Origin of the sequence: Arthrobacter sp. RCC_34 (assembly GCF_041360795.1) — a bacterium.
GTDB lineage: Bacteria > Actinomycetota > Actinomycetes > Actinomycetales > Micrococcaceae > Arthrobacter_E.
This window is the reverse complement of sequence record NZ_JBFUPW010000001.1, coordinates 1,648,483-1,763,825: the sequence shown is the minus strand read 5'-3', so window position 1 is coordinate 1,763,825 and position 115,343 is coordinate 1,648,483. Positions and strand designations below refer to the sequence as shown.

The following is a 115,343-nucleotide window of genomic DNA, read 5'->3' as shown; positions in this document are numbered from 1 at the left end:
TCCGGGACCGGGCCCGCGATGAGAGTTTCGAGGGCGAGGCCGAGCCGCCCGGTGAGTGCCAGCCAGGGTGCGAACACCGGGGAGTGACCTGTCGGAGTCTGGAGCGGCGCGAAGACCGGATGCGCGGCGAGCCGGTGGACCAGCGCGTCCCGCCAGAGGGCGAAGACCGCCGCTGTTCTGCTGTCGGCGTCCATGTGACCGTCCCAGGTCAGGAGGTCGTCCAGGGTCCTGCGGGCCGCGGGCGACAGCGTCTCGGGATCCAGGCCCGCGAGCAGAGACCGGAAGGCGGGCAGCGAGCCGAGCCGGGTGTCGCTGTGGATGCGGCGCATGTCGTCGGGTCCGAGCAGCGGAGCCTGGGCGCCGTCGTCGTCCGGGTGGAGAAGCCCGCCGATGCGCGCGGCGCGGTGAGCGGGGGCGAACTCGAGTGCGATGTCGGCGCCGAGTGCCGCGTCACGGTCATTGGCGCTGACCGCCACCGTGTCCACGTTCCGTGAGGGAAGCGGCAGGAACGTGCCCTCCCACTGGTGATCCTCCAACCACGCCGGGACCGGCGTCACGCGATTCTCCGGCGAACGCTGAGGGACCCTTCCGGCGAGGAAGTGCCGCACGGCACCCCGGGTGTCCGCCACGAGCACGCTGTTGACGGGTTCCACCCACGCGTCCAGGGCGCGTTCGACGTCGGCGGCCCGCGTGCTGCGGAGCAGCGGCAGGAGTGCTTCGAACCCCAGCCTCGAGGCCACCCGGGCGGGCGTCCGCAGGCTCAGACCCGACGCGACCTCCCCGTCGTCCGGACCGGGGAATCCCGCGATCACCGGGCCGCGCAGGGTCTCGGCGATCTCCACCGTCACAGGATCAGCGCCCCGGACGAGGATCTCCTCGGTGCGGGTGCTGACCGGCTCCCAGCCGTTCGGACCGAGCGCCTCGAGCCCGGTCGGCCCGGAGCGGCGCAGCTTCTCCCGGAACAGGTCCTGATAATCAGCCATCGAGTTCGTGATCGCCCACGCGACGCCGCCCGCATGACCGAAGTGCGGTAGTCCTGGAACGCCGGGGAAGGCGAGCCCGACGACGTCGAACTCCGGGCAGGAGAGCCGCACCTGCTGGTAGACGCCCGGAATCTCGAGGAGACGGTGGGGGTCTCCGGCCAGGAGCGGGGCGCCGTCGGCAGTGCGTGAACCGTGCACCGCCCAGGCGTTGCTGCCGGAGAGCACGGGGGCTTCCTGGGAGAACAGCGCCACTGCTTCCGGCCCCAGGGTGTCCGCCACGTGTTCGCGGAAGAGCTTGTGAGGGAAGGTCGAGAACAGGATGTGGTTGACCAGGAACACCGCCAGGGGTGTCCAGGGCGCCCACGGCCCGGGTGCGGTGCCGCTCTCGGTGAACTCCGCGCCGTTCCGCCGGCCTTCCGTCAGGGCGTGGTTGATCCCGTCGACGTAGCGGCTGCACCAGCGACGCGTCGTGTCGTCGAGGGCGTCGAAGCAGGCTTGGGCGGTGTCGGTCAGCATCGACTGCCGGGCGAAGCGGTCCCACGCGACGGAGTCTGGTCCGGTCATCTCCGCGACCCTGCCCTCCGCATGCCAGCGGTCCATTTCGAGCTGCCAGGACCGGTCGCACGCCGCGTTCCAGCCCTGGAGGAACGCGAGGTCATCGGCCGAGTCCGCCCGCAGGTGGGGGATTCCCCAGGGATCACGGTAGACGGCAGGGGAGGGCCCGGGGGATGGGGCGGTCATCGGTCACGCTTTCAAGATAAGGTAAGGCTTACTTAAGATGAGAAGGTAGCCTGAAGCGTGAGAACCGGGCAAATCGGCATTAGTCTGGGGCCACGAGCGGCCTGAGTCTGAGGCCGCAGCCACGGGAGGGGGCGTCATGGGAGAGGATCCGACTCGGCGCCGTGCGCTGGCGGCCGGTGCCCTGCTGGCGGCCGGTTTCCTGGCGTCCTGCACTCCCGGTCCGGGAGGCGGAACCGGCGCGACCGCGCGGTCGGGTCCTGCGCCGTCGGGTTCCGCGTCCGGCCCGGCGCCCGAGGACGTCGTCACCGGCTTGAGCGCACCCTGGGATCTCGTGTTCCTCGACGGCTCGGCCCTGGTGAGTGAACGGGACAGCGGGCAGATCCTGGAGATTGTGCGGCAGGGCAACGGGCCGGCGCGCACCCGCGTCGTGGGCACGGTGCCCGGTGTCACGCACGTGGGGGAGGGTGGCCTGCTCGGTCTCTCCATCGGCTCCGGACGCACGCTCTACGCCTTCTCCACGGCGAAGGACGGCAATCGCCTGCAGCGGTTCCCTCTCACCGGAGCCGCGGGGTCCTTCGGACTGGGCCGCGCCGAGACCATCCTGAGCGGCATTCCCGCGGCGAGGTTCCATCACGGCGGCCGCATCGCTTTCGGTCCCGACGGGATGCTCTACGCCGGGGTCGGGGACGCCCAGGAGCCGGACAAGGCCCAGGAAGTCCAGGCCGTGCAGGGCAAGATCCTCCGCCTCGCACCGGACGGGACGGTGCCCGCGGACAATCCGTTCCCCGGCTCGCTCACGTACAGCTTCGGCCACCGCAACGTCCAGGGCCTCGCCTGGACGCCGGACGGCCGTCTCTTCGCCAGTGAATTCGGGCAGAACACGTGGGACGAGCTCAATGAGATCGTGCCGGGCGGAAACTACGGCTGGCCGCTCGCGGAGGGGATCGCCCACCGCTCGGAGCTGCGGGATCCTGTGCAGCAATGGGCTCCCTCGGAGGCGAGTCCGAGTGGCCTGGCGTTCCTGGACGGGGCGCTGTACCTGGCCAATCTCAAGGGTCAGTCGCTGCGCCGGGTGCCGCTCGCGGACCCGGGCCGCTCGGAGATTCTGCTGCGCGGTGAGCTGGGTCGGCTGCGGACCGTGGTCCCGGCTCCCGACGGTTCTCTGTGGATCCTGACGAACAACACGGACGGCCGGGGCTCGCCCCGGGCGGGAGACGACCGCGTCGTGCGGCTCCTCGTGCGGTGAGGCGCTGACGGGTTCACGCCGGCACGACGGCGGGACCCTCACCATGCGCGGGCCGCGCCTCGTCGGCGTCGCTCTCCTCGAAGGCCAGGACCAGCGTCCCGCGGGCCTTCTTGCGCCGGACAAGGTAGATGACGACGCCGATCACGAGCCAGGAGCCGCCCAGCACGTAGGTGAACCAGGCCAATGAGGTCCACAGCCAGGCGATGAAGGCGAATCCGACGAGCGGCATCACGAGGTGGCGCAGGGTGCCCGCGATACCGCGTATCCGCTCGTCGAAGAACAGGACCTTGATGGTGGCGAGGTTGACCATGGCGAAGGCGATGAGGGCCCCGAAATTGATCATGTAGACCGCCTGGTCGAGGGTGATGAACAGGGCCACCAGGGAGACCACCGACACCACGAGCGACGCGATCACCGGAGTACGGAAGCGGGGGTGGAGCCGGGCGAAGGCTCTGGGCAGGATGCCGTCGCGGCCCATCGCGAAGATGACGCGACTGACGCTCATCTGGGCCGCCGTGCCGCAGAGGACCAGGCCCGTCAGATTCACGAGGACGAACACCACCATGAGAACGTCCCCGCCGGCCTTCTGCATGAGTTCGGTGCCCGCCGCGTCCAGGTTCTGCAGAGACTTCCAGTCCGGGACTATGAGGCTGCCGGCCACGGAGAAGAGCGTGTAGCCCACGCCTGCGAACAGCGTGGAGAGGACGATGCCTCGCGGCACGTTCCGCTTCGGGTCACGGGTCTCCTCGGACAGGGTGGACACGCCGTCGAAGCCGAGGAACGCGAAGGCCACGATCGCCGCGGCCGCCATGACCGGAGTGATGCCCCCGGCGCCGAGGGACAGTGGCCGGATGACGTGATCCAGATCGAGGCTTGGGGCGTTGACGACCGCGAGGATCAGGAACGCGAGGATCACGAGAGCCGACGCGATGACCACGACGAAGTTCATGCGTTTCACCCAGCCCACGCCGATCACGCTGAACACGCCCACCACCAGGAGACAGGCGAGGACGGCCACGGCGGGAGGAACCGCTGTGAAGAGGCTGTTGAAGTAGAGGCCGAAGATCAGGAAGTTGACCATCGGCAGGAAGAGGTAGTCCAGCAGCATCGCCCAGCCCACCAGGAACCCGGTGGGGGAGCCGAAAGCACGGGAGGTGTAAGCGTAGGCGCCGCCGGTGAGCGGGACGTGGCGGGCCATGCGCCCGTAGCTGTGCGCGGTGAACAGCATGGCGACCACCGCCATCACATACGCCGCCGGCAGGTGACCATCGCTGATCGCGGTCCCGGAGCCGTACACCGAGACCACGGACAGGATGCCCATTGAGGTCAGGCCGAAAGCGATGAGGGAGGGCAGCCCCAGGACCCTTTTGAGGGTGGTGGGACTCTGGTCCCCGGGGGTCTGGGAGGTGCTGCTGGGTGTGGACATGGGCTCTCCTGCGGTGTGCGATGTGGCTCACATAAATGAACGACGTTCATCAGAGTAAGGCAGATCACATCCGGTGTCCATGTTTGGTATTCCATAATTTCTCGTCGAGTTGAATGCTGTGGGCAGAGCCCGATGTAGATGCCATCATCTCGGGCGGCCGAAGCGTGCCCCGCCCTCTGGGGCGAGTGCTCTTCCGTTGACCCTTAGGGTGGTATACCGTTTAGACGTTTATGGGTAATGGCCGACGATGTTGTCCGGCCCAGGGGAGTCGAGGATTTCGATGAGCAGGGAAGTGCAGTCGGTGGCGGTCAGCGTCGAGGGAGGGGTCCTCCACACTCCCGGGTTCGTCGACGCGCACATCCACCCGGACAAGACGACCTGGGGCGCCGGCTGGCTGTCGCGTCGGCCGGCCCCGGAGCTGCGGGATCTGATCGCCAACGATTTGCAGGCGCAGCTCACCTTCGACACCGGTGTCGAGGAACGGGCTTACGCGCTCATGAGCCAGGCCGCGCGGAACGGCACCATGGCGATGCGTGCCCACGTGGACGTGGGGACGCAGATCGGTCTCCGGAACATCCACGGTGTCCGCGCCGCGGCGGAGCGGCTGGGTTCGAGCCTCCAGGTCCAGATCGTGGCCTTCCCGCAGTTCGGCCTGCTGAGCAATCCCGGCACGCTGGACCTCATGCGCGCCTCGCTCAGTGAAGGCGCTGATCTGGTGGGCGGGATCGACCCGCAGTCCCTGGACGGCGATCTGCACGCGCACCTCGACGCGGTCTTCGGGATGGCCCGCGCTCAGGGTCGCGACGTCGACATCCACCTCCACGACATGGGCTCCGACGCTCTGTCTCAACTGCGCGAGATCGCCCGCCGGACGGTCGCCGAGGGGATGCAGGGGCGCGTGACGATCGGTCATGCTTTCGCCCTGTGCGACACCGCCGAGCCCGATCTTCCCCGCACGCTCGACGCGCTCGCGGACGCCGGGATCTGGATGGCCACCTGCGCGCTGGGGGCCGACCCGGTCCCCGTGCTGGACGTGCTCGACCGCCATGGCGTCCGGGTGGCGCTGGGATCGGATGGGGTGCGGGACAGCTGGTCGCCGTTCGGCACAGGAAGCATGGTGGACCGCGCGCATCTGCTCGGGTACCGCACAGGCGCACTCACCGACGCCGATCTGGAACGCTGCCTGCGGATCGCCACGGTCGGCGGGGCCGAACTGGTGGGCGTGCCGGAAGTCCTCGGGTTCACTGCCGGCGGAGCGGATCGGGTCGAATTCGCCGCATCCTCCGGCGCGCAGCTCGTCGTGGACCGGCCGGCCCCTGTGCGTGTGGTACGCGGCGGGAAGGATCTGGTGGTCTGAGCGGCCCCGCTCGCCCGGCAGCCGCCGGCCCCTGCTGACCGGACCGCCACATGACGACGGCGCCGCCCACCGAGGTGAGCGGCGCCGTCGTCGTGCGCGGGGAGACCGTGCGTCCGGCCTCCCGGGAGGTGACCGTCAGGCGTCTTCGGCGACCTCGAGTTCGATCCGCCCGGTGTGCAGTGGCTTGATGGCGAACAGGTACACGACGGTCAGCGCGGCGGCCAGGGCCACGCCCACCAGCAGGGCGAGCCGGCCGGTGTCCGAGAACAGCAGGACCACGAGGACGAAGGCCATGAACGCCAGCGCGATCCAGCTCAGGACCGGCCATGCGGGCATCCGGTACGCGCCGCTGCCCACGCGTGCTCCGCGCAGCTCACGGCGCATCCGGTAGTGCGAGACGAGGATCATCACCCAGGTGAAAACGGTCGCGAAAGACGCGATGGACGCCACGAGGAGGAACAGGGTGTCCGGGATCAGGAGGAAGGCGACCAGGCCAAGGATGAGGCCGCTGAACACCATGGTGACGGGCAGGAAAGGCACGCCGGTGCGGCTCAGCTTCAGGAAGCTCCGCGGGGCCTGACCCTGCTGGGCCAGCCCGTACAGCGTGCGGATGAGCGTGTAGGTGATCGCATTCATGGCGGAGAGCGCCGCCGTGAGGACCACGGCGTTGATGATGTGCTCCGCCGCGGGGATGTTGAGGCCGGTGAACACCTGGACGAAGGGGCTGCCCTGCGTGCCGATCTTCCTCCAGGGGAACAGGCAGAACATGACGCCGAGGGAGAGGATGTAGAAGATCAGGATGCGGAACGGCACGGAGTTCACGGCCTTCGGGATCGCCTTCCCGGGGTCGCCGGTCTCGCCTGCGGTCATGCCGAGGGTCTCCACGCCGCCGAAGCTGAACACGACGATCGCGAGGCTCATGACGATGCCCCACACGCCGAACGGTGCGAAGCCGCCGTCGTCCACGAGGTGGTGCAGCCCGGGCTGGACCCCGCCCATCGAGACGCCGAAGACGATCAGGCCGATGCCGCCGACGATCATCGCGATGATGGTGACGACCTTGATGAGGGAGAACCAGAATTCGAGCTCGCCGAACACGCTCACCTGGAGCAGGTTCAGGCCGCAGATGATGAGCATGGCCGCGAGCATCCAGACCCAGCCGGGCGTGCTGGGGAACCACAGCCCCATGTACTTGCCGGCCGCCACCATGTCCGCGATGGCCACCATGAGCATTTCGAACGCGAACACCCAGCCGGTCAGGAAGCCGGCGAGGGGGGAGATGTATCGGTCCGCGTACTGGGCGAAGGATCCGGCCACCGGGTGGCGGACGGCCATCTCGCCCAGGGCGCGCATGACGATGAACACCATCGCACCGGCGACGATGTACGCCAGGAGCACGGCCGGACCGGCCGCCTTGATGGTCTCGGAGGAGCCGTAGAAGAGACCCGTGCCGATGGCCGAGCCGAGCGCGATGAAGCGGATGTGCCGCGTGGACAGGCGGCGCTGCAGATCGGCTGCCGGACCGGTGGAATCCGGTGCGGGGAAGGACGTGCGGACACTGCGCTGTGCCGTCGGGCGTCCCTGGGCTTGAGGTGATTGATTCATGACTCACGTTCCGGGGAGGAGTGGTTTACCCGCAGAACTTTTCCACAGGCGTCCGGCAATGCCCAAAATGGGGATCGGGCCGGTGGCGGGCGGGAACCGCGTAACGGCTGGGCGACGCGCTCAGACGCCCACGGGCTCGCCGAACTCCTCGCGGTAGCGGCTCGGGCCTGCCCCGCCCGCTCCCACCGGCCGGAGGTCAGGCGCCGTCGGTCTGAGGGGCACGGTGCGCCGCCAGCCGGGCGCGCAGCACGGTGAGGAGCATCTCCAGGCCGATCTCGAATGCCTGGTCACTCCTGGTTTTGCCGCTCGGCTGCAGTGCCAACAGGCGCGCCAGATGCAGCGTGGGCGTGGTCGGCTCCCAGACGTCCTCGGGAGCGGCGTAGTCGAGGCCCGAACCGAGCGCGAAGGCGTCGAGCAGCTGGATCAGCACCAGCACCTCGTCCTCGGGGAACCCTCCCCGGAGGAGTATCCCCGCCATGTGGTCATACGAGGCGATGGCGGCCGCGTCGGTCACTGTCTCCGTGACGATGAGCGGCACGATGTGTGGATGTTCCGTGTACATGCGCCGCTCGGAACGGACCAGAAGCTCGACCGCCTCATCCCACGGCAGGTCCTCCGGGATGTCGCTCATGTAGCGCTCCACGAGCCGGCCGCGCACGAGCTCGATGATGGCCCTCCGCCCGTCCAGGTGGTTGTAGAGCGAGGACGGCTGGACGCTGAGCGCCCGGGCGAGGGCGTTCACGCCGAACGGCTTCCCTGAATCGATGAGTTCCATGGCGGCGTCGGCGATGCGAGCCGCCGTGAGGACGGGGGTCCGGGGACGTGCCATGGGCTGCTTTCGGAAGGCGGGCGGGGTGACAGTGCGCGACGCCGGCCTCCGCCGCCGTCGTGCACCGTCCAGCCTAGCGCGCGGCGGGTCAGCCGGGGCCGGGCGGGCCATACGCTCGACGCCTTGCGGGCGGGGCTTCCCATTTGAGGTGACGTGGGTCATACTCATAAACGAATGCTATTCGTTTATTGTGGAGGACCATCCGTCCCCGCCCGTCCCGGACCCGGCATTGGCGCCGGTGTCCCGCCTGGAGCACCATGACCCACTCCCGACCCGCCACCCGCATCCCCTTGCGCCTTGGCAACGCTTCGGCCACCTTCGCCATCGCGGTCGCCGGCTACCTCGGCGTCAATCTCTCGCCGTACATGATCAGCGCCCTCGAAACCTCGGTGGGCGTGGACTTCATCACCGCAGGCTGGATCGTCACCGGAGTGCTGCTCGCCACCGCGATCGCCGGGCTCCTCGTGGCCCCGCTGTGCGCCGGACCCCGCAGACTCCTCGTGGCCCGCGCCGGACTGGCGCTCGCAGTGCTCGCCTTCGGCGCCGCGGCCCTGGTGCCCACTGCCGCCGTGATCATCCCCGGCCTCCTGCTGGGAGGCGTGGGTGCAGGCGGCGCGGTGGCGGCGTCGGGCGCGGCCTTCGCAGCTTTCACCAATCCCGACCGGGTGGCCGGCCTGAACGGGCTGGTCAACCGCGGCGTGATCACGGTCGTGCTCGCGGTCGTCCCGGTCCTGGGCCTGGCGCCCGTGAACGTCTTCGGCGCGCTGGCCCTGTTCTCTCTCATCGGACTCGTGCTGAGCGTCTGGCTGCCCGGAGCGCCCGTCGCCGGAGGCGGGGTCGACGCGGCGGTCGCCGAAGCCGTCCCGCTCGAGGTCCCCGCGACCGAATCCCTCCCGGTCATCCGCCCCGCCGTCCCGGCCGCGCCGCGGACCGTCACTCTTGCCGGCTGGGCGCTGCTCGTCACCTTCGCGCTCTGGGCTGTCAGCGAGGACTCGCTCTGGGCCATGGGTGGAGTGGTCGGTGGCGCCGTGGCCGGAGTGACCCCGGAAGGGCTGGGCCTCGCTCTGAGCGGCGCGACCGCCGGCGGGCTGATCGGTTCTCTTCTGCTCATGATCGTGGGGGACCGGCTGGGGCGTGCCGTACCGCTGGCCATCCTGCTGGTGCTGGGCAGCGCCCTCAAGATCTGCTCGTCGCTCGTCACCGACCCTACGGCCTTCATCGTCGTCTTCATCGCCTGGAACACCGTCTACGCCGTGGCGTTCATGTTTTTCGTCGCCACCGCCGCCGCGCTGGACGCCGACGGCCGCTGGTCCGGCCCCCTGCTGGCCGTGTATCTCGTGGGCTCCAGCCTGACCCCCGTCATCGGAGCCGGACTCGTCGACGCCCTCGGTCACCAGGGCTTCACCCTGCTGCTCGGAGTGGCCAGTCTGCTCCTGGCCGTACCCGCCGTCGCGGTGGCACGTCTTTCCACGCGCCAGGCCGCCCCGGCCCCCGACCACCCCGCGCCCGCCGCGGACCGTTTCCCCCTTGCACACGCCGAACCACAGGAGGCCTGAGAATGGCACGCACGCTTTACCACAACGCCCTGATCTTCACCGCGAACGGTGAGGGCGGTGAGGAATGGGCCCAGGCCCTCGTCGTCGACGACGCGCGGATCACCTTCGCAGGCTCCGAGGCGGACGCACGCGCCGCCGCAGAGGGCGCGGACACCGTGGACCTCGGCGGCCGCCTGGTGGTGCCCGGCTTCGTGGACGCCCACACGCACCTCCTCATGACGGGGGAAGCGCTCGGCAAGGTCGAACTCACCGACGCCCGCAGCCTGCAGGAGATCCAGAACCGGCTGCGCGCCGCCCGGGAAGCCGACCCCGGCGCGGAACGGGTCCTGGGCCGCGGCTGGCTGTTCGACTCGGTGCCCGGTGGCGAGCCGACCGCCGCGATGATCGACACCGCGGTCGCGGACGTGCCGGTCTTCCTCGACGCGAACGACTACCACTCCTGCTGGGTCAACTCCGCCGCGCTCGCCGAACTGGGGATCACTCGGGAGACCCCGGACCCCATCGGCGGCCGCATCGAGCGGGACGCCGAGGGCAACGCCACGGGCATGCTCTACGAGACGGCGGCTCAGCACTTCGTCTGGACCCACCTCGCCTCCGTCACGAGCGACGCGGAACGCGACGCCTCCATCGACCGCACCTTCGAGGCGTACCTCGGCACCGGGGTGACGGGGGCCGTCGACATGGCTCTCGACGAGGTGTCGCTCGCGACCCTCGAGCGCGCCGTCGAACGCCACGGCGGAAGCCTGCCGCTCCGCGTCGCAGCCCACTGGTTCATCGACAACACGGGGGACGACGCGCAGAACATTGCCCAGGTGGAGCGTGCCGCCGAACTCGCGGCTCGCCTGACCCATCCGTCGCTGCGGGTGGTCGGGGTGAAGTTCATCATTGACGGCGTGATCGACGCGTGCACCGCGGCCATGAACAAGCCCTACGCCGATCACTCCAACGCCGAGCCCATCTGGCCGCTCGAACGGCTCAAGCCGGCGCTCGCGGCTGCCGACGCCGCCGGGCTCCAGGCCGCCCTCCACGCGATCGGCGACGCCGCGAGCGCCATCGCCCTGGACGCGATCGAGCACGCCATCGAGGTCAACGGGGACCGTCCGCGACGGCATCGGATCGAGCACCTGGAGTACGCGGCGCCCGGCACGGCCCGCCGCATGGCCGAGCTCGGCGTGATCGCTTCGATGCAGCCGGTCCACACGGATGCGGCCGTCCGGGCGAACTGGGACGCCATGCTGGGCGACGACCGGGTGAACCGCGGTTTCGCCTGGCCCGAGTACGAGGAGGCGGGCACACTGCTCGCGTTCTCCACCGACGCGCCCACCGCACCCTACGGCGCCTTCCCGAATCTGTATGTGGCGACGACCCGCAAGTCCGCGCTGGACGCCTCCTACGACGCCGTGCAGCCGGAGCTCGCCCTGCCGCTGGCCCGGGCGCTGGGCCATGCCACGCGCGACGCGGCCGCCTCGGTGGGCGACGGTGCGACGCACGGCCGCCTGGCCGAGGGCTACGCGGCGGATTTCGTCGTGGTGGACATCAATCCCTTCGCCGAGGGTGACGAGTCCCTCCTCAAGACCAGTGTGGTGGAAACCGTCGTCGCCGGGCGCAGCGTCTACACGGCGGGGGAGTGACCCTGTGAGCGCGGAGAGCCGGACGAGGACGCCGGCCGGTGCCGTCACCGTCGCCGACTGGCAGGACCCGGCGAACCTGCGCTGGTCCTTCCAGCACATGGACACCCTGTTTCCGACGCGCACTATCCGTCCCGGTGCTGCCGCGACGCTGGGGGAACGTCCGCGGGACCTGTCCGGTCTGGCCGTCACCCTGCCGGACGGCTCCGGATCGACGGTGAGGTCCGTCCTGGATTCCACGGACACGGATGCCTGGCTCGTGCTGCACGGGCGGACGGTCATCGCTGAGCAGTATGGGGGCGCCATGACACCGCGCACCCGGCATCTGCTCATGTCCGTGAGCAAGTCGCTCGTGTCCTCGGTGGTCGGCGCGCTGGTCGCGCAGGGGCGCCTCGACACTGACCGGACAGTGGGGTTGTACCTTCCGGAACTCCGGGACGCGGGCTATGGCGGTGCCCGGATCCGAGACCTCCTGGACATGCGCAGCGGGATCCGCTTCTCCGAGGAGTACCTGGACCCGGCCTCCGAGGTGCGGGGCCTGGACGAGTCCGTCGGCTGGGCACCCCGGCGACCCGGTGGCCCCGCCTCGCTGAAGGAATTCCTCGCGACCCTGGAACAGGACCGGGAGCACGGCGGGTACTTCGAGTACCGCAGCTGTGAGACGGACGTCCTGGGGTGGGTGTGCGAGACGGTCGGCGGGAAGCCGTTCGCCGAACTGGCCACGGAGCTGCTGTGGAGCCGTCTGGGCGCCGCCGACCCCGCGTTCATCACGGTGGACGCCGAGGGCACCGGAATGTTCGACGGCGGCATCTGCGCGACCGTGCGCGATCTCGCCTGCTTCGGCGCGATGATCCGTGACGGCGGGCTGGCGCTCACCGGGGACCGGGTGCTCCCGGCGGAGTGGGTCGACGACATCTTCGCGGGCGGACCGGATTCCACGGAGGCGTTCGCCGCCGGTCCGGAGGGCGAGCACACGCCCGGCGGCCGGTACAGGAGCCAGTTCTGGTTCCTGGATGGACGCCCGGATGTGGCGTTCTGCCTCGGGATCCACGGCCAGATGGTCTACATCAACCGCACCACGGGGGTGGTCGGGGTGAAGTTTTCCAGCACCGCCCTCCCCGTGGACCCGGTCAAAGGACCGGCCGCGGCCGCGATGTTCGACGCGATCAGCAGCCATCTGGCGTCCTGACCATGACATTCCCTCTTTGGTATTCCAAAAACGGATGTTCGTGGTGTGATAATGGGGGAATGTCCAACACGGAGATTTTCGAGCCGGAGTCCCTCCGCGTGACCCGTCAGATCCGCGACGAGATCCTCGACGGCGTGCGCCTGCCCGGCAGCAAGCTCGTGGAGCGGGATCTGGCCCAGGAACTGGGGGTCAGCCGTCTCCCGGTCCGCGAGGCACTGCGGACGCTCGTGTCCGAAGGCCTCGTGACGCCGCGGCCCCGCACCTGGGCCGTGGTTCGCGAGTTCTCCGCGTCCGACGTCGTCGACCTCAACGAGGTGCAGGCGGCGTTCGAGTCCCTGACGTTCACCCTGGCCGCCCAGCGGCACAACCGTGAGGGGCTGCGGCGGCTCAAGGACGCGCTGGACCGCGAGTTCCAGGCGGCCGAGGCAGGCGACGCCGTCCGTGCCCGTCGCTCCGGCGCCGATTTCCACGAGATCGTCACGTCGCTGGCCGGCAATGAGCTGCTCAACGAGCTCCAGGGCATCCTGAGCAGCCGGATCCGCTGGCTCATGGGGCAGCACGACGATCTCATCCGGGTGGCGGAGGAGCACGCGGCCCTCTATGAGGCGATCGCCGACCGCGACGTCGCCCGCACCCAGGTCCTGATCGGCCAGCACATGGTCAGCAGCCGCAGCCAGGCCATCGCGAAGCAGGCCTCGTCTGCGGACTCCCACGCCTGACCCGGCTCTCCTGACCACCGCACTCCTGATCACCGCGTCGAAAGGCGACCATGCTGATCCGCAACGTCCGACCCTGGGGCGGCGCCCCCTCTGATGTCCTGCTCGACGGCGAACTGATCGCCGCGGTCCGGCCGCACGAGCCGGAGGCGGCGGCGGAAGCCGGGCAGGACGTCGTCGACGGCCGGGGCCGACTGCTGCTGCCCGCCTTCAGCGACGTCCACGTGCACCTGGACTCGACCCGGATCGGGCTGCCGTTCCGCGAGCACACGGGCCGTCCGGGCGTGTGGGGCATGATGAGCAACGACCGGGAGAACTGGCGCTCGGCCGAGATCCCGCTCAGGGAGCGCGTGGCCGGCACGCTGGAGCGCATGATCGGGCGGGGCACCACGCGGGTCCGGTCCTTCGCCCAAGTGGACGTCGACACGGGCCTGGAGAAGTACGAAGCCGTGGTGGCCGCGAAGGAGAAGTTCGCCGAGCAGGCCGAGGTTCAGATCATGGTCTTCCCGCAGGCGGGCATCCTCCTGGAAGAGGGCACCCCGGAACTGCTCGAGGAGGCCTTGCGCCAGGGCGCCGACGTCATGGGCGGCATCGACCCGTGCCAGCTGGACCGGGACCCGGTCCGCCACCTGGACGTCGTCTTCGGGCTGGCCGAGAAGTACCAGGTCGACGTCGATGTCCACCTCCACGAGCCCACCGATCTCGCGATCTTCAGCACCGAGCTGATCATGGAACGGACCCGGGCGCTCGGGATGCAGGGCAAGGTCAATCTGTCCCACGCGTACACGCTGGGCGGCTCCTCCGAGGCGACGACCCGTTCCCTCATCGAACGCATGGCGGAGCTGGACATCTCCCTCACGACCGTGGCTCCCGCCGCTGCCGGGCAGCTTCCCCTCCAGGACCTCACGGCCGCCGGGGTGCGCGTCGGGCTGGGGGAGGACGGCCAGCGGGACTACTGGAGCCCGTACGGTAACTGCGACCTCCTGGACCGCACCTGGCAGCTCGCCTTCACCCGCGGTTTCCGGGCCGACCTTCTGGTGGAGCACGCGGTGGCTGTGGCCACGCGGGGCGGTGCGAGCATCATGGACTGCTCCCTGGCCCGCCTGGCAAGCGTCGACGACCGTCCCGGCCTGGCGGTGGGGGACCGTGCCGACGTCGTGCTGGTGGACGGCGAGACCGTGACGAGCGCCGTGATGGACCGCGGTGGCGACCGCACCGTGCTGCACCGCGGCCGCGTGGTCGCGGACCGGTACCGGGTCGAGGGCGGCAGCGGCTACTGACTCCACGGACCGCCCGACGACGGTGACACGGGAACGGCCCCCGCACCTGAGGTGCGGGGGCCGTCGTCGTGGTCGGCGTGCTTTACGGCTCCTGCCGGCGCTCCTGGGCCTGCTGGGCCTTGGCGGCGGCACGCGCCGCCTCCTTCTCCTCGAGCAGCCGTTGCTTCTCCACGGCCTTGTACAGCTTCGCCTGCTGGCCGCGGCGCCGCCAGAGCTTCCACAGCACCAGGGCCACGATGAAGAGGACCGCGCCGGTGATGGCGCCGATCCCGCTCCACAGCGGGAACCACGTGGGTCCGGTGCCGATGATGCGCTGGGCGTTGTGCGCGGCATTGGAGGTGCCCCAGGCGATGCCGGCCGTCAGGAGGTTCGGGGTGGACACGGCCACCGCGATCACCAGGATCACTGCCTTCCACGGCCAGGTGATCTTCTTGTGGGTGGCCTGCCAGGCGATCCACAGGGAGAGGAAGGTCAGGATCAGGCCGTACCCCAGACCGAGGAAGACCCCGCCGGAGCCGGGACCCGCCTGCCCGTTGATGTTCTTGGCCCATTCCACCGGGACGACGGCGGCCGCGATGAAGTAGGCGATCACCGCCACTGCCAGGAGGATGACGCCGAGGATGATCCAGGTGAGAGTCCTGGATTTTCCGGCGGATGAGGATCGGGGTGCCTGTCCCTGCCCTGACGTGGGCGGAGGCGTGATGGAGCCGCTCTGTTCACTCATGGGATCATCATGGCACGTGCCCGGCCACTGAGGCTTGTAATGTGCCTATACTTTCAGCGTCGGTTGCCGTGATCCAGGTGACCACCAGAATCAGACGAAAGGCCAGGCGATGAGCAACATCCCCGCAGAGCTGTCCTACACCGCCGAACACGAATGGGTTGCGAGCACGGAGCAGGACGGTGTGGTGCGAGTCGGCATCACCGATTTCGCCCAGGACGCGCTCGGCGATGTCGTGTACGCACAGGTGCCCGAGGCAGGGACCGCCGTGACCGCCAACGACGTCGTCGGCGAGGTGGAGTCCACCAAGAGCGTCAGCGACATCTACGCCCCGGTGTCGGGTGAGATCGTCGCCCGCAACGAGTCGCTGGACGCCGATCCGGCGCTCATCAACTCCGATCCGTACGGCGCCGGCTGGCTTTTCGAGGTCCGCATCGCCGGTGCTGACGAACTGTCGGGCCTGCTCAGCGCCGAAGCGTACGGTCAGCAGGTAGGCTAGAAAGCAGTTGTCCGTGCTGTCCGGGGCGATCGGTCCCGGACAGCACGCACCGTTCCCGGATCCATCACCGGAGGATCCGGGAAAGAACCCCGCCGAGGCGAGAAGAGTGAGGAGCCGCCCGATGTCTGAACAACCATCGGTCCCCGTCGAACCCGCAGACGAAGCCGCATTTGAGGGCGAGTCCACGGACACCACCTCGGTGTACCTTCCGGTCCTTTCCGACGTGGTGCCGGCCGACCCGAAACTGGGTCCGGAGGACATCGCGTCCATCGCGGCCCTGCCGCACGGATCCGCTCTGCTGATCGCGCACCACGGCCCGAACGCCGGGGCACGCTTCCTGCTGGACACGGACCGTGTGACCGTCGGGCGCCACCCCGATGCCGAGATCTTCCTGGACGACGTCACCGTGTCCCGCAAGCACGCCGAGTTCGTGCGCACCCCCGCGGGCTACGAACTGGTGGACACTGGCAGCCTGAACGGCAGCTACGTCAACCACGACCGTGTGGACCGGGTGCTGCTCAAGAGCGGAGTGGAAGTCCAGATCGGCAAGTTCCGTCTGAACTACTACCCGAGCCCGGCACGCCCGGCCGGCCAGGACTGAGGCGCCGCGCAACGTGGCACTTGCACAGTCCGGCCGGCGCCAAGGCGCCGCCGTCGTCCTGAACATCGGAGAAGTCCTCGCTCAGCTGAACGAGGACTTTCCCGGTATTTCCGCCTCCAAGATCCGCTTCCTGGAGGAGAAGGGGCTCATCACGCCCCAGCGCACCCCGGCGGGGTACCGCCAGTACAGTGAGGCCGACGTCGAGCGCCTGCGCTTCGTCCTGGCCCTGCAGCGGGATCAGTACCTGCCGCTCAAGGTGATCCGCGACTACCTCGACGCCATCGACCGCGGGGAGCGTCCGGACAACCTGCCGGGCGGCATGAAGCTCTCGCCCAAGCTGGTGTCCGAGGATCCCGCCGAAGCCCTGCGCGGCCGCTCCCGGCTGCTGAGCGAGTCCCAGCTGCGTGCCGAGTCCGGCGCCAGTGTGCGCCTGGTCAAGGAGCTCCTGGATTACGGGATCATCACCCACGAGGGCGGGCAGTTCGACGAGTACGCCCTTCAGGTGACCGTGAGCTGCGCCCGTCTGGAGGCCCAGGGGCTGGAACCTCGCCACCTGCGGCCCGTGCTGGCCGCCGCCGAACGTGAGTTCGCGCTGATCGAGCGGGCCGTGGCCCCGCTGGCGTCGCGGAAGGACTCGGGCTCCCGTGCCCGCACCGCCGACGCCGCCCGCGAGCTGAGTGGTCTGCTCCAAGACCTGCATCAGGCCGTCATCCAGGGCCAGATCTCCCGATTGGAGAAGTGATGATCGAGGTCGAGGTGGTCGGCGTCCGGATCGAGCTTCCGGGCAACCAGCCTCTGGTGCTCCTCAAGGAGACCAAGGGGGAGCGGCACGTCCCCATCTGGATCGGTCCTCCGGAGGCCAGCGCCATCGCCCTCGCGCAGCAGGGCGTGGTCCCGCCCCGCCCGCTCACCCATGACCTCATGCTGGACGTCATCCAGGCCCTCGGCCGTTCCCTGGTGTCCGTGACGATCGTGAGCGTGGAGGACTCGGTCTTCTACGCCCAGCTCCAGTTCGACGACGGCACGAGCGTCAGTTCCCGCGCCTCCGACGCGCTGGCGCTGGCCCTCCGCAGCCACTGCCGGATCTGGTGCGCCGAGCAGGTCCTCGACGACGCAGGTGTCCTCATCGAGATCCAGGACGAGGACGCCGAGGTGGCCCGCCCCGCCGGCGGACGAGAGGACGACGAGCCGGATCAGGCCGCGTCGAGTGCCGCTCCGGCCACCGCCGAGCAGGAGCAGGAGCTCCGTCAGTTCCGCGAATTCCTCAATGGCGTGGAACCGGAGGATTTCGAGCCCTGAGCCGGGTTCCGGGCCGTCCCGGACAGTCCTTAAGCTTCAAGTTCAGCGTTAAAGTTTCGACACGGCACGAAAAAGCGCCGAACGTCTTTGACCTGGGGGCCTCGCGGCCCTAACGTCGAAGTATCAGGTTCCCATTGCCACCCGGCATCGAGCCGTTCACACTGGAAGCAGGGGCCGCCCCAGGGCGGTGTGACTTTCCGTGTGAGCAGAGCCGCCGGTCCGGCGCTTCGCACCCCGGGAACCCTTGAAGAGGAGGAAGACGTGAGTCCGAAAGGCGACGCGGGCAAGCGCCAGCACGCAGGCGCACCCATTGCCCCCGCTGCGGGCGCCCAGGGGCTGCTGTTCAGTGAGGACCTGCCGCTCCTGGACGAGGACGCCGGCTACCGCGGTCCCACCGCGTGTAAGGCGGCCGGGATCACCTACCGTCAGCTGGACTACTGGGCCCGGACAGGCCTCGTGGAGCCGACGGTGCGTGGCGCGGCCGGTTCCGGCTCCCAGCGTCTCTACAGCTTCCGGGACATCCTGGTGCTCAAGGTGGTCAAGCGCCTCCTCGACACCGGCGTCTCTCTGCAGCAGATCCGTTCCGCCGTGGAACACCTGCGTGAGCGTGGCGTCGAGGACCTCGCCCAGATCACGCTCATGAGCGACGGCGCCAGCGTCTACGAGTGCACGTCCGCCGACGAGGTCATCGACCTGGTCCAGGGCGGCCAGGGCGTGTTCGGCATCGCCGTGGGCCGTGTCTGGCGTGAGGTCGAAGGCACGCTGGCGGAACTGCCGAGCGAGCACGCGCTCTCCCAGGATTTCCCCGAGGACGAACTCAGCCGCCGTCGGGCGCAGAAGAAGATCAGCTGATCCCTTCCCGGGAACGTTGAAGGCCGGTCCGTCTGAGACGGACCGGCCTTCGCTGTCTGCTGGTGGAGGCCTGCCGGCTCAGGCCTTGCGGATGGCCGCGAGGAGCTGGTCGTAGACGGCCGCCACACCCTTGGCGGAGTCTCCCGGCCACTGGTGCACGGCGTGTGCGGCGCCCTGGATCTGCTGCCAGTTCGCCAGTTCCGGCACCACCGGCTCCAAGAGCAGGGGACCGAACATGGAACGCATCTCGTCGAGACGGTACATGTGCTCGCTCGAGCCGAGGCGCACCCGGTTGGCGACGATCCCCGCGGGATTGAGGCGGGGGGAGAACTCGCGGCGGAACATGTCGATGGCACGCAGCGTCCGCTCGGTGCCGGCGACGGAGAACAGGCCGGGCTCGGCGACCAGGACGACGTCGTCGCTGGCGTTCCAGGCCATCCGGGTCAGGCCGTTGAGCGACGGCGGGCAGTCGATGAGCACCAGATCGTAGCCGGTGACGGGTTCCAGCAGCTGCCGGAGACGCCGGAGGTCGCGACGGCCCAGATCCGGGCGGTCATAGATGCCCGAATACGCGGAGCCGATGGCCACGTCCAGGGTGCCGTTTCCGTCGACCCAGGCGCTCGGCGTGAGGTGGTCCGCCAGACGGGCGCGCCGCGCGGTCTTCAGGAGCCTGCCGATGTCCGTGACACGGCCGGCGCTCGTTCCGAGGGCGGTGGAGGCGTCGGCATGGGGATCGAGGTCCACCACGAGGGTGGGGACACCTGCGGCCAGTGCAGCGGATGCCAATCCCGTGGTGACAGAGGTCTTGCCCACTCCACCTTTGAGACTGCTGACGCTTACGACTCGCACTTCTGAACCCACACCCCTGTAACTCGACACTTGGTGTTCTCTGCCGGGCCCCACGATGTGCGGACCGTCTCCGCAGGGTGGCATCACCTTCCATCATAGGGGCGGGCGGCGCCCGCTCCGCCGGATTGCGTCGCGGGAGGCGGACCCGTGTGTCGCGGAAGGCTCACGGCGTGGCATCCGTGCAGACTTACCCGGCGGTGCGCCGTCACCTGTCGACGCTCCCTGCGGCGCCGCCGTGGAACCCCCGGGCCGCGGCGCGGCGCGGCCTGGTCTTCCCGTGTCACAGTCGCTTCGCGGTCGAGCGAACGGCGTGCTCAGGCCGCTACTGTGATAGCAGTCACCACTCCTTGTGTGGTGAGTGACACATGGTCAGACTTGGGGCACGGGAACAACCCGGCTTGTGACGTACGGAGAAGCATGTTTTCCAAGATACTGGTGGCCAACCGCGGCGAAATCGCGATCAGGGCCTTCCGCGCCGGCTATGAGCTGGGTGCCAAGACAGTGGCGGTCTTCCCTCATGAGGACAGGAACTCCATTCACCGCCAGAAGGCGGACGAGGCGTACCTCATCGGAGAGGAGGGTCATCCGGTACGGGCCTACCTCGACGTGGAGGAGATCGTCCGGGTCGCGAAGGAATCGGGCGCGGATGCGATCTATCCCGGATACGGTTTCCTCTCCGAGAACCCCGGGCTGGCCCGGGCGGCCGCCGACGCCGGCATCACCTTCGTCGGCCCGCCGGCCGATGTCCTGGAGCTGGCCGGTAACAAGGTCGCCGCTCTGGCCGCGGCCCGCAAGGCCGGCGTTCCGGTCCTGAAGTCCTCCGAGCCGTCCCGCGACATCGAAGAGCTCCTGGCCGCCGCGGAGGAGATCGGCTTCCCGATCTTCGCCAAGGCCGTCGCGGGCGGCGGCGGCCGTGGCATGCGCCGGGTCGAGAAGCCGGAGGATCTGCGCGAGGCCCTGGAGGCCGCCATGCGCGAAGCGGATGCCGCGTTCGGCGATCCGACCATGTTCCTCGAGCAGGCCGTGCTGCGGCCGCGCCACATCGAGGTCCAGATCCTGGCCGACGCCGAGGGCAACGTCATGCACCTCTTCGAGCGTGACTGTTCGCTCCAGCGCCGTCACCAGAAGGTCATCGAGATCGCGCCGGCGCCGAACCTGGATGAGGACATCCGGCAGGCGCTCTACCGTGATGCCGTGGCGTTCGCGAAGGCCCTCGGATACGTCAACGCGGGTACGGTCGAGTTCCTGGTCGACACCGCGGGCGAGCGGGCCGGACAGCACGTCTTCATCGAGATGAACCCCCGCATCCAGGTGGAGCACACGGTGACCGAAGAAGTCACCGACGTGGACCTGGTGCAGGCGCAGATGCGCATCGCCGCGGGCGCCACCCTGGCGGATCTGGGCCTCTCGCAGGAGACCGTCAGCCTCAAGGGCGCCGCGCTCCAGTGCCGCATCACGACCGAGGATCCCGCCAACGGCTTCCGGCCCGACGTCGGCAAGATCACCGGCTACCGGTCCGCCGGTGGCGCCGGTGTCCGCCTCGACGGCGGCACCGTGTACTCGGGTGCCGAGATCAGCCCGCACTTCGACTCGATGCTGGTCAAGCTCACGTGCCGCGGCCGCGACTACCCGGCCGCGGTGGCCCGCGCCCGGCGCGCCCTCGCGGAGTTCCGCATCCGCGGCGTCTCCACCAACATCCCGTTCCTGCAGGCCGTGCTGGACGATCCGGACTTCGTCGCCGGCAAGGTCGCCACGTCCTTCATCGAGGAGCGCCCCGAGCTGCTGAAGGCCCGCACCTCGGCCGACCGCGGCACCAAGCTGCTGACCTGGCTGGCGGAGACCACTGTCAACAAGCCGCACGGCGAGCCGCGTGTCAGCACGGGTCCTGAGGTCAAGCTCCCGGCGGTCCCCGAGGGCGAGGCTCCGGCCGGCTCGCGGCAGCGTCTGCTGGAACTGGGCCCGGAAGGCTTCGCGAAGGCGCTGCGCGAGCAGTCCGCCGTCGCGGTCACGGACACGACGTTCCGTGACGCCCACCAGTCCCTGCTCGCGACCCGCGTGCGCACGAGGGACCTGGTGGCGGCCGGTCCCGCGGTGTCTCGCCTGCTGCCCGGCCTCTTCTCGGTGGAGGCCTGGGGCGGTGCGACGTACGACGTCGCTCTCCGCTTCCTGGGCGAGGACCCCTGGCAGCGCCTCGCCGCGCTCCGGGAGGCCATCCCGAACATCTGTCTGCAGATGCTCCTGCGCGGCCGCAACACCGTGGGCTACACGCCGTACCCGGAGGAGGTGACCCGTGCCTTCGTCCAGGAGGCCGCGGCCACCGGCATCGACATCTTCCGCATCTTCGACGCTCTCAACGACGTCGACCAGATGGAGCCCGCCATCCGGGCGGTCCGCGAGACCGGCACCGCCGTGGCGGAGGTGGCCCTCTGCTACACCGGCGATCTCCTGAACCCGGACGAGGAGCTCTACACCCTCGACTACTACCTGGAGCTCGCGCAGCGGATCGTCGACGCCGGTGCGCACATCCTCGCCATCAAGGACATGGCCGGTCTCCTGCGCCCGGCCGCTGCCGCGGTCCTGGTCAAGGCGCTCCGTGAGCGGTTCGATCTGCCCGTGCACCTGCACACCCACGACACGGCGGGCGGCCAGCTCGCCACGCTCCTCTCCGCGGTGGACGCGGGAGTGGACGCCGTGGACGTCGCCTCGGCGGCCCTGGCAGGCACCACGAGCCAGCCGGCCATGTCCGCGCTGGTCGCCGCCCTGGCGCACACACCGCGGGAGACGGCGCTCGAGCTGTCCTCCGTGGACGCCCTGGAACCGTACTGGGAGGCCGTCCGCAGGGTTTACGCGCCCTTCGAGTCCGGACTCGCAGCGCCCACCGGCCGCGTGTACCAGCACGAGATCCCGGGCGGCCAGCTCTCCAATCTCCGCCAGCAGGCCATGGCGCTGGGACTCGGCGAGCGGTTCGAAGCCATCGAGGACATGTACACGGCCGCGGACCGGATCCTCGGCCGCCTGGTCAAGGTCACCCCGTCCTCCAAGGTGGTGGGCGATCTGGCTCTGCACCTCGTGGGTCTCGGTGCGGACCCTGAAGAGTTCCGGGAGAACCCGCACAACTTCGACATCCCGGACTCGGTGATCGGTTTCCTCAACGGCGAGCTGGGCAACCCTCCCGGTGGCTGGCCCGAGCCGTTCCGCAGCAAGGCCCTGCAGGGCCGCGCCGTGAAGCCGCGGGACGTGCAGCTGAACGCGGAGGACTCGGAGGCGCTCCAGGGTGACTCCGAGACCCGTCGGGCCACCTTGAACCGGCTGCTCTTCGCCGGCCCGACCAAGGACTACCTGCGGAGCCAGGAGAGCTACGGCAACCTCTCGGTCCTGGACACCCGGGACTACCTCTACGGGCTGCAGCGCGGCGAGGAGCACGTCATCGAACTGGAGCGCGGCGTCCGTCTGATCGCGAGCCTGGAGGCCATCTCCGAGCCGGATGAGAAGGGCATGCGGACGGTGCTCTGCAAGCTCAACGGCCAGTCGCGCCCGGTGGTGGTGCGGGATCACTCCGTCACCAGCAACGTCAAGGCCGCCGAGAAGGCCGACCCGGCCGTCCCCGGTCAGGTTGCCGCGCCGTTCGCGGGCGCGGTCTCGCTCAAGGTGGCGGTGGGCGACACCATCGAGGCGGGTGACGCCGTCGCCACCATCGAGGCCATGAAGATGGAGGCCTCCATCACCTCGCCGGTCGCGGGAACGGTGCAGCGCCTGGCAATCTCCGCCATCGAGCAGGTACAGGGCGGCGACTTGCTGCTCGTCATCGGCTGACCCCGGTGGGTGTCCGGGCTGACCGGGCACCCCCGCACGACGGCGGCCCGGCACCATCAGGTGCCGGGCCGCCGTCGTGCGTCGCGTCCGCCGCTCAGGCGGGCTTGGGCGCGGAGTACATCTCCTCGATGACGTCCGAGTAGTCCTTGACCACCTGGGCGCGCTTGACCTTCATCGAGGGGGTCAGGTGGCCGGAGGCCTCCGTGAAGTCCTCGGTGACGATGCGGAAGGACTTGATCGCTTCGGCGTGGGACACGGATTCGTTGGCCTTGGAGATCAGCTGCTGCACCGCTTCCTTGACCTTGTCCTCACGCGCGGCGTCCGCCAGGGACAGGCCGGAGGAGAGCCCGTGCCGTTCGAGCCAGCCCGGCAGCGCCTCCTCGTCAAGCGTGACGAGCGCCCCGATGAACGGCCGGTTGTCACCCACCACGAGCACCTGGGAGACCAGGGCGTCCGCGCGGATCTGGTCCTCCAGGAGCGCCGGGACCACGTTCTTGCCGCCTGCAGTCACGATGATCTCCTTCTTGCGGCCGGTGATGCGGAGGAAACCCTGCTCATCGAGTTCGCCGATGTCGCCGGTGTGGAACCAGCCGTCGGTGAAGGCCTCGTCCTGCAGTTCGGGACGGTTGTAGTAGCCGCGCATGACGCAGACGCCCTTGGCGAGGATCTCGCCGTCGTCCGCGATCCGCACCGCGTTGCCCGGCAGGGGCGGTCCGACCGTGCCGATGCGGTTGAGATCCAGGGTGTTGACGGTGATGGGCGCGGTGGTCTCGGTCAGGCCGTAGCCCTCGAGGACCAGCAGGCCGATGCCGTTGAAGAAGTGGCCCAGGCGTTCACCGAGCGGGCCGCCGCCGGACACCGCATGGGTCACGTGGCCGCCCATGGCCTCGCGGAGCTTCTTGTAGACGAGGGCGTCGAAGAGGGTGTGCTTGAGCTTGAGGCCCAGCCCGACCTTCCCGTCCTGGCGTGCTCGGGAGTAGGCGATCGCGGTCTCGGCGGCCTTGTGGAAGATGCCGCCCTTGCCGCCGTCCTCGGCCTTGGAGAGGGCCGAGTTGTACACCTTCTCAAAGACCCGGGGCACGGCCAGGATGAAGCTCGGCTGGAAGCTCTGGAGATCCGGGAGAAGGTTCTTCACGTCCGGGGTGTGGCCCACCCGTGAGCCCGCGGCCACGGCGAGCACCGAGATGAAGCGTGCGAACACGTGGGCCAGCGGCAGGAACATGATGGTTGAGGCGCCCTGGTTCACGATCACGCCCAGCTGGGCGAGCGCGTTGTCGGAGAGCTCGGCGAAGTTTCCGTGGGTCAGTTCGCAGCCCTTGGGCCGTCCCGTGGTCCCGGAGGTGTAGATGATCGTGGCGATGCTGCCGAGGGAGGAACTGCTGCGGCGCGCTTCCAGCTCGGCGTCGCTGACGTTGGCTCCGGCGGTGCGGAGTTCGTCGAGTCCACCGGCTTCGATCTGCCACACATGCCGCATGCCGTCCAGATTCTCGGCGCGGACGGCGGCGCGGATGGCGTGTTCGTGATGGGACTGCTCGGCGAAGGCGGCGACGGCGCCGGAGTCGCCGAGATTCCAGGCCACCTGGCTGGGGGAGGAGGTCTCGTAGATCGGGACGGAGATCGCGCCGGCGAACCAGATGGCGAAGTCCACCAGGGTCCATTCGTAGCGCGTGCGGGACATGATGCCCACCCGATCGCCCTGCTGCACTCCGTTGGCGATCAGACCCTTGGCGAGTGCCGAGACGTCATCGAGGAACTCGGTGGCCGAGATGTCCTGCCAGGTTCCGGAGGCGTCCCGGGTGGCGAAGAGGGCCGGGTTCTTGCCACCGCGGGCGTGCCGCAGCAGGAAGTCGGTGATGTTGCTGGCCGGGTCCAGATGAACCTTGGCCGGCATGCTGAATTCTCGCACGATAGCTCCTTCGATATCCCGTCCCCCGACAGGGCTTGCACCCAGCCTAGTACCCGGGGGTTTCCGTGGCTCTGAGGTCATGGAGTCCGGGTCCGACGCGGGCTGCTGCGCTCGGGGGATGTGATCCACATTATATCTACTCGCCAGTAACTTAGTGTCCGCGTCCCTAAGATGGGCTCATGCAGCACACCATCCCGCGCGCCGGCCGCAGACCGTCGCTCGCCATCGGCATCGACATCGGCGGCACCAAGGTCGCGGCGGGCCTGGTGGACCAGCACGGCAGAATTCTCCGCTCGGAACGCCGGGAGACCCCGGGCCAGGACGCCGCGCGGGTGGAGGAGGTCATCGCGGAGCTCGTCGAGGAGCTGAGCAGCGGCCGTCGTGGCGCCCCGGTGGGCATCGGCGCGGCGGGCTGGATGGACCTCGACGGCGGCACCGTCCTCTTCAGCCCGCACCTCGCCTGGCGCAATGAGCCCCTGCGCGCCCGGCTGGAGGAGAAGCTCCGGCGCCGAGTGCATGTGGTCAACGACGCGGACGCCGCAGCCTGGGCCGAGTGGCGCTTCGGGGCGGGCCAGGGCGAGTCCCGGCTGGTCTGCATCACTCTCGGCACCGGGATCGGCGGGGCCATGGTGAACGACGGGCACTTGGAGCGAGGGAGGTTCGGCGTCGCGGGGGAGTTCGGGCACGCGATCATGGTCCCCGGAGGTCACCGCTGCGAATGCGGCAACCGTGGCTGCTGGGAGCAGTACGCCTCGGGCAACGCGCTCGGACGGGACGCCCGCGAGCTGGCCGCCGCCAACTCTCCGATGGCCCAGGAGATCCTGGCCGCCGCGCACGGCGACGTGCGCCGGATCACCGGGTCGCTCATCACCCGTCTGGCGCTCGAGGGCGAGGCGCAGAGCCGTGAACTCGTCGCCGATGTCGGGGAGTGGCTCGGGCTCGGCCTGGCCAACCTCGCCGCGGCGCTCGACCCGGGCACCTTCGTGATCGGCGGCGGACTGTCCACGGCGGGGGATCTGCTGCTCGACGCCGCGGAGCGGACGTTCCACCGCAACCTCACGGGGCGCGGGTTCAGGCCGGTCGCGCGGGTCGCCCTGGCGAAGCTCGGTCCCGACGCCGGGCTCGTCGGCGCCGCGGACCTCGCGCGGAACGCGGCCCGGCGGGCTCCCTTGCGCGGTGCGTTGCCGCTCAAGGCGGCGGTCCGCGGCCGGGCTTCCGGGCCGAGGCTGCGCGCCGGCGGTTAAGCCGGGGCGGTCAGGCAGACCGGCTAGAGGCGGGCGCCGTCGTCGTAATCGTCATCGCTGCGCTGTGGAAGCTGCCATAGGAGGTAGCCGATGCCGGCGATGAATCCTGCGATGAGGACCCACCATACCGGCTGGGGTGCGGAGCGCCAGAAGATCAGGAGCAGCACGATCAGCAGCGGGGACCCCGCGGCGCCGGCCCAGGCGAGAGCCAGGCGGGGATCCGCCTCGCTCAGGGGGCCGGGATCCTCCGGGACGAAGCTGTCCAGTTCCTCCTCGACGTCGGGGTCGGTGACGTAGTCCCGGGGCCCGCCGCCCGTGGACGGCGGAGCAGCCGGGCTGCTGAGACCGAGAGGGTCGAAGGCGGAGAAACCGGCTCCGGTCCCAGGAGTCTGAGCGGCCGGGGTTTCTCCACTGTCGGTGGCCTTGAGGCGCGCGACCAGATCCTCCCAGACGGCGTCGTCGTCCTGGCCGGAGTCGCCGGAATCACGGGGTTCCTCCGGCGGGGGCTCCTCGGAGGAGCGGCTGCCGGGGGTGTTGTCCTCGCCGGGGGTCATCGCCTGGCCCCGAGGGAGTCGATGAAACGGACGCTGCCGTCGAAGATGAGAGGGGCGTCGTTGTCCACGGTGGCGACGTGCAGGCTGTTCTCCAGCCACTCGATGTCCAGCAGTCCGTCCCGCAGACCGTTCTGCAGGGCGCGGACGCTCGAATCGCCCACGATATGGTCCGTGCGCGAGCGGAACAGGTGCACCGGCGTGCTGATGCGGGGGAGCAGCTCCCGGGTGTTCGCGAAGAGCTTGTGCAGCTCATGCACGGAGGCCGTGGGCGTCCGGGTGTAGGCGCCCTCGTCGACGCCGGGCTTGAGGATGTCGTTCGCGATGGACGGGGTCGACTTCACGAGGTGCTTGAGCAGACCGGAGAGCGGGGCCCGCCAGTCGTCGATCACGAGGCCCGGGTTGACCACCACGGTTCCGGCCACGGGCTTGAGCGCCGCGAGCCGCAGGGCGAGGCAGCCGCCCATCGAGAGACCGGCCGTGACGATCGTGTCGCACAGCGGGACGAGTTCCTGGTAGCTGGCCTCGTAGGCCTGGTACCACTCCTGCCAGCTGCGGGTGGACATGTCCTGCCACGTGGTGCCGTGTCCGGGCAGCAGCGGCATCCGCACCGCGAAGCCGGCGTCCGCCAGGTGAGTGGCCCAGTCCCGGAGGCCGTGCGGGCTTCCCGTGAAGCCGTGGGACATGACCACGCCCACGCGGGCGCGAGGACCGTGCCCGTCGCTGCTGAACGCGTCGTGAGAGATGGCCGATTGCTCCGGATGCAGTGCCTCGTTGCTCATGACTCCATCATTCCCCAAAGTGGCGCGACATGGGACCCGCCTGGCCCGTCCATGTAGTCTGGGCGCAGGTTCCGGGCTCCGTCAGGGCCCACCTGACACCGCCACTTCCAAGGAGGACGGCCATGTTCTACTGGCTGATGAAGAACGTGATCATCGGGCCACTGGTCAAGCTGATCTTCCGCCCTTGGGTCAAAGGCCTGGACAACATCCCCCAGGAGGGCGGCGCCATCCTGGCCTCGAACCACCTCTCCTTCTCTGATTCGGTCTTCATGCCGCTCGAAGTGCCGCGTCCGGTGGTCTTCCTTGCCAAGAGCGACTACTTCACCGGGCGTGGACTGAAGGGACGGCTGACGGCGGCCTTCTTCCGTCTGACGAACCAGCTTCCGATGGACCGTTCGGGCGGCGCCGCCTCCAGCCTGTCGCTCGGCGCGGGAGCGGAGGTGCTGAAGAACGGCGAACTGCTCGGCATCTACCCCGAAGGCACCCGCAGCCCGGACGGACGCCTGTACCGCGGCAAGGTCGGCGTGGCGCGTCTGGCCCTCGAATGCCGGGTCCCGATCATCCCCGTGGCCATGATCGGAACGGACAAGGTGCAGCCGATCGGCCGCAAGGTCCCCAGCATCCGCCGCATCGGCGTCATCTTCGGCGAACCTCTCGACTTCAGTCACCTGGCCGACCGCGCCGAAGAATACGAGGTGCAGCGGCAAGTGGTGGACGCCGTCATGGAGCGGCTCATGAGGCTCTCCGGGCAGGAATACGTGGACAAGTACGCCGCCACGGTCAAGGCGGAGGCGGCCGCGGCCGCGGCAGGGATCCGGCCCGACGACGGCGAGCACCCGGCGTCGTCCTGACGCCCCGTCCGGGAATCCTCCGGGGCGCCCGGCCGCCCAGGCGTCCGTCCTATGGACCCGAAACGGCGATCCCGTCCCGGGCGTCTAGAATCGACCGTGTGACTGAGCTTTCCACCACAGCGGCCCCCGACTCCTCCGCCGCCTTCGCGGCCGCATCCCAGAGCGGAGCGGCTGACTATCCCGGCCTCGACGAGTGGCGTTCGCTGCCGATCAACCAGCAGCCCACCTGGTCCGATCCCGCGGTCTTCGACGCCTCGGTCAAGGAACTCTCCATCCTTCCCCCGCTCGTCTTCGCCGGCGAAGTCGATGTGCTGCGCGAGCGCCTCGCGGCCGCGGCCCAGGGGCGTGCCTTCCTCCTCCAGGGCGGCGACTGTGCCGAGACCTTCGAGGCCGCCACGGCGGACCGGATCTCCTCCCGGGTGAAGACGATCCTCCAGATGGCCGTCGTGCTGACGTATGGCGCCTCCCTCCCCGTCATCAAGATGGGCCGCATGGCCGGGCAGTTCGCCAAGCCGCGGTCCTCCAACGACGAGACGCGTGACGGCGTCACGCTTCCGGCCTACCGTGGCGACATCGTCAACGGGTACGAGTTCACTCCCGAGTCCCGTGCGCACGATGCCGGCCGCATGCTCCGGGCCTACCACACCTCGGCGTCCACCCTGAACCTCATCCGGGCCTTCACCACGGGCGGCTTCGCGGACCTCCGTCTGGTGCACCAGTGGAACAAGGGCTTCACGGCCAACCCGGCCCACGCCCGCTACGAGTCCCTGGCCAAGGACATCGATCGCGCCATCAGCTTCATGCAGTCCTGCGGCGCGGACTTCGAAGCCCTCAAGCGGGTGGAGTTCTTCGCCAGCCACGAGGCGCTGCTCCTCGACTACGAGCGCGCCCTCACCCGGATCGACTCCCGCACCGGGTTCCCGTACGACACGTCGTCCCACTTCCTGTGGATCGGTGAGCGCACCCGCGAGCTGGACCACGCGCACGTCGACTTCCTGTCCCGCGTCCGGAACCCCATCGGCGTCAAGCTCGGCCCGAACACCTCGGGTGATGACGCCCTGCGCCTCATCGACAAGCTGGACCCGAACCGCGAGCCCGGCCGCCTGACCTTCATCACGCGCATGGGAGCCGGCAAGATCCGCGAGAACCTCCCGCCCATCGTGGAGAAGGTCACCGCGTCCGGGGCCCAGGTGCTCTGGGTGACCGACCCGATGCACGGCAACACCGTGACCAGCAAGAACGGCTACAAGACCCGTCGCTTCGACGATGTCATGGACGAGGTCCGCGGATTCTTCGAGGTGCACGAGGCCCTCGGCACCTTCCCGGGCGGTCTGCACGTGGAGATGACCGGCGACGACGTGGCGGAGTGCCTCGGCGGCGCCGATCCGATCGACGAGGCCGCATTCGAAGACCGCTACGAGTCGGTCTGCGACCCGCGCCTGAACCACATGCAGTCCCTGGAACTCGCGTTCCTGGTGGCCGGGGCGCTGTCGAAGCGCTGAGTCTGACGCACTGGCCGGGGGCGACCTCGGCGCACAGAAGAGGCCGGTCCGTTTGCCACGGACCGGCCTCCGGCGTTTCCGGGCGGGGTTGTCAGAGCACGGCTCAGCCGACCGGTTCGTCCTCGAGGTCGTCCTCGAACTCGGGGTCGCTGAGCTGGCGCGCCGACAGCTCGGCGAACGCGCCGCCCGCCGCCCGCAGCTCCGGCGCCGTGCCGTGCTCGACGACCCGGCCGCCGTCGAGCACCACGATCTGTTCCGCGTCCTCCACCGTGGAGAGCCGGTGGGCGATCGTCAGGGTCGTACGGGTGGCGGCCAGGTGGTCCAGGGCCGCCTGGACCTGGGCTTCCGTGGTGTTGTCGAGGGCGCTCGTGGCTTCGTCCAGCACCAGGACGCGGGGATTGCGCAGCAGGGTGCGGGCGATCGCGAGGCGCTGCTGCTCGCCGCCGGAGAAGCGGTGACCGCGCGCGCCGACCATCGTGTCGAGGCCTGCGGGGAGGCTGCGGATGAGGCCGGCCACGTGGGCCGCCTCGAGTGCCTCCCACAGCACGGCGTCGCTCGCGTCCGGTGCGGCGATCCTCAGATTGTCCCGGACGCTCGCGTGCGCCAGGTAGGTCTCCTGGGAGACCACGCCCACGATCGCGGAGAGGTCCTGGAAGCTGAGGTCCCGCACGTCGACTCCGTCGATCGTCACACGGCCGGCTCCGACGTCGTTGAGGCGGGGGAGCAGGGAGGCCAGCGTGGACTTCCCGGAGCCGGTGGGTCCGACGACGGCGGCCGTCGTGCCGGCGGGGATGGTGAGGTCGACGTCGCGGAGCACGTTCGTCCTACTGCCCGGGTAGGCGAAGTCCACGTGCTCGAAGCGCACTTCGCCACGGAGGGTGGCGGGGTCGGGGCGCACGGGGTGCTCGGGCTCGCGGATCTCCGGCACGAGGTCGAGCCATTCGAAGATGCGGGAGAAGAACGCCATGGCCGTCACCCACTGGACCCCGACGCTCATGAGCCCCATGACGGGCCGGAACAGTCCGGACTGCAGGGCGGTGAAGGCCACGATGGTGCCGATCGAGAGATCCATGCCGCCCACCGGCAGGCCGGCCGCGAGGTAGATGACGGCCGGGATGGCGGCGAAGACGATCTGCATGGCGGCCATCCGCCACCGCCCCGCCAGCTGGGACCGCATCTCCAGATCGGCCAGCTCGCGGCTCGCCGCGCCGAAGCGTGCAGCGTCCCGGGACGTGGAGCCGATGGTTTTGGCCAGCCGGATGCCCGAGACGGACAGCCCTTCGTCCACGTACGTCTGCAGCTCCGCCATCTTGGCCTGCTGCTTCACCGTGATGTCCCGGCGCTGCAGGGCGACCCGGCGGGCCACCCAGATGGAGGGTGGCAGGACGAGGAGGGAGACGAGGCTGAGCCAGGGGGAGAGGGCCACCATGGCGATCACGGTGCCGATGGCGGTGGTGACGTTGGAAGCCACGGCCGTGGCGGTATTGGTGACCAGGTTCTGCATGCCGTTGATGTCGTTGGTCATGCGCGACTGGACCTCGCCACCGTGGGTGCGGGTGAAGAAGCCGAGTGACTGGGCCTGCAGGTGGCCGAAGAGCCGGGTCCGGAGATCATGCATGACCCCCTGCCCGATGCGGGTGGAGATCCACGTCTGCCAGACCCCGATCACCGCCGTGACCGCGGCGACGCCGATCATGGCGAGCACCAGGAGGCCGAGCAGGCCGGTGCGTCCGTGGGGCAGGGCGTCGTCGATCACGCTGCGCACCAGGAACGGCTGGAAGAGGGAGACGATGGAGCTGCCGGTGATCAGGACGACCACCAGCAGCAGCGGGCCTTTGTAGGCGGAGAACAGGGCGGCGATGCGCCGCTTGCTGACCGGGTGCTGGTCGAGTTGTGTGAGGTCGGCCTTGTTGACTCGACCGGGGCCTGCAGGGCGTCCTGCGCCCGGGCCTGGGGTATGGGGGACGGCGCCAAAGGTCATCCGGGGCCTCCTGAGGGAGTCTGGGGAAGGCGGCGCATTCCGCGCGCCTCAATAAGGAGGTTACCTCCGTAATTGTGGAATGTAAAGAGGTAACCTCCTCATCTTTCCTTCGGCCGCGCGAATGCCTACAGTGTGACCATGACCCCCGACCGCATGGAGCTCCCTGACCTGGTCCATTCCGTCTCGCACGGACTGCGGCGCAGCTGGATGGCCGACCTTTCCCCTTTCGGCCTGTCGCCTCACCAGTGGCGCGCGCTGCACGTCATCGCATCGCACGACGGCGAGCCGCAGCGTCAGCGCGACGTCGCCGCAGCGCTGCGGATCGCGCCACGGTCGGCGGCGGAAGTCCTGAGCCAGCTCGAAGGGGAGGGGCTGATCGCGCGCACGCCGGATCCCAGCGACAAGCGGGCCGTGCTGCTCTCCGCCACCAGGGAGGGGCTGGAGCTGGAGCGGAAGGTCCATGCGGTCCGCTCGCAGCGCGGCGACGAGTACTTCGCCACCCTAGGCGCGGAGGACCGGGCGGAGCTGACGCGGCTCCTGGGGCTCCTGCTGGAGGCGCATCCCCGCCCCCAGGAAGGGTGGCGGCTGCCGAGGGACGGCGCTACACCACCGTCAGCGTAATGGTGGAGCCTTCCGGTGCGGTGCCGTCGCGGGGATCTTGAGAGCGCACGGTACCGAAGAATCCACCCAGGACCTCGTTGATGACCACGGTGAAGCCCAGCTTCTCCAGCTCGGCCTTGGCGACGGATGCCTGCTTGCCCACGAAATCGGGCACTTCCACGGGCCGAGGCCCCTTGGACAGGGTGAGTGTCACGGTCTCGCCCTTGAGCAGGGTGCCGTTGGCGGGGACCTGGGCCGCGACCTTGCCGGCCGGGATGTCCTTGCTGAACACCTGCTCGTCGGCGGCCTTCACCTCGAAGCCTGCCGCAGTGAGCTTCCGCGTCGCGGCGTCTTCGCCGAGCCCCAGCACGCTCGGCACGGGGATGGGCTCCGGCCCCTTGGACACGGTCAGGTTCACCGGGGTGCCGCGACGCACTTGAGCGCCGCTCCCGGGCGATTGCGCGATGACCTGGCCGACAGCGGCGGTGTCACTGTATTTCTCCGTGACGCTTCCGGCCGCGAGGTTCGCGCCCGTCAGCGCGGTGCGCGCGTCGTCCAGCGTCTTCTTGACCAGGCCCGGAACGGGGAACAGCTGCGGTCCCTTGGAAACCAGCAGCTGCACGCCTTCGAACTTACGGATCACGGTCCCGGCCGGGGGCTCGGTCGCCACCACCAGACCGCTCCCGACCTTCTCGTCGAACACCTCTTGCTGTTCGGCCTTGATGCCGTAGCCGGCGAGAATCGACGCGGCCTGTTCCGCCGGCTGGCTCTTGAGGTCCGGCAGGGTGACCTGCGCACCCGGACCCATGCCGAAGAACCACCCCGCGCCGGAGGCCAGGAGGGCGATCAGCACCAGGACGATCACCCAGATGACGCCCTTGCGCCGGGGATTTCCCTGCCGCACCTGACGGGTGGGGGTCGCTAGGGCCTTCGCTTCCTGCCGGGCCCGTTCCTTGTCGTCCTTCCTCTGCTGCCGCTTGCTCGGCGGGGCGGCGGGGGCAGGGGCGTGGGGCAGCACCGTGGTCGACTGACCGGACTGTGGAATCACCGACGTCGCCAGGGGATCGGGCGTGCCGAGAACGGTGGTGTGCTGCTCGCCCGCCGGCAGCACCGTGGTCTGCAGACCCGGGGTGGCGATGAACTCGGTGGCGCCGTCACCCTGAGGGGTGCCAGGGTACGCCGGGTTCGGGGCGGCCGGAGCGCCGGGCCGCGGCTCGAACGGCGACGGCGCCGGCCCACCCGTCGCGGGCAGGTCCAGATCGGCGGGGGGCAGGGTCGCCGCGACATGGCGCAGCTCGCCCAGGAAGGCCCGCGCGTCCACCGGGCGCTCATCCGGGGCCTTCGCCGTGGCCCACTGCACGAGTTCGTCGAAGTCCTGCGCCAGGCCGGGACGCTTCAGGGACGGAGCGGGCACCTGGTCGTTGACGTGCTGGTATGCCACCTGGATCGGCATGTCGCCCGTGAACGGCACGCCGCCGGTGAGAAGTTCGTAGAGCATGATCCCGCAGGAGTAGACGTCACTGCGGGCATCGGCGTCGTGCCGGAGGAAGAGCTCGGGGGAGAGGTACGCCACCGTCCCGAGGAGCTCCCCGGTGCTGGTCTGGGCGGTCGCCTGACGGGCGAGTCCGAAGTCGCCGATCTTCACGGCGCCTTCGCGCGAGATGAGGACGTTCTCCGGCTTGACGTCCCGGTGGATCAGCCCGGCCTCATGAGCCGCGGCCAGACCTTCGAGGGCCGGGGCCAGGTAGCTGATGGCCACGCGAGGGGTCAGGGCTCCTTCGCTGCGGATGACGTCCCGCAGGGTGCGCCCCTCGATGTACTCCATGACCAGATAGGTCAGACGGCCGTGCCGGCCGTGATCGAGCACGGACACCACGTGGGGGTGGGAGAGTCGCGCGGAGGCCCGGGCCTCACGGGCGAACCGCTCGACGAAGACCTCGTCGGACGCGAGCTGAGGGTGGAGCACCTTCAGCGCGACAGGGCGTTCCAGCGTGACGTGGAGCGCTTTGTACACGGTGGACATGCCGCCGTCCGCGATGCGTTCGAGCACGCGGTAGCGGTTGTCGACGACCGTGCCGAGCAGCGGGTCTTCAGAGCGGTGTTGCACCCTATGATCCTAAGTGTTCACGCGACAAGGGTCCGGTACGACGCGTACCGGACCCTTGTCGACAGGCGGGATGTGCTCAGCGGAACGTCGCGCGGTGTGCCTTGATGGCGGCGACGTAGGCCTTGGTGTCCGAGTACATGCCGTGCTGCTCCACCGAGTACTGACCCTGGTAGTAGCCGGCGATCGCGTAGTCCGTGCTGCGGCTGGTGCGGAGCAGGGAGCGGATGATCGCGATGCCCGCCGTCGCGTTGTCGTACGGATCCAGCAGGTTCAGCTGACGGCCCACCATCTGCGAGGCCCATTCGCCCGAGCTGGGGATGACCTGCATGGTGCCGATGGCGTTGGCGGGGGAGACGGCACGCTGGCTGAAGCCCGACTCCTGGTAGGCGAACGCCATGGCCAGGGCCGGCTCGACACCCATGCGCCGCGCGGTGTCGGCGACGATCTGGCGCATCTCGGCGCGGGTCGGCACGGGGGCCGCGTTGAGCAGGGCCTTGTTCCGGTTGGCGGAGTTGACCACGGCCTTCGGGTACTTGTAACCGAGGAACGAGTCCGGCACCAAACCGCTCTGGTTGCCCTGATCGCTCGGGGCGGTGGGGCTCGTGGTCTGGCCGGCGCCGGGGATCACGAGCTTCTGGCCCGGGTAGATGATCGAGGTCATCTTGAGGCGGTTCGCGTTCAACAGCGAGGTGAGGGAGACGCGCTGGCGCGACGCGATGGCCCCGAGGGTGTCGCCCGCCCGGACCACGTAGCTGCCGCCCGAGACCGCGGAGCCGCCCGTGGAGCCCTTGCTGGTCTGACCGGTGGACTGGGGCACCACGGCGCCGCCTGCGGACACCTTGATCTTCTGGCCGGGGTAGATGATCGACGTGGCGCGCAGCCCGTTCCAGGACAGGATCGAGCTCAGGCTCACCCGGTGGCGCATGGCGATGGCGCCGAGGGTGTCGCCCGAACGCACGGTGTACGTCGAGCCGCCCTGCGGCGTCGCGGGCCGGGAGACCTGGCCGCCGGACGACGACGGCGCGGAGACGCCCGCCTTCAACTTGATGGTCTGGCCGGGGTAGATGATCTGATTCGCCCGGATGTTGTTGAGCTTCAGCAGGGCGTTCAGGCTCAGGCCGTAGCGATGCGCGATGCCGCTCATCGTGTCACCGGACACGATCCGGTAGGTGTTGGGAACGGCCTTGAGCGCGATCTGCAGGTTGGCGGGCAGCGACGTCGCCACCTGGCTCACCGGGAGGAGGCTGGCCGAGGCGCGGCCGGCGATGGCGGCTTCGAGGCCCTGCGGAAGGCGCTTGGCGGGGGTCACGTTCTGAGGCACCGACGCCTCGGCCGGCTGAGCCAGCGCGAGCGAGGAAAGGACGACTGCGGGAAGGGCGGCCGTCGCCACTGCTGCGGTGGCCCGTGAACGGTTCGTTGGCGATGTGAGGCTCGTCATTCAGTGTCGTCCTTGGCGTCAGGGTCATCCGCTGAAAGGGGAGATTTCAGCGTGTGACCTGTGGTGCGTATGTGAAAGTTGATGGTCGTGTTGAAAATGTGACCAATGTGAATCTCTCACGAAAATGCGGCTAGCACAAGAAGAGTGGGTTTCGCTGGGCAACGCCCCGGCGTGTCCTGGACGCCCTGCTCAGGGCTCGAATCGTCGAGCTGGGAGACGGGCTAGGTGGGAGGCGGTCCGGCGTGGCACCCTTAATGGGTGAGCAATGTTGAATCCCTGGTGGGCGAATGGCTGCCGTTGCCGGATGTGGCGGAAATCCTTGATGTGAAGATCTCCCGGGTCCACGGGCTGATCGACGAGCGCGCCCTGGTGGCGCTGAAGGTGGGCGAGCGGAAGATCCGCAGCGTGCCCGCCGAGTTCGTGAAGGACGGGGAAGTCCTGGACTCCCTCAAGGGGACCATCGCGGTCCTGATCGACTCCGGATTCACCGATGAGGAGCTCATCACGTGGCTCTTCACGGAGGACGAGTCCCTGCCGGGCCGCCCGGTGGATGCTCTGCGAGCCGGCCGCAAGACGGAGATCCGCCGCCGCGCCTCCGCGCTGGCCTGGTAGCACACCTCAACGGGAACACTGAAGGGCAGGTCACGGATCCGTGACCTGCCCTTCATCATTCCGTGTCCTGTTCCGGGCCGGTGGCCCGTGAGCGGATGACTTTCACGAACTGCGTTGCACCGCCGCCTCGGCCAATGACCGCAGAGCCTGACGCGGCAGGTCCGGGATGGGGAGGGCGTCCAGTGCGGTGAAGCTCGCGGTGCTGAGCGAGTCGATCTCCGCCTCGACGGCGCCCAGCGCGCCACACGCCGTCATGTCGGCGCGGACGCGGGCCACGTCGTCTTCGCTGAGATCGGGGTGGCCGAGGGCCGCTTCCAGGGATTCGACCTGTTCGGGCGTGCCCAGCTCGCGCATGAAGGCGACCAGCAGGGTGCGTTTGCCCTCCCGCAGATCGTCACCGGCCGGTTTGCCAGTGGTGAGCGGATCGCCGAAGACGCCGAGCTCGTCGTCCCGGAGCTGGAAAGCTTCGCCGAGGGGAAGTGAGAAGCGGGCGAACCCGTCCAGCAGCTCCTGGGGCGCCCCCGCGATCGCGCCTCCGAGGGCCAGGGGATGTTCGGTCGAGTACTTGGCCGACTTGAAACGGAGGACCGTGCGAGCCCGCTCCGCCGCTCCTTCCACGGTGCGGAGCGGCCCGGCGACCTCTTCGAGGATGTCGAGGTACTGCCCTGCCATGACCTCGGCTCGCATGCGGTTGAAGATCCCGCGCGCCACGGTGCCGGAACTCGTGGCCGGACCGATCTCCGAGAAGGCCTCTTCACTGAAGGACAGGCAGAGGTCCCCGGTGAGGATGCCCGCGGCATGGCCGAAGCGTTCCGGATCCAGCCTCCACCCGGACTCCTCGTGCAGATCCGCGAAGGACTGATGCACGCTCGGGCGGCCGCGCCGGGTGGCGGAGCGGTCGATGATGTCGTCGTGGATCAGCGCCGCGGCCTGGAAGAGTTCGAGCGCGACGCCGGCCTGCACGGCTTCGTCGGCCTGCGCCGCGCCGCCCGCGGCCCGGAAGCCCCAGTACGCCAGCAGGGCCCGCATCCGCTTGCCCCCGCTCACGAGAGTGCGGATGGAGTCGAGAAGAGGCGCCACGTCCGCGGAGATCCCGGACACGAGATGACGCTGCCGGTCCAGGAAGGCGTCGAGCCGCTCGTTCACCGCGGCGACGAAGAGAGCCTGCTCGGCGCTCACCTCTGAACCCGTTCCGGGCTGTGCTGCCGTGGTCATTTCGCGCTGGCCGTCCTCACTGTGGCGCCGATGGTCAGGGTGCTGCCGCCGGCCGTCGGGGCCGCGTTCAGGCTGATGGTCTCGTCGCCGTTGTTCCGGATGAACGTCTTGTTCAGCACACCGTCCACCGTGGTGGACGCGGTGGCGGTGAAGCCGAGCTTCCGGAAGTGGGCTGTATAGAAGGTGTCCGCGGCGGCAGGGGCGGACGGCGCGGTGCCGGTGAACGCGACGTCGGTGTACTCGCCCCGGGGGCTCACCGTGCCGGAGATCTGCGTGAGTTTCGGCATGGCCGGGACGAGCGCCGACGGGAAGTTCGCGGGCAGCGCGGGGGCCGTGGACGTGGCCTGCGCGGCGGCGCTCGTGGAGGCCGACGGCGTCGCGGTCGCCGTCGACGCGGGAGTGGCGGCCTCAGGGGTGCAGGCCGTGAGGCTCATCCCCACGCACAGAGCCACGGCGAGACCGGCGCGTCGCCACGCCGTCGGGTGCTTGGTCAATCGGAACTCCTCCGGTGGATCGAGCCTGCGCAGCCGCAGGGCCCGGCCGGGCCACGTGCCGGCGGGGGCACTCCTATTTTAGAGGGCCTGACGTGGAGGTCCATGCCGGACTCCGGTGGAGGCGTTCTTCTGTCGGAGGAGCTGGCTAGCATGGTGGGTATGGAGGCGCGGGAACTGGAGAGGTGGAGGAAGTGCAGCATCCTCCACGTGGACATGGACGCCTTCTTCGTCTCCGTGGAGCAGCGCGAGAATCCCGCGCTGCTCGGACGACCCGTGATCGTCGGGTTCCCGGCGGACCGCTCCGTCGTCCTGTCCGCCTCGTATGAGGCGCGGGCCTTCGGAGTGCGCTCAGCGATGCCGATGTCCCAGGCCTATGCCCGTTGCCCGCAGGCGGTGATCGTCCCGCCTCGCCATGAGCTGTACTACGAGGTCTCGGCGCGGCTCATGGAGCTCTTCCGCTCCTATACGGACGCGGTGGAGCAGCTCAGCGTGGACGAGGCGTTCCTGGACGTGTCCGGCGCGCTCCGCCGCGTCGGGTCGCCGGTGGAGATCGCACAGGACATCCGGCGCCGCGTCCGCGCCGAGCTCGGGGTCTCCGCGTCCGTGGGGATCGCCGGCACCAAGTTCCTGGCCAAGATCGCCTCCACCCGGTCCAAGCCGGACGGCCTGCTGGTCATCGAGCCGGAGCAGCAGCTCGAGTACCTGCACTCATTGCCGGTCAAGGCTCTCTGGGGAGTGGGCGGCAAGTCCGAGCAGCAGCTCGCCCGACTGGGGCTGAACACCGTGGCGGACGTCGCCGCGACCCCGCTCCCCGTGCTGCGCAAGGCCTTCGGGGCCATGGGGGAGCACATTCACGCGCTGGCCTGGGGGAGGGACCCGCGTCCGGTGACCCCCGAGCGGGTGGATAAGAGCATGAGCGCGGAGACCACGTTCGCCGAGGACACCCGGGACGCCGCGGCCCTTCACCGGGCCCTGCTCTCCCTGTCCCACCGCGTGGCCAGGAGGCTCCGTTCCGGCGAACTGTCGGCGGGCGGGGTGGCGCTCAAGCTGCGGTACGCCGACTTCAGCACCATCACCCGGAGCCGTCGACTCGACTATGCCACCGATTCCGGCGCCAAGCTGTACGAGCTCTCCCGCATGCTGCTGGACGCCGTCGGCCCCTTGCCGCAGGCGATCCGCCTGATCGGGGTGCGGGCGGATCATCTGGAGGCCGGGTCGGGTGCGGTCCAGCTGAGTTTCGACCGCCAGGACGACAACTGGCGAAAGGTCGAAAAGAGCCTCGACGAGGTGCGGGACAAGTTCGGGAGCTCCGGGCTCACTCCTGCCCGGCTCCTCGGATCCGGGACCCGGAACCGGCCCGGGACGGAAAGTCCTCCTGAAAAGGCGGGATGAGTCGAACTCCACTTTCAACCGGACGATCTGAGGCATAAAATTGGAGTACGGGGAACTTCCCCGCTGAGGAGTCCGTTGCACTAGTCGGTGGCACCACGAATCAAGCCGACTGGCGCCCGGAGATGAGGAGGTCGTCATGCCGCTCTCGGAGCATGAACAGAGGCTGCTCGAGCAGCTGGAGCGCCAGCTGCATGAGGACGATCCCAAGTTCGCCAGTCAGATGGAACAGGGCGCCGCTCATCGCTGGTCCACCAAGCGCCTGGTGATCGGCGCGTTCGCCGTCGTCGCGGGCATCCTGGTCCTGCTGCTCGGCGTCACGCTGCAGAACATCGTGGTGGGTGTCCTCGGATTCCTGGTCATGGGCGGAGGCGTCTACTTCGCCACCAGCAAGGGCAAGGGCCTCACCCCGTCCTCCGGTCACCGTGACGCCGGCGCGCGCCCCTCCCGCCAGAGGTCCGGTTTCATGGAGGACCTGGAGCAGCGCTGGGAACAGCGCCGCCGCGAAGAACCCTGATCCTTTCGGCCTGACGGCCCGTCCGTCAGGCCGCAGCCCTGCCGCTCCGGTGCCCTGACGGCGCCCGACGACGGCGGGAGACCTGCCTCGAGAGCCCGCTTCGGCGGGCTCTTCGTCGTTTCCGGGGGGCTTTGGTTTCCGGCGTCTTGCCGCGCGCACCCTCCTGGCCCTCACAGCCTGCTTGCCGCGCGCACATCCTCCGAGGGCGGGCCCGGCTCTCCCCGGAGCCCTCCACACCCACCCCATTTCGCTCCACGCCCTCCTCCTCTTTCCTCCCCGGAGCGTGGGCAGGAGTCCACCACTTCGCTCCACGCTTCCCTCCCTTTCCCTCCCCGGAGGGTGTTCCAGGCCGTTTTCCGGCCCCTCTCCGGCGCTCCCGTCCGCCCGCGGCACTCCCGGGCGCTGACGGCGCTGATTTTCCCTCCACTTCCCACCACGCCCCTGGATCCCAGTGCTGGCAAGGATTTTCGCAAAACAACACGCTGGAGAAAACGTGTTTCGACCTTGACCGTGGTGCGAAGTGGAGTACAGTGGAGGCAGTAAGAGGGTAGTGGCGGCACTTGGGGTAGTACGGCAGCTTTCGACGGATCGGCGGTGAGCAGTGTTCCTTGGCACTCACTCGCCGCGTCTCGACGAAAAAGGCCGCATCATCCTGCCGGCGAAGTTCCGCGAGGAACTGGCCAACGGACTGGTCCTGACAAGGGGCCAGGAGCGCTGCATCTACGTCTTCAGCCAGAAGGAATTCGAACGTATTCACGAGCAGATGCGGCAGGCTCCACTGTCCAGCCGCCAAGCCCGCGATTACATGCGTGTCTTTCTGTCTGGAGCCTCTGATGAGGTACCCGACAAGCAGGGGCGCGTGACGATTCCGCCGGCGCTCCGGGAGTACGCGGGTCTGGGACGGGAACTGGCCGTGATCGGCGCAGGCACCCGGGCCGAGATCTGGGATGCCCAGGCTTGGAACCAGTACCTCGAGGAGCAGGAGAACTCCTTCTCCGACACGGACGAAGACGCGATCCCCGGGATCTTCTGAGGAAGATCCCAGGCCGTTTCCTGGACGTGATCTCCAGCCGCCCAAGGCTGGTCATCCTGGCTCACCTTCCCCGGAGCCAGGCGGACCGACCCGCGGCGCGGATGGGGATCACGTCACAGGAAGCGCAGCGCACGGCAGGCAGGAACGTAGGCGACACCACCAGGGCAGGAGACCACATGGCGGAGATGAGCGGGTCACGGCCCACCTCCGAACGTCACATCCCTGTCCTCAAAGAACGTTGCCTGATGCTGCTGGCCCCCGGCTTCGATGCAGCACGTGGACGCGGGGAGCGTCCCGTGGTCATCGACGCCACCCTCGGCATGGGCGGCCACTCGGAAGCCCTGCTGCAGCGCCACCAAGACCTCCACCTGATCGGCATCGACCGTGATGAAGAGGCCCTGGCGCTGGCCGGCGAGCGGCTCAGTCCCTTCGCGGGACGCACCAGCCTGGTGCACGCCGTGTATGACGAGATCCCCGACGTCCTCGACGAGCTCGGGATCCCCGCGGTCCACGGTGTCCTCATGGACCTCGGCGTGTCCTCCCTCCAGCTCGATGAGCGGGAACGGGGGTTCGCCTACTCCTACGACGCGCCTCTGGACATGCGCATGGACACCAGCCGCGGCCAGACCGCCGCTGATGTGGTCAACGAGTACGAGGAGCAGGACCTCATCCGCCTGATCCGCACCTGGGGTGAGGAGAAGTTCGCGGGCAGGATCGCCCGCAGCATCGTCTCCCGCCGGGCCGAGACCCCGTTCACCACGACCGGTGAACTGGTCGAGGCCATCCGGGCCGTGGTGCCGGCTGCCGCGGCACGCAACAGCGGGCATCCCGCCAAGCGGACCTTCCAGGCGCTGCGCATCGAGGTGAACGAGGAGCTGGACGTTCTCGAACGTGCCGTCCCGGCCGCCGTGGACGCCATCGCCCTCGGCGGTCGCGTCGTCGTGATGTCCTACCACTCGCTGGAGGACAAGATCGTCAAGCGGACCTTCCAGTCCCGCTCCACCTCATCGGCTCCGCACGGGTTCCCGGTGGAACTCGAGCAGCACAAGCCGGAACTCAAGACCATCACCAAGGGCACCGAACAGCCCACCGAAGCAGAGATCGCGGAAAACCCCCGTGCGGCCTCGGCCCGCCTTCGTGCGGCCGAACGCATCAAGGACAGGAGGACGGCATGAGCAGCGTCACCACCCGCCCGGCCATCCGGACCGTCGGCAACACGGCCCGGAAGCTTGCCACCCCGGCGCCGCAGCCGGCGCCGCGCAAGCGCACGCCGCTCGTCGTCGTGCCCTCCGCGCCGCGCCGCAAGTCGGTGGCCTTCGTCGCGTCGTGCTTCGCGGTGCTCGCGGCCGCCCTCGTGGGCGTGCTCCTGCTCAACATCCAGCTGTCCCAGGGCCAGTACGACATGGTGGCACTCAAGGCGCAGCAGTCGACGCTGACCAAGAAGAACCAGGAGCTCTCCCAGGAGGTCCAGAACTTCAACGCGCCGCAGAATCTGGCCGCAAAGGCGACCGCGATGGGTATGGTCCCGTCCGCAGGCCAGGGCCAGATCGATCTGGACCGCTCCACCGTGAGCGGCAAGGCCGTCGCCGCCGCCAAGGATGAGAAGGCCAAATCGGCCATCATCGCGGCCCCTGCCATCGCCGGTCAGCTGAGCGTGGTCCCGTCCTCGACCGAGGACCAGGCCACCACCGACTCCGCCCAGAAGAAACCCGCCGAGAGCAAGACCACGGCGCAGGCTCCGGCGGTTCCTCAGGTTCCTAAGGTTCAATTGAACGGGGGAACGGTCCCGGCGCCTGCGCAGCGGACCCCCGGAAACTGATCGACAGAGGACAAGACCTACCTCACCGGTAGGCAGTGAGAGGGCGAGTCGTGGTGAGGACAGGTAAGACCAAACAGCAGGGGACCGCGCGGCGCGTTCAGCTCCGTCTCCGCATCGGCCTGGGCATCATGCTCACCCTGCTCCTCGTGGTGGGTGGCCAGCTCGTGCTCATCCAGGGGTTCGACGTCGGCGGGCTGGCCGAGGCCGCCCAGGCCAAGCGGTCGCGGACCATCGAGCTGCCGGCCCAGCGCGGCTCGATCGTCGATTCCAAGGGCACGGTCCTCGCGAATTCGATCATCCGCTACGACGTGGTGATCGACCCGAAGCAGAACACCAGCGTGGACAGCTTCCGGCGCGCGGATCCCGCGGACCCCAAGAAGACCATCAAGATCAGCCGCGACCAGGGTCTCCGCGACCTCGCCGGCCTGCTCAAGATGCCCTTCGAGGACGTCAAGAAGGCCGCCACCGGAACCTCCCAGTACAAGCTCCTCGCCCGTGGCGTGAAGCCCGAGACCGCAGACGCGATCCTCGAGCTGTCCGTGCCCGGCGTCGTCACGCAGGGCACCAGCCAGCGGGTCTACCCGAACGGCGCGGTGGCCGGCGGCATCATCGGCTTCCTCAAAGACGGCAAGGACGGCATCGCCGGGATCGAGCAGACCCAGAACTCGGTGCTGACCGGCACCCCCGGGTCCCGCAGCTTCGAGATGGGGGCCGACGGGCTCGTGATCCCCGTGGCGCCGGACCACATCACCCCGGCCAAGAACGGCAGGACGGTCAAGCTCACCCTCGACAGCGATCTGCAGTACTACGCCCAGCAGGTCATCCAGACCCAGGTGAACAACCTGGGCGCGGAGTGGGGCAGCGTCGTGGTGCAAGAGGTCAAGACCGGCAAGATCGTGGCCATGGCGGACACCAACACGCCGGATCCGAACTACCCGGGCGGAGTGGATGCCAAGGACCGCGGCGTCCGCTCGGTCACGGCCGCTCTGGAACCGGGCTCGGTGGAGAAGCCCCTCGTGGCGGCTGCTCTCCTCGAGGAGGGCAAGTCCAAGCCGATGGAGCAGTTCTCCATCCCCAACAGCTACACGGTCAACGGGCAGACGTTCGAGGACTCCTTCAGCCACCCGACCTTCAACCGGACCCTCGCCGGCATCCTCGGCTACTCCCTGAACACGGGAACCGTCATGGCCGGCCAGCGGCTGAGCAAGCAGGAACGCTACGACTGGCTCCGTCGCTTCGGCATCGGCCAGGCTCCGAACGTGCCGCTGCCCGGCGTGGCCGGTGGCATCCTCAGCAAGCCCGACCAGTGGGACGGCCGTCAGGAGTTCACCGTCCTGTTCGGACAGGGCGTCTCACAGTCCGTCCTGCAGACCGTGATGGCATACCAGAGCATCGCCAACGACGGCGTGATGCTGGAACCGCGCCTCATTGACGGCTACATCAACGAGGACGGCACCGAGGAGAAGGCCCCCATGGGTCCCTCCCGCCAGGTGATCTCCAAGTCCACGGCGAAGCAGACCCGGGACATGCTGGAAAGCGTCGTCACGGAAGGCGAGTGGAAGGACGCTGCCATCCCCGGATACCGCGTGGGCGCCAAGACCGGCACCTCCGAGTCACCCTGTGACAACGGCCGGCCCGGCTTCTGCGGGTACACCGCGTCGATCGTCGGCATGGCCCCCATGGACAACCCCCAGTACATCGTCGAGGTGCTCGTGCAGCGGCCGCAGGACAAGATCTTCGGCATCGACGGTGCGGACATCTTCCGGGAGGTCATGGGCCAGACGCTTCGTACGAACAACGTCCCGCCGTCCACCGGCAAGCCCGTGCATCTGGACCAGTTCGGGCCTGGAGGCTCCTCCGGCACCGGCAAGTGACCACGACCTTTCCCGGACCTCCGGCCCGAGCCGGATCCACCGCAGCAACTCTTATGGAGCAGATACGTGTCAGAGCATGAAGCCAACCCCGCGGACCGGTCCGGCGCCGGGCAGGAACGCAAGGCCCGGGTCTTCCGGCCTCAGACGCCCCCTGCCGTAGCTCTGGGTCGGCTCGCGGAGAGCCTCGGCCTGGATGCCGGCCCGCAGGCGGACGTGGTGGTCTCCGGAATCACGAACGACTCGCGCAGTGTCCTGCCCGGTGATCTGTACGTGGCGCTGCCCGGTGCCCATCGGCATGGCGCGGACTTCGCGGCGCAGGCGGTCGCGGACGGAGCGGTCGCGGTGCTCACGGATGAGGACGGCGCCCGCCTGCTGGCCTGGGACAGCGCCGTGGAGAGCGTGCCGGTGCTCATCCATGCCGAGCCGCGCGCCGTCGTCGGGCAGCTGGCCGCCACGATCTACGGCAATGGGCCGGAGGACGGCCTGCGGCGCTTCGGCGTGACGGGGACGAACGGCAAGACCACCACGAGCTACTTCGTCAACGCGCTGCTCCGCGGCCTCGGCGTGGTCCCCGGGCTGATCGGGACCATTGAGATCCTGGCCGGCGACGAGGCGATCCCGAGCGTGCTGACCACTCCCGAATCCAGCGATGTGCAGGCCCTCATGGCCCGCATGCGCCAGCACGGCCTGGGCGCCGTGACGATGGAGGTGTCCTCCCACGCGCTGCAGTTCCACCGGGTGGATGGAGTGCTGTTCGACGTCGCCGGTTTCACGAATCTGACGCAGGACCACCTGGACCTCCACGGCAGCATGGACGAGTACTTCGCCACGAAGGGCCTACTGTTCACCCCCGAGCACGCGTCGACCGGCGTCGTGATCGTGGACGACTCCTGGGGCCGCCGCTTCGCCGAGGCGAGCCGCATCCCGGTGACCCGGCTCGCCGTCGCCCCCGACAGCGCCGTCGACGCCGACTGGAGCGTGCAGGACGTCGTCAGCCACGGCGCGCTGGGCTCCGAGTTCGCTCTCCACGGCCCTGACGGCGCCGTGCTCAGCGCCCGCGTCCCGCTGCCCGGCGGCTTCAACGTGGCCAACGCGGCGCTGGCGATCGTCATGGTGCTCAGCTCCGGCGTCTCCGTCGAGGAGATGGCGGGCGTGCTCGCCGGCAGTGATCCGCTGTCCGTCCAAGTCCCCGGCCGCATGCAGGTGGTGGCCACCGAGCCGCGCGCGATCGTCGACTTCGCCCACAATCCCGACGCCCTGGAACGCGCCCTGCAGGCCGTCCGCTCGCCCGACGGAAGCGGCAAGGTGATCGTTGTGTTCGGCGCGACCGGAGAGCGCGACGCCGGCAAGCGCCCCGTCATGGGCGCCACGGCAGTGCGGGGCGCGGACGTGGTCATCGTCACCGATGACGACCCGCATGACGAGGACCCGGCGGCCATCCGTTCCGAGGTCATCGCCGGTGCGTTCCAGGCCCGTGATCAGGAGCGCCCCGAGGTCCTCGTGGAGGAGTCGTTCCCCCGGGACGACGCCATCCGCAGGGCCGTGGAGCTCGCAGGGCCGCAGGACACGATCCTGGTCGCGGGACGGGGACACGAGGTCTGGCAGGAGGTCAAGGGCGTGAACATCGCGCTCGATGACCGGGAGGAACTCCGGGCCGCTCTGGCGGCGCGTGGATTCCGTGATTCGACGACGAACGACTAGGCTCCTACACGAGATGATTGACTTCACAGCGGCTGAAATCGCCCAGATCACGGGCGGCGAACTGGCCGCCAATCCCCATCTGACCCCGGCATCCGTCGTCACCGACTCGCGGGAGGCGGGCCCCGGCTCGCTGTACGTGGCCAAGGCGGGTGAGCAGGCCGATGGACATGACTTCATCGCTTCCGCCTTCGCCTCCGGCGCCGTCCTGACGCTCGCCGAACGCCTCGTGGCGGACGAGAGCGGACTGCCGTACCCGAGCGTGATCGTCCCCGACGCGGTGCTCGCCATGGGCGCGCTGGCGGCGGCCGCCGTCGATCGCATCCGGCAGGCCCGGGCGCAGCGTGGCGACGCGTTCTCCGTGGTCGGCATCACCGGCTCCGCAGGCAAGACCACCACTAAGGACCTCCTGGCCGGCATCCTGTCCGTTCAGGGACCCACCGTGGCGCCGCAGGGCTCCTACAACGGTGAGGTGGGCGTTCCGCTCACCGTCTTCCAGGCCACCGCGGACACCCGCTATCTCGTGATCGAGATGGGCGCCACGGGCATCGGCCACATCGAATACCTGTGCGGCATGGTCCGCCCGGAGGTCGGCGTGGTTCTGTGTGTCGGCACAGCCCATGCCGGGGAATTCGGCGGGGTGGAGAACATCGCGATCGCCAAGGGTGAGCTCGCCGAGGCGATCCCCGCGGACGGCACGGTCATCCTCAACCTCGACGACGGTCGTGTCGCCGCCATGCGGGACCGCGCCGTCGCGCCGGTCCTCGGGTTCAGCGCGGACGGCTCTGCGGACGCCGGCGTGCGAGCGGAGAACCTCACCCTGGACGACGCCGGGCAGCCCGTCTTCGACGCGCACTTCCCGGACGGTTCCACCCACGCCGTCTCGTCGCAGCTCATCGGCCTGCACCACGTGAACAACCTCCTGGCCGCCGCGGCCGCAGCCTTCGCCCTGGGCGTCCGGCCGGAGGACATCGCCGCGTCGCTCAGCACCCAGAAGGCCTCGAGCCGCTGGCGGATGGAGCGCACCGAGCGCCCCGACGGCGTCACGGTGATCAACGACGCGTACAACGCCAACCCCGAATCGATGCGCGCCGCGCTGAAGACGCTCGCCCAGCTGGGCCGGGAGCGCCGGACGTGGGCCGTGCTCGGCGCCATGCTGGAACTCGGCGAGGACTCGATCCGCGAGCACACCGCCGTCGGAACCCAGGTGGTGCGCCTGAACATCGACCAGCTTCTGGTGGTCGGCCAGGAGGCGCGGGCGCTCTACATCTCCGCCATCAACGAAGGGTCGTGGGGGAGCGAAGCGCTCTTCGCCGCGGACCTCGACGAGGCCGAGGCGATCCTCGACGAGCAGCTGCTCCCGGGCGATCTGGTGCTCTTCAAATCATCGAATGGCGTTGGGCTGAGGCATCTGGGTGATCGGATAGCATTACGTGGACAGGCCACTTCCGCTGCGCCCGCGTCCGCCTCGACGCATGGACCGACGCTCGGCGGGGAAGGGAGCGAACAGCTGTGATTGCCCTGTTGACCGGCGCTGGAATGGCGCTCCTGTTGTCCCTGGTGGGGACCCCTGCCTTCATCCGTCTTCTCGTGAAGCGCGGCTACGGCCAGATCATCCGCGACGACGGACCCACGTCGCACCACACCAAGCGCGGCACCCCCACGATGGGCGGCGCCGTGTGGGTCTGCTCCGTGGTGCTGGCGTACTTCCTGACCCATCTGCTGATGTGGCTCATGAACCCGCACACGAGCGGTCCGACGGCATCCGGCCTGCTCCTGCTCGGCCTGACGGTGGGCATGGGCCTGGTCGGGTTCCTCGACGACTTCAAGAAGATCTCCAAACAGCAGAGCCTGGGGCTGACCGCCAAGGGCAAGCTCATTCTGCAAGGGGTGGTGGGCATCAGCTTCGCGCTGCTCGCCCTCGCTTTCCCGGACGAGAACGGCCTGACCCCGGCGTCCTACAACATCTCCCTCGTACGGGACATCCCGTGGCTGAACCTCGCGTTCGGCGGGACCGTGGTGGGCGCGGTGCTGTTCGTGATCTGGTCGAACTTCCTGGTCACCGCCGCGTCCAATGGTGTGAACCTGACGGACGGGCTCGACGGTCTGGCCTCGGGCGCCGCCATCATGGTCTTCGGCGCCTACATACTGATCGGCATCTGGCAGCGCAAGTACGCCTGCCCCGTGGTGGATCCCGGGGTGCCGTGCTACGAGGTGCGCGACCCGCTGGATCTGAGCATCCTGGCGGCCATCATGAGCGCCGCCCTGGTGGGCTTCCTCTGGTGGAACACCAAGCCGGCCAAGATCTTCATGGGTGACACGGGCTCCCTGGCCATCGGCGCCGCCGTCGCCGGCTTCGCCATCCTCACCCGCACCGAACTGTTGCTGGCCCTGATCGGCGGCCTGTTCGTGATCATCTCCCTCTCGGTCATCCTCCAGGTGGGCTACTTCAAGCTCAGCGGCGGCAAGCGCATCTTCAAGATGGCCCCGCTGCAGCACCACTTCGAGCTGAAGGGCTGGCAGGAGACCACGGTGGTGGTCCGGTTCTGGATCCTCGCCGGTCTCTTCGTGGGTCTGGGCCTGTGCGTGTTCTACGCGGATTGGCTGAGCGCCCCGTGACCGCCGCACAGAATCCAGCACTGGCCGAGCGCCTCGACTCGCTGCGCTCCTGGGACGCCGACTGGTCCGGGCTGCGCGTGGTGGTGACCGGAATCGGGGTCTCGGGTTTCGCGGCCGCGGACACGCTCATCGAACTCGGCGCCCAGGTGGTGGTGGTCGATTCGGCCACCTCGGACACCGCTCGGGCCCAGGCGGACACCCTCCGGATCGTCGGCGCGGTCGACGTGCTGCTCGGCCCGGATGCCGTGGAGCACCTGCCGCTCGTCAACGGCGAGCCGGCGGAACTCGTGGTGACTTCGCCCGGCTGGCGTCCGGATCAGGCCCTGCTGGCCGAAGCGGCACGCCGTCACGTGGCCGTCTGGGGCGACATCGAACTCGCCTGGCGCGTCTCGGTCCGTGAAGGCCGGAAGACGCCCGCGTGGGTCGCCATCACCGGCACCAACGGCAAGACCACCACAGTCGGCATGACCGAGTCCATCCTGCAGGCCGCCGGCCTCAAGGCCATCGCGGTCGGCAATGTCGGCACTCCCGTGCTGGACGCCCTGCGTGACCCGGTCGAGTACGACGTGTTCGCCGTCGAGCTCTCCAGCTTCCAGCTGCACTGGAGCGAGTCGCTCTCGCCGCTCGCGAGCGTCTGCCTCAATGTGGCCGAGGACCATGTGGACTGGCACGGCTCCTACGAGTCGTATCTGGCCGACAAGGCCAAGATCTACCGCAACACCAAGGTGGCCGCGGTCTACAACGCCGAGCAGCGGGAGACCGAGGCGATGGTGGAGGAGGCCGACGTCGTCGAGGGCTGCCGTGCGATCGCCTTCACCACCGGTTCGCCGGGGCTCAGCATGGTCGGTGTGGTCGAGGACCTTCTAGTGGACCGTGCCTTCATCGAGGAGCGCCGGAACTCTGCTCAGGAGCTGGCTTCGCTGGCCGATCTGGGTCCCGTGGCGCCGCGTCACATGGTGGCCAACGCCCTGGCGGCCGCCGCACTGGCCCGCGCGGCCGGTGTCTCCCCGGAAGCCGTCCGCAAGGGCCTGCAGGACTACCTGCCGGGTAGCCACCGTATTCAGGCCGTGGCGAAGCAGGACGGGATCCTCTGGATCAATGACTCCAAGGCCACCAATCCGCACGCCGCGGATGCCGCCTTGTCCTCGTTCAAGAACGTCATCTGGATCGCCGGCGGCCTGGCCAAGGGCGTCCAGTACGACGAACTCGTGCTGGCCCACCGCGACCGTCTCAAGGCCGTGGTGCTGATCGGCGCCGAAAGCCGCGAGCTCCGGGAGGCCCTGGCACGCCAGAGCCCGGACACCCCCGTCCTGGACACCCTGGAAGCATCCGCAGCCGACGACGGCGACTCCGCCATGCGCCGCGCCGTCACCATGGCGCGGGGCCAGGCGGCCTCGGGGGACACCGTGCTGCTGGCGCCCGCCGCAGCCTCCATGGATCAATTCGTTTCCTATGCCCACCGCGGCCAGGCCTTCATCGACGCGGTCCGTGACGTCGTTCTCGGTCAGGCGGGCGACACCGAGGAGTAGGCCGTGCAGAACACGCCTCAGCAAGCCACCGGGTGGTGGTCCCGCGCCCGGAACGGTCTGGACTCCTTGTTCCGACGGATCGAGGGCCGGGGCGCCGGCGCCGGCAATTCCGCGTATTACCTGATCCTCGGTTCGACCGTCGCGCTGACGGCGATCGGTGTCCTCATGGTGGTCTCGGCTTCCAGTGTGGAGTCGATCGCGGCGGGGGAGTCGCCTTACGCGAACGGCCTCAAACAGGGCGTCGTGGCGGTGCTCGGCTTCGTCGTGATGATGCTGATCTCACGCAGCAATGTGCGCTTCTGGCATCGCATCGCCTGGCCCGCGTATTTCCTGGCCGTGGCTCTTCTGCTGGCGCTCTTCGTGGTCGGCACGAAGGTGAACGGCAACCTGAACTGGATCAACGTCGGCGGGTTCTCTCTGCAGCCCTCGGAAGCGGCCAAGCTCGCCATGGCCGTGTGGCTGGCGCACGTGCTCTTCCGCAAGGAGAAGCTCCTCGATCAGTGGAAGCACGTGTACATCCCGGCGGTGATCTTCGGCGGGGTGATCGTCGGCATCGTCATGGTCCAGCACGACCTCGGCACGGCCCTGATCCTCATGTCCATCCTCTTCTCGGCGCTGTTCTTCGCCGGGGTGAACTACCGCATCCTGGGCGGCTTCGGGCTGCTCCTGATCGGACTCGCGGGCATGGCGGCCCTCACGAGCGGCAACCGCATGTGCCGTGTCACCACCTGGGTCACCGGTCAGGCGTGCAGCGACGACTACGACTCCGCCTACCAGAGCACCGGCGGCCTGTACGGTCTGGCCTCCGGCGGCCTCCTCGGCACGGGTCTCGGCCAGAGCCGTCAGAAGTACTCCTGGATCCCCGAAGCCCACAACGACTTCATCTTCGCCATCATCGGCGAGGAGCTGGGCCTCGTGGGCGCCGTCGTCGTCCTCGTCCTGTTCGCGGTGCTGGGCATCAACATCTACCGCGTGGTCATCCGCCAGGAGCAGCTGTTCCACCGGGTGCTCGGCGGCGCCATCATGGTGTGGATCCTGGGCCAGGCCACGGTGAACATGGCCATGGTGACCGGCCTGCTGCCGGTCATCGGCGTCCCCCTGCCGCTGATCTCGTACGGTGGTTCCGCGCTCCTGATGACCCTGATCGCGATCGGCGTCGTGCTGTCCCTCGCGAGGGACTCCGATCCGTCCCGCGCCGGGACCGACGGTGTGACCGGGAAGTCCGGCACGACCGGAAAGGGCCTGCGGCTCCCGGCCCGCCCGGGGAAGCCCAAGCCACGGACCACCAAGAAGACCACCACCGACCGCGCGTCCCGCACGCAGGAAAGAGCGTCCCGATCGTGAACACCCCGTCCTCCTTGTCCGTGGTCATCGCAGGAGGCGGCACCACGGGACACATCAGCCCGATGCTCGCCGTGGCGGACGCCCTCCGGGCACGTCTTCCGGAAGCCCAGGTGGTGGCGGTCGGGACGGCCAGCGGGATGGAGACCCGGCTGGTCCCGGAAGCCGGGTACGAACTGAAGACCATCGACCGTGTGCCGCTGCCCCGGAAGCCGTCGGCCGATCTGCTGCGTCTGCCGGGCCGTCTGCTCGGCGCCGTGAAGCAGGCACGTGGCATCCTGCGCGACGCGCAGGCGGATGTGCTGTTCGGCGTCGGCGGCTATGTGTGCACCCCGATGTACCTGGCCGCGCGGCAGCTGGGCATTCCCGTAGTGGTCCACGAAGCCAATGTGCGTCCGGGCCTGGCCAACAGGGTGGGCGCGATGTTCGCAGCCGCCACCGGAACCGCGTTCACCGAGACCCGCCTCAAGGGCTCCCGTCACGTCGGCATGCCGATGCGCCGTCAGATCGCCGAGCTCGACCGCGAGGCCTCGCGGACCGCGGCCCGCGAGGCGCTCGGCCTCGATCAGGACCGCCCCACGCTGATCGTGACCGGCGGGTCCTCGGGAGCGCAGAGCATCAACACCGTGATCGCCCGGAGCCTGCCGGCTCTGGCGGCGGCCGGGATCCAGACCCTGCATATCACCGGCCGGGGGAAGTCCGTCCTGGACCCCTCGGGCGCGCCGCTCGCCGCCGAAGGGTATCGGCAGGTGGAGTACGTGGACGGCATGGAGAACGTCTATGCGGCCGCTGATCTCCTGCTGTGCCGCAGCGGCGCCGGAACGGTGTGTGAGGTCTCGGCGGTCGGAGTCCCCGCGGTGTTCGTGCCGCTGCCGATTGGCAACGGCGAGCAGGCGCTCAATGCCGCGGGCCTCGTGTCCGCCGGGGGAGCGCTGTTGGTGAAGGACTCCGAACTGGACACCGCCTACCTGGAAGGAACGGTGATCCCGCTCGTGCTGGACGCGGAGGCGCTGCGGACCATGTCCGCGGTGGCGCGACGGCAGGGCATCCGCGATGCGGACGAACGCGTGACAGACATGATGGTGGAGGCAGCACGAGTATGAGTACCCCTGACCTGAGCTTTGCAGGCGATCCGGTGGAGCAGCCGGTGCATTTCATCGGCATCGGCGGTGTCGGCATGTCCGCCGTCGCCCGCATCATGGTGGCCCGCGACGTCGCCGTGTCCGGTTCGGACGCGAAGGACCTCCCCGTGATGCGGGACCTGGAGGCACAGGGCGCACGGATCGCCGTCGGCTATGACGCAGCGAACCTCGGCGACGCCCGCACCGTGGTGGCGGGCTCCGCCATCCGGGCCGACAATCCGGAGCTCGTGGCCGCGCGGGAGGCCGGGCTGCCCGTGCTGCACCGTTCGCAGGCGCTGGCCGCGCTCATGGGGCAGGACCGTGTGGTGACGGTCGCCGGGACGCATGGCAAGACCACCACCACCTCGATGATCACGGTCCTTCTCAAGGGCATCGGGCTGGACCCGAGCTACGCGATCGGCGCAGCGGTGCCGGCTCTCGGCGTCAACGCTGCGAGCGGCGTGGACGATGTGTTCGTGGCCGAAGCGGATGAGTCGGACGGCTCGTTCCTGAACTACGCGCCGCGCATCGCGGTGGTCACCAATGTCGAGGCGGACCACCTCGACCACTACGGAACGGCCGAGGCCGTGTACCAGGCCTTCGACGACTTCACGGCCCTGCTGCCCGCGGACGGCCTGCTGGTGGTCTGCGCGGACGACGACGGCGCCGCCGCCCTCGCGGACCGCGTCACCGCGCGGGGCAGCACCCGGGTCCTGCGCTACGGCGCGTCGGAACGGGCCGAGCTGCGCCTCCTCGGCACGGACCAGGACCCGTCCGTCCGGGTGGGCGAGCAGGAGCACCCGCTCGAGCTCGCGGTCCCCGGCCGGCACAACCAGCTGAACGCGCTGGCCGCTCTCGGCGTCGCGCTGGAGCTGGGCATCAACGCCGAGGACGCCTTGCACGCTCTGAACGGTTTCCGGGGCGCCGCGCGCCGCTTCGAGTTCAAGGGCGAGGCCCGTGGGGTCAAGGTCTACGACGACTACGCCCACCATCCCACCGAGGTCCGCGCGGCCCTGAGCGCCGCCCGGAGCGTCGCGGGGGAGCACCGCCTGCACGTCCTCTTCCAGCCGCACTTGTTCTCCCGCACCCGGGAGTTCGCGCAGGAGTTCGCGGACAGCCTGCGCCTGGCGGACACCGCCGTCGTGCTGGACATCTATCCCGCCCGGGAGGACCCCATCGAAGGCGTCACGAGCCGCCTGATCACCGACCCGCTGGGCACGGAGCCGAGTGCCGCCGGTGCCCCCGCCCTCGAGGCGCTGCTGGCGACGGCGCAGGCCGGCGACATCGTCCTGACCGTCGGCGCGGGCGATGTGACCGCCTACGGCGAGCAGATCCTCCAGGCACTGTCCGCGAAGGACTCCGATGGCTGAGCAGCGCACCGGAGGACCGGGGGAGGGCGTCGCCGACGTCCTCGCCTTCCCCGAACCGCCTCGTCTCCGGCGGCGCAGGAACCTCCTGCTCACGCTGGGCGCCGTGGTGGTCGTCGTCGCGCTCATCATGCTGGTGGCGGTCTACAGCCCCGTGCTCGCTCTCAAGGACGTGTCGGTCCGGGGGACCAAGATCGTGGGAGCGCAGCAGGTCCAGGAGAAGCTGAAGCCGCTGCAGGGCAAGCCGCTGCCTCAGATCAGCCACGATGACGTGGAGCGGCTCCTGCAGCCCGTGGTGCAGATCAAGTCCTGGGACATGCACTTCCGGCCGCCGAACACCCTGGTGATCGACGTCGTCGAACGGGCGCCCGTGGCGGTGCTCAAGAAGGCGGCCGGACTCAGCCTGGTGGACGCGGAGGGCACGCCGCTGGCCGCCGTCAAGGATCCTGGGGCCGCGAAGCTGCCTCTCGTGGACGGGACGGACAAGAAGATGTCGGCGGATGTTTTCGCCACGGTCACGTCGGTCCTGGGCACGCTTCCGCCCTCGGTGCTGGCGCTGCTGTCGGACGCCACCGCGTCCTCGGTCGATTCCGTCACCCTCAACCTGAAGGATGGCCGCAAGGTCATCTGGGGCAACGCGGAGGACATGGAGCTGAAGTCGAAGGTTCTCCAGGCGCTGCTCAAGATGCCGGAGGATCCTCAGAACCCGGTGCACACCTTCGATGTGAGCGCCCCGAGGCACCCGGTCACCAAGTGACTTCCCCGGCGGACTTGGGCGACACGCGCGCCGGGGTCATTGATTGTGGGCAGTGCAGCACATACCGTCAAAGACAGAGTTACTTGACATAACTATAACCCTCAACTAGAGGGTTAAGGTTTGGGTTGAGAGCAGACATCGTAAGAAACTACCCAAGGGGCACGTAACGTGGCAGCACCGCAGAATTACTTGGCCGTCATCAAGGTCGTCGGCATCGGCGGCGGTGGCGTGAATGCCGTCAACCGGATGATTGACGTTGGGCTGCGCGGTGTGGAATTCATCGCCATCAACACCGATGCCCAGGCGCTCCTGATGAGTGACGCGGACGTCAAGCTCGACGTCGGGCGCGAGCTCACCCGTGGCCTCGGCGCCGGCGCCAACCCCGATGTCGGACGCCAGGCCGCCGAGGACCACTCCGACGAGATCGAAGAGGTGCTCCGCGGTGCGGACATGGTCTTCGTGACCGCCGGCGAGGGCGGCGGCACCGGCACCGGTGGCGCTCCCGTGGTGGCGCGCATCGCCCGTTCGCTCGGCGCCCTGACCATCGGTGTGGTCACCCGTCCGTTCACCTTCGAGGGGAAGCGCCGTGCCACGAGCGCGGAGAACGGCATCGACGCGCTGCGCGACGAGGTCGACACCCTCATCGTCATCCCGAACGACCGCCTGCTGTCCATCAGCGACCGCAACGTGTCCGTCCTGGACGCCTTCCGCTCCGCGGACCAGGTGCTGCTCTCCGGTGTCCAGGGCATCACGGACCTCATCACCACCCCGGGTCTGATCAACCTCGACTTCGCCGACGTGAAGTCGGTCATGCAGGGCGCCGGTTCGGCCCTCATGGGCATCGGCTCGGCCCGCGGTGACGACCGTGCGGTCAAGGCCGCCGAGCTGGCCATCGCCTCGCCGCTGCTCGAGGCGTCGATCGACGGCGCGCACGGCGTGCTCCTCTCCATCCAGGGCGGCAGCGACCTCGGGCTGTTCGAGATCAACGAGGCCGCCCGTCTGGTCCAGGAGGTCGCGCACCCCGAGGCCAACATCATCTTCGGCGCCGTCATCGATGACGCCCTCGGTGACGAGGCCCGCGTCACGGTCATCGCGGCCGGCTTCGACGATGTCCAGGCGACCTCCCCTTCCCTGGAGAGCAAGCCCGCCGTGCCGGCTCAGGAGCCCGCTCCCACGCAGCCTGCCCAGCGTCCCGCGGCCGCGGCTCCCGCAGCCACCCCGGCCGCCGGCCTCAGCGCCTGGGGCCAGCGCTCCTCCAGCCCCGTGAAGGAGCCGGACTTCCAGGCCGAGCTGCCGACCGTCGTCGAGCCCGACCTCAGCAGCGGTGGCGAGCTGGACGTCCCGGACTTCCTCAAGTAGGCCGGTAAGACTGAACTGAGGACAGGGACCCGCAGGCCACCGGCTTGCGGGTCCCTGTCCATGAGGACCTGAGGAGAGGACCAGCGATGTTCGCCTGGCAGGCGGAACTGATCCCTGGCGTGCGCGGAGCGTTCACCAGCACGGAAGCCGGGAACCTGGCGTTCCACGTCGGCGACGACGCGGAAGCCGTGAGGGCGCACCGGGCGGCGCTCGAAGAGGCCCTCGGCGCGGGCCCCGTGCAGTATATGTCCCAGGTCCACGGCAAGGACGTGGCCGTGGTCGATGCCGTGAGCCGGGGGACTGAGGCGCCCGTGGCCGACGGTCTCGTCTCGCGTGGACTGCCGCTGGCCGTCATGGTCGCCGATTGCGTGCCCGTGCTCCTGGCCGGCGACGGCGACGGCGCACCCGTCCTGGCCGCGGTCCATGCCGGCCGTCCCGGCCTCGCCGCCGGCGTGGTTCCCGCTGCGCTGGAGGCCATGCGCCGCCTGGGAGCACGCGACATCAAGGCCTGGCTGGGCCCGAGCGTCTGCGGGCGCTGCTATGAGGTGCCCGCCGCGCTGCGGGACGAGGTCGCGGAGCTCGTGCCCGGCACGTTCGCCGAGACCAGCTGGGGGACTCCTGCCCTGGATCTGCCGGCCGGTGTGAGCGCGCAGCTCGCGGCCGAGGGCGTCCCCGTGCTGTACCGCGGGGCCTGCACGATGGAGAATGACACTCTGTACTCGCACCGGCGGGCCCCCGGCGAGGGACGCCTTGCGGGACTGATCTGGTGGGAGAACGCATGAACACCCAATCGCTCGACGGCGCGCCGCAGGATGAGCGGACCGCGGAGCTGGCTGCGCGGCTCGCGCGGGTTCATCAGCGCATCGAGGACGCCTCCCGACGAGCGGCCCGGGAGAAGCCCGAGTTGATCGTCGTGACGAAATTCCATCCTGCGGAGGATGTCCGGCGCCTGTACTCGCTGGGCGTGCGGGAGGTCGGCGAGAACCGGGACCAGGAGGCCTCGGCGAAGGCGTCGGAGCTGGTCGGTCTGGACGGGCTCAGCTGGCACTTCATCGGCCAGTTGCAGAGCAACAAGGCCCGGTCGGTGGTGCGGTACGCATCGGCGGTGCATTCCGTGGACCGTGAGTCCATCGCCACCGCCCTCTCGCGCGCCGTGCTGGCGGAGCGGGAGAGCGGCGGCCGCTCCGACCTCGATGTCCTGCTACAGGTCAACCTTGACCCGGCCGCCGAGGAGCAGACCCGGCGCGGCGGAGCCCTTCCGGCGAGCCTGCCGGCCCTGGCGGACCACGTGGCCTCGCTGGAGGGCCTGCGCTTGCGTGGTCTCATGGCCGTCGCCCCGCTCGGGGCGGACCCGAGGCCGGCCTTCGAATGGCTCCACCGGCTCTCCGGTGAGCTGCGGGCGGCCCACCCGGAGGCGACGCTCCTCTCCGCGGGCATGAGCCACGATCTGGAGGACGCCATCGCCTGTGGCGCGACACACCTGAGGATTGGCACAGATGTCCTCGGTCCGCGTCCTCCGATGGGGTAGCGTCAAAGAGACGGGGAGTCCGGGCTCTGTTGCCCATCAAGGATTCCAGTGCCGGCCACGCAGATACTAGGAACGGAGTCGATCCATGGCCAGCTTCATGCAGAAGACCATGCTTTATCTCGGCCTCACGGACGCGGATGAGCATCTCGATGCCGAGCACGCCAAGTTGCCTTCGCGTCCCGCAGAAGGATCCCAGCATCACGAGGCCGAGGAGCGTGAGGGCTCGCCGTTCGAAGAACGGCCCGCCGCGAAGCCGCAGGCAGTCCGGGAGGCGCCTGCCGAGACGGAGTACCGCGCGCCCGTCACACCCATCAAGCGTATCGCCCCCGTTCGAGACGAGCCAGCAGACTTGCGACAGATCACCACCATCCACCCCCGTTCCTACAACGACGCCAAGGTCATCGGCGAGAGCTTCCGTGATGGAATCCCCGTGATCATGAACGTCACCGACATGGGCGAGGCCGATGCCAAGCGCCTGGTGGATTTCTCCGCCGGTCTGGTGTTCGGCCTCCACGGCAGCATCGAGCGCGTCACCAGCAAGGTGTTCCTGCTCTCCCCGTCATTCGTGGAGGTGCTGGGCGAGGACAAGAAGTCCGAGACCCAGGCCAGCTTCTTCAACCAGAGCTGATCCCCTGAGCGGGTTCAGCGGACAGATGACCACACCAGACGGAGGGGCTGCTTGATGGGCCTGTTGTTCGCCCTGATCTACATCGCCTTCCTGCTGTTCATGGTCGCTCTGCTGGTCAGGCTTGTCATCGACTGGGTGCAGGTCTTCGCCCGGCACTGGCGGCCCCGCGGAGCGGCCCTCGTGGTGGCGAGCATCGTGTATTCGATCACAGACCCGCCATTGAAGTTCCTCCGGAGGCTCATTCCGCCTCTGAGGCTGGGTAATGTGTCCTTGGATCTCGCCTTCATCGTGCTGTTCATCGTGGTGAGCATCGCTATGGCAATATCCAGCAGTTTCGCGTAGTTTCAGATCAGTCCAGGCAACGTCCCCGGTGACCCCGGTGGCGTTCAGGTGGGTTGCGGCTTCAGTCCACATGGTGGACGATTCGAGCCGCGCGCCCACTTTAGGTAACGTAGTCGTCAGGGCCATTCGCTCTACGACGAAAAGAACCAATGAGGTGACCAGATGGCTTTGACGCCAGAAGACGTTGTCAACAAGCGCTTTCAGCCGACGAAGTTCCGTGAGGGATACGACCAGGATGAGGTCGATGACTTCCTTGACGAGATCGTCGTGGAGCTTCGCCGTCTGACCCAGGAGAATGAGGAGCTCCGCAAGGAGCTCGCCGCCAAGGGCGGGGACGTTGTCGTGGTGGAGTCCGTGACGGAGGAGACCGCTCCCGCCGCTGCTGTGGAGGAGGCTCCGAAGCAGGAGCCCGTGAAGGAGGAGGCGCCGAAGGCTGCCGCCGCCGTCGCGGAGCCCGCTCCCGTCACGTCCGCCATCCCGGCCTCCGCGGAGTCCGCGGCCGGCCTGCTCGCCATGGCGCAGCAGATGCACGACAAGCACGTCGCCGACGGTGCCGCTCAGCGTGACAAGATCATCGCTGAAGCCCAGATCGAGGCGAGCACCCTGGTCAACGATGCTCAGGAGAAGTCCCGTCAGGTGCTCGGTGTCCTGGAGCAGCAGCGCTCCGTCCTCGAGCGCAAGGTGGACCAGCTGCGTGGCTTCGAGCGCGACTACCGCAGCCGCCTGAAGACCTACATCGAGGGTCAGCTCCGCGACCTCGAATCCCGTGGGTCCGTGGCCGCTGAGAACAGCGAACAGGGCTCCGAGAGCTGATTTCGCACGGCATTCAGGCCGGTGACCGGATTTCCGGTCACCGGCCTTGCCGTGTCTCGACCGGGTGGATGACTCCGCCCGTGACCGGGTCCGCACGGGACCCGGCGTGAACGTGTGAACCCCCGAGGATGTGACCCCCATGAGCACCAGGCCCGACGAGCCCAGGCCCGAGGAGCAGCGACCGGAGCCCGCGGACCGCGATGCGGCTCCGGCGGTGACAGGAGAACCCGGTGACGGCCGGACCCGCGCCGGCGTGCGCAAAGCCGTGATCGGCTTGTTCGCCGCGGCGGCCGTCTTCGCCTACGCCCTGGACCAGCTGAGCAAGTTCTGGGTCAGCACCACCATGGAGGAGGGCGAGCGGATCGCCGTCCTGCCTCCCGTTCTGCACTGGTACTACATCCGGAACTCCGGGGCCGCGTTCTCCATCGGGGAGAACTTCACCTGGGTGTTCACGATCATCATGGCCTGCGTCTCGATCGCCGTGCTGGTGTTCATCCGCCGGGTGGGGTCGCTCTGGTGGGGCCTCGCTCTCGGATTCCTGCTGGGCGGCGCCCTGGGGAACCTCACGGACCGGCTCTTCCGGCCGCCGTCCTTCGGCATGGGTCACGTGGTGGACTTCATCCAGCTGCCCAACTTCGCGATCTTCAACATCGCGGACTCGGCCGTCGTGTGCGCCGTGTCGATCATCGTGATCCTGACGCTGCGCGGCATCGGGGCGGACGGCCGCAGACTGTCTTCGGCCAAGAGCGACGATGACGCCGAAGGGGACCGCTCGTGAGTGACGCGCCGGGAACCGGACCGTCGACGGCGGGGGAGCAGTCCGTCGTCGTGCCGGAGGAGTATGCAGGCAAAAGGGTCGACGCCGCGCTGGCAGCGCTGCTGGACCTCTCCCGATCGGCGGCCGCCCAGGCCGTGGCCGAGGGACGAGTGAGCGTGGACGGCGCCCTCCCGGCGAAGTCCCTGAAGCTGTCCGCCGGACAGACCGTGGTCGTGCGGCCCTCTGAGAAGCGTGACCCGCTGGAAGTGGTGGTGGAGAAAGTGGATGGACTGGACATCCTGCTGGATGACGAGGACTTCGTGGTCGTGGACAAGCCCGTGGGCGTGGCCGCGCACCCGTCGCCGGGCTGGGTGGGGCCGACCGTCGTCGGCGGCCTGGCGGGCGCCGGCTACCGGATCTCGACCTCGGGTGCTCCGGAGCGCGCCGGGATCGTGCACCGTCTCGACGTCGGGACGAGCGGGGTCATGGTGGTCGCCAAGACCGAGCACGCCTACACGCTGCTCAAGCGGGCGTTCAAGGAGCGGACGGTGGACAAGGTCTACCACACGGTAGTCCAGGGTCTGCCGGATCCCTTGAAGGGCACGATCGACGCCCCCATCGGCCGCCACCCCGGCCACGATTGGCGTTTCGCAGTGATCGAGGACGGCCGTCCGTCGGTCACGCATTACGAGGTGCTGGAAGCGTTCGGTCGCGCCAGCCTGCTGGAAGTGCACCTGGAGACGGGGCGCACCCACCAGATCCGCGTGCATTTCTCGGCGCTCCGGCACCCCTGCGCCGGGGATCTGACGTATGGTGCGGACCCCCGCCTCGCGGCCGATCTCGGGCTTACGCGCCAGTGGCTGCACGCCAAGGAGCTGAGCTTCGATCACCCGCGAACGGGCGAACGGGTCACGGTGTCCAGCGAGTATCCGCAGGACCTGGCCTACGCGCTGGAGCGGCTCCGCGACGGACTCTGATCGGACTCTGATCCGACTCTGATCCGGCGGGCGTCGTGCCACGCACCAGCGGGGCTCGGCGCGTAGGATGGATGGGTGGCAAATCAGGATTCCTTCGTCCATCTGCACACTCACACCGAATACTCCATGCTGGACGGTGCGGCCAAGCTGGGGGAGCTCTTCGCCGAGACCAATCGGCTGGAGATGCCCGCCCTGGCCATCACGGACCACGGCTATCTTTTCGGTGCCCACGACTTCTGGAAGAAGGCCAAGGACGCCGGCGTGAAGCCGATCATCGGCGTCGAGGCGTACGTGGCCCCCGGGACGCACCGCACCGACAAGAGCAGGGTGCGCTGGGGCGATGAGAGCCAGCGGAGCGACGACGTCTCCGGTGGTGGCGCGTACACCCACATGACGCTGCTGAGCTACAACAACACTGGCATGCGGAACTTGTTCCGGGCGTCCTCGATCGCCTCGCTGGATTCCGTGTTCGGCAAGTGGCCGCGCCTGGACCGCGAGCTGCTCAACACCTATGCCGAGGGCCTGATCGCCACCACGGGCTGCCCCTCGGGCGAGGTCCAGACGCGTCTGCGGCTGGGCCAGTACCGGGAGGCCCTCGAGGCCGCCGCCGAATTCCGGGACATCTTCGGCAAGGAGAACTACTACTGCGAGCTCATGGACCACGGGCTGTCCATCGAGACCAGGATCCGTGAGGACCTCCTGCGGCTCGCGAAGGACCTGGACCTTCCGCTCGTCGCGACGAACGACCTCCACTACACGCACCAGCACGACGCCAAGGCGCACGAGGCGCTGCTGGCCATCCAGTCCGGCTCCACGCTACTGGAACCGAGCTACGACGAGGGCGGCTCGCGCTTCGCCTTCTCCGGCACCGGCTACTACCTGAAGTCGCCCCGCGAGATGCGGGAGCTGTTCCGCGACCTGCCCGATGCCTGTGACAACACCCTCGTCATCGCCGAGCGCTGCGAAGTGGGCTTCGAGCACAACAACTACATGCCGAAGTTCCCGTGTCCGCCCGGCGAGAACGAGGACTCCTGGCTCGTGAAGGAAGTGGAGAAGGGCCTCCACTACCGGTACCCCAAGGGCATCCCGGACGACGTCCGCAAGCAGGCGGAGTACGAGCTCGGCATCATCACCAGCATGGGCTTCCCCGGCTACTTCCTCGTGGTGGCCGACTTCATCAACTGGGCCAAGGACCACGGGATCCGGGTGGGTCCGGGCCGTGGCTCCGGCGCCGGTTCCATGGTGGCGTACGCCCTGCGCATCACGGACCTCGATCCGCTGCGCCACGGCCTGATCTTCGAACGCTTCCTGAACCCGGACCGCGTCTCGATGCCCGACTTCGACGTCGACTTCGATGATCGCCGCCGTCCGGAGGTCATCGAGTACGTGACCCGGAAGTACGGCGATGAGCGTGTCTCCATGATCGTCACCTACGGCACCATCAAGACGAAGCAGGCGCTGAAGGACTCCTCGCGCGTGCTCGGGTACCCCTTCAGCATGGGTGAGACCCTGACCAAGGCGCTGCCGCCGGCGGTCATGGCCAAGGACATCCCGCTCAAGGACATCGAGGACCCAAAGGCCAAGCGGTACAGCGAGGCCGGGGACTTCCGGGAACTGCTGAAGACGGATCCGGAGGCCGCGAAGGTCTTCGAGACGGCACTCGGCCTCGAAGGCCTGAAGCGGCAATGGGGCGTGCACGCCGCCGGCGTGATCATGTCCTCGGACCCGATCATCGACGTCGTGCCCATCATGCGCCGCATCCAGGACGGCCAGGTCATCACGCAGTTCGATTACCCCACGTGTGAGGGCCTCGGCCTGATCAAGATGGACTTCCTGGGTCTGCGAAATCTGACGATCATCTCGGACGCCATCGAGAACATCAAGCTCAACCGGGGCATCGACCTGGACCTGGAGAAGCTGGAGCTGGATGACCAGGCCTCCTACGAGCTCCTGGCCCGCGGTGACACCCTCGGCGTCTTCCAGCTCGACGGCGGGCCCATGCGGTCCCTGCTCAAGCTCATGAAGCCTGACAACTTCGAAGACATCTCCGCCGTGCTGGCGCTGTACCGTCCGGGCCCCATGGGCGCCAACGCCCACACTGATTACGCGCTCCGCAAGAACGGCCTCCAGCCGGTCATCCCGATCCACCCGGAACTCGAGGAGCCTCTCAAGGACATCCTCGGCGGCACCTTCGGCCTGATCGTGTATCAGGAGCAAGTCATGGCCGTGGCTCAGAAGCTCGCGGGCTACTCGCTCGGACAGGCAGACATCCTCCGCCGCGCCATGGGCAAGAAAAAGAAGGAGGAACTGGACAAGCAGTTCGCCGGCTTCCAGCAGGGCATGCTGGACAACGGTTACTCGGCCGAGGCCGTCAAGACGCTCTGGGACATCCTGCTGCCCTTCTCCGACTACGCCTTCAACAAGGCGCACTCCGCCGCATACGGCGTGGTCTCCTACTGGACCGCTTATCTCAAGGCCCACTACGCGCCGGAGTACATGGCGGCGCTGCTCACCAGCGTGGGCGATGACAAGGACAAGTCCGCCGTCTACCTCAACGAGTGCCGCCACATGGGCATCACGGTGCTTCCGCCGGACGTCAATGAGTCCGCCCTGACCTTCACCCCGGTGGGCAACGACATCCGTTTCGGGATGGGCGCCATCCGGAACGTCGGCGCCAACGTGGTCAACGCGATGGTGGAGACCCGCAAGGAGAAGGGCGCGTTCACCTCGTTCTCGGACTTCCTGCAGAAGGTCCCGGCCGTGGTCTGCAACAAGCGCACCATCGAATCCCTCATCAAGGCGGGCGCCTTCGACTCGATGCCGGGCAACCGCCGCTCGCTCGTCATGATCCATGAAGAGGCCATCGACTCGGTCATCACGCTCAAGCGCAATGAGGCCAACAACCAGTTCGACCTGTTCAGTGCCCTGGATGACGCTTCGCCCGATGCCGGGCTGACCGTGGAGATCCCGGATCTGCCCGAGTGGGAGAAGAAGGACAAGCTGAGCTTCGAGCGTGACATGCTCGGCCTCTACGTCTCGGATCACCCCTTGCAGGGCATGGAGACGGCGCTGAGCGGCCTCGCGGACACGTCGGTGGCCAGTGTGATGAGCGACGACGGCCCGCCCGACGGCGCGATCGTCACCATCGCGGGCATGATCACCTCGCTCAGCCGTCGCGTGGCCAAGTCCAGCGGCAATGCCTATGCCCGAGCCGAGATCGAGGATCTGGGCGGCTCGATCGAGACCATGTTCTTCGGCCAGGTGTATGGCCCCATCGCCACGATCCTCGCGGAGGACCTCATCGTGGTCGTGAAGGGCCGTGTGCAGCGGCGCGACGACGGTTCGGTCACCCTGAACTGCATGGAGCTGAGCGTGCCTGATCTCAGCCAGGCGGAGGGCAACGGCCAGCTGATCATCAGTCTGCCGACCCATAAGGCCACCGAGGAACTGGTCGGACGCCTGGGGGAGGTGCTGCGGAGTCACAGCGGCCGCGCCGAGGTGCGGCTCAAGCTGCAGGGCACCCGCAGCATCGAGCTGATGCGGCTGGGCCGGAACTTCGCCGTGGATCCGAATCCTTCCCTGTACGCCGACCTGAAGGTCCTGCTGGGGCCGGCCTGCCTCGACGCTTAGCCGGGCCCCGCGGGGCGTGGCGCCCGTGTGACGCGGGCGCTTTCGGTCACCGACTCCAGGATCGATAAACTGGAGCGGTGACTGACACCCGTGACGCATCCCTGGACCGAGCCGACTTCTTCCGCACCGTGGACTTGCGGGGCAAGCATCTGAACCGGACGGAACTCAAGGCCGCGGTGCCCCGGGTGCATGAGGGGTCGAACCGGCAGGCCGAAGAGGCCGTGCGGGGCATCATCGCCGAGGTCCGCGAGGGCGGACACCAGGCACTGCGTGACTTGGCTCTGCGGTTCGACGGCGTCGCTCTGGACAGCGTGCGGGTTCCCCGCGAGGCGCTCCGGGATGCCCTCGCCGGGCTCGACGCCGGAGTGCGCGCCGCCCTGGAGGAGTCCATCGACCGCGCCCGGCGCTTCGCCGAGGCCCAGCGCCCGGCGGACGTGGAGACGGTCCTGGCGGAGGGCGCCGTCGTGCGTCAGCGCTGGATCCCGGTCAACCGCGTCGGCCTGTACGTGCCGGGTGGTCTCGCGCCGCTGGCCAGCTCCGTCATCATGAACGTGGTCCCGGCCCTCGCTGCCGGTGTGGAGTCGGTGGCTCTTGCCTCGCCGCCGCAGAAGGACTTCGGAGGCCTGCCGCACCCCACGATCCTCGCCGCCGCGGAACTGCTCGGTGTGGAGGAGGTCTATGCGATCGGCGGCGCCCAGGCGATCGTCTCCTTCGCCTACGGCGTCCCGGCGGACGGACAGGAAGAGGCGTTGGAGGCCGTGGACCTGGTGACCGGGCCCGGTAATGTCTTCGTGGCCACCGCCAAGAAGCTTGTCCGGGGTGTGGTGGGGATCGACTCCGAGGCAGGTCCCACCGAGATCGCGGTTCTGGCCGACGAGACGGCCCAGCCGGCTCTCGTGGCCGCGGACCTGATCAGCCAGGCCGAGCACGATCCGCGGGCCTCGAGTGTCCTGGTCACGTCGTCGGTGGACCTGGCCGACGCGGTCCGGGAGGAGCTGCTGCGCCAGGCCCGCACGGCCCGGCATTCCGAGCGGATCCTGACAGCCCTCTCCGGACCTCAGTCCGGCGTGGTGCTGGTCGACGGCCTCGACCAGGGGATCGCCGTGGCGGACGCCTATGCCGCCGAGCACCTGGAGATCATGACGGCGGACGCTCCGGCGGTTGCGGCGCGGATCCGCAATGCGGGCGCCATCTTCGTGGGCGACTACTCGCCGGTGAGCCTGGGGGACTACTGCGCGGGTTCCAACCACGTCCTGCCCACCTCCGGCACGGCGCTGTTCTCCTCCGGCCTGAACGTCACCACGTTCCTCCGTGCCGTCCAGGAGATCGAGTACTCGCGCCAGGGCCTGTCCGAGGTCCGCACGCACATCGAGGAACTCGCCGAGGCGGAGAACCTTCCGTCGCACGGCGAAGCGGTGTCGATCCGCTTCCGCTGAGCGCGCGACAAGACCTATGACCACAACATGTGGTAATTACATCCTTGTATTTTTACAACATGTGGTTCTAAACTGACTTCAGCCATAGAGGAGGCGTAGTGTACTGTCCGTTTTGCCGTAACGCCGACTCCCGGGTGGTGGACAGCCGGGTCACCGAGGACGGCTCGTCGATCAGGCGCCGCCGCCAGTGCACCAATTGCTCCCGGCGCTTCACCACGGTGGAAACCACGAGCCTCTCGGTGCTGAAGCGGTCCGGAGTGGCCGAACCGTTCAGCCGCAGCAAGGTCATCAATGGCGCGCGCAAGGCGTGCCAGGGGCGACCGGTCACCGAGGACGATCTGGCCGTTCTGGCACAGGAGGTCGAGGAGACCGTCCGTGCGAGCGGCGCGGCCGAGATCAAAGCCCACGAAGTGGGACTGGCGATCCTGGAGCCGCTCCGGCGGCTGGACGAGGTCGCCTACCTGCGCTTCGCGAGCGTCTACCAGGACTTCGATTCGCTGGATGACTTCGAGAAGGCGATCGCACGGCTCAGGGCGCAGGAGGACTGAGCCCACACAAGGACTGAGCTCACACAAGGACTTGGCCCCGAACTGAACCCCCAAGAGGAGGGGCCGCAGAGCTCCCGGTGCCGGCGGAGGGGAAGCCGCCCGCACCGGGCACCAACGGAGAGGGCCTGTCAGCCAGTGGCTGACAGGCCCTCTCCGTTCACGCTGTGGGGTTCACTTCACAAGCTTGTGATGCTGCGCCACCTGGAGCGCCGCACCGACGATGCCGGCCTCGTTCTTGAGCTTGGCCGGGATGATCGGGGTGCGCAGGTCGAGGCGGGGGAGGTACTCGTCCGCCCGCTTGGAGATGCCGCCGCCCACGATGAACAGTTCCGGGGAGAAGAGCATCTCGACGTGGCTGAAGTAGCGCTGCAGCTTGACCGAGTACTCCTCCCAGCTCAGGCCGTCACGCTCACGGGCGACGGCGGACGCCTTGGACTCGGCGTCGAAACCGTCCAGTTCCAGATGGCCGAGCTCGGCGTTCGGGACCAGCTTGCCGTCGAAGATGAAGGCCGAGCCGATGCCGGTGCCCAGGGTGATCACGAGGACCGTGCCGTCCACATCCTCGCCCGCGCCGTAGCGGACTTCGGCGAGACCGGCGGCGTCGGCGTCGTTGATCACCTCGACCGGGCGGTTCAGACGCTCAGAGAGCAGGGCATTGATGTCCACGCCGATCCACGACTTGTCCACGTTCGCGGCCAGACGGCAGACGCCGTGCTGGATGATCCCGGGGAAGGTGACGCCCACGGGAGCCTTGACGTCCGGAGCGTCCTCGCGGGAGCAGAGTTCATCCACGATCTGCGCGACGACCTCGGAGACGGCCTCGGGAGTCGCGGGCTGCGGTGTGGGGATGCGGAAACGCTCGCCCACGAGCTTGCCGCTCTTCAGATTGACGATCCCACCTTTGATCCCGGTGCCGCCGATGTCGACGCCGATCATGGCCGGGTGCTTCTTGCCGGTGTTCTCGTTCTTGCTCACGCTGATCCTTCGGTGCTGCGGACGGTTGCAGGGGGCAGGCAGGCGCCTACGGCACTGTGAGAATCTCAGCGCCGGTATCGGTCACCACCAGGGTGTGCTCAAATTGCGCGGTCCGTTTGCGGTCCCGGGTCAATACGGTCCAGTCGTCCGGCCACATATCCCACTCGATGGTGCCGAGCGTGAGCATGGGTTCAATCGTAAACGTCATGCCAGGCTCGATCACAGTGTTGTACGCCGGTGCGGCGTCGTAGTGCGGAATTATTAAGCCCGTGTGGAACGCCTCGCCCACACCGTGGCCGGTGAAGTCCCGGACCACCCCGTACCCGAAGCGCTTGGCGTAGGACTGGATCGTGCGGCCGATGACGTTGATCTCCCGTCCGGGGGCCACGGCCTTGATGGCGCGGCGCAGGCTCTCCTCGGTGCGTTCGACCAGGAGACGGGACTCCTCATCGACGTCGCCGACCAGGAAGGTGTAGTTGGTGTCGCCGTGCACGCCGTGGATGTAGGCGGTGATGTCGATGTTGAGGATGTCCCCGTCCTCGACCACGGTGGAGTCGGGGATGCCGTGGCAGATGACCTCGTTGAGCGAGGAGCAGAGGGACTTGGGGAAGCCACGGTACCCGAGCGTCGAGGGGTAGGCGCCGTGGTCCAGGAGGAACTCGTGTCCGACGGCGTCGAGCTCGTCCGTGGTCACGCCGGGCGTGATGTGCTTGCCCACCTCCACGATGGCCTGGGCCGCGATCTTGCTGGCGATGCGCATCTTCTCGATGGTCTCCGGCGACTTGACGGCGCTGCCGGTGAACTTGGCGGGTGCCGGCCGGTCCACATATTCGGGCCGCTCGATGTTCGGCGGCACAGGACGACGTGGGCTCACGATTCCGGGGGTGAGCTTTCCCAGAGGTGCGGTTTCAGCTACTGGTGGCATACGTTTGATAGTAGTCGTCACTCACAAGGAGGAATGGAATCATGCCGCAGTACTGGTACAACATGGTCACCCACCAGGTGGAGGAGGACGCCATGAGCGATTGGAGCCAGCTCCTCGGCCCCTACGACACGCGCGAAGAGGCCGAGAACGCTCCCCAGAGCGTGCAGCGGCACAACGAAGCCTGGGAAAAGGGCGACGAGGACTGAGTGTCCTCAGGCGTCCTCAGACGCCTCAGAAGGAGTGTTCCGGGCCGGGGAAGGACCCGTCCCGGACCTCCTCGCCGAAGGTCCGTGCCCCTTCCAGGAGGTCCTGCCGGATCCGGGCGTATTGCTTGACGAAGCGGGCCATGCGGCCACCGCGCAGACCCATGGCGTCCTGCCAGACCAGGACTTGGCCCGTGGTCACGTTGCCGGCGCCGATGCCGACGGTCGGGATCGTGAGCGCCGCATCCACCTGGGCCGCTGTGTCGGCCGGGACCATCTCCATCAGCACGGCGAAGGCGCCCGCCTCCTGAAGGGCCAGTGCGTCCTCCACGAGCCGTGCGGCGTCGTCGCCCCGGCCCTGCACCCGGTACCCGCCCAGCGCATGCTCGCTCTGCGGGGTGAAGCCGATGTGGCCCATGACCGGGATGCCGGCCTGGACCATGGCGCGCACGGTGTCCGCGTAATAGGCGCCGCCTTCCATCTTCACTGCGTGGGCCAGGCCCTCCTTCAGGAACCGGACCCCGGTGGTGACGGCCTGCGCGATCGAGGCCTCGTAGGAGCCGAACGGCAGATCCGCGAGCACCAGCGATCGCTTGGCGGCCCGCGCGACGGCGCGGCACAGCGGCAGCAGTTCGTCCACGGTCACCGGGAGGCTGGTCTCATTGCCGAAAACGTTGTTCGACGCGGAGTCACCGATCAGCAGCACTTCGATGCCCGCCTCGTCGAAGATCTCCGCCGTGTACTGCTCATACGCGGTCAGCATGGCGAAATGACGGCCCTCCGCTTTGGCAGCCTGCAGGTGGTGCAGCCGCACCCGCCCGGTCGGAGCGGACGACGACGCCGCGGGGCCGCTGCCGTACGGGGCGCTCGTCTCGCCCGGGGTGCTGGAGCTGGCGGATTCACTGTGCGTCATGTCTCCGAGCTTAATGCTGAACCGTCAGGGGCGCCGAATTCCGGGACGCCATGGGAATGACGGCCCACAGAGCCCCTGGCCTGGGTAGAGTTGCATGCAGCACAGTACAGCCCCGGCCGGCGCCGGGATCCAGAGGGAAGTGAGGGCAGCATGGACCGCCAACAGGAATTCGTGCTCCGGACGATTGAGGAGCGCGACGTCCGGTTCGTCCGGCTCTGGTTCACGGACGTGGTGGGCTCCCTCAAGTCCGTGGCGCTGGCCCCCGCGGAGGTGGAAGGCGCGTTCGCCGAGGGCCTCGGCTTCGACGGTTCGTCGATCGAGGGCCTCGCCCGAGTGTACGAGTCCGACATGCTCGCCCAGCCGGACCCTTCCACGTTCCAGATTCTGCCGTGGCGTGGAGAGACCGAGCAGACCAGCCGCATGTTCTGCGACATCCTCACTCCGGACGGTCAGGCCAGCGCCGCGGATCCCCGCAACGTCCTGAAGCGGACCCTCGCCAAGGCCGCGGACATGGGCTTCACCTGCTACACCCACCCGGAGATCGAGTTCTACCTGCTCAAGTCGGACAAGCCGGGTCCGGACGGTCTTCCGGTCCCCGTGGATGAGGGCGGCTACTTCGACCACGTCCCCGGTGGCGTGGCCCAGGACTTCCGCCGCACCGCGGTGACCATGCTGGAGTCGGTGGGCATCTCCGTGGAGTTCAGCCACCACGAGGCGGGCCCGGGCCAGAACGAGATCGACCTGCGCTATGCGGACGCCCTCCAGACCGCGGACAACATCATGACGTTCCGCACCATCATCAAAGAGGTGGCGCTCCAGCAGGGCAGCTACGCCACGTTCATGCCGAAGCCGTTCACGCAGCACCCCGGTTCCGGGATGCACACCCACTTCTCGCTGTTCGAGGGTGACACGAACGCCTTCCACGAAGCGGGCGCCGAATACGAACTGTCCCGCACGGCCCGGCAGTTCATCGCCGGTGTCCTGCGGCACGCGCCGGAATTCACGGCGATCACCAACCAGTTCGTGAACTCCTACAAGCGCCTGTGGGGCGGGGGAGAGGCGCCCAGTTACGTGTCCTGGGGTCACAACAACCGCTCCGCCCTGGTCCGGGTTCCGCTGTACAAGCCGGGCAAGGGGAACTCCGCACGCGTCGAGTACCGCGGGATCGATTCCGCGGCCAATCCTTACCTCGCCTATGCGGCGCTGCTCGGCGCCGGTCTGAAGGGCATCGAGGAAGGCTACGACCTGGCGCCGCCGTCCGAGGACGACATCGCCTCGCTGTCCACGGCGGAGCGCAGGGCCCTCGGCCACGACCCTCTGCCGGCGAGCCTGCACGACGCCATCAACGCCATGGAGAACTCGGAGTTCATGGCGGAGATCCTCGGGGAACAGGTGTTCCAGCACTTCCTGAGGAACAAGCGCGCCGAGTGGAGCGATTACCGCCTGCAGGTCACGCCGTACGAACTCCAGCGCAACCTGGGGATCCTCTAACGCTGTGGCGATGAGTGTCGCCCGCCGTCTCATCGCGGCGGGTTTCAGTGACGTTGAACGGGCCGAGCGTTTCCTCGGCGCTCCCGAGCTGGACGGAGTGGACCGGGACCTGTTGTTCGCCGGTCTCGTCCAGTCCGCCAATCCGGACGAGGCGCTGTTGTCACTCGTCCGCCTCCTCGAGAAGGAGAAGGCCGCTCAGGGCACGGTGGGGCGCCTTCTGCGGGGAGACCCGGAGGACGCCGAGGCGATGTACCGCCTCCTCGGCAGTTCCGTGGCGCTGGCCGATTTCCTGCTCCGGAACCCCGAGGAGCAGAGCCTTCTGGAAACCCGGGTCAGCCCCGAGCCGGCCCGGGTCCCGGGTGAGGAACTGCGTGCCTCCCTCCTGGCCTCGGTGGGCGCGGACCCCCGGGCGGTGACGCCGGTCGCGGGCCTGACCGGCGAAGAGGGCCAGAGCGCCTTGCGGGTGCGCTACCGCCGGCACCTGACCGAACTGGCGATCCGGGATCTCGGAGCTGCGGATCCCCGGGACTACATGCCCCAGGTGGGGGCCGAACTCGCGGATCTGGCAGCCGCCGCTCTGGACGCCGCCCTGGCCGTGGCACGGGCCGAGGCAGGCGCCAAGTTCTCACCGCTCGAGGTCGACGCCGTCCGTCTGGCGATCGTGGGCATGGGCAAGTGCGGCGCCCGCGAGCTCAACTACATCTCCGACGTCGACGTCATCTATGTCCTGGATTCCGACGGGCTGGACGAGGTCCGCGCCGTGGAGATCGGGACGTTCCTCGCAGGCGCCCTCGCCCGGATCATCTCCCATCCCGGGCGCGAACCCGGGCTCTGGGAGGTGGACGCCAACCTCAGGCCCGAAGGCAAGGACGGGCCGCTCGTCCGCACCCTGGAATCGCACCGGCAGTATTACGCCCGGTGGGCGGAGAGCTGGGAGTTCCAGGCGCTCCTGAAGGCCCGTGCCATGGCAGGGGATCCCGAACTGGGCCGCCGCTATCACGAGATGGTGGAGCCGCTGGTCTGGTCCTCCGCGGGCCGCGAGGGGTTTGTCGAATCGGTGCAGGCCATGCGCCGCAGGGTCACGGACAACATCCCTGCGTCCGAACTGGCGCGCCAGATCAAGCTCGGCCCCGGAGGACTCCGCGACGTGGAGTTCACGGTTCAGCTGCTCCAGCTGGTGCACGGCAAGGCAGATCCGGCTCTCAGGGTCCGGGACACGACGTCGGCCATCGCAGCTCTTTCCCATGGCGGATACATCGGCCGCGCCGACGCCTCGGAGTTCGACCGGGCGTACCGGCAGCTGCGCGTGATCGAGCACCGCATCCAGATGGTGCAGATGCGCCGCACGCACCTCATGCCGGAGAAGGAGGACGAGCTGCGGGCGCTGGCGCGCGCCGTCGAAGGCTCGCTGAGCACGGTCCGCCCGACGGCGGACAGCCTCCTGACGTCCTGGCAGAAGACCAAGCGGCGCGTGCGCGAGCTGCACGAACAGATCTTCTACCGTCCGCTCCTCGGCACGGCCGCCTCCCTCAGCTCTGACGAGGCTCGCCTCAGCCCGGAAGCCGCGTCCGCCCGCCTCGCGGCGCTCGGCTACCGGGACCCCGAGGGCGCCATGCGCCACATCGCGGCGCTGACCAGCGGCGTCAGCCGCCGGGCGGCACTGCAGCGCCAGCTTCTGCCGGTCTTGCTGGGCTGGCTCGCCGAAGGCCTGGACCCCGACGCCGGCCTGCTGGCCTTCCGCCGGGTCAGCGAGGCGCTCGGAGCGACCCACTGGTACCTGGGTCTCCTGCGGGACTCCCAGGCGGCTGCCGAGCGGCTGTGTCATGTCCTGTCGGACTCACGGCTCATCGCGGACCTGCTCGAGGTGTCCCCGGAGTCCGTGGCCTGGCTGGGCAACAACAAGGAACTGGCCCCGGTGCCCTTCGAGACGCAGTGGCAGGAGATCCGGTCCAAGATGGCCCGGCATCAGGACCCGTCGAGCGCCATGCGGCTCATCCGGCTGATCCGCCGCCGGGAGATCCTCCGCACTGCCATCGCCGACGCCGCGGGCATCCTCGACCAGGACGGAGTCTCCCAGGCTCTGTCCGACGCGGACCGCGCCGCCATCCTCGGCGCACTGCACGTGGCTGAACGCCAGGCGGAGGCCCAGGGCGGGCTGCTGACCCGCGTGCTCGTGGTGGCGATGGGCCGGCAGGGCGGCCGTGAGATCGGCTACGGCTCGGACGCCGACGTTCTCTACGTGCATCAAGCGCTGCCCGGGGTGTCCGAGGAGGACGCCCAGAAACAAGCACTGCAGATCGTGGGACAGATCTCCAGCCTGCTCACGCAGCCGCTTAAGCCGGCCATCCTGGCGGAGCGGGTCCTCTCCCTCGACGCGGACCTGCGGCCCGAAGGAAAGAACGGGCCCATGGTCCGGTCGCTCGAGGCGTTCCGCGTCTACTACGAGCGCTGGTCGCTCGTCTGGGAGGCCCAGGCCCTGCTCCGGGCCCGACCGATCGCCGGCGACGACGGCCTGGCAGAGGCGTTCCTCGAACTGATCGACCCCATCCGGTACCCGGAGCACCTCTCGCCCCAGGACGAGCGGGAGATCCGGCGGATCAAGGCCCGCGTGGAGACGGAACGGCTGCCGCGGGGAGCCGACCCGTCCCGCCACGTCAAGCTCGGCCGTGGTGGCCTGAGCGATGTGGAATGGCTCGTCCAGCTGCGCCAGCTGGAGCACGCCCATCAGCATCCGGGCCTTCGGACCACGTCCACCATGGAGGCGCTGGCGGAGCTCACGCGGCTCGGACTGATGGCCGAGGAGGACGCGGCTCTGCTGGCGGACGCGTGGCGGCTGGCGAGCCGGGTCCGCAGCGCCAACGTGATCTGGTCCGGAAGGGCCTCAGACCTCCTGCCGTCCGCACGGCGGGACCTCGAAGCCGTGTCCCGCTGGTGCGGGCACCCGGCTTCCCACGCTGCCGAATTCGAGGAGCAGTACCTGCGGCTGACGCGACGTGCTCGCGCAGTCTTCGACCGGGAGTTCTACGGGCAGCGCTGAGCGCTCTGCCCGCGACGAAAGGATCAAGGGATGAATCGACAACCGTGGGAGACCTCGCGGCAGAAAGACGGAGGAGGAGCCCGGCGCAGCCGCGCCGGGATGCCTGCCCGCGCGGGACTGACCGTCCTGGCTCGCGCCGGGGTGGCCGTGCTGACGGCGTGCCTCGCCGTCGTCGGGCTCGCCATGCCCGCCGCCTCCGCCGCCGCACCGCACGAGGTGAGCGGCAAGAAGTTCGTCATCGGCACGGACACCACGTTCGCGCCGTTCGAGTTCCGGGACCCTTCCGGCGAACTGACCGGCATCGACATGGATCTCATCCGTGACATCGCCAAGCGCGGCGGATTCGAAGTCGAGATCAAGTCGCTCGGCTTCAACGCCGCACTCCAGGCGCTGTCCTCCAACCAGGTGGACGGCGTGATCGCCGGCATGTCGATCACGGACAAGCGCAAGCAGGTCTACGACTTCTCCGACCCGTACTTCGAATCCGGCGTGCAGATGGCCGTGGCCAAGAACAACACGGACATCAAGGGCTACGAGGACCTCAAGGGCAAGACGGTCACCGCCAAGACCGGCTCCGAGGGTGAGACCGCCGCTAAGGAGCTGTCCGGCAAGTACGGCTTCACGGTGAAGTCCCTGGACCAGTCCGCGACCATGTACGAACTGGTGAAGTCCGGCAACGCCGTGGGTGTCTTCGACGACTACCCGGTCCTGGCCTACGGCACCAGCCAGAACAACGGCCTCAAGACCGTGACCGACAAGATCCCGGGCGGCAGCTACGGCTTCGCCGTCAACAAGGGCAAGAACCCCGAACTGCTCGCGGCGTTCAACAAGGGCCTCTCCGAGATGAAGGCCGACGGCGAGTACCAGAAGCTCCTCGACAAGTACCTCAAGGCTCCGGAAGCCGCCGCGACGAGCAGCTTCTGGGATCTGCTGGTGCAGAGCTTCCCGGCGCTCATGAGCGGCCTGCGCAACACGGTGCTCGTCACCATCATCTCCTTCGCGGTGGCGATGGTCCTGGGCTTGTTCTTCGGCTTCCTGAAGATCTCCCGGAACGTGGTGGCGCGCGGTGTCGCGACCACCTTCGTCAACGTCTTCCGTGGCACGCCCCTGCTGGTCTGGGCGTTCTTCTTCTACTTCGGCATCCCACAGCTCACCGGGCAGCCCATCAACATCTGGGTGGCCGGTGTGCTGACGCTGAGCCTCAACTCGGGCGCCTACATCACCGAGATCGTGCGCGGCGCCGTGCAGTCGGTGGACCCGGGTCAGCTGGAAGCGGCCCGGAGCCTCGGCATGGGCTACGGCAAGTCGATGCAGAAGGTCGTGGTGCCACAGGCGTTCAAGCTCATGACACCGTCCCTGATCAATCAGCTGATCATCATGCTGAAGGATTCGTCCTTGCTCCTGGCCATCGGCTTCGCCGAGCTGCTGTACCAGGGCCAGCAGATCTACGCGGGCAACTTCCGTATCACCGAGACCCTGGTGATCGTGGCGGCGCTGTACTTCGTGGTGATCATGCTCCTGACACAACTGGCCAACTACGCGGACAGGAAGTTCAACAAATGAGCACGGGTGCAGAGACGGTCCGTGACGACCGGGCCGAGAAGGTCACGGTCACGGGCCTGAAGAAGTCCTTCGGCAGCAACGAGGTCCTCAAGGGCATCGACGCTGTCATCCACGAGGGCGAGGTGGTGGCGGTCATCGGCCCCTCGGGCTCGGGCAAGTCCACCTTCCTGCGCTGCCTCAACAAGCTGGAGGACATCTCCGGCGGCAAGGTCCAGGTCAACGGTTACGACCTGACCGGCGCGAACGTGGACATCAACCAGGTCCGCCGCCAGATCGGCATGGTGTTCCAGCACTTCAACCTGTTCCCGCACATGACGGTGATCGAGAACATCATGCTGGCCCCCGTGGAGACCGGGAAGCTGGACAAGGCGGCGGCACGGACCCGTGGCCTGGAGCTCCTGGCCCGGGTGGGACTGGAGGCCAAGGCCGACGCCCGTCCGGTGTCCCTCTCGGGCGGACAGAAGCAGCGTGTGGCGATCGCCCGCGCGCTGGCCATGAGCCCGGACATCATGCTCTTCGACGAGGCCACCTCGGCGCTGGACCCTGAGATGGTCGGCGAGGTCCTGCAGGTCATCAAGGACCTGGCGGCCGAGGGCATGACGATGGTCATGGTCACCCATGAGATGGGCTTCGCCCGCGAAGTGGCCGACCGCGTGATCTTCATGGCGGACGGCTACATCTGTGAGCAGGGCACCCCCGACGAGCTCTTCGGCAATCCTCAGCAGCAGCGGACCAAGGACTTCCTCTCGAAGGTCCTCTGAGCCGTGGACATCTGAGCCGTGGCCGTCCGCGCGCGAGCCGTGCGGACCTGCTGAACGACGACGGCGGGCGCTTCCCTGCGCAGGGAAGCGGCCGCCGTCGTCGTTCCGGTGGTGTCGGCTTAGTGCCGTGCCCCGGCGCGAGAGGGTCAGAGGATCTCTTCGCGGTCCTGGAGTTCGATGACCCGTTCCTCGCGGAGAGCCCGCAGGGCGGAGGAGACGTGCAGGGCGCCGTGCACGCCGAAGTATTCGGGGAGGTCCTGCTCGGCGACGAACCGCCAGCTCAGGAGTTCCTCCTCCTGGAGCGTGATCTCGGCGCCGTCGGGCAGGACGCCGCCGTCGTAGAGGAAGTTCAGCCCATCGCCCACGGGGTCGGGGAAGGCGGAGTGCCCGATGATGAGCAGCGCACCGGGCTGGATGTCCAGGCCCAGCTCCTCACGGCCCTCGCGGCGGGCGGCCGCACGGGGCGCCTCACCGGCGTCCACCGTGCCACCGGGCAGGAGCCAGCCGTCTTTGTAGTTGGGCTCGACGGCGAGGACCCTCCCGTCGGCGTCGCGGATCACCAGTCCCGCGGCGACGCGGCGGCGGGGGAGTGTGCGGAAGTATTCGATGCTTTCCGGGCTGAGTTCGGCCATGATCCGAGCCTAGCAAGACCGGGTGTCCCCGCATCAGGCCTGAGACCTCCCGCGACCGGCGTGCTGCGAATAGTCTTTCTCCATGACATCGGAACGGTGGCGGCAGGCCACGGAATGGCCGCTCATGGCGGCGGCGCTCGTGTTCCTGGCCGCGTACTCGGTGCAGGTGATCGGCGACGTCTCGGAACGCCAGGCTCAGGCACTCGAGTTGATCCAGTGGATCACGTGGGGTGCGTTCACCGTGGACTATGTGGCGCGGCTGTTTCTGGCGCCCCAGCGCTGGCGCTGGCTGGCCACCCATCTGCCCGACCTGGCGATGGTCGTGCTGCCGGTGCTGCGGCCTTTGCGCCTCCTGCGTCTCGTCACGCTGCTCCGGGTGCTGTACGGCACGGCGGGCAAGGCGCTGCGGGGCCGGATCGTCACGTTCGTCGCGGTGTCGGCCGTCTTCCTGACCTACTGTGCCTCTCTCGCGGTGCTCGACGCCGAGCAGCACGCCGAGGGCGCGAACATCGTCACGTTCGGTGACGCCGTGTGGTGGTCACTCACCACCATCAGCACTGTCGGGTACGGGGACCACTACCCGGTCACCCTCATCGGCCGGGCCGTGGCCGCGGCGCTCATGGTCTCGGGAATCGCGGTCCTCGGCGTCGTCACCGCGTCGATCGGCTCGTGGCTGGTCGAGCGGGTCTCGGCGACGGCGACGGTCGCCGTCGAGCAGGCCGACGCGGACCTGAGGGGCCAGCTGGACCGGCTGCACGCCGAGGTGGCCCGGCTCGGCCGGATGCTGGAGGAGTCGCAGGGTCTCCATGGGCAGCCGGCGGTGGAGGAGGAGACGCGGTAGGCGGCCGGGCCGAGGCTCGGGAACGGGAAACGGGAAAGGCCCCCGGAGCGTTGCTCCGGGGGCCTTTCCTGTGTGCAGTCGAGGCGGCGGCTCACACGGCCTGGGCCGCGACCGTCCTCCTCAGACTGCTAGACGCCGTAGTACAGCTCGAACTCGTACGGGTTCGGGCGCAGCGACAGCGGGAGGATCTCGTTCTCACGCTTGTAGGCGATCCAGGTGTCGATCAGGTCCTGGGTGAACACGCCACCGGCCTGCAGGAACTCGTTGTCGGCCTCGAGGGCTTCCAGGGCCTCTTCCAGGGAACCCGGAGCCTTGGGGATGTCGCGAGCCTCCTCTGCGGGCAGCTCGTAGAGGTCCTTGTCGATCGGCGCCGGCGGCTCGATGCGGTTGCGGATGCCGTCGATGCCGGCCATCAGCTGAGCGGCGAACGCCAGGTACGGGTTGGAGGAGGGATCCGGTGCGCGGAACTCGATGCGCTTGGCCTTCGGGTTGGAACCCGTGACCGGGATGCGGATACCGGCGGAGCGGTTGCCCTGCGAGTAGACCATGTTGACCGGAGCCTCGTAGCCCTTGACCAGGCGGCGGTAGGAGTTCACCGTCGGGTTGGTGAAGGCGAGCACTGCGGAGGCGTGCTTCAGCAGGCCGCCGATGTACCAACGGGCGGTGTCGGACAGGCCGGCGTAGCCCTTCTCGTCGTAGAACAGCGGGGAGCCGTCGGCCCACAGCGACTGGTGGCAGTGCATGCCCGAGCCGTTGTCACCGAAGACCGGCTTCGGCATGAAGGTGACGGACTTGCCCCAGGCATCGGCGGTGTTCTTGATGACGTACTTGAACTTCTGCAGGTCATCGGCAGCCGCGGTCAGCGTGGTGAACTTGTAGTTGATCTCGGCCTGACCGGCGGAACCGACCTCGTGGTGCGAACGCTCGACCTCAAGGCCCGCCTTGTCCAGCTCGACGCACATGGCGTCGCGGAGGTCGGCCTGCTTGTCGGTCGGCGCCACGGGGAAGTAGCCGCCCTTGACCGGGGTCTTGTAGCCGAGGTTGCCGCCCTCTTCTTCACGACCGGAGTTCCAGTGGGCTTCCTCGGAATCGATCTTGTAGAAGCTGCCCTGCGGGGAGGACTGGTACTGGACGTTGTCGAAGACGAAGAACTCGGCCTCGGGGGCGAAGAACGCTGTGTCGGCGATGCCGGTGGAGGCCAGGTAGGCCTCGGCCTTCTCGGCCACGCCACGGGGGTCGCGGTGGTACGGCTCGCCGGTGCGCGGGTTCACGATGGAGAAGTTCAGCGCCAGGGTCTTCTCGATGCGGAAGGTGTCGATGAACGCGGAGGTCACATCGGGGATGAGCTGCATATCGGATTCAGCGATGCCCTGGAAACCGCGGATGGAGGAACCGTCGAAGAGCTGGCCGTTGACGAAGAAGTCCGCGTCGACCGTCTTGGCGGGAACGTTGAAGTGCTGCTGCACGCCCGGAAGATCGGTGAAACGGATGTCGACGAACTTGACGTCCTCATCCTTGATGAACTTGAGGACTTCGTCCGCACTGGTGAACATGCATGCTCCTAACAGAATTGGGCCGGTGGCCTGAAGGCGACGGCACCGGGTTTCGGCCAGGCTTCACCCAGCGGATCGCCGTGCCATCTACTGGTGAACAGCCTAGGCGGCGGGCATTACCCGCTAATGTCTGCATTGTTTCCGGGAGGTTACAACGGAGATGTGACGGGTGGTCGCTGGGGGCCGGTGGCTCCCGGTCGTACCTTCCTCACTCTACCGACAGTGCCGCCCATCACGGGCAGGCTCTCCGCGATGCGGACAGACCGGCGGCAAAGGTCCGGGGCCGCTGCGGACCGGTGCCAGCGGATACCCTTAAGGAGTGGTGACTCGACGAGATCTAGGTTCCTGGCTGGAAGGCCCCGACACGACGCACATCAGCAAGTACCCGGGGGAGCGGCTGGGACTGCCGGAGGCCGGGCCGGGCTCGCTGGCCCGCGCCGGCCGGAGAATCCTGGCGATCTGCATCGACTGGGCACTGTGCCTGCTGATCAGCAACTTCTTCTTCGACGGCAATTCCTGGGCGACCCTGGCCGTCTTCTTCGCGGAACAGGCCGTTCTCGTCGGAACGCTGGGGTACAGCATCGGTCACCGCGTCTCCAACATCCACGTGGTGCGACTGGACGGTTCCCCCGCGGGCATTCCAGCGGCCCTGGTGCGGGCCGCCCTCCTCTGCCTCGTGATCCCCGCCATCATCTTCGACCCCGATCAGCGTGGTCTGCACGACAAGGCGATGAAGACCGTCTTGGTCCTCCGCTGATCTGGCCTGCGCTGAGCTGCCGGCCGGCGGATCAACCCGCCTGCCCGTCCCCGATGATTCCGAGGAGAGCACCCCATGAGTGACAGCATCCCTGACGTCTCACCCACGTCCCTGGCGGACCTGGTGGGAGAGGACCGGATCCTGGATCCTGCCATACGGCCCTTGTGGGACGGGATGCCCCGCGTCAGTGGCCCCGTCCACGCCGTGCGCTGTGCGCCCGGCGACAACCTCATGATGCACACTGCGATCTACCGTGCGGAGCCGGGCTCCGTCATCGTCGTCGACTCCGGCGGCACCCGCCTCGCGGTCGCCGGTGGCAATGTCTGCGCTGTCGCCCAGCAGCGCGGGATCGCAGCGTTCGTCGTCGACGGGTACATCCGCGACCTGGAGGAGGTGCGCGACATGAGCTTCCCGGTGTTCGCCCGCGGCGTGTTCCCGAAGCCGGGTGGCAAGAACGTCGTGCTGCCTCAGGGTGACACCGTGGTGGGCGGCGTGACCGTCCGCACGGGGGACGTCGTCGTGGCGGATGAGGAAGGGATCGTGGTGCTGGAAGCGGCCCACGCCCCAGACCTTCTCCGCGCCGCTGAAGAGCGCGAGACCGCGGAGGCCGGCCAGTCCCTGGACGACTGGGAACAGGCGCACCGTCGGAAGATCCAGGCCGGCCTGGCCGCCGGCGGCGACATCGGGGGACTGCCCGACTGACTCAGAAGGGCGCCGGTGAGCCGCCCTTAAACGGAACCGGCCGCCGTCGTCTCCATCTCAGGAGAACGACGGCGGCCGGTCGGCGTTCGGGCTCAGCGGCCACGCATCGCGCGACGGTCCGGGCGGGCCTTGTACGGGTCGATGCCCTTCGGGATCGGGAGCTTGGTGCCCAGGGAGGCGATGCGCTTGGACACGGCGCTCACCTCCACCTTGGTGAGCGTGGGCTTGAGCTTGCGCAGCGCGCCGCCGACCTTCGCGATCGGGACCTGTCCCTCTTCTTTGCCCGCGTAGATCACGTGGATCGGGACATTCGGCAGGATGCGGGACAGGCGCTTGCGCTCCCCGTCTGCCAGGGTGCGGACGCGGCTCTGCGGCCCCTCGGTCACGAGCACGACGCCGGCACGCCCCACGGTGCGGAACACGAAGTCCTGCGTGCGCGGGTTCGCGGCGACTGGCTGCTGCTCGACGATCCAGCCACGGCGCAGGGTGCCGAGGGCGGCTCCCACGGCGCCGGGCTGACCCTCGATCTGCGCGAACGCCGCGCGCTCGGCGCGGCGCGACAGGATGAAGGTCGCGGCCAGCAGACCGAGCATGATGCCCAGGATCAGACCGGTGATCCAGTTGTTGAACAGGGCGCCGATTCCGACGCCGAGGCCGACCACCACGAGGAAGGCCAGCAGCATCAGCCAGACGACCAGGGGGTCGTGGCGGCGGGTCATGGTGAAGACCTCGCCGATCTGCTTCAGCCGGCTGGGCCCTTTCTTCTTGGCCCGGGGCTTGCGATTGAAGAGGCCGCGCTTGGTGGAGCCGTCGTCGTTCGTGACGGTGGAATCGGTGGATTTAGCCATAGTGTCTCCATTCTAGCCAGCAGAGAGGGCGTACTGAAACGCCGACGGCGGCGCACGGGGAATGCCGTGTGCCGCCGTCGGCGTGGGAAGCCGCCGGACCTCAGGCTTGGGTGGCGATGAGGGTGCGGGCTTCTTGGCGGGTGGTGCCGGAGTCTTGGATGCCTTTTGCGATGTGGGCGAGGTTTTCGGGGATGTCGCGGCCTTTTTTGCGCATGGCGGTGGCCCAGAGGCGTCCGGCGCGGTAGGAGGAGCGGACCAGGGGTCCGGACATGACGCCGAGGAAGCCGATCTGTTCTGCTTCCTCGGCGAGGTCGACGAATTCCTGGGGTTTGACCCAGCGGTCCACGGGCAGGTGCCGTTCGGAGGGTCGCAGGTACTGGGTGATGGTGATCAGGTCGCAGCCGGCCTCGTGAAGGTCCTGGAGGGCCTCTGAGATTTCTTGGCGGGTTTCGCCCATGCCGAGGATGAGGTTGGATTTGGTGACCATGCCGTGGGTGCGGCCTTGGGTGATGACGTCCAGGGAGCGTTCGTAGCGGAAGGCGGGGCGGATGCGTTTGAAGATGCGGGGGACGGTTTCGACGTTGTGGGCGAACACTTCCGGGGCGGAGTCGCAGATGGCTTGGATGTGGTCGGGTTTGCCGGAGAAGTCGGGGATGAGCAGTTCGACGCCGGTGCCGGGGTTGAGTTCGTGGATTTTGCGGACGGTTTCGGCGTAGAGCCAGACGCCTTCGTCTTCGAGGTCGTCGCGGGCGACGCCGGTGACGGTGGCGTAGCGCAGGTTCATGGATTGGACGGAGCGGGCGACTTTGGTGGGTTCGAGCCGGTCCAGGGGGGAGGGTTTGCCGGTGTCGATCTGGCAGAAGTCGCAGCGGCGGGTGCATTCGGAGCCGCCGATGAGGAAGGTTGCTTCTTTGTCTTCCCAGCATTCGAAGATGTTGGGGCAGCCGGCTTCTTCGCAGACGGTGTGCAGGCCTTCTTTTTTGACGAGGTTCTTCAGGCCGACGAATTCGGGTCCCATCTGGACTTTCGCTTTGATCCAGTCGGGTTTGCGTTCCACGGGGGTCGCGGCGTTGCGTTGTTCGATCCGCAGGAGTTTACGGCCTTCGGGGACAAGAGTCACTTGACTGCTCCTTCTTCCACGGCGACGAGTTCGCTCTCGTGCTTGCGGAACTCTTCCATCACTCGCTCAACAAGGTCAGCAGGCGAGATGTTCCGTCCGGTCTCCAGAGCGATGGTGGTCACCCCGGCATCCGAAATCCCGCACGCGACGATCTGCGCGTAGGGGGCTAGGTCATTGTTGCAGTTGATGGCGATGCCGTGCATGGTGACGCCTTCATGGACCCTGATGCCGATCGCGGCGATCTTCCGGTCCGGGCCCTTCTCATCGGCGGTGATCCAGACACCTGCGCGCCCGTCCACCCGGGTGGCGGCGATGCCGTAATCCGCGAGCACGTCGATGATGACGTCCTCGAGCCGGTGCACGTAATCCCGGATCCCGGCCGGGTTCTTGAGCTTGATGATCGGGTACGCCACCAGCTGGCCCGGGCCGTGCCACGTCAGCTTGCCACCACGGTCCACGGGCACCACGGGGGTGCCGTCGAAGGGCCGTTCGTGATCTTCGGTGCGTTTGCCCGCGGTGTACACGGCAGCGTGCTCCAGCAGGAGCACGGTGCTCGGACGGGAACCTTCCAGGACCGCGGTGTGCAGTTCGCGCTGCACGTCCCAGCCCTGGAGGTAGTCGACGTAGTCCGGGGCAAGTCCCAGGGTCGAGAACTCCAAAGTCATGCGTATCAGCTTAGACCTGTGGGGCCCGGCGGCAGGCCGTTGTGGTGAAGGTCTCACTGCCCCGGGGATTGTTACCGCGCCGCCGTAGCGGTCGCCTGTGGATAACTTCTGCGGGCTGTCGCATTCCACGGCACAGTAGGTGAGGACAGCGGAGGGGAACTGCGGGAGGCGTGATGAGTGCGGAACGGAAGGGCGACGGCGGCGCCACGGAGATCACTTCGGTGCCCCGGGTGCCCGGTTACCGCGTGGTGCGCCGCTTGGGTGCCGGGGCAGCCGGCGTCGTCTGGCTTCTGGAAGGCGACGACGGCGCCCGGCGCGTCGTGAAGGTCCCCCGCCTAGGGCAGGGCCAGGGCGGGCCGGACCGCCGTGAGCTGCCGGGTGAACAGCCGCTGGGCGAACAGTTGCGGGGTGAACGCTGGCGGGTCCGAGGCCTGGAGCACCCGCATCTGCTCCGGCTCCACGGCCTGGTGCCCGTCGATCTTCCCAGGCCGGACGGGACGGTATCCCGGGTGGCGGGAGTGCTGATGGATTTCGCCTCGGGCGGCTCGGTCGGAAGCCTGATGGCGGCACGTGGCACCCTGAGCGCCGCCGAGGTGGTCACCGTGACCGTGCCGGTGGCCGAGGCCCTGTCCGCGCTCCACGCGAGGGGCATCGTCCACGGCGATGTCTCCGCCGGGAACATCCTGTTCTCGGCGGAGGGGATCCCGCTCCTCGCAGACTTCGGACAGGCGCGTCTCACGGGGGAGCGGCGCATCCGACGGGCCACCCTGGACTTCGCCGAGCCCGACGTGCAGGAGGCCCGGCCGTCGGGCGACGTGTACGCCCTCGCCGCGGTCGCGTGGTGGTGTCTCACGGGTGCGCCGCCCGGACCGGCGCGGAGCCGTCCGCCCCTTCCGGTGCTGCATCCGGGTGTGTCACCCGATCTGGCCGCCGCCCTCGAAGAAGCGCTCTCGGAGAACCCGGATGAGCGTCCCGGAGCCCGGGAGTTCGCCACGGCCGTGCGACGGACCGGGCCGGCGGCGCCGGTGCAGATCGCCGCAGGCGCCGCCCGTGAAGAGTATGGCGAACTGGCGACCGCGCTGGTGCCGTCTCGGAACGGCCCGGGACCGCGGCGCCGCTCGGGTGATCGCTGGAAGCGCAGGAACAGGGCGCCCCGGGCGGGTCGAAAGCCGCGAAGAGCACCTCACGAGCGGCTGTTCGGAGCTGTCACCGTGCTGCTCGCAGCGCTTCTCGGCGCGGCTGCCCTCGGGTGGGCCGTGGTCAGCGGAGCCGTGGACGAGGAGTCCTCGCCGTCTTCGCCGTCGTCGCCGGTGAAGGCGCTCGTGACGGCGCCGCCGGGCCGGGCCACCCCAGAGCCCGCCGCCTCATCGGACGCCGGGCAGCGAGCAGCGGTCGCCGCCGCGGGACATCTCCTCGCGGCGCGGACTGCGGCTCTCCTCGCCCGGGACCCCAGCCATCTGGATGCCGTGTACAGCGACACCGTGCTCAGAGACCGGGACCGCGCGCTCATCGGGCGATTGCTGGCCGAGCGCCGGCACTATGACGGCTATCGGCCTGAGCTCAGCACGGCTACCGTGGACGGAGAGGCGTCGGCGGACCGTGCGGTGCTCAGCGTGACCATCCGGACGCCGTCGTACCTCATCGCCGGAGACCCGGGCGCCGGTCTGGCCGCCGCCGAGAGTAGGCCGGCCGGCGTCGAGAAGCTGCGCCTCACGCTCGTGCGGCGGGATAGAGGCTGGCGGATCGGCGACGTGGCCCCACGCGGCTGACCGTGGCGTCCCCCAGGGCGCGGGACGGGCTGGTTAGGATCGAACCATGACACACCAAGGCTATTTGAGGTACCCCCACATCCATGGTGATCTGGTCACGTTCGTGGCCGAGGATGACGTCTGGCTGGCCCCGCTCACCGGTGGCAAGGCCTGGCGCGTCTCCGCGCTGAACCTGCCGGCCAGGAACCCGCGCTTCACCCCGGACGGCAAGCGCCTGGTCTGGACCGTCACCCGCGGGTCCGCGCCGGAAGTGGTGACGGCGCTCCTCGACGGCGGGGACTTCCGCCAGCTGACGCACTTCGGCCACCCCTCCACGAGGAACAAGGGCTTCCTGCCCGACGGCCGGGTGCTGGTCACCAGTGCCTTCCAGCAGGGTGACTCCCGTCTGGCCCACGGCTACGCCGTTCCGCTCGACGGCGGGGCACCTGAAGCCCTGGGTTACGGACCACTCGAGAACATGGCCTTCGGACCCGCGCTCGGTGATGAGAAGCCCGTGGTGCTGGCGTCCTTGCTGTCCCGGGAGCCCGCATGGTGGAAGCGGTACCGGGGCGGCACCGGGGGCAAGCTGTGGATCGACGCGGACGGCAACGGGGAGTTCACGCGCCTGGTGCCGGAGCTCGACGGCAACCTCACGGACCCGGTGTGGAGCGGTGGACGGATCCACTTCCTCTCCGACCACGAGGGCTACGGCAACCTCTATTCGGTGACCCCGGACGGGCAGAACCTGCGCCGTCACACGGACCATGAGGACTTCTACGTCCGGCACGCCTCCGGCGACGGCAGCCGCATCGTCGTCGAGTCCGCCGGCCGGCTCTTCCTCCTGGACGGCCAGGACGCCGAGGCCCAGGCCCTGGACATCGAACTGGCCTCGGTCCGTCCGGCGTCGACGCCCCTCGACGTGTCCGCGCACCTCCGGGAAGCCCAGCCGGACGCCCGGGGCGAGAGCAGCCTGGTGGTCAGCCACGGCTCCCTCCACTGGCTCCGTCACCAGGAAGGCCCGGCGCGCGCCGTCGAATCGGACAGCTCCGTGCGGGCCCGCCTGCCGCGCTTCCTCGCGGACGGGCGCGTCGCCTACCTCCACGACCGCGGGGGCGAGGAGTCGCTGCTCGTGACCTCCCTGGTCAGCGACGCCTTCGGCGCCACACCGGCGACGATCGCGGCACCGGCTCCCGCCGAGCCGGATGTTCCGGAGGACGCCGTCGACGACGGCCTGCCCCGCCCGGTGTCCGCGCTGGGAGTGGTGGGGGACTCGGCTCCGGCCGCGGTCCGCGAGCACGTCGACGCCGAGGACCGCGAGGACGGCGTCCTGGACGCCGCCGGGTCCACGGAACCCGGCTCCGAGGAGGAAGCAGCAGGTACCGGCACCGGCGCCGGGACCGTCGAATTCACCCCTCCCGCCCGGGTGGTGAGCCTCGAGCCGAGCCCCGACGGGGAATGGCTCCTGATGGGCACCGTCTTCGGTGACGTGATCCTGCTGAACACCAGGACGGGTGACACCGAAAGCGTCGCCTCACCCGGCGCCGGCACCGTGGATCATCTCGCGTGGTCGCCCGACAGTGCCTGGTTCGCCTGGTCCCAGGCGGTGACGGGCAATTCCGAGCGACGGTCCATCCGTCTGCGGTCCCGCGACGACGGCTCCTCAGTGCTCGAGGTCACGGATGGCCGGTTCGTCGATTCGCACCCCGCCTTCACGACGGACGGCAAGTTCCTGGCCTTCCTGTCGAGCCGGAGTTTCGACCCGGTGTATGACGGTCAGAGCTTTGACCTCTCCTTCCCTCACCCCATCAGGCCGTATCTCGTGGCCCCGGATGCGAGCACCGCGGCCCCGTTCGGTCCCCGTATCGCCGAAGCCCGCTCCGCCGATGCCAAGGACGGTTCTTCGACGAAGGACGGCGCTCCGGCGCGGACGCTGGTGGACCCGGCGGGCCTCGCCGAGCGGGTGATCTCCCTTCCCGTGGAGCAGGGCAACTACGAGCACCTCACGGCCGTTCCGGGTGCGCTGCTGTACCTCGACGTTCCGGTCAAGGGTGTGCTCGGCGATGGCCGGGCGAAGGTGACGGACAAAGCGCCGAAGGCGCCGCTGGTCCGGCTCGATCTCCAGAGCGGCAAGACCCGCACGGTGGCCGAGGACGTGGAGTCCTACAGGCTGTCCGGCGACGGCTCCACCGCGGTGGTTCAGGCCGACGGCAAACTGCGGACCGTGTCCACCGGCGAGACGGAACAGGATCCCGAGGATCTGGAACTGGACCGCATCAGGGTGTTCCTGGAACCGCGCAAGGTCTGGGCCCAGCAGTACCGCGAGGCCTGGCGCCTCCAGCGGGACTTCTTCTGGGACGAGGACATGGGCGGACTCGACTGGGAGGCCGTGTACGAGCGTTATCTGCCGGTGCTGGACCGGGTGGGCAGCTATGACGATCTGGTAGACCTGCTCTGGGAGCTGCATGGCGAGCTGGGCACCTCCCACGCCTACGTTCGTTCCGCCGAGCCGAGCGAGAAGGGCAGCGGGCGTCAGGGGTTCCTCGGCGCCGATCTCAGCCTGAGCGACGCCGGCTGGACCGTGGACCGCGTGCTCGACGGCGACAGCTCCGATCCCCAGGCCATCTCACCGCTGCGCCGTCCGGGGGCGGACGTGCGCGCCGGGGACGTGCTGCTGGCGGTCGACGGCGTCGCCCTCGGAGGTCCGGAAGGCCGGACTCCGGGCGAGCTGCTCCGCGGCGCCGGCGGACGTCCTGTGGAGCTCACGGTCCGGACGGCCGGGCAGGCGGGCCGGCGGGTCGCCGTCGTGCCCCTGGCCACGGAGGAGCGACTGCGCTACCAGGACTGGGTCCAGTCCAAGCGGCGCATGGTCCGTGAGGCCTCCGGCGGCGGATTCGGTTACATCCACATCCCGGACATGCAGGCGCACGGCTGGGCTCAGCTGCACCGCGACCTGGAGACGGAGTCCCTGCGCGACGCCCTTGTGGTGGACGTCCGGCGGAACCGCGGCGGACACACCTCGCAGCTGGTCGCGGAGCTGATCGGCCGCACGGTCGACGCGTGGATGATGCCCCGTGGCGAATACCCGGTGGTGTACCCACGCCTGGCCTCCCGAGGCCCCGTGGTGGTCCTGACGGATGAGTTCGCCGGATCCGACGGGGACATCATCACGCAGATCGTCAAGATGCGCGGCATCGGGCCGGTCATCGGCACGCGGACCTGGGGCGGCGTGGTCGGCATCGACATGCGCTTCGACCTGGTGGACGGCACGCCCGTCTCGCAGCCGCGCTATTCGCACTTCTTCGGCCAGGGCATCGGCTGGGGGGTGGAGAACCGCGGCGTCGACCCCGACATCGAAGTCCTCTTCCCGCCCCATGCTCACAAGGCCGGCACGGACCCGCAGCTGGAACACGGCATCGGCGTCCTCAAGGAGATGCTCCGGGAGATCCCCACCAAGACACCACCGGGCAGGGACACGATCCCCGGCCTGGTGCCCCCGCCCCTGGCACCCCGCCCGGGCGGAACGTCCTGACAGCAGAAGGAGTCACACCATGAGTGAATTCGCAGGGGGCCGCACCGCAGCGGAAGGGTTCCGGGCCTTCTCCCGGGCGCTGATCGGGCTCGGGCTGCTCTCCATCGTCCTGGGCCTGATCATCTGGTTCTGGCCCGGGGCGTCGCTCCTGGTCCTGGCGGTGTTCTTCGCCATCAATGTGTTCGCCACCGGCGTCGCCCGGCTGATGACGCTGGGCCGGATCCCGTCCGGCCAGACGTCGGCCCGAGTCCTCTCGGGGATCCTCGGCGTCCTGACCGTGCTGGCCGGCGTGCTGCTGATCTTCCGCCCGGGGGAGTCGCTCGTGGTGGTCGCAGTGCTCCTTGCGGCCGGATGGGTCCTGGAGGGCGTCGCCCTGCTCTGGGCGGGTGCGGCATCCGCTCCGGGTTCCAAGGCACTGCCCATCACCGTGGGGGTGCTGTTCATCCTGGCCGGTCTGGGGGTGGCTCTCTTCCCGCTCTCCTCGTTGGTCTTCCTGGCGGTCTGGGCGGGCGTGAGCCTCGTCATCCTGGGCATCGGACAGCTGGTGTACGGCATCCGCCTCAACAAGGCGGCCAAGGAAGCGGTCACGGCGCCGGGCGCCTGAGCACCTGGAATCCTGAAGAGACGGCGAAGGGCCGGGAAACGGATGATCCGTTTCCCGGCCCTTCGCCGTCAGTGGTCAGAGCCGGTCGGTGCTCAGTGCCAGTCAGTGCTCCGAGGCCGTCGAGCCCCGACGCCCGCTCGGTTCAGGCGTTGAGCGTGGCGTCCAGGGTGATCTCGATGCCGGACAGTGCGGCGGAGACGGGGCAACCGACCTTGGCGGCGTTCGCGATGCGCTGGAAGTCCTCCTCGGAGATGCCCGGAATGGTGGCGACCAGGGTGAGCTTGCTGCCCGTGATGCCGACGCCCGGCTGGAAGCCGACCTCGGACTTGGTGCGGATCTCCGTGGCGGTGAAGCCGGCCTCGGCCAGCTCGTTGCTGAAGGCCATGGAGAAGCAGGCGGAGTGGGCTGCTGCGATCAGCTCTTCGGGGCTGGTCTTGCCCTCGGCGGCCTCGGAGCGGGCCTTCCAGGTGACGGGGTGCGTGCCCAGGGAGGAGCTTTCGAAGGTGGTCTCGCCCTGGCCCTCGAAGAGGTTGCCGGACCAGACGGTGGAGGCGCTGCGGGTCACTGCCATGAGGTGCTCCTTGGAGTGTGGGGGTCGGCCTGCTCGCGTGCGGAGAGGCCCTTGAGCACCATCCTAGGTCGTTCCCGGGCGCAGGGACACCCGCCGTCGCGGGGTCCGGAATGTGACGGGCGAGAACTGCCGGGGGAGCCGGGTTCACCCTGTGCAGGCCCCTGAGCTGGCCCTAGACTGCTGTCATGACTGAAGAGAAGCGCCCGGCGGCGCGTGGAACCGTCGTCTCGATCGTCGTGAACACCACGGATCCTCAGAGCCTTTCGGGGTTCTGGGCCGATCTCCTGGAGCTCGACGTGGAGTCTTCGTATGAGGGGGAGTTCGTCTGGCTCAGCCCCGTCACCCAGGGCGGGCCGAAACTCGCCTTCCAGCGGGTGGAGCACCCCAGCGAGGGTCCTCGGCGCCTGCACCTGGACCTCCACTCCGAGGACCCGGAGGCGCTCCTGTCCCGGGCCCTGGAGCTGGGAGCATCCGAGTCCGCCCGGCACTCGATCGGCGACTTCGGCTGGGTCGTCCTGCAGGACCCGGACGGCAACGAGTTCTGCATCGCACAGGGCTGAGAATTCCTGGAACAGCGAAGGGGTGGGAGAGCGTGATGCTCTCCCACCCCTTTCCGTGTCCCGGGACGCGGTGCCGTCAGATGAACAGCTCCGTCAGATGATCAGTGCCAGAGTGCGGCGATCGCGATGTTGACCAGGCCCAGGCCACCGACGGCGTGTGCCAGGCCCAGCGAGATCGGCTGGCCCTTCTTGGTCTTGATCTTGGCGATGGTGGCGGCCACGGCGATCACGATCGCGATCAGGAACTTGATGCCGAGCTTCATGTGGTTGGCGTCGTAGGGCATCACGTGCGCCATCAGCATGATGTACATGGCCAGGCCGGTGATGACCTGGAGCATGGCTCCGTCGAACTGACGCGGGTGGACCGTGGGGGACTTCATGTTGGCGATCCAGGGGCCCACCACCATGGCGGCGCCGACCAGATGCAGGAACAGGACGATGTAGTAGACGACAGTCATGCGTCCAGTTTAGCGACACTCTGTCAGAAAGTTCTACCGACCGTAGAACGACGGCGGCCCGCACTTCAAAGTTCGGGCCGCCGTCGTGTGCTGCGTGGAGACTTACAGTCCGAGGTCACCCTCGAACGCGCCGCCTTCCAGGCGAGCCTTGACCGTCTGGAGGAAGCGGCCGGCGTCGGCGCCGTCCACCAGGCGGTGATCGTAGGTCAGGCACAGGTACATCATGTGGCGGATGGCGATCGAGTCGTTGCCGTCCACATCGGTGACGACCATCGGGCGCTTGACGATCGCGCCGGTGCCGAGGATGGCGACCTGCGGCTGGTTGATGATCGGCGTGTCGAAGAGTGCGCCCACCGAACCGATGTTGGTGATGGAGAAGGTGCCGCCGGACAGCTCGTCCGGACCGATCTTCCCGCTGCGGGTGCGGTTGGCGACGTCGGCGATCTTGCCTGCCAGGCCGGCGAGGTTCAGGTCACCGGCGTTCGACACGACGGGGACCAGGAGGCCCTTGTCGGTGTCGACGGCGAAGGCCAGGTGCTCGGCGTTGTGGTAAGTGATCTGCTGAGTCTCTTCGTTGTACTCGGCGTTCAGCTTCGGGTGCGCCTTCAGTGCTTCGGCCACGGCCTTGGCGATGAAGGGCAGGTACGTGAGGTTGACACCGTTGACGGCCTTGAAGTTGTTCTTGGCCGATGCCCGCAGCTTGACGATGCGGGTCATGTCGATCTCGTGGACCTGGGTCAGCTGAGTGGACACCTCCAGGGACTCCCGCATGCGGCGGGCGATGACCTGGCGGATGCGAGGGGCCTTCTCCGTGGTGCCGCGCAGCGAGGAGGCGACGACGGCGGGAGCGGCGGGAGCCGGAGCTGCTGCCGGTGCGGGAGCCGCGGCCTTCTTGGCCTCGATGGCCGCCTGGACGTCCTGCTTGCGGATGCGACCGCCGACGCCGCTGCCGGAGACGGATGCGAGGTCGATGCCGTTGTCCTTGGCGAGCTTACGCACGAGCGGGGTCACGTAGGACTCGGCGTCGGACGGGGCCGCGGCGGGTGCCGGAGCGGCTGCCGGAGCGGGCGCAGCGGCGGGGGCCGGAGCGGCTGCGGGAGCTGCGGGCGCAGGGGCCGCGGCGGGTGCCGGGGCTGCAGCAGGAGCGGGTGCAGCGGGCGCAGCAGCCGGTGCCGGAGCAGCAGCAGGCGCGGCGGGTCCGGGAGCGGCGGCCGGGGCAGCGGCGCCTGCGGCGCCGATGACGGCGAGAACGGAGCCCACCTCGGCGGTGTCGTCCTCGTTCACGCGGATCTCCAGCAGGGTGCCGGCCACGGGGGACGGGATCTCGGTGTCGACCTTGTCGGTGGAGACCTCCAGGAGCGGCTCGTCGACCTCGACGGAGTCGCCCACGGCCTTGAGCCAGCGGGTGACGGTGCCCTCGGTGACGGACTCGCCCAGCGCGGGGAGGGTGACCTCGGTGCCTTCGCCGGCCGGTGCGGCGGGAGCCTCAGCGGCGGGCGCGGCCTCGGCGGCAGGGGCAGGAGCGGCCGGGGCCTCTGCGGCAGGTGCGGGAGCGGCTTCCTCGGCCGGGGCGGGTGCGGCAGGTGCCTCGCCGGAGCCCGAGCCGTCGCCGATGACGACCAGGGCGGCGCCGACCTCGGCGACCTCGTCCTCGGCGACCAGGATCTGCTCGATCACACCGGCGATCGGGGACGGGATCTCGGTGTCGACCTTGTCGGTGGAAACCTCCAGCAGCGGCTCGTCCACTTCGACGCGGTCGCCAACGGACTTCAGCCAGCGGGTGACGGTACCTTCCGTGACGCTCTCGCCGAGTGCGGGCAAGTTAACGGATTCAGACATGTCGTCCCCGTTCTCCTTAGTGATCTAAATGCGGTGAAAATCTGGTGTGGGGGACCGGTCATTCTGAGAGGCCCTCCAGGGGTGGGCCGGGGCGCCTGTCTCAGGCGCCCCGGCCCGGGGGTCTCAGCCGTGCAGCGGCTTTCCGGCCAGTGCCAGTGCGGCCTCGCCGAGGGATTCGTTCTGCGTCGGGTGGGCGTGGATCAGGGTGGCGACATCCTCCGGGAAGGCCTCCCAGTTCACGATGAGCTGGGCCTCGCCGACCTGCTCGCCGAAGCGGCCGCCGATGCCGGTGACGCCGACGATCGGGCCGTTCTTCACGCGGATCATCTTGACGATGCCCGAAGTGCCGAGGATGGAGGACTTGCCGTTGCCGGCCAGGTTGTACTCCTGGGTCTCGATGTTGTCCTTGCCGAACTTCTCCTCGGCCTTGGGCTGGGAGTAGCCCACGGACATGATCTCGGGCTCGCAGAAGGTGACCTTCGGGATGTTGACGTCCTCGACGACCACCGGGTTCAGGCCGGCGATCTCCTCGGCGACGAAGATGCCCTGCTGGTAGCCGCGGTGGGCCAGCTGCACGCCCGGGACGATGTCACCGATCGCGTAGATGTTGCCCACGGCGGTGTGCAGGCGCTCGTTGGTGATGACGAAGCCGCGGTCCAGGGTCACGCCCTGCTCGGCGAAGCCGAAGCCCTCGGTGACGGGGCCACGGCCCACGGCGACGAGGACGATGTCTGCGGAGACGGACGTGCCGTCTGCCAGGGTCACGGTGGCCTGGTTCTCGTCCTGCTCGACCTTCTCGAAGAAGACGCCAGTCTTGAACTTGATGCCCTTCTTCTTGAACTCGCGCTCCAGGACCTTGATGATCGCGGGGTCCTCGTTGGGGACCAGGGAAGGCAGGCCTTCCACGATGGTGACGTCCACGCCGAAGGAGTTCCACATGGAGGCGAACTCGACGCCGATCACGCCACCGCCCAGGACGATGGCGGAGGAGGGCAGTTCGCCCATCTCGAGGGCCTCGGTGGAGGTGATGACCCGGCCGCCGATCTGCAGACCCATGGTCTTGGAGGTGGAGCCGGTGGCGAGGATGATGTTCTTGCCCTTGTACGGGACGCCATCGACGGTGATGGTGTCCGGCGCGGTGAGCTGGCCTTCGCCCTCGATGACGTTGACCTTCTTCATCTTGAGAAGACCGGTCAGGCCCTTGTGCTTGCCGGCGACGATGCCGTTCTTGTGATCGCGGACCTTGCCCAGGTCGATCGAGTCGAGCGTGGTGTTGACGCCGTACTTTGCGCCCTCGCGGGCGTTGTCGGCCAGTTCTGCCGAGTGCAGGTAGGCCTTCGTGGGGATACAGCCGGTGTGCAGGCAGGTGCCGCCCAGCTTGGCCCGCTCCACGAGGCCCACCGTCATGCCCAGCTCCGTCGCGCGGATGGCTGCGGAGTATCCCGCGCTGCCGCCGCCGAGGACGAGGATGTCGAATTCTTGCGCAGTTGCCGCTTCGGCCACGTGGACGCTCCCTGAGTTGTCGAGATGGTGCCGGATGGCACCCTCTGGTCTGGAACTTTTCCTGCGGCGATTATGCCAGCAGGTCGGGTTCTTCTGCAGTGGTCATGCTTTTGTGACTGCCTGGGAAACAGCCACAGAGCCATTCGCTTTCACCTTAGCGTCACCCCCAACAATGGTGCACCTTAAAGAGGTCCGGCGCGGCGACCTTGTGCTGTGACTCACGTTCATTTAATGAACGGTCCTCAGAAAGTCGCCGCGCCGGCGGGTGCGGGGCTGATCAGGAGGCCAGGCCCGCCACGTACTCGACGAGGGCGCGGACGGCCATGCCGGTGGCCTTCTTCGGCGTGTAGCCGTAGGGGGAGCCGTTGTTGAAGGACGGTCCGGCGATGTCGATGTGAGCCCAGGAGATGGGCTCGCCGGTGGCGTCTTCACCGACGAACTCCCGCAGGAAGGCGGCCGCGGTCATCATGCCGCCGTGACGGGCTCCGATGTTGGCCAGATCGGCCACCTCGGAGTCGAGGCTTGGGCGCAGTTCCTCCGGGATCGGCATGGCCCACATGAGCTCACCCGCGGCGTCCGCGGAGGCCTTGAGCGCCTGGGTGACGCCCTCGTCGCCCATGAGGCCGGCAGTGCGGTCCCCCAGGGCGATGAGCTGCGCGCCCGTGAGGGTCGCGACGTCGATCACCACATCCGGCTGCTCCTGGCTCGCGGCCACGAGGCCGTCCGCCATGACGAGGCGGCCCTCGGCGTCGGTGTTCAGGACCTCGACGGTCTTGCCGCCGAAGATGGTCATGACGTCGGAGGGGCGCTGAGCGTTCCCGCCGGGCATGTTCTCCGCGATGCAGAGCCAGGCCGTGACCTTGACCGGCAGGCCGAGCTCGGCGGCTGCGAGAGCGGCGTTGAGGACCGTGGCGGCGCCCGCCATGTCGCTCTTCATCTCGTCCATGTTCGCCGGCGGCTTCAGGGAGATCCCGCCGGTGTCGAAGGTGATGCCCTTGCCGACGAGTGCCACGTGAGCCTGCGCCTTGGCGGGCGTGTACTCGACCTTGACCAGGCGCGGGGGACGGGCGGAGCCCTTGCCGACGCCCAGGATGCCGCCGAAGCCTTCCTTCTCGAGGCGCTTCTCATCCCACACGGTCACCTTGACGGGGAGCGACTTCGCGGCATCCTTCGCGGCCGCCGCGAACGTCTCCGGGTAGAGCGCGTTCGGCGGCTGGTTCACCAGGTCACGGGTCGCGTTGACGTAGCGTCCGACGACGGCGGCCTTCTTCAGGGCGGCCTTCGCCGCCGGGCTGCCCGCGAGTCCGCTGTGGATCCGGACGGTGGTGACGGGCGACTTGAGTCCGTCACGGGTGGAGCGGAACTCGTGGAACGCGTAAGCGCCCAGAGCGGCGCCCTCGGCGATCGCGGCGAGAGCGGTCTCGTCCTGCGCGGGGAGGGCGAGCGTCACCGTGGTGGTCCCGGCGAGCTGGCGCACGGCCGAGCCGGCGGCGCGGCGGAGCGACTCGGCGTCGTCCTTCTTGCCCAGGCCCGCCAGGGCGATGACCTCGGCGCCCAGCTCCGGAACTCCGGGCAGCCGGTGCAGCTGATCCGCGGCGCCGGTGACGCCGAGCAGAGCCAGGGAGGACTGGATGGCCTCGGATGCCTTGGCGCTCAGGGGGCTGGCGGCGAGTTCCGGGCCCTCCTTGCCCTGGCGGACGCCGATGACCACGACGTCGCTGGGCTTCTTCCGCAGATCGCCGCTGACTGTTTCAAGGGTGACTTCGTTGCTCTTGGCCACGAGTTCCTGCCTCACTTCTGGTGTACGGGTGGACATCCTTGTCGCACATGTTCAATGGTGCGGACGCGATGTGGCGTCCTTCACCATCTAAGATCGTAGCCCGTGACGCTGGTGGAAAGGCTGTGCGGGAATGCAAGGGCGTCCCCGAACGTTGAGCAGTAAATCAATCAGGACGACGATTGCCGGCCGGGGGCCGGATGGTGTGGAGGGGTACTTTGTTCGACCAGACGTATGGAGCGCTGCTGGATCCTGCCGGGCTCTACCGTGCGGATGACGAGCTTCTGCAGGACCCGTCACTGAAGGGACTCAACCTGCTCATGGCGTTCACCGGGTTCGCCGACGCGGGACACGTGGTCCGGCAGATCTCCGGTGAGCTGCTTGATTCCCCGTCGGTGCGGCCCGTCGCCGTCTTCGACGCGGATCAGCTCCTCGACTACCGTTCGCGGCGCCCGCACCTGACATTCGCCGAGGACCACCTGCAGGACTACGCTCCGCCGCGGCTCGCGCTGTACGTGCTGGAGGATCCGCTCGGCACCCCCTTCCTCTTCCTGGCAGGCTTCGAACCCGATCTTCAGTGGGAGCGCTTCGCGCGTGCGGTCGTGGGTCTCGTGGAGCAGTTGGACGTGAATCTGGTGACGTGGGTCCACGCGATCCCCATGCCGGTGCCGCATACCCGCCCCGTCGGCGTCACGGTGCACGGCAACCGCCCCGAGCTCATCGAAGGCATCTCCGTCTGGCGCCCGACCGTCGAGTTCCCCGCGGCGATCGGCCACGTCCTGGAGCTGAAGCTGATCGCGGCGAAGCGCAATGTGGCGGGGTATGTGATCCACGTGCCCCATTACGTGGCCGATGCGGAGTACCCGCAGGCCGCCGTCGCCGGGATGGAATACCTGGGCGCCGCCGCGAATCTGATGCTGCCGTCCGACCGCCTGCGCGAGGTGGCGCGCGACGTCGCCCGGCAGATCGCCGAGCAGATGGAGGCCAGCGAGGACGTGCAGCAGGTGGTGCGCAACCTTGAGGAGCGGTACGACCAGCACAGTGAGAACACGGTGCGCCGGTCACTCCTCGCCGATGAGAACGACGAATTGCCCAGCGCCGAATCCCTCGGCGCCGCGGTGGAGGCGTACCTTGCGCAGGAACTGCTGAGCCAGGATGACGACGACGCCGAGCGCGGCGACGAGTCGGACGCCGGCAGTGACGCGGAGGACGGCATGCCCGGGCACGGCCACCAGCCCGGCGGCGCCTGAGCGAGAGGCCCTTCGCGGACGCCGTGAAGAGAGCGTGACCCGGTCCTCATCCGGGCCGCGCCGAACGGGTCCGGCCACATGCGGAAGAATGGACCCGTGAGCAGCGTGCGTTCCTGGGTGATGTGGGGTATCGGAGTCTTCGCCTATCTGGTGGCGGTGACACAGCGAACCTCCTTCGGGGTCGCGGGGCTCGAGGCCACCGACCGGTTCCACGCCAGCGCCGCGGCGATCTCCGCGTTCTCCGTGCTGCAATTGCTCGTGTATGCGGGCCTCCAGATCCCGGTGGGGGTCCTGGTGGACCGGCTCGGCCCCCGCAACATGATCGCGATGGGCGCGTTCCTCATGTTCCTGGGGCAAGCACAGCTGGCGGCCGCCGACTCGGTGGCGGCCGGCGTCGTTGGTCGGGTGCTGGTCGGCGCCGGGGACGCGGCGACCTTCGTGTCGGTGCTGCGGCTGATCCCCGCCTGGTTCCCGGCCCGGACCGTGCCGCTCATGACGCAGTTCACCGGAATGGTGGGGCAGCTCGGACAACTCGTCAGCGTCATCCCCTTCGCTTTGCTCCTGCACTCCACGGCGTGGACCCCCGCCTTCCTGTCGCTGGCGGCCCTGTCCGCGCTGGCCTGTGTCCTGGTGGTCGCGCTGCTCCGGGACACCCCGCAGGGCCGGGCGCGCTCGCAGTCCTCGGGCGGGCTCCGGCAGATCGGTCATGCCCTGGCCGAATCATGGCGCGAGCCCGGCACCCGTCTGGGGCTGTGGAGTCACTTCACCACTCCCTTCGCCGGCACCGTGTTCGCCATGGCCTGGGGCTACCCCTTCCTCATCTCGGCCGAAGGGCTGGACCGGGGGACCGCCTCGGCCGTCATGAGTCTCTTCGTGCTGGTGGCCATGGTCTCCGGTCCCTTCTTCGGCAGGTTCGTGTCCCTGTACCCGGTCCGGCGTTCCTCGATGGTCCTCCTGGTCTCCCTCGTCACGGGTGCCGGGTGGCTGGCGGTGCTCCTGTGGCCGGGACGGGCGCCGCTCTGGCTGCTCATCGCTCTGGTCGTGGTGATGGGGATCGGCGGCCCGGCGTCCATGATCGGGTTCGACTTCGCCCGGACGTCCAACCCGGTGGAGCGCATCGGCACCGCGACCGGGATCGTCAACGTGGGCGGCTTCGTGGCGGCCCTGCTGAGCATGTACGTGATCGGACTGGTGCTCGATCTGCTCAATGCGAGCGGGTTCTCCCGAGGGGAGCTGTATGGGCTCGAACCGTTCCGGATCGCCATGTCCACACAGCTGCTCTTCCTGCTGGTGGGCATGATCGCCGTGGCGGTGGTCCGACGGCGGGCCCGGCAAGCGGCCGGCGTCACGCCCCGCCCTCTGGCACGCGTGCTCTGGGAGCGCTCGCGGCGCGGCAACCGGTGAATTGAGTATGGCGCCGGGCGTGTTTCCGGGACTTCGGCGGTCCCGGGCCTGACCCCCGATCCCACAAGCCCTCTGCGCCTCCCCGTCCACATAGGGACGTTCGCCCAGCCCCCGCCTTCCTTCCCCCGCGAGGCTGGAGTCATGAACACCGCATCGCTGACCGCCCGAGGGCCGGAGGACATCCTGGCGTACATCCCCCACGCCATCGGATTCTGGCCGCAGGATTCGCTCGTCTGTCTCACGGCCCGGTCAGGGCGCATCGGAGCCACCCTCCGGGTCGACCTGCCGGACCGCAAGCAGTCAGGAGCATCGCTTCTCGCCTACGTGCGTGCGGTTCTCACGTATCTGGAGCATGACACCTCCGCTGACAGCACCTTCGTCGCGATGTTCGAGTCCGGCAGGGTCGCCGCCGCCCGGCATGAGCGCGCTGAATTGATGGCGCTCCTGGCGTGGGTCCTCGGTCAGGCGGGGCGCCCCGTGCACGAGCTGTGGCTTGTGGGCACGGACGGATGGAACGGGTCGGGCTGCCGTGAGTCCGTATGCTCGCTGACCGGAAGCGGTCCATGCGACGACGGCGGCCCGCATCCGCTCGACCTCATCCGGGACTCCCGCTTGGCCGCCGAGCTGGTCTACCAGGGGAGCGCGGTGGATCCCCATCCGGGAACGGGGTCCCGGCCGAAGGCGTCCGATGGAGGGCCCGGGGCCCATGAGGCCCGTGAGGCTCGCGAATCCCGCGGGTCCGCCGGGCGGGAGGAGCCGCACGCCTCGGTGGACATCGAACACCACCCCGCGACGTCCCTGACCCTTCCGGAAGTCCTGGAGCGCTGGGAGCCGTTCCTCGACGGTTCAGCCTCCTGGACTGAGGGAGCACGGGGCCGAACGGCCAGCACGGAGCCAATCGGTCCGGAACCAGCCGGTCCGGAACCAGCCGGCCCGGAGCCAGCCGGCACGGGGCCAGCGACCGCTGAGGCGCTGTGCCGGACCCTTGAGGACCCGTCGCTCCGCGATGCGGTCTACGTGTCCGCTGGTTCTTCGTGGCGCACCGCGTACGAGGGCGGGCGGGCCGCCGAAGCGGTCTTGGCCGGCGCCGTTGGACCGGCTGCGCACGCCGGACCGGGCCATGGCCTCGCGGACGGCCTGAACTCACCGGAGGGATATGACTCACCGGAGGGACGTGTGGGGGACAACTGGCTGGGGATCTTCGGCGAGGTGTTCGTGGGCGAGAGCGTGTCGGGTCCGGATTGGGATCGGATGAACCGATTCGCCGCGGTGCTCCAGGACATCCTCCATCGAGCCGGGGACCGCCCACCGGCAGGGGTGCTGACCGGACTGGCCTGGGTCGAGTGGTGCCGCGGGCGGGGAAGCCAGGCCTCCGCGTTGCTCGAGCGGGCTCTGGTGGTGGAGCCGGATCACCGCTTGGCGTCGCTGCTGCACCGGATGATCCTGAGCGGGGCACTGAGCGGCTGGGCCAGCAAGCGGCACAGCAGTTGGAGGCGGCCGCTGGACCGGACGGGGGACGGGCCGGACATGACCCCGACGCCGGGAGGCGGAGTCTGACACCGGGCCACACTTCGCGGCTGACCTGGGCAGAAGCATCTCGCGCGCCCATACGCAGGTCCCCGGACTCCATCCTTCAGCACCTGCTCCGATGTGGTGAAGAACACCTTGAAGCTGGCCCGGAAAGGGGTATCCTCCCGTCGGTGCTGCGGGGCACGTCCTTTTCGTGAGAGACTAGTAGCCGAGACCCGGTTGGGTCCGTGAACTTGAAGGTTGTTCATCCAAGGCCGTCACAAGCTGCGGGGAACAATCGACAGGCCGGTGGCGTTGTCTTAGACAGGCTCTGCTGGTCTGGAGTAACTGCCGCTGGCAGCACGGACTTGACAGGGTCATAGTGGTGTTGCCCTCCGGGACACCGCCAGGCGCTGCTAGAAAGGGTTTCTGTGACCACTCCCACGACGAAGGAAACTGCCGTGAAGGCCGAGTTGACTGACGAGGAGAAGAAGAAGGCGCGCGCCGCCAAGGCTGCCGCCACACGCGCCGCGAACAAGGCTAAGAAGGAGGCCGAGGCCGCCGCCGGGCAGGATGATTCCGCCCCCGCGACGCGCCGCCCGGCCGCCAAGAAGAGCGATGCTGCGCCGAAGGGCCGGGGCCGCAAGACTGCCGGTTCCGAGCTGGATGAATCTTCGGACGCCGTGGAAGAAGAGCCCACTGAGGACGTGGAAGCGGAAGCGGCCGAGACCGATGAGGCGGCCGCCAAGCCCGCCGCCACCGGGAGCGGCTTCGTCTACTCCGACGCGAGCGATGACGATGCGCCCGTTCAGCAGGTCATGTCGGCAGGTGCCACGGCCGACCCGGTCAAGGATTACCTGAAGCAGATCGGCAAGGTGGCCCTCCTCAACGCCGAGCAGGAGGTCGACCTCGCGCTCCGGATCGAGGCGGGTCTCTTCGCCGAAGAGAAGATCGCTGCCGAGGGGGACACCATGGACCCCAAGTACCGCCGCGAGCTCGACTTCATCATCCACGACGGCAAACGTGCCAAGAACCACCTCCTGGAGGCCAACCTCCGCCTCGTGGTCTCCCTGGCCAAGCGCTACACCGGTCGCGGCATGCTCTTCCTGGACCTGATCCAGGAAGGCAACCTCGGCCTCATCCGTGCCGTCGAGAAGTTCGACTACACCAAGGGCTTCAAGTTCTCCACCTACGCCACCTGGTGGATCCGTCAGGCCATCACCCGCGCCATGGCGGACCAGGCCCGCACCATCCGCATCCCGGTGCACATGGTCGAGGTCATCAACAAACTGGCCCGCGTGCAGCGTCAGATGCTGCAGGACCTCGGACGCGAACCCACGCCGGAAGAGCTGGCCAAGGAACTCGACATGACGCCCGAGAAGGTCGTCGAAGTCCAGAAGTACGGTCGTGAGCCCATTTCGCTGCACACGCCCTTGGGCGAGGACGGCGACTCCGAGTTCGGTGACCTGATCGAGGACTCCGAGGCCGTGGTTCCGGCCGATGCCGTGAGCTTCACCCTGCTCCAGGAGCAGCTGCACTCGGTGCTCGACACGCTGTCCGAGCGCGAAGCCGGTGTGGTGGCCATGCGCTTCGGGCTCACCGATGGTCAGCCGAAGACTTTAGACGAAATCGGCAAGGTCTACGGCGTCACGCGTGAGCGCATCCGCCAGATCGAATCGAAGACGATGTCCAAGCTGCGTCACCCCTCGCGGTCGCAGGTCCTCCGGGATTACCTGGACTGAGGTCGCAGGTGAAGTCCCCTCGTGGTCGGGCCCTTTCCGGGCCGGAACTGCGAGGGGACTTCCGCAGTTAACAGCACATGAAGCCGAGTGAAGGAGCCATTCGTTGATCGGCCAGGCCACCCCCTTGCCCAAGACCTACAACTTCCGTGGGCTGGGATCCCTGCCGGCGGGCAAGCGGCTCACCAAGGAGGGTGTCTTCTTCCGTTCCGACGCACTCCATCTCCTGAGCGAAGAGGGCCGGAGCCTCCTGCGAGAGCTGAAGGTCGCCACGATCCTGGACCTCCGGGATGACGATGAGGTGCTCCATGCGCCCAGCGCTCTGGCGGGTCTCGACCTGGAAGTGCTCCGCGGCAACGTCCTGGCCGGAGCGCTGGGGGCCTCGCTGCAGAACCTGCCGACGCTGCCCGGCCTGTATCGGATGATCCTGGCGCAGGGCGGCTCCGTGGCGGTGGGACTCGCGCGCAGTGTCACCGCCAACGCCTCCCAAGGGCGCTCCACCCTGGTGCACTGCACCGCGGGCAAGGACCGCACTGGCGTCATGGTGGCCCTGCTGCTGGACGCCGTGGGTGTCGACCGCGACGCGATCGTGGCCGACTACGCCGGGACCGAGGCCAATCTGGCGGGGGAGTGGATCGAGGGCGTCAAAGCCCTCCTGGGCAAGATGGGGGTTCCGCTCACTGAGCAGATCCTGTCCATCGCGGGCGGGAGCCCGGCTTCCGCGATGCTGGAGACCCTGGACGCGCTCGACGCGGACTTCGGCGGGGGAGCAGGCTACCTCGCTCGTCACGGCCTGAGCGATGTGGAACTCGAGGCGCTCCGCGCCGCTCTCCTGAACGACGGCTCTTCCAACTGATGGCGTGTGAGTTTCTGTGAACTTTGTGAATCTTGTGAATCCTGAAACGGTTCACCGGTCCCTGAGCCGCTGGCCGGACGTCGACGCGGACAATCTCCAGGCCTTCGACGCCGCGGATCGGCTCCTGCTGGAACACTCGACCTCGGAACTGGATCGCTTGCGGGCGGAGGGAATCGACGACCCGTGTCTCGTGGTGATCGGTGACCGTTACGGCGCGATCGCTCTGCCGCTGCTCGCGGAGTCCCCGGCGGAAGGCGCGTCCGCCGTGCCAGAGCTCAGGATCTGGCAGGATCTGGCCACCGGCGAAACCGCGCTGGAGGCGAATGCGGCCCGGCTCGGCATCACGGGTTTCACCAGAATTCGCGACGACGAATCCTCCTCGGACCTCTACGGCCCGGAGCTGCTGGCCGGGACCCGTCTGGTCCTGCTGCGCCTGCCCAAGAACCTTGCGGAACTGGCGGAACTGAGCGAAGCGATCGCGGAACACGCGCATCCCGACGTCGTGGTCCTGGCTGCGGGCATGGTCAAGCACATGACGTTGTCGATGAACGAGGTCCTCGGCGCGGATTTCGGGACGATCACGGCCAGCCTCGCCAAGGGTAAGGCGCGGGTTCTGAGGGCGAGCAGCCCTCGTCCGGACCGTGGTGCGGGCCGGAGCGCGAGCGGACAGCCGCGCCGGCAGAGCACCGTGGAACCAGGCACCACGCAGAAGACGAGCCAGACGCAGGAACCGTGCCAGACGCAGGAACCGGGCCAGACGCAAGCGCCAGAGGGCGGCTCGCTGTCCTTCCCGACGCGGGAATTCCATGAGGGCCTCGGGAGGAACGGCGATCTGTCCCTTGAGGTTCATGCGCATGGCGCCGTTTTCGCCGGTGCCAAGGTGGACATCGGCACGCGGTTCCTTCTGGAGTTCCTGGCGCGGATGCCCCGCGTCAGCACCGCCGTCGATCTCGGCTGCGGATCAGGTGTGCTCGCGACATTGCTGGCGGCCTCGCAGCCTGAGGTGCGAGTGGTCGCGTGCGACGTCTCCGCGGCCGCGGTGCGGAGTGCCCGGCTGACCGCCGGCGCTCACGGCGTGGGCGACCGGGTCCTTGCCGTCCACACGGACGCACTCGAGGGGTTCCCGCCCGCGTCGGCTGAGCTGATTCTGCTCAACCCACCGTTCCACCTGGGCCACAGCGTGCATGCGGGGGCGGCGCTGAAGCTGTTCCGTGCCGCCGCCGAGGTTCTCTCGCCGGGCGGTGAGCTCTGGACCGTGTGGAACAGTCATCTGGGATATCTCCCGGCGCTGGAGAAATACGTGGGCCCCACCGAGATCATCGGCCGCAACAAGAAGTTCACCGTCACGAGAACCCGGCGTCCGGTGGCGGATCCGGCATGATCGCGACTAAACAGGTCAGTTGCAGGTTCCTGGACGTCGTGGCTGGTAGCCTACGAGCAAAGGCCAGTTGCCCTGCACTTTTCTTGAAGGAGAATGCGTGACCGAGCTCCGCACGCCCGCCTCGCGGCGCGGAACCAACCTACCCAAGATGGGCGACTTCAACCTGACGGTGATCCTCGACACCATTCGGCGTTCACCCAACGGTCTGAGCCGGGTTGAGCTTGCGGGTCTGGTGGGCCTTTCGCCGCAGACGATCTCCAACATCTCCCGGCGCCTGCTGGATCAGGGACTCATCGTTGAGGCGGGCAAGGCGGGGGTCGGTCCGGGTAAGCCTCGCACGATCCTGCGCTTGAACCCTTCGGGCATGTACGCCGTGGGCGTGCACGTGGACCCGGCGGTTATCAGCTTCTCCGTGCTGGATCTGACCGGCAAGGTGGTTCTGGATTCGAAGATCGACACGCCTGAGGCGGGTGAGCCGACGGCCGTCATGGCGGCGATCGTCTTCGAAGTCCAGCGCCTCATCGAGGAGTCCGGGGTCGATCCCGCCAAGCTCACCGGGCTCGGGGTGGCCGCGCCCGGCCCGATCGATCTGGACGCCGGCACCGTGGTCAATCCGCCGCTGCTGGAGGGCTGGACCCGCGTCCATCTGCGGGACGCGCTCAGCAGGGCCACAGGCCTGCCGGTCGTCCTGGACAAGGACGTCACTGCGGCCGCCGTGGCCGAGACCTGGCTCGCCGGCGATAACGCCTCCAGCAACTTCGGGGTCTTCTACATGGGCACCGGCATCGGTTGCGGCCTGGTCCTCAATGACGAGGTCTTCCGTGGCGCCAGCGGCAACGCGGGGGAGATGGGCCACATCGTGGTCGACCCGGATGGCCCGCCGTGCGACTGCGGCCTCAACGGCTGTGTGAAGTCGACCGTCATCCCGCGCGTCCTCGTGGACGCCGGTGCGAAGGCCGGTCTGGTGGAGCCGCTCGCGGAAGGCGACTCCGGCGTCGTCGTGCAGGAGCGTTTCAACAAGCTCTGCGACGCGGCAGACGGCGGGAACGAAGAGGCGATCGCGATCCTGGATCGCTCGGCGCTGCACCTGTCGCGCGCGGTCTCCGTGCTCGCCAACGCGATGGACCTGGACCGGGTGGTGTTCGGCGGCCCGTTCTGGACGAGACTCGCACCGTATTACCTGAACCGCGTCCCGGAGCAGGTGGCGCACGGCGCCGATGCGCGGGACATCCACGTGCCGCAGGTCGTGGGAAGCCGCGTGGGCGAGGACGTCGGCGCCATCGGCGCGGCGTGCCTGGTTCTCGAGCACGCCCTGGCACCACGCTCGGAGCGGCTGCTGCTGGGCGGCTGAGAGCCCACTTCAGAACTTCTTCGCCGCGGCGCCGAACATTGTTCAGCGTCGCGGCTTTCTCTTCCGTAAGATTGCGTCTTAATTCGACGATGTGTTTGCCGGGGCCGATCCGGCTCTCGTAGTGTGGACACATCAGTTACCGCGGTAACGTGTCAGCGACCCTCTCATGGAGGGTGTGGGTGCCCCCATGTGGGCCTGACATTTGCACACGGCAACGGGCCAGGCGTCAGCATGCGCGCCGGTCCGCCGTGCCTCATCCATAACGCCAGACGTCGAGGATTGCAGATGTCCCCACCCAGCCTCATTGACCGACCCCTACAGCAGCAGGGCACCACGCCCGTCGCGCTGTCCTACGAACTGTTCCCTCCCCGCTCCCAGGCCGCCGAGGAAGTCCTCTGGGCCACCATCCGGGAGCTGGAGACCACCGCGCCGGATTACGTGTCCGTGACCTACGGGGCCAGCGGATCCAACCACGACACCGCCCTGGACCTCGTGGCGCGGCTCCAGGAGGAGACCCTTCTCCGTCCCCTCGCCCACCTCACCTGTGTGGGCAACACGGCCGCCGAACTCGCCGGCATCGTGGCCCAGCTCCTGGATCACGGCGTGCGGGGCATCCTGGCTCTGCGGGGCGATCTTCCCCGGGACGGCTCCCCGCTCCCCGAGGGTTCCCTGCACTACGCCCAGGACCTGGTGGAGCTCATCCGCCGGGTGGAGCAGAGCCGTTCGGCCCTGCTCTGTGCCGGCAAGGTGGCGATCGGCGTCGCGGCCTATCCGACGCGTCATCCGGAGTCACCCAGTGAGGCCCACGATGTGGAGGTGCTGCTGGCCAAGCAGCGTTCCGGCGCTGACTTCGCGATCACCCAGGTGTTCTTCCATGCCCGGCAGTACGAGGACCTGCTCGTCCGTGCCCGCCGGGCCGGAGTGACCATCCCGATCATTCCCGGGGTCATGCCACTGACCAGCCTGAGGCGCGTCACACGGCTTTCGGAGCTGTCCGGCGTCGCGCCCGATCCGGCGCTGATGCATGCGCTGGAGACGGCCGGCAGCGAGCTGGAGGCGCAGCGCATCGGCGTGGCCGCCACCGTGGAGCTGGCCAATGCGGCCCTGGATTCCGGGGCGCCCGGCCTGCACCTCTACACCTTCAATGAGCACCGCCACGCGCTGGACGTCCTGGACCGGCTGAATCTGCCGCGTCCCAGCCGCCCGCTCCACGAGCGCGCCGCCCTGGCCTCCTGAGGCCATCCCTTCTTCACTTCGCCGGATCCGTCCGGCACCACAGGGGATACCCCCTGCCCGAAAACCTGCACCGAATTCTAAGGACTCATCATGACCGCACAGACCCCCTTCCCCGCAGCCAGCCTCCTCGGCTACCCGCGTATCGGCCGCCGTCGCGAGCTCAAGAAGGCCGTCGAGGCCTACTGGGCCGGAAAGATCGACGCCGCCGCGCTCGACGCCGCAGCCAAGGAGATCCAGCTGGGCAGTGCCCGCCGTCTGGTGGAGCTCGGCCTCGACGAGCCGGCCGCTGTGCCGGGCACCTTCTCCTACTACGACCAGGTGCTCGACGCCGCGGCCCACCTGGGCGCGATTCCGGCCCGTTTCGGGAACCTCCTCACCGACGAGGGCGTCCTGGACATCGACGGTTACTTCACGCTGGCCCGCGGCTCCCGCGAGCAGCAGCCACTCGAGATGACGAAGTGGTTCGACACCAACTACCACTACCTGGTCCCTGAGATCGGCCCGGAGACGGACTTCCGTCTGACCTCCTCGCGAGTGGTCGAGGAGTTCCAGTACGCTCTGGCGAACGGCATTGAGACCCGCCCGTACCTCGTGGGTCCGGTGACGTTCCTGCTGCTGTCGAAGGCGTCCGACGACGCCCCGGCCGGCTTCCAGCCCCTGTCGCGGCTCGAGGACGTCCTGCCCGTCTACGTCGAGCTGCTGGGCAAGCTCGCCGCCGCGGGCGCCGGCTGGGTTCAGCTCGATGAGCCCGCACTGGTCGTCGACCAGGACATCCCGGCGGAGCAGCTCGACGCCGCGGTGACTCGCGCGTACGAAGTCCTCACCGCCGCCGCCGAGCGCCCGCAGATCCTCGTCTCCACGCCGTACGGTTCGCTCGACGGGCAGCTGGGCGCGCTGGCGGCCAGCAACATCGAGGCGCTGCACGTCGACGTCTTCAAGGGTGCCGTGCCGTCCGAGGCCGCGCTGGCCGCCCTGGGCTCCAAGACCCTGGTCGCCGGCGTGGTCGACGGCCACAACATCTGGCGGAACGACCTGGCCGCTTCCGCTGCGGTCCTGGACGCGCTCAAGGGCTCGGCCGCACGGGTGACCGTGTCCACGTCCACCTCCACGCAGCATGTTCCGCACGATGTGGCGGAGGAGACCAAGCTGTCCGAGCAGCTGAAGTCCTGGCTCGCCTTCGCCGACCAGAAGGCCGTGGAGGTCAAGACCCTGGCGTCCTACCTGGCGGATCCGGCGGCGGCACAGGCCGCCATCGACGAGGCCTCCGCCGTGATCGCCTCCCGCGCCACCGCCGAAGGCGTCCGCCGTGAAGAGGTCCGGGCCCGCACCGCGGCGCTGACGGCAGCCGACTTCAGCCGCTCCGACTACGCGGTCCGTGAGGCCGCCCAGGAGGCCGCGCTGCAGCTGCCCGCCCTGCCCACCACCACCATCGGTTCGTTCCCGCAGACGTCCGAGATCCGCTCCGCCCGAGCCCGCAACATCAAGGGCGAGCTGAACGACGCGCAGTACGAGCAGCTCATGAAGGACGAGATCAAGCGCGTGGTCGACCTGCAGGAGGAGCTGGGCTACGACGTGCTCGTGCACGGCGAGCCGGAACGCAATGACATGGTGCAGTACTTCGCGGAGAACCTTGATGGCTTCGACGTCACCGTGCACGGCTGGGTCCAGTCCTACGGCTCGCGCTGCACCCGCCCCTCCATCCTCTGGGGTGATGTGACCCGGTCGGCTCCCATCACGGTCGCGTGGGCCGAGTATGCCCAGTCGCTGACCGAGAAGCCCATGAAGGGCATGCTCACGGGTCCGGTCACGATCCTCGCGTGGTCGTTCGTCCGTGACGACCAGCCGCTGGGCGAGACCGCCAACCAGGTGGCCCTGGCCCTGCGTGATGAGATCACCGATCTGGAGGCCGCCGGCATCAAGGTCGTCCAGGTGGACGAGCCCGCCCTGCGTGAGCTCCTGCCCCTGCGCAAGGCCGACCAGCCGGCGTACTTGAAGTGGTCCGTGGACTCCTTCCGCCTCGCGACGGCCGGTGCCCAGGACGCCACGCAGATCCACACCCACCTCTGCTACTCCGAGTTCGGCGTCATCATCGACGCCATCGACGGCCTGGACGCGGACGTGACCTCGATCGAGGCGGCCCGCTCCCGCATGGAGGTCGTGCACGACCTCGAGTCCCACGGCTTCGGCCGCGGCGTCGGGCCGGGTGTCTACGACATCCACTCGCCGCGCGTGCCCGGTGAGGCCGAGGTGACGGAACTGCTCTCCACCGCGGTCAAGCATGTGCCGAGCCGCCAGCTCTGGGTCAACCCGGACTGCGGCCTGAAGACCCGCGGCTACGAGGAGACCGAGGCATCGCTGCGCAACCTCGTGGAGGCTGCGAAGGCGGTGCGCGAGGAGATCGGCGCGAGCGTCTGACGCTCTGCCTGCAACACCTCTGACGACGACGGCGGCGGGTCACCCGGAAAGGGTGGCCCGCCGCCGTCGTGCGTCAGGGAGTCCGCTCACGCCCAGGTGATCTCGTCGTCCACCACCCCGTCGGCGTCCGCGGTGGCCACGAGCACTTCGTCACTGAAGTGCTCGCCCAGGCTGAAGTCCAGGACGAAGTAGCGTTCCGGCTGGTCGGGGAAGATCCCGACGTGTCCGAGCCTGAGGGCGCTGACGAAGCTCTGATCGTCCACCTCGTCGGTGGTGCCGAAGGTGGCCCAGCGTTTCTCCTGGTCGAGCCCCTTGCAGTGGAAGTGCCGGAACTCCTGGACCTGGCTGTCCTCCTGCCCCAGTTCCTCGCTGATCAGGTCCTTGATCTGGTCGACCAGCTCCGGGAGGTAGTGCAGCCGGTAGTCGGCTTTGTGCACGGAGGCCTGGTCCGGGCGCTCATGCGCGGCGAAGTTGAGCTCGATCTCCACGGGGACCCCGTGCACGGTGTGCCGGGTGGTGAAGCAGTGCGCCGTCCCGTGATTGAGTTCGAGTTCACCGAAATGCTCGCTGATGACCGTGCTCATGTGTTCAACATAGACCGGCCCGGCCCCGCTTTCCAGACTTGCCGCTTCGGCGTTTCCGGGTTACGTGCGCGCCCGGAACCGGGGCCGTGGGAGCGTGCGGGGCGCAGCGCGTCAGCGCTGCAGCGTTTCCCGCAGCGTGTCGGAGAGCAGTTCTAGGAACAGATCGACCCGGGGGCCGCCCTTGCCGCCGGGCAGCAGGGCGAAGACGTTGCGGGCGAGCCGGATCTCCGGGACGTCGAGGATCGAGATGCCGTCCGGCCGGTCGCCGAGGGCGAGTTCCGGGACCAGTGCGGCGCCGAGTCCCGCGGCGGCGAGCTCGACGCTGGCCGTGAAGTCGTCACTGTGCGCGACGACGCGGGGGTGCAGACCGCAGCTGGCGAAGAGCCGCTCGATCACCACGGCGTCCGCGGTGCCGGGGTGGTGCACGATCCAGGGCATGCCGGAGAGCTGCTCGGCGGCCACCGTGGCGCCGGGGGAGAAGCGCCAGGAGGAGGGGACCACCACGCGGAAGTCGTCGTCGCCGATCCACTGGCGGCGCATGGAGTGGGGCCAGGCCAGGCCGCTCTGTCCCACCTGGTACACGAGGGCGAGGTCGAGTTCGCCGCCGTCGCGCAGTCCCTGGATGGTCTGGCCGGGCTCGGCGACGGAGATCTTCAGCTCGATCCCGAGGCGTGTCCAGGTGGGGTTGTTCATGATGCGGGGCAGGACGTAGGTGGCGAGGCTGGGGAAGATGCCGAGCCGGAGCTCCTGCCGGGTCTCGTCCTGGGCCTTGGACGCCGCCGCCAGGAGGGCTTCGATGTCGGTGAGGACCTTGGTGGCGTGCCGGCTCATGGCCTGCGCGGCTTCGGTGGGGACGATGCTGCGGGCGTGACGCTGGAAGAGCTCGACGCCGGCGTCGCGCTCCAGGGCGGAGATCTGCTGGGAGACGGCCGACGCGGTGTAGCCGAGATGCTGCGCCGCGGAGGCGAAGGAGCCGTGCCGGATCACCGCGAGCAGGGTTCGCAGGTGGACTGGATTGATCACGGGTGGCCTTTCCTCCGGGGTCGTCCCAGACAGTTTAGGCGGTCGGCTCAGACGGCCAGCCAGGGGTGACGCGGGGCACCCTGGGAACCCTCTCGACGACACGCCGAGGGTGGGCGACACGCAGCGAATTAAATGTGCCAAACCTCATGCACAGCTTGTGGATCGAGGGGGCGTTAATCGCGGATTTCCGGGCAAGATCAACCCTCTGGGCTGTGGACAAACGGTGGATAGAATGACATGCTTGTAATACAGCATCTTGGGGTGCAAGACGGGGCGTTGCACTACATGTAGTATCGACATACGCAATCGGGCCACGAGGTCCCGTGCCGAGGATTCCGCTGGAACAGCAGGAATCCGGGTGTTCCGGAAGGGGGCGCGGCACGGGCGGGATCGCGGTTCAAGCAAAGACTGAAGGGGAGAGGGACATGACCGTTACGGTGTACACCAAGCCAGCCTGCGTCCAGTGCAACGCCACCTACCGCGCTCTGGACAAGAAGGGCATCGTCTACCAGAGTGTGGACGTCTCCCAGGACCCCGAGGCGCTGGAGCGCCTCAAGGAGATGGGCTACCTGCAGGCCCCCGTCGTGGTCACGGACAACGACCACTGGTCCGGTTTCCGCCCGGACAAGATCGCGGGCCTCGAGGCCGCGGCCACCGCGGTGGCCTGATCGCGTTCTGAGCGTTTGCTGGACCTGCATTCGCACGACGGCGGCCCCTTGCCACGTGCCGCACCGTTCACGGTGAGCGGCACGGCGAGTCCATTCAGAGCGGGTGGGCCGTCGTCGTCCTGGCGGCAGGATGCACTGCCGCGACACGGGACCCGGCGGGTCCTGCGACGAAGTGAACTGACAACAGACTTGATGGGGTGACTTCGATGGCAACGCTCACGCGTGATCCTCACGGGACGCGGGACGCCAGCGCCGGACAGGACGTGGAGAGGGGAAGCTTCCGCGTCTCGTCCAGTCACCTCATCTATTTCTCCTCGGTCTCCGGGAACACCCGGCGATTCGTGGAGAAGCTCGGAAGGAACGCGGACAGGATCCCGCTCCTTCCCGCGGAAGAACCACTGCTGGCCACCGAGCCGTTCGTCCTGGTCCTCCCCACTTACGGGGGAACGGGGGGAGACGGATCGGTCCCCAAGCAGGTCATCAGATTCCTGAATGTTGAACAGAACCGCAAGCTGATCCGGGGCGTGATCGGGGCAGGGAACACCAACTTCGGGGACAACTACTGCATGGCCGGTGACATCATTGCCGCCAAATGCCATGTTCCCCACCTGTACAGATTTGAACTGATGGGCACGCCGGACGACGTGCGCCGAGTCAACGAGGGATTGGACACGTTTTGGACACGACTGTCGCAGAACCAGAGCTGAGCGAGGTTTCGGTGAAGGCTGAGAAGGCCCCACTGCCGGAGGCTTACAAGGGCCTGGGTTATCACGAGCTGAACGCCATGCTGAACCTCTACGGTCCGGACGGCAAAATCCAGTTCGACGCGGACCGCGAGGCCGCCCACCAGTACTTCCTGCAACACGTGAACAACAACACGGTGTTCTTCCATGACCTGGAAGAGAAGCTCGACTACCTCATCAAGAACCAGTACTACGAGCGCGAGACGCTCGATCAGTACACGATGAACTTCATCCGCGAGCTGTTCAACCGCGCGTACAAGAAGAAGTTCCGCTTCGAAACCTTCCTGGGCGCCTTCAAGTTCTACACCTCCTACACGCTCAAGACCTTCGACGGCAAGCGGTTCCTGGAGCGCTACGAGGACCGTGTCTGCATGGTCGCGCTGCACCTGGCCCGCGGCAACGAAGAGGTCGCGATCGGCCTGGTGGACGAGATCATCGAGGGACGTTTCCAGCCCGCGACCCCCACCTTCCTCAACGCCGGCAAGGCGCAGCGCGGCGAGCTCGTCTCCTGCTTCCTGCTGCGCATCGAGGACAACATGGAGTCGATCGCCCGTGGCATCAACTCCGCCCTTCAGCTGTCCAAGCGCGGCGGCGGTGTGGCCCTGTCCCTCACCAACATCCGGGAGCACGGCGCCCCGATCAAGCAGATCGAGAACCAGTCCTCCGGTGTCATCCCCGTGATGAAGCTCCTCGAAGACAGCTTCTCCTACGCCAACCAGCTGGGCGCGCGTCAGGGCGCGGGAGCCGTGTACCTGCACGCCCACCACCCGGACATCTACCGCTTCCTCGACACCAAGCGCGAGAACGCCGACGAGAAGATCCGCATCAAGACGCTGTCCCTCGGCGTCGTCGTGCCGGACATCACCTTCGAGCTGGCCAAGAAGAACGAGGACATGTACCTCTTCTCGCCGTACGACGTCGAGCGCGTCTACGGCATCCCGTTCTCCGACGTCTCGGTCACCGAGAAGTACTACGAGATGGTCGACGATTCCCGGATCAAGAAGACCAAGATCAACGCCCGTGAGTTCTTCCAGACCCTCGCGGAGATCCAGTTCGAGTCCGGTTACCCGTACATCATGTTCGAGGACACCGTGAACCGGGCGAACCCGATCGCCGGCAAGGTCACCATGAGCAACCTCTGCTCGGAGATCCTCCAGGTGTCCACCCCCAGCATCTACAACGAGGACCTGTCCTACGAGACCGTGGGCAAGGACATCTCCTGCAACCTGGGCTCGATGAACATCGCCAAGACGATGGACTCGCCGAACATCGGTTCGTCCATCGAGACCGCGATCCGCGCGCTGTCCGCCGTGTCGGACATGTCCTACATCAACTCGGTGCCGTCCGTGGCCGAGGGCAACGCCAAGAGCCACGCCATCGGCCTCGGCCAGATGAACCTGCACGGCTATCTGGCCCGTGAGCGGGTCCACTACGGTTCTGAAGAGGGCCTCGACTTCACGAACATCTACTTCTACACGGTGCTCTACCACGCGCTGCGGGCCTCCAACCGCCTCGCGATCGAGACCGGTGAGACGTTCGGCGGCTTCGAGAACTCCAAGTACGCGAGTGGCGAGTTCTTCGACAAGTACACCGAGCAGGAGTGGGCTCCCGCCACCGAGCGTGTCCGCGAGCTGTTCGCCAAGCACCACATCCCCACCCAGGACGACTGGCGCGAGCTCAAGGCCTCGGTCATGGAGCACGGCATCTACAACCAGAACCTGCAGGCCGTGCCGCCCACCGGTTCCATCAGCTACATCAACAACTCCACCTCGTCGATCCACCCGGTGGCCGCCAAGATCGAGATCCGCAAGGAAGGCAAGATCGGCCGCGTCTACTACCCGGCGCCGTACCTGACGAACGACAACCTGGAGTACTACCAGGACGCGTACGAGATCGGCTACGAGAAGATCATCGACACCTACGCCGCCGCCACGCAGCACGTGGACCAGGGCCTGTCCCTGACCCTGTTCTTCAAGGACACGGCCACGACGCGTGACATCAACAAGGCGCAGATCTACGCGTGGAAGAAGGGCATCAAGACCCTCTACTACATC

At 68.4% G+C, this 115,343-nt stretch carries 96 protein-coding genes (2 of these 96 only partly in view); 67 read left to right on the top strand and 29 right to left on the bottom strand.

All coding sequences use genetic code 11. The annotated features are described in order from the left end of the window. A protein-coding gene (locus AB6732_RS08250) for a penicillin acylase family protein (protein WP_370959466.1) crosses the window boundary here: on the bottom strand, positions 1-1,724 show its 5' portion. It extends 409 nt beyond the left edge of the window; the window shows 1,724 of its 2,133 coding nt (coding positions 1-1,724); its start codon is at positions 1,722-1,724; its stop codon lies beyond the left edge, outside the window. Between the two features lie 136 nt (positions 1,725-1,860). On the opposite strand from AB6732_RS08250, the gene AB6732_RS08245 reads away from it, so the two are divergent. Further along, complete coding sequence (locus AB6732_RS08245) at positions 1,861-2,970, top strand: sorbosone dehydrogenase family protein (protein ID WP_370959465.1); 1,110 nt, start codon at positions 1,861-1,863, stop codon at positions 2,968-2,970. A 13-nt stretch (positions 2,971-2,983) separates the two neighbouring features. On the opposite strand, the gene AB6732_RS08240 is transcribed toward AB6732_RS08245, so the two are convergent. Beyond that, positions 2,984-4,396 (bottom strand): APC family permease, encoded by a 1,413-nt coding sequence (locus AB6732_RS08240; RefSeq protein WP_370959464.1) that lies wholly within the window; start codon positions 4,394-4,396, stop codon positions 2,984-2,986. 280 nt (positions 4,397-4,676) lie between these two features. Here AB6732_RS08240 and AB6732_RS08235 point away from each other — a divergent pair, with 280 nt between their 5' ends. Beyond that, positions 4,677-5,753 carry an amidohydrolase family protein gene (locus tag AB6732_RS08235; RefSeq protein ID WP_370959463.1) on the top strand — a complete coding sequence of 359 codons (1,077 nt, stop codon included), beginning with the start codon at positions 4,677-4,679 and terminating at the stop codon, positions 5,751-5,753. A 135-nt stretch (positions 5,754-5,888) separates the two neighbouring features. Here the strand turns inward: AB6732_RS08235 and AB6732_RS08230 are convergent, their stop codons facing one another. Further along, positions 5,889-7,358 carry an amino acid permease gene (locus AB6732_RS08230; RefSeq protein ID WP_370959462.1) on the bottom strand — a complete coding sequence of 490 codons (1,470 nt, stop codon included), beginning with the start codon at positions 7,356-7,358 and terminating at the stop codon, positions 5,889-5,891. A 196-nt stretch (positions 7,359-7,554) separates the two neighbouring features. Then, a complete protein-coding gene (locus AB6732_RS08225) occupies positions 7,555-8,187 on the bottom strand; it encodes a TetR/AcrR family transcriptional regulator (protein WP_370959461.1) in 633 nt (210 codons plus the stop codon). Positions 8,188-8,444: 257 nt separating this feature from the next. On the opposite strand from AB6732_RS08225, the gene AB6732_RS08220 reads away from it, so the two are divergent. From AB6732_RS08220 to AB6732_RS08200, 5 genes are read left to right on the top strand one after another with little or no spacing between them, the layout of a single operon-like run. Continuing rightward, positions 8,445-9,743: an MFS transporter gene (locus AB6732_RS08220; protein ID WP_370959460.1), complete on the top strand. Its 1,299-nt coding sequence runs from the start codon at positions 8,445-8,447 to the stop codon at positions 9,741-9,743. A gap of 2 nt (positions 9,744-9,745) precedes the next feature. Then, positions 9,746-11,374, top strand: coding sequence for an amidohydrolase (locus tag AB6732_RS08215; protein WP_370959459.1), 1,629 nt, complete (start codon positions 9,746-9,748; stop codon positions 11,372-11,374). Between the two features lie 4 nt (positions 11,375-11,378). Continuing rightward, on the top strand, positions 11,379-12,560 hold the full coding sequence (locus tag AB6732_RS08210; RefSeq protein ID WP_370959458.1) for a serine hydrolase domain-containing protein: 1,182 nt from the start codon (positions 11,379-11,381) through the stop codon (positions 12,558-12,560). 59 nt (positions 12,561-12,619) lie between these two features. Beyond that, a complete protein-coding gene (locus AB6732_RS08205) occupies positions 12,620-13,279 on the top strand; it encodes a GntR family transcriptional regulator (protein ID WP_066215559.1) in 660 nt (219 codons plus the stop codon). A gap of 50 nt (positions 13,280-13,329) precedes the next feature. Continuing rightward, positions 13,330-14,556 carry an amidohydrolase family protein gene (locus tag AB6732_RS08200; RefSeq protein ID WP_370959457.1) on the top strand — a complete coding sequence of 409 codons (1,227 nt, stop codon included), beginning with the start codon at positions 13,330-13,332 and terminating at the stop codon, positions 14,554-14,556. A gap of 82 nt (positions 14,557-14,638) precedes the next feature. Here the strand turns inward: AB6732_RS08200 and AB6732_RS08195 are convergent, their stop codons facing one another. Beyond that, positions 14,639-15,280, bottom strand: a complete 642-nt coding sequence (locus AB6732_RS08195; protein WP_370959456.1) for a hypothetical protein — start codon at positions 15,278-15,280, stop codon at positions 14,639-14,641. Positions 15,281-15,389: 109 nt separating this feature from the next. Here AB6732_RS08195 and gcvH point away from each other — a divergent pair, with 109 nt between their 5' ends. The 5 genes from gcvH to AB6732_RS08170 all read left to right on the top strand — a co-directional run bounded on the left by gcvH (position 15,390) and on the right by AB6732_RS08170 (position 18,528). Beyond that, a complete protein-coding gene (gene gcvH / locus AB6732_RS08190; RefSeq protein WP_066215551.1) occupies positions 15,390-15,776 on the top strand; it encodes a glycine cleavage system protein GcvH in 387 nt (128 codons plus the stop codon). Positions 15,777-15,897: 121 nt separating this feature from the next. Continuing rightward, positions 15,898-16,377 carry an FHA domain-containing protein gene (locus AB6732_RS08185; protein WP_066215548.1) on the top strand — a complete coding sequence of 160 codons (480 nt, stop codon included), beginning with the start codon at positions 15,898-15,900 and terminating at the stop codon, positions 16,375-16,377. A gap of 13 nt (positions 16,378-16,390) precedes the next feature. After that, a complete protein-coding gene (locus AB6732_RS08180) occupies positions 16,391-17,119 on the top strand; it encodes a MerR family transcriptional regulator (RefSeq protein WP_107003421.1) in 729 nt (242 codons plus the stop codon). Continuing rightward, positions 17,119-17,676 (top strand): bifunctional nuclease family protein, encoded by a 558-nt coding sequence (locus AB6732_RS08175; protein ID WP_370959455.1) that lies wholly within the window; start codon positions 17,119-17,121, stop codon positions 17,674-17,676. The genes AB6732_RS08180 and AB6732_RS08175 overlap by 1 nt, the downstream gene beginning before the upstream one ends. A gap of 261 nt (positions 17,677-17,937) precedes the next feature. Continuing rightward, complete coding sequence (locus AB6732_RS08170) at positions 17,938-18,528, top strand: MerR family transcriptional regulator (RefSeq protein WP_066215540.1); 591 nt, start codon at positions 17,938-17,940, stop codon at positions 18,526-18,528. A 78-nt stretch (positions 18,529-18,606) separates the two neighbouring features. Here the strand turns inward: AB6732_RS08170 and AB6732_RS08165 are convergent, their stop codons facing one another. After that, on the bottom strand, positions 18,607-19,377 hold the full coding sequence (locus AB6732_RS08165; protein WP_370959454.1) for a ParA family protein: 771 nt from the start codon (positions 19,375-19,377) through the stop codon (positions 18,607-18,609). A gap of 417 nt (positions 19,378-19,794) precedes the next feature. Between AB6732_RS08165 and AB6732_RS08160 the strand changes: the two genes are divergently transcribed. Beyond that, positions 19,795-23,190 (top strand): pyruvate carboxylase, encoded by a 3,396-nt coding sequence (locus AB6732_RS08160; RefSeq protein ID WP_370959453.1) that lies wholly within the window; start codon positions 19,795-19,797, stop codon positions 23,188-23,190. Positions 23,191-23,284: 94 nt separating this feature from the next. Here AB6732_RS08160 and AB6732_RS08155 read toward each other — a convergent pair whose 3' ends face one another. Then, a complete protein-coding gene (locus tag AB6732_RS08155) occupies positions 23,285-25,096 on the bottom strand; it encodes a long-chain fatty acid--CoA ligase (RefSeq protein WP_370959452.1) in 1,812 nt (603 codons plus the stop codon). A gap of 179 nt (positions 25,097-25,275) precedes the next feature. On the opposite strand from AB6732_RS08155, the gene AB6732_RS08150 reads away from it, so the two are divergent. Next, positions 25,276-26,340 carry an ROK family glucokinase gene (locus AB6732_RS08150; protein WP_370959451.1) on the top strand — a complete coding sequence of 355 codons (1,065 nt, stop codon included), beginning with the start codon at positions 25,276-25,278 and terminating at the stop codon, positions 26,338-26,340. 23 nt (positions 26,341-26,363) lie between these two features. Here the strand turns inward: AB6732_RS08150 and AB6732_RS08145 are convergent, their stop codons facing one another. Both AB6732_RS08145 and AB6732_RS08140 read right to left on the bottom strand, forming a co-directional pair. Next, positions 26,364-26,894: a hypothetical protein gene (locus AB6732_RS08145; protein WP_370959450.1), complete on the bottom strand. Its 531-nt coding sequence runs from the start codon at positions 26,892-26,894 to the stop codon at positions 26,364-26,366. Further along, a complete protein-coding gene (locus tag AB6732_RS08140; protein WP_208188639.1) occupies positions 26,891-27,673 on the bottom strand; it encodes a carboxylesterase in 783 nt (260 codons plus the stop codon). Before AB6732_RS08140 ends, AB6732_RS08145 begins: the two co-directional genes overlap by 4 nt. 122 nt (positions 27,674-27,795) lie before the next feature. Between AB6732_RS08140 and AB6732_RS08135 the strand changes: the two genes are divergently transcribed. Both AB6732_RS08135 and AB6732_RS08130 read left to right on the top strand, forming a co-directional pair. Then, positions 27,796-28,524 carry a lysophospholipid acyltransferase family protein gene (locus AB6732_RS08135; RefSeq protein WP_370959449.1) on the top strand — a complete coding sequence of 243 codons (729 nt, stop codon included), beginning with the start codon at positions 27,796-27,798 and terminating at the stop codon, positions 28,522-28,524. 98 nt (positions 28,525-28,622) lie between these two features. Beyond that, on the top strand, positions 28,623-30,026 hold the full coding sequence (locus AB6732_RS08130; protein ID WP_370959448.1) for a class II 3-deoxy-7-phosphoheptulonate synthase: 1,404 nt from the start codon (positions 28,623-28,625) through the stop codon (positions 30,024-30,026). Positions 30,027-30,129: 103 nt separating this feature from the next. Here AB6732_RS08130 and AB6732_RS08125 read toward each other — a convergent pair whose 3' ends face one another. Further along, positions 30,130-32,007: an ABC transporter ATP-binding protein gene (locus AB6732_RS08125; protein WP_370959447.1), complete on the bottom strand. Its 1,878-nt coding sequence runs from the start codon at positions 32,005-32,007 to the stop codon at positions 30,130-30,132. Positions 32,008-32,145: 138 nt separating this feature from the next. Between AB6732_RS08125 and AB6732_RS08120 the strand changes: the two genes are divergently transcribed. Continuing rightward, complete coding sequence (locus AB6732_RS08120) at positions 32,146-32,628, top strand: MarR family winged helix-turn-helix transcriptional regulator (protein ID WP_370959446.1); 483 nt, start codon at positions 32,146-32,148, stop codon at positions 32,626-32,628. Here the strand turns inward: AB6732_RS08120 and AB6732_RS08115 are convergent. Together AB6732_RS08115 and AB6732_RS08110 are read right to left on the bottom strand one after the other, a co-directional pair. Then, entirely contained in the window at positions 32,609-34,714 is a 2,106-nt protein-coding gene (locus tag AB6732_RS08115) for a PASTA domain-containing protein (protein ID WP_370959445.1), read from the bottom strand. The genes AB6732_RS08120 and AB6732_RS08115 overlap by 20 nt on opposite strands. A gap of 76 nt (positions 34,715-34,790) precedes the next feature. Further along, positions 34,791-36,152, bottom strand: coding sequence for a LysM peptidoglycan-binding domain-containing protein (locus AB6732_RS08110; RefSeq protein WP_370959444.1), 1,362 nt, complete (start codon positions 36,150-36,152; stop codon positions 34,791-34,793). A 258-nt stretch (positions 36,153-36,410) separates the two neighbouring features. Between AB6732_RS08110 and AB6732_RS08105 the strand changes: the two genes are divergently transcribed. After that, entirely contained in the window at positions 36,411-36,764 is a 354-nt protein-coding gene (locus AB6732_RS08105; protein WP_370959443.1) for an Rv2175c family DNA-binding protein, read from the top strand. Positions 36,765-36,866: 102 nt separating this feature from the next. On the opposite strand, the gene AB6732_RS08100 is transcribed toward AB6732_RS08105, so the two are convergent. Then, positions 36,867-37,979, bottom strand: coding sequence for a polyprenyl synthetase family protein (locus AB6732_RS08100; protein WP_370959442.1), 1,113 nt, complete (start codon positions 37,977-37,979; stop codon positions 36,867-36,869). Then, entirely contained in the window at positions 37,976-38,473 is a 498-nt protein-coding gene (locus tag AB6732_RS08095; RefSeq protein WP_370959441.1) for a hypothetical protein, read from the bottom strand. Before AB6732_RS08095 ends, AB6732_RS08100 begins: the two co-directional genes overlap by 4 nt. A 150-nt stretch (positions 38,474-38,623) precedes the next feature. On the opposite strand from AB6732_RS08095, the gene dinB reads away from it, so the two are divergent. From dinB to nrdR, 25 genes are all read left to right on the top strand, one after another. Beyond that, positions 38,624-39,865 (top strand): DNA polymerase IV, encoded by a 1,242-nt coding sequence (dinB, locus tag AB6732_RS08090; RefSeq protein WP_370959440.1) that lies wholly within the window; start codon positions 38,624-38,626, stop codon positions 39,863-39,865. Between the two features lie 136 nt (positions 39,866-40,001). Further along, positions 40,002-40,379, top strand: coding sequence for a DUF3040 domain-containing protein (locus tag AB6732_RS08085; protein ID WP_370959439.1), 378 nt, complete (start codon positions 40,002-40,004; stop codon positions 40,377-40,379). A gap of 601 nt (positions 40,380-40,980) precedes the next feature. Further along, the gene (gene mraZ / locus AB6732_RS08080; RefSeq protein ID WP_066215498.1) at positions 40,981-41,412 is read left to right on the top strand and encodes a division/cell wall cluster transcriptional repressor MraZ; all 432 of its coding nucleotides are present in this window, start codon (positions 40,981-40,983) and stop codon (positions 41,410-41,412) included. 176 nt (positions 41,413-41,588) lie between these two features. Beyond that, positions 41,589-42,587, top strand: a complete 999-nt coding sequence (gene rsmH / locus AB6732_RS08075; protein ID WP_370959438.1) for a 16S rRNA (cytosine(1402)-N(4))-methyltransferase RsmH — start codon at positions 41,589-41,591, stop codon at positions 42,585-42,587. Further along, complete coding sequence (locus AB6732_RS08070; protein WP_370959437.1) at positions 42,584-43,231, top strand: hypothetical protein; 648 nt, start codon at positions 42,584-42,586, stop codon at positions 43,229-43,231. The genes rsmH and AB6732_RS08070 overlap by 4 nt, the downstream gene beginning before the upstream one ends. A gap of 53 nt (positions 43,232-43,284) precedes the next feature. Continuing rightward, positions 43,285-45,105: a peptidoglycan D,D-transpeptidase FtsI family protein gene (locus AB6732_RS08065; RefSeq protein ID WP_370959436.1), complete on the top strand. Its 1,821-nt coding sequence runs from the start codon at positions 43,285-43,287 to the stop codon at positions 45,103-45,105. 66 nt (positions 45,106-45,171) lie between these two features. Continuing rightward, on the top strand, positions 45,172-46,806 hold the full coding sequence (locus tag AB6732_RS08060; protein ID WP_370959435.1) for a UDP-N-acetylmuramoyl-L-alanyl-D-glutamate--2,6-diaminopimelate ligase: 1,635 nt from the start codon (positions 45,172-45,174) through the stop codon (positions 46,804-46,806). Positions 46,807-46,819: 13 nt separating this feature from the next. Then, entirely contained in the window at positions 46,820-48,319 is a 1,500-nt protein-coding gene (gene murF / locus AB6732_RS08055; RefSeq protein WP_370959434.1) for a UDP-N-acetylmuramoyl-tripeptide--D-alanyl-D-alanine ligase, read from the top strand. Further along, positions 48,316-49,422, top strand: coding sequence for a phospho-N-acetylmuramoyl-pentapeptide-transferase (gene mraY / locus AB6732_RS08050; protein ID WP_370959433.1), 1,107 nt, complete (start codon positions 48,316-48,318; stop codon positions 49,420-49,422). Before murF ends, mraY begins: the two co-directional genes overlap by 4 nt. After that, on the top strand, positions 49,419-50,951 hold the full coding sequence (murD, locus tag AB6732_RS08045) for a UDP-N-acetylmuramoyl-L-alanine--D-glutamate ligase (RefSeq protein WP_370959432.1): 1,533 nt from the start codon (positions 49,419-49,421) through the stop codon (positions 50,949-50,951). The genes mraY and murD overlap by 4 nt, the downstream gene beginning before the upstream one ends. A 3-nt stretch (positions 50,952-50,954) precedes the next feature. Beyond that, entirely contained in the window at positions 50,955-52,295 is a 1,341-nt protein-coding gene (gene ftsW, locus AB6732_RS08040) for a putative lipid II flippase FtsW (RefSeq protein ID WP_370959431.1), read from the top strand. Further along, positions 52,292-53,395: an undecaprenyldiphospho-muramoylpentapeptide beta-N-acetylglucosaminyltransferase gene (gene murG / locus AB6732_RS08035; protein WP_370959430.1), complete on the top strand. Its 1,104-nt coding sequence runs from the start codon at positions 52,292-52,294 to the stop codon at positions 53,393-53,395. The genes ftsW and murG overlap by 4 nt, the downstream gene beginning before the upstream one ends. Then, complete coding sequence (gene murC / locus AB6732_RS08030) at positions 53,392-54,783, top strand: UDP-N-acetylmuramate--L-alanine ligase (protein ID WP_370959429.1); 1,392 nt, start codon at positions 53,392-53,394, stop codon at positions 54,781-54,783. Before murG ends, murC begins: the two co-directional genes overlap by 4 nt. Further along, positions 54,776-55,537, top strand: a complete 762-nt coding sequence (locus tag AB6732_RS08025; protein ID WP_370959428.1) for a cell division protein FtsQ/DivIB — start codon at positions 54,776-54,778, stop codon at positions 55,535-55,537. The genes murC and AB6732_RS08025 overlap by 8 nt, the downstream gene beginning before the upstream one ends. A gap of 168 nt (positions 55,538-55,705) precedes the next feature. After that, positions 55,706-56,896: a cell division protein FtsZ gene (gene ftsZ, locus AB6732_RS08020; RefSeq protein ID WP_370959427.1), complete on the top strand. Its 1,191-nt coding sequence runs from the start codon at positions 55,706-55,708 to the stop codon at positions 56,894-56,896. 86 nt (positions 56,897-56,982) lie between these two features. Beyond that, positions 56,983-57,678: a polyphenol oxidase family protein gene (locus AB6732_RS08015; RefSeq protein WP_370959426.1), complete on the top strand. Its 696-nt coding sequence runs from the start codon at positions 56,983-56,985 to the stop codon at positions 57,676-57,678. Then, on the top strand, positions 57,675-58,424 hold the full coding sequence (locus tag AB6732_RS08010) for a YggS family pyridoxal phosphate-dependent enzyme (RefSeq protein ID WP_370959425.1): 750 nt from the start codon (positions 57,675-57,677) through the stop codon (positions 58,422-58,424). Before AB6732_RS08015 ends, AB6732_RS08010 begins: the two co-directional genes overlap by 4 nt. Positions 58,425-58,509: 85 nt before the next feature. Beyond that, entirely contained in the window at positions 58,510-59,052 is a 543-nt protein-coding gene (locus AB6732_RS08005) for a cell division protein SepF (RefSeq protein ID WP_066215450.1), read from the top strand. A 54-nt stretch (positions 59,053-59,106) separates the two neighbouring features. Beyond that, complete coding sequence (locus tag AB6732_RS08000; protein ID WP_278268861.1) at positions 59,107-59,394, top strand: YggT family protein; 288 nt, start codon at positions 59,107-59,109, stop codon at positions 59,392-59,394. Between the two features lie 162 nt (positions 59,395-59,556). Continuing rightward, positions 59,557-60,207: a DivIVA domain-containing protein gene (locus AB6732_RS07995; protein ID WP_370959424.1), complete on the top strand. Its 651-nt coding sequence runs from the start codon at positions 59,557-59,559 to the stop codon at positions 60,205-60,207. 139 nt (positions 60,208-60,346) lie between these two features. Further along, positions 60,347-60,985, top strand: a complete 639-nt coding sequence (gene lspA, locus AB6732_RS07990) for a signal peptidase II (RefSeq protein WP_370959423.1) — start codon at positions 60,347-60,349, stop codon at positions 60,983-60,985. After that, positions 60,982-61,941 (top strand): RluA family pseudouridine synthase, encoded by a 960-nt coding sequence (locus tag AB6732_RS07985; RefSeq protein ID WP_370959422.1) that lies wholly within the window; start codon positions 60,982-60,984, stop codon positions 61,939-61,941. Before lspA ends, AB6732_RS07985 begins: the two co-directional genes overlap by 4 nt. Positions 61,942-62,016: 75 nt before the next feature. After that, complete coding sequence (dnaE, locus tag AB6732_RS07980; protein WP_370959421.1) at positions 62,017-65,571, top strand: DNA polymerase III subunit alpha; 3,555 nt, start codon at positions 62,017-62,019, stop codon at positions 65,569-65,571. Positions 65,572-65,648: 77 nt separating this feature from the next. Further along, entirely contained in the window at positions 65,649-67,007 is a 1,359-nt protein-coding gene (gene hisD / locus AB6732_RS07975; RefSeq protein WP_370959420.1) for a histidinol dehydrogenase, read from the top strand. Between the two features lie 98 nt (positions 67,008-67,105). After that, on the top strand, positions 67,106-67,555 hold the full coding sequence (gene nrdR, locus AB6732_RS07970) for a transcriptional regulator NrdR (protein ID WP_370959419.1): 450 nt from the start codon (positions 67,106-67,108) through the stop codon (positions 67,553-67,555). A gap of 171 nt (positions 67,556-67,726) precedes the next feature. Here the strand turns inward: nrdR and ppgK are convergent, their stop codons facing one another. Together ppgK and map are read right to left on the bottom strand one after the other, a co-directional pair. Further along, complete coding sequence (gene ppgK / locus AB6732_RS07965) at positions 67,727-68,491, bottom strand: polyphosphate--glucose phosphotransferase (RefSeq protein ID WP_307498671.1); 765 nt, start codon at positions 68,489-68,491, stop codon at positions 67,727-67,729. Between the two features lie 85 nt (positions 68,492-68,576). Beyond that, the gene (gene map / locus AB6732_RS07960; protein WP_370959418.1) at positions 68,577-69,455 is read right to left on the bottom strand and encodes a type I methionyl aminopeptidase; all 879 of its coding nucleotides are present in this window, start codon (positions 69,453-69,455) and stop codon (positions 68,577-68,579) included. Between the two features lie 41 nt (positions 69,456-69,496). Between map and AB6732_RS07955 the strand changes: the two genes are divergently transcribed. Further along, entirely contained in the window at positions 69,497-69,661 is a 165-nt protein-coding gene (locus AB6732_RS07955) for an SPOR domain-containing protein (protein WP_139244683.1), read from the top strand. A gap of 25 nt (positions 69,662-69,686) precedes the next feature. Here the strand turns inward: AB6732_RS07955 and panB are convergent, their stop codons facing one another. After that, entirely contained in the window at positions 69,687-70,571 is an 885-nt protein-coding gene (gene panB / locus AB6732_RS07950; protein ID WP_370959417.1) for a 3-methyl-2-oxobutanoate hydroxymethyltransferase, read from the bottom strand. 150 nt (positions 70,572-70,721) lie between these two features. Between panB and glnA (AB6732_RS07945) the strand changes: the two genes are divergently transcribed. The 4 genes from glnA (AB6732_RS07945) (at position 70,722) to AB6732_RS07930 (ending at position 77,423) form a co-directional block, all read left to right on the top strand. Beyond that, the gene (glnA, locus tag AB6732_RS07945; protein ID WP_370959416.1) at positions 70,722-72,062 is read left to right on the top strand and encodes a type I glutamate--ammonia ligase; all 1,341 of its coding nucleotides are present in this window, start codon (positions 70,722-70,724) and stop codon (positions 72,060-72,062) included. Positions 72,063-72,072: 10 nt separating this feature from the next. Continuing rightward, complete coding sequence (locus AB6732_RS07940) at positions 72,073-75,099, top strand: bifunctional [glutamine synthetase] adenylyltransferase/[glutamine synthetase]-adenylyl-L-tyrosine phosphorylase (protein ID WP_370959415.1); 3,027 nt, start codon at positions 72,073-72,075, stop codon at positions 75,097-75,099. Positions 75,100-75,282: 183 nt separating this feature from the next. Next, on the top strand, positions 75,283-76,662 hold the full coding sequence (locus AB6732_RS07935; RefSeq protein ID WP_370959620.1) for an amino acid ABC transporter substrate-binding protein/permease: 1,380 nt from the start codon (positions 75,283-75,285) through the stop codon (positions 76,660-76,662). After that, positions 76,659-77,423 carry an amino acid ABC transporter ATP-binding protein gene (locus AB6732_RS07930; RefSeq protein ID WP_370959414.1) on the top strand — a complete coding sequence of 255 codons (765 nt, stop codon included), beginning with the start codon at positions 76,659-76,661 and terminating at the stop codon, positions 77,421-77,423. The genes AB6732_RS07935 and AB6732_RS07930 overlap by 4 nt, the downstream gene beginning before the upstream one ends. Positions 77,424-77,569: 146 nt before the next feature. On the opposite strand, the gene AB6732_RS07925 is transcribed toward AB6732_RS07930, so the two are convergent. Then, positions 77,570-78,055 (bottom strand): NUDIX hydrolase, encoded by a 486-nt coding sequence (locus AB6732_RS07925; RefSeq protein ID WP_287901118.1) that lies wholly within the window; start codon positions 78,053-78,055, stop codon positions 77,570-77,572. A gap of 82 nt (positions 78,056-78,137) precedes the next feature. Here AB6732_RS07925 and AB6732_RS07920 point away from each other — a divergent pair, with 82 nt between their 5' ends. Further along, on the top strand, positions 78,138-78,896 hold the full coding sequence (locus tag AB6732_RS07920; RefSeq protein WP_370959413.1) for a potassium channel family protein: 759 nt from the start codon (positions 78,138-78,140) through the stop codon (positions 78,894-78,896). Between the two features lie 128 nt (positions 78,897-79,024). On the opposite strand, the gene glnA (AB6732_RS07915) is transcribed toward AB6732_RS07920, so the two are convergent. Further along, positions 79,025-80,449, bottom strand: a complete 1,425-nt coding sequence (gene glnA / locus AB6732_RS07915) for a type I glutamate--ammonia ligase (RefSeq protein WP_370959412.1) — start codon at positions 80,447-80,449, stop codon at positions 79,025-79,027. Positions 80,450-80,768: 319 nt separating this feature from the next. Between glnA (AB6732_RS07915) and AB6732_RS07910 the strand changes: the two genes are divergently transcribed. Continuing rightward, complete coding sequence (locus AB6732_RS07910) at positions 80,769-81,206, top strand: RDD family protein (protein WP_370959411.1); 438 nt, start codon at positions 80,769-80,771, stop codon at positions 81,204-81,206. Positions 81,207-81,281: 75 nt separating this feature from the next. After that, complete coding sequence (locus AB6732_RS07905) at positions 81,282-81,908, top strand: RraA family protein (protein WP_370959410.1); 627 nt, start codon at positions 81,282-81,284, stop codon at positions 81,906-81,908. A 92-nt stretch (positions 81,909-82,000) separates the two neighbouring features. Here the strand turns inward: AB6732_RS07905 and AB6732_RS07900 are convergent, their stop codons facing one another. The 3 genes from AB6732_RS07900 to lipB all read right to left on the bottom strand — a co-directional run bounded on the left by AB6732_RS07900 (position 82,001) and on the right by lipB (position 84,541). After that, positions 82,001-82,756, bottom strand: coding sequence for a DUF4191 domain-containing protein (locus tag AB6732_RS07900; protein WP_066215410.1), 756 nt, complete (start codon positions 82,754-82,756; stop codon positions 82,001-82,003). Between the two features lie 100 nt (positions 82,757-82,856). Further along, positions 82,857-83,876, bottom strand: coding sequence for a lipoyl synthase (lipA, locus tag AB6732_RS07895; protein ID WP_370959409.1), 1,020 nt, complete (start codon positions 83,874-83,876; stop codon positions 82,857-82,859). Further along, complete coding sequence (lipB, locus tag AB6732_RS07890; RefSeq protein WP_370959408.1) at positions 83,873-84,541, bottom strand: lipoyl(octanoyl) transferase LipB; 669 nt, start codon at positions 84,539-84,541, stop codon at positions 83,873-83,875. Before lipB ends, lipA begins: the two co-directional genes overlap by 4 nt. Before the next feature lie 173 nt (positions 84,542-84,714). Here lipB and AB6732_RS07885 point away from each other — a divergent pair, with 173 nt between their 5' ends. From AB6732_RS07885 to AB6732_RS07875, 3 genes are read left to right on the top strand one after another with little or no spacing between them, the layout of a single operon-like run. Beyond that, a complete protein-coding gene (locus AB6732_RS07885; protein ID WP_370959407.1) occupies positions 84,715-86,310 on the top strand; it encodes a serine/threonine-protein kinase in 1,596 nt (531 codons plus the stop codon). Positions 86,311-86,356: 46 nt separating this feature from the next. Then, on the top strand, positions 86,357-89,818 hold the full coding sequence (locus AB6732_RS07880; protein ID WP_370959406.1) for a S41 family peptidase: 3,462 nt from the start codon (positions 86,357-86,359) through the stop codon (positions 89,816-89,818). Positions 89,819-89,837: 19 nt separating this feature from the next. Continuing rightward, complete coding sequence (locus tag AB6732_RS07875) at positions 89,838-90,422, top strand: HdeD family acid-resistance protein (protein WP_370959405.1); 585 nt, start codon at positions 89,838-89,840, stop codon at positions 90,420-90,422. Between the two features lie 142 nt (positions 90,423-90,564). Here AB6732_RS07875 and AB6732_RS07870 read toward each other — a convergent pair whose 3' ends face one another. Continuing rightward, positions 90,565-90,993, bottom strand: a complete 429-nt coding sequence (locus AB6732_RS07870) for an OsmC family peroxiredoxin (RefSeq protein WP_370959404.1) — start codon at positions 90,991-90,993, stop codon at positions 90,565-90,567. A gap of 185 nt (positions 90,994-91,178) precedes the next feature. Here AB6732_RS07870 and AB6732_RS07865 point away from each other — a divergent pair, with 185 nt between their 5' ends. Then, positions 91,179-91,553 (top strand): VOC family protein, encoded by a 375-nt coding sequence (locus tag AB6732_RS07865; protein WP_370959403.1) that lies wholly within the window; start codon positions 91,179-91,181, stop codon positions 91,551-91,553. 101 nt (positions 91,554-91,654) lie between these two features. Here AB6732_RS07865 and AB6732_RS07860 read toward each other — a convergent pair whose 3' ends face one another. The 4 genes from AB6732_RS07860 to AB6732_RS07845 all read right to left on the bottom strand — a co-directional run bounded on the left by AB6732_RS07860 (position 91,655) and on the right by AB6732_RS07845 (position 97,133). Then, positions 91,655-92,011, bottom strand: coding sequence for a hypothetical protein (locus AB6732_RS07860; RefSeq protein WP_208188696.1), 357 nt, complete (start codon positions 92,009-92,011; stop codon positions 91,655-91,657). Between the two features lie 102 nt (positions 92,012-92,113). Further along, positions 92,114-93,850, bottom strand: a complete 1,737-nt coding sequence (gene sucB / locus AB6732_RS07855; RefSeq protein WP_370959402.1) for a 2-oxoglutarate dehydrogenase, E2 component, dihydrolipoamide succinyltransferase — start codon at positions 93,848-93,850, stop codon at positions 92,114-92,116. A 123-nt stretch (positions 93,851-93,973) separates the two neighbouring features. Next, positions 93,974-95,353, bottom strand: a complete 1,380-nt coding sequence (gene lpdA, locus AB6732_RS07850; RefSeq protein WP_370959401.1) for a dihydrolipoyl dehydrogenase — start codon at positions 95,351-95,353, stop codon at positions 93,974-93,976. Positions 95,354-95,630: 277 nt separating this feature from the next. Beyond that, the gene (locus AB6732_RS07845) at positions 95,631-97,133 is read right to left on the bottom strand and encodes a leucyl aminopeptidase (RefSeq protein WP_370959400.1); all 1,503 of its coding nucleotides are present in this window, start codon (positions 97,131-97,133) and stop codon (positions 95,631-95,633) included. Between the two features lie 215 nt (positions 97,134-97,348). Here AB6732_RS07845 and AB6732_RS07840 point away from each other — a divergent pair, with 215 nt between their 5' ends. The 9 genes from AB6732_RS07840 (at position 97,349) to metE (ending at position 110,271) form a co-directional block, all read left to right on the top strand. Beyond that, complete coding sequence (locus AB6732_RS07840; RefSeq protein WP_370959399.1) at positions 97,349-98,380, top strand: proteasome assembly chaperone family protein; 1,032 nt, start codon at positions 97,349-97,351, stop codon at positions 98,378-98,380. 96 nt (positions 98,381-98,476) lie between these two features. Then, on the top strand, positions 98,477-99,784 hold the full coding sequence (locus tag AB6732_RS07835; RefSeq protein ID WP_370959398.1) for a nitrate/nitrite transporter: 1,308 nt from the start codon (positions 98,477-98,479) through the stop codon (positions 99,782-99,784). A 141-nt stretch (positions 99,785-99,925) separates the two neighbouring features. Beyond that, complete coding sequence (locus AB6732_RS07830) at positions 99,926-101,341, top strand: DUF4192 family protein (protein ID WP_370959397.1); 1,416 nt, start codon at positions 99,926-99,928, stop codon at positions 101,339-101,341. A 413-nt stretch (positions 101,342-101,754) separates the two neighbouring features. Continuing rightward, complete coding sequence (locus AB6732_RS07825; RefSeq protein ID WP_370959396.1) at positions 101,755-103,035, top strand: RNA polymerase sigma factor; 1,281 nt, start codon at positions 101,755-101,757, stop codon at positions 103,033-103,035. 103 nt (positions 103,036-103,138) lie between these two features. Next, positions 103,139-103,888 (top strand): tyrosine-protein phosphatase, encoded by a 750-nt coding sequence (locus AB6732_RS07820; RefSeq protein WP_370959395.1) that lies wholly within the window; start codon positions 103,139-103,141, stop codon positions 103,886-103,888. Between the two features lie 16 nt (positions 103,889-103,904). Next, positions 103,905-105,269 (top strand): class I SAM-dependent methyltransferase, encoded by a 1,365-nt coding sequence (locus tag AB6732_RS07815; protein WP_370959394.1) that lies wholly within the window; start codon positions 103,905-103,907, stop codon positions 105,267-105,269. A gap of 97 nt (positions 105,270-105,366) precedes the next feature. Then, on the top strand, positions 105,367-106,620 hold the full coding sequence (locus AB6732_RS07810; RefSeq protein ID WP_370959393.1) for an ROK family transcriptional regulator: 1,254 nt from the start codon (positions 105,367-105,369) through the stop codon (positions 106,618-106,620). A 285-nt stretch (positions 106,621-106,905) separates the two neighbouring features. After that, positions 106,906-107,856 (top strand): methylenetetrahydrofolate reductase, encoded by a 951-nt coding sequence (locus AB6732_RS07805; protein ID WP_307496714.1) that lies wholly within the window; start codon positions 106,906-106,908, stop codon positions 107,854-107,856. 90 nt (positions 107,857-107,946) lie between these two features. Next, positions 107,947-110,271, top strand: coding sequence for a 5-methyltetrahydropteroyltriglutamate--homocysteine S-methyltransferase (gene metE, locus AB6732_RS07800; protein ID WP_370959392.1), 2,325 nt, complete (start codon positions 107,947-107,949; stop codon positions 110,269-110,271). Between the two features lie 86 nt (positions 110,272-110,357). On the opposite strand, the gene AB6732_RS07795 is transcribed toward metE, so the two are convergent. Then, on the bottom strand, positions 110,358-110,855 hold the full coding sequence (locus AB6732_RS07795; protein ID WP_307496716.1) for a DUF2004 domain-containing protein: 498 nt from the start codon (positions 110,853-110,855) through the stop codon (positions 110,358-110,360). Between the two features lie 111 nt (positions 110,856-110,966). After that, positions 110,967-111,878, bottom strand: a complete 912-nt coding sequence (locus AB6732_RS07790; protein WP_370959391.1) for a LysR family transcriptional regulator — start codon at positions 111,876-111,878, stop codon at positions 110,967-110,969. A 425-nt stretch (positions 111,879-112,303) separates the two neighbouring features. On the opposite strand from AB6732_RS07790, the gene nrdH reads away from it, so the two are divergent. The 3 genes from nrdH to nrdE form a co-directional block, all read left to right on the top strand. Then, complete coding sequence (gene nrdH, locus AB6732_RS07785) at positions 112,304-112,546, top strand: glutaredoxin-like protein NrdH (RefSeq protein ID WP_066212929.1); 243 nt, start codon at positions 112,304-112,306, stop codon at positions 112,544-112,546. Between the two features lie 206 nt (positions 112,547-112,752). Further along, complete coding sequence (nrdI, locus tag AB6732_RS07780; protein ID WP_307498672.1) at positions 112,753-113,253, top strand: class Ib ribonucleoside-diphosphate reductase assembly flavoprotein NrdI; 501 nt, start codon at positions 112,753-112,755, stop codon at positions 113,251-113,253. A gap of 32 nt (positions 113,254-113,285) precedes the next feature. Further along, positions 113,286-115,343, top strand: the 5' portion of a protein-coding gene (gene nrdE / locus AB6732_RS07775) for a class 1b ribonucleoside-diphosphate reductase subunit alpha (protein ID WP_278269121.1). The gene runs 63 nt beyond the window's last position; 2,058 of the gene's 2,121 nt are visible here — the first part of the coding sequence; its start codon is at positions 113,286-113,288; its stop codon lies off the right edge, out of view.

Excerpts from the sequence above, each read along its gene's own strand:
- nrdI (WP_307498672.1), top strand. The coding sequence starts at position 112,753 with ATGGCAACGCTCACGCGTGATCCTCACGGGACGCGGGACGCCAGCGCC.
- AB6732_RS07795 (WP_307496716.1), bottom strand. The coding sequence starts at position 110,855 with ATGAGCACGGTCATCAGCGAGCATTTCGGTGAACTCGAACTCAATCAC.
- murC (WP_370959429.1), top strand. The coding sequence starts at position 53,392 with ATGAGTACCCCTGACCTGAGCTTTGCAGGCGATCCGGTGGAGCAGCCG.
- AB6732_RS08135 (WP_370959449.1), top strand. The coding sequence starts at position 27,796 with ATGTTCTACTGGCTGATGAAGAACGTGATCATCGGGCCACTGGTCAAG.
- AB6732_RS08220 (WP_370959460.1), top strand. The coding sequence starts at position 8,445 with ATGACCCACTCCCGACCCGCCACCCGCATCCCCTTGCGCCTTGGCAAC.
- AB6732_RS08160 (WP_370959453.1), top strand. The coding sequence starts at position 19,795 with ATGTTTTCCAAGATACTGGTGGCCAACCGCGGCGAAATCGCGATCAGG.
- AB6732_RS08235 (WP_370959463.1), top strand. The coding sequence starts at position 4,677 with ATGAGCAGGGAAGTGCAGTCGGTGGCGGTCAGCGTCGAGGGAGGGGTC.
- panB (WP_370959417.1), bottom strand. The coding sequence starts at position 70,571 with ATGACGCACAGTGAATCCGCCAGCTCCAGCACCCCGGGCGAGACGAGC.
- AB6732_RS08205 (WP_066215559.1), top strand. The coding sequence starts at position 12,620 with ATGTCCAACACGGAGATTTTCGAGCCGGAGTCCCTCCGCGTGACCCGT.
- AB6732_RS08120 (WP_370959446.1), top strand. The coding sequence starts at position 32,146 with ATGACCCCCGACCGCATGGAGCTCCCTGACCTGGTCCATTCCGTCTCG.
- AB6732_RS07900 (WP_066215410.1), bottom strand. The coding sequence starts at position 82,756 with ATGGCTAAATCCACCGATTCCACCGTCACGAACGACGACGGCTCCACC.
- AB6732_RS08125 (WP_370959447.1), bottom strand. The coding sequence starts at position 32,007 with ATGACCTTTGGCGCCGTCCCCCATACCCCAGGCCCGGGCGCAGGACGC.
- AB6732_RS07905 (WP_370959410.1), top strand. The coding sequence starts at position 81,282 with ATGAGTGACAGCATCCCTGACGTCTCACCCACGTCCCTGGCGGACCTG.
- AB6732_RS08230 (WP_370959462.1), bottom strand. The coding sequence starts at position 7,358 with ATGAATCAATCACCTCAAGCCCAGGGACGCCCGACGGCACAGCGCAGT.
- AB6732_RS08010 (WP_370959425.1), top strand. The coding sequence starts at position 57,675 with ATGAACACCCAATCGCTCGACGGCGCGCCGCAGGATGAGCGGACCGCG.
- AB6732_RS08005 (WP_066215450.1), top strand. The coding sequence starts at position 58,510 with ATGGCCAGCTTCATGCAGAAGACCATGCTTTATCTCGGCCTCACGGAC.
- AB6732_RS08025 (WP_370959428.1), top strand. The coding sequence starts at position 54,776 with ATGGCTGAGCAGCGCACCGGAGGACCGGGGGAGGGCGTCGCCGACGTC.
- AB6732_RS08215 (WP_370959459.1), top strand. The coding sequence starts at position 9,746 with ATGGCACGCACGCTTTACCACAACGCCCTGATCTTCACCGCGAACGGT.
- AB6732_RS07885 (WP_370959407.1), top strand. The coding sequence starts at position 84,715 with ATGAGTGCGGAACGGAAGGGCGACGGCGGCGCCACGGAGATCACTTCG.
- AB6732_RS07920 (WP_370959413.1), top strand. The coding sequence starts at position 78,138 with ATGACATCGGAACGGTGGCGGCAGGCCACGGAATGGCCGCTCATGGCG.
- lipB (WP_370959408.1), bottom strand. The coding sequence starts at position 84,541 with ATGACTTTGGAGTTCTCGACCCTGGGACTTGCCCCGGACTACGTCGAC.
- metE (WP_370959392.1), top strand. The coding sequence starts at position 107,947 with ATGACCGCACAGACCCCCTTCCCCGCAGCCAGCCTCCTCGGCTACCCG.
- AB6732_RS08110 (WP_370959444.1), bottom strand. The coding sequence starts at position 36,152 with ATGACGAGCCTCACATCGCCAACGAACCGTTCACGGGCCACCGCAGCA.
- gcvH (WP_066215551.1), top strand. The coding sequence starts at position 15,390 with ATGAGCAACATCCCCGCAGAGCTGTCCTACACCGCCGAACACGAATGG.
- AB6732_RS07870 (WP_370959404.1), bottom strand. The coding sequence starts at position 90,993 with ATGGCAGTGACCCGCAGCGCCTCCACCGTCTGGTCCGGCAACCTCTTC.
- map (WP_370959418.1), bottom strand. The coding sequence starts at position 69,455 with ATGCCACCAGTAGCTGAAACCGCACCTCTGGGAAAGCTCACCCCCGGA.
- AB6732_RS07930 (WP_370959414.1), top strand. The coding sequence starts at position 76,659 with ATGAGCACGGGTGCAGAGACGGTCCGTGACGACCGGGCCGAGAAGGTC.
- AB6732_RS08015 (WP_370959426.1), top strand. The coding sequence starts at position 56,983 with ATGTTCGCCTGGCAGGCGGAACTGATCCCTGGCGTGCGCGGAGCGTTC.
- AB6732_RS08140 (WP_208188639.1), bottom strand. The coding sequence starts at position 27,673 with ATGAGCAACGAGGCACTGCATCCGGAGCAATCGGCCATCTCTCACGAC.
- AB6732_RS08245 (WP_370959465.1), top strand. The coding sequence starts at position 1,861 with ATGGGAGAGGATCCGACTCGGCGCCGTGCGCTGGCGGCCGGTGCCCTG.
- AB6732_RS08100 (WP_370959442.1), bottom strand. The coding sequence starts at position 37,979 with ATGACCACGGCAGCACAGCCCGGAACGGGTTCAGAGGTGAGCGCCGAG.
- AB6732_RS08225 (WP_370959461.1), bottom strand. The coding sequence starts at position 8,187 with ATGGCACGTCCCCGGACCCCCGTCCTCACGGCGGCTCGCATCGCCGAC.
- ppgK (WP_307498671.1), bottom strand. The coding sequence starts at position 68,491 with ATGATCGGCGTCGACATCGGCGGCACCGGGATCAAAGGTGGGATCGTC.
- AB6732_RS07875 (WP_370959405.1), top strand. The coding sequence starts at position 89,838 with ATGAGTGAATTCGCAGGGGGCCGCACCGCAGCGGAAGGGTTCCGGGCC.
- sucB (WP_370959402.1), bottom strand. The coding sequence starts at position 93,850 with ATGTCTGAATCCGTTAACTTGCCCGCACTCGGCGAGAGCGTCACGGAA.
- AB6732_RS07865 (WP_370959403.1), top strand. The coding sequence starts at position 91,179 with ATGACTGAAGAGAAGCGCCCGGCGGCGCGTGGAACCGTCGTCTCGATC.
- dinB (WP_370959440.1), top strand. The coding sequence starts at position 38,624 with ATGGTGGGTATGGAGGCGCGGGAACTGGAGAGGTGGAGGAAGTGCAGC.
- AB6732_RS08150 (WP_370959451.1), top strand. The coding sequence starts at position 25,276 with ATGCAGCACACCATCCCGCGCGCCGGCCGCAGACCGTCGCTCGCCATC.
- AB6732_RS08070 (WP_370959437.1), top strand. The coding sequence starts at position 42,584 with ATGAGCAGCGTCACCACCCGCCCGGCCATCCGGACCGTCGGCAACACG.
- AB6732_RS07830 (WP_370959397.1), top strand. The coding sequence starts at position 99,926 with ATGAACACCGCATCGCTGACCGCCCGAGGGCCGGAGGACATCCTGGCG.
- AB6732_RS07955 (WP_139244683.1), top strand. The coding sequence starts at position 69,497 with ATGCCGCAGTACTGGTACAACATGGTCACCCACCAGGTGGAGGAGGAC.
- AB6732_RS07805 (WP_307496714.1), top strand. The coding sequence starts at position 106,906 with ATGTCCCCACCCAGCCTCATTGACCGACCCCTACAGCAGCAGGGCACC.
- AB6732_RS08085 (WP_370959439.1), top strand. The coding sequence starts at position 40,002 with ATGCCGCTCTCGGAGCATGAACAGAGGCTGCTCGAGCAGCTGGAGCGC.
- AB6732_RS07860 (WP_208188696.1), bottom strand. The coding sequence starts at position 92,011 with ATGACTGTCGTCTACTACATCGTCCTGTTCCTGCATCTGGTCGGCGCC.
- AB6732_RS08000 (WP_278268861.1), top strand. The coding sequence starts at position 59,107 with ATGGGCCTGTTGTTCGCCCTGATCTACATCGCCTTCCTGCTGTTCATG.
- murF (WP_370959434.1), top strand. The coding sequence starts at position 46,820 with ATGATTGACTTCACAGCGGCTGAAATCGCCCAGATCACGGGCGGCGAA.
- AB6732_RS07995 (WP_370959424.1), top strand. The coding sequence starts at position 59,557 with ATGGCTTTGACGCCAGAAGACGTTGTCAACAAGCGCTTTCAGCCGACG.
- AB6732_RS08195 (WP_370959456.1), bottom strand. The coding sequence starts at position 15,280 with ATGAGTGAACAGAGCGGCTCCATCACGCCTCCGCCCACGTCAGGGCAG.
- nrdH (WP_066212929.1), top strand. The coding sequence starts at position 112,304 with ATGACCGTTACGGTGTACACCAAGCCAGCCTGCGTCCAGTGCAACGCC.
- AB6732_RS07940 (WP_370959415.1), top strand. The coding sequence starts at position 72,073 with ATGAGTGTCGCCCGCCGTCTCATCGCGGCGGGTTTCAGTGACGTTGAA.
- AB6732_RS08175 (WP_370959455.1), top strand. The coding sequence starts at position 17,119 with ATGATCGAGGTCGAGGTGGTCGGCGTCCGGATCGAGCTTCCGGGCAAC.
- AB6732_RS07925 (WP_287901118.1), bottom strand. The coding sequence starts at position 78,055 with ATGGCCGAACTCAGCCCGGAAAGCATCGAATACTTCCGCACACTCCCC.
- glnA (WP_370959412.1), bottom strand. The coding sequence starts at position 80,449 with ATGTTCACCAGTGCGGACGAAGTCCTCAAGTTCATCAAGGATGAGGAC.
- AB6732_RS07935 (WP_370959620.1), top strand. The coding sequence starts at position 75,283 with ATGCCCGCCGCCTCCGCCGCCGCACCGCACGAGGTGAGCGGCAAGAAG.
- lspA (WP_370959423.1), top strand. The coding sequence starts at position 60,347 with ATGAGCACCAGGCCCGACGAGCCCAGGCCCGAGGAGCAGCGACCGGAG.
- AB6732_RS07880 (WP_370959406.1), top strand. The coding sequence starts at position 86,357 with ATGACACACCAAGGCTATTTGAGGTACCCCCACATCCATGGTGATCTG.
- glnA (WP_370959416.1), top strand. The coding sequence starts at position 70,722 with ATGGACCGCCAACAGGAATTCGTGCTCCGGACGATTGAGGAGCGCGAC.
- AB6732_RS08240 (WP_370959464.1), bottom strand. The coding sequence starts at position 4,396 with ATGTCCACACCCAGCAGCACCTCCCAGACCCCCGGGGACCAGAGTCCC.
- AB6732_RS08145 (WP_370959450.1), bottom strand. The coding sequence starts at position 26,894 with ATGACCCCCGGCGAGGACAACACCCCCGGCAGCCGCTCCTCCGAGGAG.
- AB6732_RS08185 (WP_066215548.1), top strand. The coding sequence starts at position 15,898 with ATGTCTGAACAACCATCGGTCCCCGTCGAACCCGCAGACGAAGCCGCA.
- rsmH (WP_370959438.1), top strand. The coding sequence starts at position 41,589 with ATGGCGGAGATGAGCGGGTCACGGCCCACCTCCGAACGTCACATCCCT.
- AB6732_RS08200 (WP_370959457.1), top strand. The coding sequence starts at position 13,330 with ATGCTGATCCGCAACGTCCGACCCTGGGGCGGCGCCCCCTCTGATGTC.